91 protein-coding genes, 1 tRNA gene and 3 pseudogenes (2 of these 95 running past the window's edge) are annotated in these 115,343 nt (G+C 38.7%); 63 read left to right on the top strand and 32 right to left on the bottom strand.

The window, feature by feature from the left end; all coding sequences use genetic code 11:
* A protein-coding gene (locus PLEUR7319_RS0105205) for a hypothetical protein (protein ID WP_019504145.1) crosses the window boundary here: on the bottom strand, window positions 1-144 show its 5' portion. The gene continues 1,491 nt to the left of window position 1, outside the view; 144 of the gene's 1,635 nt are visible here — the first part of the coding sequence; it begins with the start codon at window positions 142-144; its stop codon lies off the left edge, out of view.
* Window positions 145-280: 136 nt separating this feature from the next.
* Window positions 281-1,024, bottom strand: coding sequence for a DUF1995 family protein (locus PLEUR7319_RS0105200; RefSeq protein ID WP_019504144.1), 744 nt, complete (start codon window positions 1,022-1,024; stop codon window positions 281-283).
* Window positions 1,025-1,157: 133 nt separating this feature from the next.
* On the opposite strand from PLEUR7319_RS0105200, the gene pyrE reads away from it, so the two are divergent.
* Window positions 1,158-1,679: an orotate phosphoribosyltransferase gene (pyrE, locus tag PLEUR7319_RS0105195; protein WP_019504143.1), complete on the top strand. Its 522-nt coding sequence runs from the start codon at window positions 1,158-1,160 to the stop codon at window positions 1,677-1,679.
* 164 nt (window positions 1,680-1,843) lie between these two features.
* Window positions 1,844-2,401 carry a GNAT family N-acetyltransferase gene (locus tag PLEUR7319_RS0105190; RefSeq protein WP_019504142.1) on the top strand — a complete coding sequence of 186 codons (558 nt, stop codon included), beginning with the start codon at window positions 1,844-1,846 and terminating at the stop codon, window positions 2,399-2,401.
* Window positions 2,402-2,506: 105 nt separating this feature from the next.
* Here PLEUR7319_RS0105190 and PLEUR7319_RS0105185 read toward each other — a convergent pair.
* Window positions 2,507-2,717: pseudogene (locus tag PLEUR7319_RS0105185) on the bottom strand (zinc ribbon domain-containing protein); the annotation flags it as partial.
* 279 nt (window positions 2,718-2,996) lie between these two features.
* Here PLEUR7319_RS0105185 and PLEUR7319_RS0105180 point away from each other — a divergent pair.
* From PLEUR7319_RS0105180 to PLEUR7319_RS0105095, 15 genes are all read left to right on the top strand, one after another.
* Window positions 2,997-3,368, top strand: coding sequence for a cyclic nucleotide-binding domain-containing protein (locus PLEUR7319_RS0105180; RefSeq protein ID WP_019504141.1), 372 nt, complete (start codon window positions 2,997-2,999; stop codon window positions 3,366-3,368).
* Between the two features lie 531 nt (window positions 3,369-3,899).
* A complete protein-coding gene (locus PLEUR7319_RS0105175) occupies window positions 3,900-5,105 on the top strand; it encodes a methyltransferase domain-containing protein (RefSeq protein WP_019504140.1) in 1,206 nt (401 codons plus the stop codon).
* A gap of 148 nt (window positions 5,106-5,253) precedes the next feature.
* Window positions 5,254-6,372: an inorganic phosphate transporter gene (locus PLEUR7319_RS0105170; RefSeq protein ID WP_019504139.1), complete on the top strand. Its 1,119-nt coding sequence runs from the start codon at window positions 5,254-5,256 to the stop codon at window positions 6,370-6,372.
* Window positions 6,373-6,469: 97 nt separating this feature from the next.
* The gene (arsS, locus tag PLEUR7319_RS0105165) at window positions 6,470-7,468 is read left to right on the top strand and encodes an arsenosugar biosynthesis radical SAM (seleno)protein ArsS (RefSeq protein ID WP_019504138.1); all 999 of its coding nucleotides are present in this window, start codon (window positions 6,470-6,472) and stop codon (window positions 7,466-7,468) included.
* 1,211 nt (window positions 7,469-8,679) lie between these two features.
* Window positions 8,680-9,654: a DUF1254 domain-containing protein gene (locus tag PLEUR7319_RS0105155; RefSeq protein WP_019504136.1), complete on the top strand. Its 975-nt coding sequence runs from the start codon at window positions 8,680-8,682 to the stop codon at window positions 9,652-9,654.
* A 36-nt stretch (window positions 9,655-9,690) separates the two neighbouring features.
* The gene (locus PLEUR7319_RS0105150) at window positions 9,691-10,722 is read left to right on the top strand and encodes a DUF1214 domain-containing protein (RefSeq protein ID WP_019504135.1); all 1,032 of its coding nucleotides are present in this window, start codon (window positions 9,691-9,693) and stop codon (window positions 10,720-10,722) included.
* Window positions 10,723-11,103: 381 nt separating this feature from the next.
* Window positions 11,104-12,108, top strand: coding sequence for a DUF389 domain-containing protein (locus PLEUR7319_RS0105145; protein ID WP_019504134.1), 1,005 nt, complete (start codon window positions 11,104-11,106; stop codon window positions 12,106-12,108).
* 1,029 nt (window positions 12,109-13,137) lie between these two features.
* Window positions 13,138-13,320, top strand: coding sequence for a hypothetical protein (locus tag PLEUR7319_RS0105135; RefSeq protein WP_019504132.1), 183 nt, complete (start codon window positions 13,138-13,140; stop codon window positions 13,318-13,320).
* 2 nt (window positions 13,321-13,322) lie between these two features.
* Entirely contained in the window at window positions 13,323-15,830 is a 2,508-nt protein-coding gene (locus tag PLEUR7319_RS37825; protein WP_019504131.1) for an alpha/beta fold hydrolase, read from the top strand.
* A 100-nt stretch (window positions 15,831-15,930) separates the two neighbouring features.
* Window positions 15,931-16,578 carry a hypothetical protein gene (locus PLEUR7319_RS0105125; protein ID WP_019504130.1) on the top strand — a complete coding sequence of 216 codons (648 nt, stop codon included), beginning with the start codon at window positions 15,931-15,933 and terminating at the stop codon, window positions 16,576-16,578.
* 267 nt (window positions 16,579-16,845) lie between these two features.
* Window positions 16,846-17,268: a hypothetical protein gene (locus PLEUR7319_RS0105115; RefSeq protein WP_019504129.1), complete on the top strand. Its 423-nt coding sequence runs from the start codon at window positions 16,846-16,848 to the stop codon at window positions 17,266-17,268.
* Between the two features lie 226 nt (window positions 17,269-17,494).
* Window positions 17,495-18,058 (top strand): HdeD family acid-resistance protein, encoded by a 564-nt coding sequence (locus PLEUR7319_RS0105110; RefSeq protein WP_019504128.1) that lies wholly within the window; start codon window positions 17,495-17,497, stop codon window positions 18,056-18,058.
* A 249-nt stretch (window positions 18,059-18,307) separates the two neighbouring features.
* The gene (locus PLEUR7319_RS0105105; RefSeq protein WP_019504127.1) at window positions 18,308-19,243 is read left to right on the top strand and encodes a MarC family protein; all 936 of its coding nucleotides are present in this window, start codon (window positions 18,308-18,310) and stop codon (window positions 19,241-19,243) included.
* Between the two features lie 217 nt (window positions 19,244-19,460).
* Window positions 19,461-20,708: a DUF1214 domain-containing protein gene (locus PLEUR7319_RS34340; protein ID WP_237743518.1), complete on the top strand. Its 1,248-nt coding sequence runs from the start codon at window positions 19,461-19,463 to the stop codon at window positions 20,706-20,708.
* Window positions 20,709-20,784: 76 nt separating this feature from the next.
* On the top strand, window positions 20,785-21,807 hold the full coding sequence (locus tag PLEUR7319_RS0105095) for a DUF1254 domain-containing protein (RefSeq protein WP_019504125.1): 1,023 nt from the start codon (window positions 20,785-20,787) through the stop codon (window positions 21,805-21,807).
* Between the two features lie 81 nt (window positions 21,808-21,888).
* Here the strand turns inward: PLEUR7319_RS0105095 and PLEUR7319_RS0105090 are convergent, their stop codons facing one another.
* The 4 genes from PLEUR7319_RS0105090 to PLEUR7319_RS0105075 form a co-directional block, all read right to left on the bottom strand.
* Window positions 21,889-22,788, bottom strand: coding sequence for a metal ABC transporter permease (locus PLEUR7319_RS0105090; RefSeq protein WP_019504124.1), 900 nt, complete (start codon window positions 22,786-22,788; stop codon window positions 21,889-21,891).
* The gene (locus PLEUR7319_RS0105085) at window positions 22,785-23,555 is read right to left on the bottom strand and encodes a metal ABC transporter ATP-binding protein (protein WP_019504123.1); all 771 of its coding nucleotides are present in this window, start codon (window positions 23,553-23,555) and stop codon (window positions 22,785-22,787) included. Before PLEUR7319_RS0105085 ends, PLEUR7319_RS0105090 begins: the two co-directional genes overlap by 4 nt.
* 45 nt (window positions 23,556-23,600) lie before the next feature.
* Window positions 23,601-24,590: a metal ABC transporter substrate-binding protein gene (locus PLEUR7319_RS0105080; RefSeq protein WP_026102311.1), complete on the bottom strand. Its 990-nt coding sequence runs from the start codon at window positions 24,588-24,590 to the stop codon at window positions 23,601-23,603.
* 450 nt (window positions 24,591-25,040) lie between these two features.
* Window positions 25,041-25,931: a rhodanese-related sulfurtransferase gene (locus tag PLEUR7319_RS0105075; protein WP_036799327.1), complete on the bottom strand. Its 891-nt coding sequence runs from the start codon at window positions 25,929-25,931 to the stop codon at window positions 25,041-25,043.
* A 157-nt stretch (window positions 25,932-26,088) separates the two neighbouring features.
* Here PLEUR7319_RS0105075 and PLEUR7319_RS0105070 point away from each other — a divergent pair, with 157 nt between their 5' ends.
* The 6 genes from PLEUR7319_RS0105070 (at window position 26,089) to PLEUR7319_RS0105045 (ending at window position 30,585) form a co-directional block, all read left to right on the top strand.
* Complete coding sequence (locus PLEUR7319_RS0105070) at window positions 26,089-26,595, top strand: GNAT family N-acetyltransferase (RefSeq protein ID WP_019504120.1); 507 nt, start codon at window positions 26,089-26,091, stop codon at window positions 26,593-26,595.
* Window positions 26,588-27,544 carry a hypothetical protein gene (locus PLEUR7319_RS34335; RefSeq protein ID WP_019504119.1) on the top strand — a complete coding sequence of 319 codons (957 nt, stop codon included), beginning with the start codon at window positions 26,588-26,590 and terminating at the stop codon, window positions 27,542-27,544. The genes PLEUR7319_RS0105070 and PLEUR7319_RS34335 overlap by 8 nt, the downstream gene beginning before the upstream one ends.
* 518 nt (window positions 27,545-28,062) lie before the next feature.
* The gene (locus tag PLEUR7319_RS0105060) at window positions 28,063-29,406 is read left to right on the top strand and encodes a cytochrome P450 (protein ID WP_019504118.1); all 1,344 of its coding nucleotides are present in this window, start codon (window positions 28,063-28,065) and stop codon (window positions 29,404-29,406) included.
* 283 nt (window positions 29,407-29,689) lie between these two features.
* A complete protein-coding gene (locus tag PLEUR7319_RS0105055) occupies window positions 29,690-29,962 on the top strand; it encodes a type II toxin-antitoxin system Phd/YefM family antitoxin (RefSeq protein ID WP_019504117.1) in 273 nt (90 codons plus the stop codon).
* On the top strand, window positions 29,943-30,212 hold the full coding sequence (locus PLEUR7319_RS0105050; protein WP_019504116.1) for a Txe/YoeB family addiction module toxin: 270 nt from the start codon (window positions 29,943-29,945) through the stop codon (window positions 30,210-30,212). Before PLEUR7319_RS0105055 ends, PLEUR7319_RS0105050 begins: the two co-directional genes overlap by 20 nt.
* A 169-nt stretch (window positions 30,213-30,381) precedes the next feature.
* Window positions 30,382-30,585 (top strand): hypothetical protein, encoded by a 204-nt coding sequence (locus tag PLEUR7319_RS0105045; protein ID WP_019504115.1) that lies wholly within the window; start codon window positions 30,382-30,384, stop codon window positions 30,583-30,585.
* 178 nt (window positions 30,586-30,763) lie between these two features.
* On the opposite strand, the gene gatA is transcribed toward PLEUR7319_RS0105045, so the two are convergent.
* The gene (gene gatA / locus PLEUR7319_RS0105040) at window positions 30,764-32,218 is read right to left on the bottom strand and encodes an Asp-tRNA(Asn)/Glu-tRNA(Gln) amidotransferase subunit GatA (protein WP_019504114.1); all 1,455 of its coding nucleotides are present in this window, start codon (window positions 32,216-32,218) and stop codon (window positions 30,764-30,766) included.
* Window positions 32,219-32,418: 200 nt separating this feature from the next.
* The gene (rpsN, locus tag PLEUR7319_RS0105035; RefSeq protein ID WP_019504113.1) at window positions 32,419-32,721 is read right to left on the bottom strand and encodes a 30S ribosomal protein S14; all 303 of its coding nucleotides are present in this window, start codon (window positions 32,719-32,721) and stop codon (window positions 32,419-32,421) included.
* 179 nt (window positions 32,722-32,900) lie between these two features.
* Between rpsN and PLEUR7319_RS0105030 the strand changes: the two genes are divergently transcribed.
* Window positions 32,901-37,736, top strand: coding sequence for a caspase family protein (locus tag PLEUR7319_RS0105030; protein WP_019504112.1), 4,836 nt, complete (start codon window positions 32,901-32,903; stop codon window positions 37,734-37,736).
* Between the two features lie 46 nt (window positions 37,737-37,782).
* Here the strand turns inward: PLEUR7319_RS0105030 and PLEUR7319_RS0105025 are convergent, their stop codons facing one another.
* On the bottom strand, window positions 37,783-39,237 hold the full coding sequence (locus tag PLEUR7319_RS0105025) for a PLP-dependent aminotransferase family protein (protein ID WP_019504111.1): 1,455 nt from the start codon (window positions 39,235-39,237) through the stop codon (window positions 37,783-37,785).
* A gap of 229 nt (window positions 39,238-39,466) precedes the next feature.
* Here PLEUR7319_RS0105025 and PLEUR7319_RS0105020 point away from each other — a divergent pair, with 229 nt between their 5' ends.
* The 4 genes from PLEUR7319_RS0105020 to PLEUR7319_RS0105005 all read left to right on the top strand — a co-directional run bounded on the left by PLEUR7319_RS0105020 (window position 39,467) and on the right by PLEUR7319_RS0105005 (window position 42,725).
* Window positions 39,467-40,339, top strand: coding sequence for a DMT family transporter (locus tag PLEUR7319_RS0105020; RefSeq protein WP_019504110.1), 873 nt, complete (start codon window positions 39,467-39,469; stop codon window positions 40,337-40,339).
* Window positions 40,340-40,427: 88 nt separating this feature from the next.
* Window positions 40,428-40,501: transfer RNA gene (locus PLEUR7319_RS0105015), tRNA-Met, on the top strand.
* Between the two features lie 230 nt (window positions 40,502-40,731).
* Window positions 40,732-41,724 (top strand): homoserine kinase, encoded by a 993-nt coding sequence (locus tag PLEUR7319_RS0105010; protein ID WP_019504109.1) that lies wholly within the window; start codon window positions 40,732-40,734, stop codon window positions 41,722-41,724.
* A gap of 320 nt (window positions 41,725-42,044) precedes the next feature.
* Complete coding sequence (locus PLEUR7319_RS0105005; protein WP_019504108.1) at window positions 42,045-42,725, top strand: protein-L-isoaspartate(D-aspartate) O-methyltransferase; 681 nt, start codon at window positions 42,045-42,047, stop codon at window positions 42,723-42,725.
* Window positions 42,726-42,753: 28 nt separating this feature from the next.
* On the opposite strand, the gene PLEUR7319_RS0105000 is transcribed toward PLEUR7319_RS0105005, so the two are convergent.
* The gene (locus tag PLEUR7319_RS0105000; protein WP_019504107.1) at window positions 42,754-44,925 is read right to left on the bottom strand and encodes a polysaccharide biosynthesis tyrosine autokinase; all 2,172 of its coding nucleotides are present in this window, start codon (window positions 44,923-44,925) and stop codon (window positions 42,754-42,756) included.
* Window positions 44,926-45,651: 726 nt separating this feature from the next.
* On the opposite strand from PLEUR7319_RS0105000, the gene PLEUR7319_RS0104995 reads away from it, so the two are divergent.
* The 25 genes from PLEUR7319_RS0104995 to PLEUR7319_RS0104875 all read left to right on the top strand — a co-directional run bounded on the left by PLEUR7319_RS0104995 (window position 45,652) and on the right by PLEUR7319_RS0104875 (window position 82,578).
* Entirely contained in the window at window positions 45,652-46,779 is a 1,128-nt protein-coding gene (locus PLEUR7319_RS0104995) for a WecB/TagA/CpsF family glycosyltransferase (protein ID WP_237743517.1), read from the top strand.
* 190 nt (window positions 46,780-46,969) lie between these two features.
* The gene (locus PLEUR7319_RS37820; protein ID WP_019504105.1) at window positions 46,970-52,588 is read left to right on the top strand and encodes an Ig-like domain-containing protein; all 5,619 of its coding nucleotides are present in this window, start codon (window positions 46,970-46,972) and stop codon (window positions 52,586-52,588) included.
* Between the two features lie 99 nt (window positions 52,589-52,687).
* Entirely contained in the window at window positions 52,688-53,458 is a 771-nt protein-coding gene (locus PLEUR7319_RS0104985; protein ID WP_019504104.1) for a hypothetical protein, read from the top strand.
* 42 nt (window positions 53,459-53,500) lie between these two features.
* Entirely contained in the window at window positions 53,501-55,273 is a 1,773-nt protein-coding gene (locus PLEUR7319_RS0104980) for an ABC transporter ATP-binding protein (RefSeq protein WP_019504103.1), read from the top strand.
* 18 nt (window positions 55,274-55,291) lie between these two features.
* Window positions 55,292-57,253, top strand: coding sequence for a CRTAC1 family protein (locus PLEUR7319_RS0104975; protein WP_019504102.1), 1,962 nt, complete (start codon window positions 55,292-55,294; stop codon window positions 57,251-57,253).
* A gap of 26 nt (window positions 57,254-57,279) precedes the next feature.
* Window positions 57,280-58,305, top strand: a complete 1,026-nt coding sequence (locus tag PLEUR7319_RS0104970) for a sulfotransferase (RefSeq protein WP_019504101.1) — start codon at window positions 57,280-57,282, stop codon at window positions 58,303-58,305.
* A gap of 91 nt (window positions 58,306-58,396) precedes the next feature.
* Window positions 58,397-59,491 (top strand): glycosyltransferase family 4 protein, encoded by a 1,095-nt coding sequence (locus PLEUR7319_RS34325; RefSeq protein ID WP_019504100.1) that lies wholly within the window; start codon window positions 58,397-58,399, stop codon window positions 59,489-59,491.
* 22 nt (window positions 59,492-59,513) lie between these two features.
* Complete coding sequence (locus PLEUR7319_RS34320) at window positions 59,514-60,698, top strand: glycosyltransferase (RefSeq protein ID WP_019504099.1); 1,185 nt, start codon at window positions 59,514-59,516, stop codon at window positions 60,696-60,698.
* A gap of 18 nt (window positions 60,699-60,716) precedes the next feature.
* The gene (locus tag PLEUR7319_RS0104955) at window positions 60,717-61,994 is read left to right on the top strand and encodes a glycosyltransferase family 4 protein (protein WP_019504098.1); all 1,278 of its coding nucleotides are present in this window, start codon (window positions 60,717-60,719) and stop codon (window positions 61,992-61,994) included.
* A gap of 18 nt (window positions 61,995-62,012) precedes the next feature.
* Window positions 62,013-63,302, top strand: coding sequence for a glycosyltransferase (locus tag PLEUR7319_RS0104950; protein WP_019504097.1), 1,290 nt, complete (start codon window positions 62,013-62,015; stop codon window positions 63,300-63,302).
* Between the two features lie 39 nt (window positions 63,303-63,341).
* Window positions 63,342-64,529 carry a glycosyltransferase family 4 protein gene (locus PLEUR7319_RS0104945; protein WP_019504096.1) on the top strand — a complete coding sequence of 396 codons (1,188 nt, stop codon included), beginning with the start codon at window positions 63,342-63,344 and terminating at the stop codon, window positions 64,527-64,529.
* A 126-nt stretch (window positions 64,530-64,655) separates the two neighbouring features.
* Window positions 64,656-64,976 (top strand): hypothetical protein, encoded by a 321-nt coding sequence (locus PLEUR7319_RS0104940; protein ID WP_019504095.1) that lies wholly within the window; start codon window positions 64,656-64,658, stop codon window positions 64,974-64,976.
* A 100-nt stretch (window positions 64,977-65,076) separates the two neighbouring features.
* Window positions 65,077-65,979 (top strand): glycosyltransferase family 2 protein, encoded by a 903-nt coding sequence (locus tag PLEUR7319_RS0104935; protein WP_019504094.1) that lies wholly within the window; start codon window positions 65,077-65,079, stop codon window positions 65,977-65,979.
* On the top strand, window positions 65,972-67,348 hold the full coding sequence (locus tag PLEUR7319_RS0104930) for a hypothetical protein (RefSeq protein WP_019504093.1): 1,377 nt from the start codon (window positions 65,972-65,974) through the stop codon (window positions 67,346-67,348). The genes PLEUR7319_RS0104935 and PLEUR7319_RS0104930 overlap by 8 nt, the downstream gene beginning before the upstream one ends.
* Window positions 67,349-67,425: 77 nt before the next feature.
* Window positions 67,426-68,316, top strand: a complete 891-nt coding sequence (locus PLEUR7319_RS0104925; RefSeq protein WP_019504092.1) for an FkbM family methyltransferase — start codon at window positions 67,426-67,428, stop codon at window positions 68,314-68,316.
* A gap of 2 nt (window positions 68,317-68,318) precedes the next feature.
* A complete protein-coding gene (locus PLEUR7319_RS0104920; RefSeq protein ID WP_019504091.1) occupies window positions 68,319-69,458 on the top strand; it encodes a glycosyltransferase in 1,140 nt (379 codons plus the stop codon).
* A 95-nt stretch (window positions 69,459-69,553) separates the two neighbouring features.
* The gene (locus PLEUR7319_RS0104915) at window positions 69,554-70,681 is read left to right on the top strand and encodes an aminoglycoside phosphotransferase family protein (protein WP_019504090.1); all 1,128 of its coding nucleotides are present in this window, start codon (window positions 69,554-69,556) and stop codon (window positions 70,679-70,681) included.
* Window positions 70,682-70,683: 2 nt separating this feature from the next.
* Window positions 70,684-71,931: a glycosyltransferase family 4 protein gene (locus PLEUR7319_RS34315; protein WP_019504089.1), complete on the top strand. Its 1,248-nt coding sequence runs from the start codon at window positions 70,684-70,686 to the stop codon at window positions 71,929-71,931.
* A gap of 111 nt (window positions 71,932-72,042) precedes the next feature.
* Entirely contained in the window at window positions 72,043-73,215 is a 1,173-nt protein-coding gene (locus PLEUR7319_RS0104905; protein WP_019504088.1) for a glycosyltransferase family 4 protein, read from the top strand.
* A gap of 1 nt (window position 73,216) precedes the next feature.
* Entirely contained in the window at window positions 73,217-74,527 is a 1,311-nt protein-coding gene (locus PLEUR7319_RS0104900; RefSeq protein WP_019504087.1) for a hypothetical protein, read from the top strand.
* Window positions 74,528-74,746: 219 nt separating this feature from the next.
* A complete protein-coding gene (locus PLEUR7319_RS0104895; RefSeq protein WP_237743516.1) occupies window positions 74,747-76,513 on the top strand; it encodes a glycoside hydrolase family 55 protein in 1,767 nt (588 codons plus the stop codon).
* A gap of 528 nt (window positions 76,514-77,041) precedes the next feature.
* Entirely contained in the window at window positions 77,042-78,112 is a 1,071-nt protein-coding gene (gmd, locus tag PLEUR7319_RS0104890) for a GDP-mannose 4,6-dehydratase (RefSeq protein WP_019504085.1), read from the top strand.
* Between the two features lie 280 nt (window positions 78,113-78,392).
* Window positions 78,393-80,774, top strand: coding sequence for a cation-translocating P-type ATPase (locus PLEUR7319_RS0104885; protein WP_019504084.1), 2,382 nt, complete (start codon window positions 78,393-78,395; stop codon window positions 80,772-80,774).
* 388 nt (window positions 80,775-81,162) lie between these two features.
* Complete coding sequence (locus PLEUR7319_RS0104880; RefSeq protein ID WP_019504083.1) at window positions 81,163-81,597, top strand: FHA domain-containing protein; 435 nt, start codon at window positions 81,163-81,165, stop codon at window positions 81,595-81,597.
* Between the two features lie 30 nt (window positions 81,598-81,627).
* Window positions 81,628-82,578: a DNA polymerase III subunit delta' gene (locus PLEUR7319_RS0104875; RefSeq protein WP_019504082.1), complete on the top strand. Its 951-nt coding sequence runs from the start codon at window positions 81,628-81,630 to the stop codon at window positions 82,576-82,578.
* Between the two features lie 129 nt (window positions 82,579-82,707).
* On the opposite strand, the gene sigC is transcribed toward PLEUR7319_RS0104875, so the two are convergent.
* From sigC to PLEUR7319_RS0104860, 3 genes are all read right to left on the bottom strand, one after another.
* Window positions 82,708-83,961, bottom strand: a complete 1,254-nt coding sequence (sigC, locus tag PLEUR7319_RS0104870; protein ID WP_019504081.1) for an RNA polymerase sigma factor SigC — start codon at window positions 83,959-83,961, stop codon at window positions 82,708-82,710.
* Between the two features lie 455 nt (window positions 83,962-84,416).
* Window positions 84,417-85,310 (bottom strand): lipoyl synthase, encoded by an 894-nt coding sequence (lipA, locus tag PLEUR7319_RS0104865; RefSeq protein WP_026102307.1) that lies wholly within the window; start codon window positions 85,308-85,310, stop codon window positions 84,417-84,419.
* A gap of 66 nt (window positions 85,311-85,376) precedes the next feature.
* Window positions 85,377-86,465 (bottom strand): glycoside hydrolase family 10 protein, encoded by a 1,089-nt coding sequence (locus tag PLEUR7319_RS0104860; RefSeq protein WP_019504079.1) that lies wholly within the window; start codon window positions 86,463-86,465, stop codon window positions 85,377-85,379.
* Window positions 86,466-86,707: 242 nt separating this feature from the next.
* Here PLEUR7319_RS0104860 and PLEUR7319_RS0104855 point away from each other — a divergent pair, with 242 nt between their 5' ends.
* The 3 genes from PLEUR7319_RS0104855 (at window position 86,708) to PLEUR7319_RS0104845 (ending at window position 89,613) form a co-directional block, all read left to right on the top strand.
* Complete coding sequence (locus PLEUR7319_RS0104855; protein ID WP_019504078.1) at window positions 86,708-87,253, top strand: Crp/Fnr family transcriptional regulator; 546 nt, start codon at window positions 86,708-86,710, stop codon at window positions 87,251-87,253.
* 407 nt (window positions 87,254-87,660) lie between these two features.
* Entirely contained in the window at window positions 87,661-88,590 is a 930-nt protein-coding gene (locus PLEUR7319_RS0104850) for a bifunctional riboflavin kinase/FAD synthetase (protein WP_019504077.1), read from the top strand.
* A gap of 45 nt (window positions 88,591-88,635) precedes the next feature.
* On the top strand, window positions 88,636-89,613 hold the full coding sequence (locus PLEUR7319_RS0104845; RefSeq protein WP_019504076.1) for a hypothetical protein: 978 nt from the start codon (window positions 88,636-88,638) through the stop codon (window positions 89,611-89,613).
* Here PLEUR7319_RS0104845 and PLEUR7319_RS0104840 read toward each other — a convergent pair.
* From PLEUR7319_RS0104840 to PLEUR7319_RS0104830, 3 genes are all read right to left on the bottom strand, one after another.
* On the bottom strand, window positions 89,610-89,903 hold the full coding sequence (locus PLEUR7319_RS0104840; RefSeq protein WP_019504075.1) for a DUF2288 domain-containing protein: 294 nt from the start codon (window positions 89,901-89,903) through the stop codon (window positions 89,610-89,612). The two genes, PLEUR7319_RS0104845 and PLEUR7319_RS0104840, sit on opposite strands and share 4 nt — an antisense overlap.
* Before the next feature lie 112 nt (window positions 89,904-90,015).
* Window positions 90,016-92,172, bottom strand: a complete 2,157-nt coding sequence (locus PLEUR7319_RS0104835; RefSeq protein WP_019504074.1) for a Tex family protein — start codon at window positions 92,170-92,172, stop codon at window positions 90,016-90,018.
* A gap of 141 nt (window positions 92,173-92,313) precedes the next feature.
* Entirely contained in the window at window positions 92,314-92,880 is a 567-nt protein-coding gene (locus PLEUR7319_RS0104830) for a DUF3122 domain-containing protein (protein ID WP_019504073.1), read from the bottom strand.
* On the opposite strand from PLEUR7319_RS0104830, the gene PLEUR7319_RS0104825 reads away from it, so the two are divergent.
* Window positions 92,879-93,487, top strand: a complete 609-nt coding sequence (locus PLEUR7319_RS0104825; protein ID WP_019504072.1) for a 2-hydroxychromene-2-carboxylate isomerase — start codon at window positions 92,879-92,881, stop codon at window positions 93,485-93,487. The genes PLEUR7319_RS0104830 and PLEUR7319_RS0104825 overlap by 2 nt on opposite strands.
* Window positions 93,488-93,662: 175 nt before the next feature.
* Here the strand turns inward: PLEUR7319_RS0104825 and PLEUR7319_RS0104820 are convergent, their stop codons facing one another.
* Together PLEUR7319_RS0104820 and PLEUR7319_RS0104815 are read right to left on the bottom strand one after the other, a co-directional pair.
* The gene (locus PLEUR7319_RS0104820; protein ID WP_019504071.1) at window positions 93,663-94,259 is read right to left on the bottom strand and encodes a Crp/Fnr family transcriptional regulator; all 597 of its coding nucleotides are present in this window, start codon (window positions 94,257-94,259) and stop codon (window positions 93,663-93,665) included.
* A gap of 277 nt (window positions 94,260-94,536) precedes the next feature.
* Window positions 94,537-94,875 (bottom strand): P-II family nitrogen regulator, encoded by a 339-nt coding sequence (locus PLEUR7319_RS0104815; protein WP_026102305.1) that lies wholly within the window; start codon window positions 94,873-94,875, stop codon window positions 94,537-94,539.
* A gap of 1,101 nt (window positions 94,876-95,976) precedes the next feature.
* Between PLEUR7319_RS0104815 and PLEUR7319_RS0104805 the strand changes: the two genes are divergently transcribed.
* Both PLEUR7319_RS0104805 and PLEUR7319_RS0104800 read left to right on the top strand, forming a co-directional pair.
* The gene (locus PLEUR7319_RS0104805; protein ID WP_019504068.1) at window positions 95,977-96,474 is read left to right on the top strand and encodes a CYTH domain-containing protein; all 498 of its coding nucleotides are present in this window, start codon (window positions 95,977-95,979) and stop codon (window positions 96,472-96,474) included.
* Between the two features lie 79 nt (window positions 96,475-96,553).
* A complete protein-coding gene (locus PLEUR7319_RS0104800; RefSeq protein ID WP_019504067.1) occupies window positions 96,554-97,174 on the top strand; it encodes a TIGR04282 family arsenosugar biosynthesis glycosyltransferase in 621 nt (206 codons plus the stop codon).
* Between the two features lie 82 nt (window positions 97,175-97,256).
* Here PLEUR7319_RS0104800 and PLEUR7319_RS34310 read toward each other — a convergent pair whose 3' ends face one another.
* The 3 genes from PLEUR7319_RS34310 to PLEUR7319_RS0104785 all read right to left on the bottom strand — a co-directional run bounded on the left by PLEUR7319_RS34310 (window position 97,257) and on the right by PLEUR7319_RS0104785 (window position 101,224).
* Entirely contained in the window at window positions 97,257-98,474 is a 1,218-nt protein-coding gene (locus PLEUR7319_RS34310; protein WP_019504066.1) for a methanobactin export MATE transporter MbnM, read from the bottom strand.
* A 116-nt stretch (window positions 98,475-98,590) separates the two neighbouring features.
* Window positions 98,591-99,658 (bottom strand): MbnP family copper-binding protein, encoded by a 1,068-nt coding sequence (locus PLEUR7319_RS34305; RefSeq protein WP_019504065.1) that lies wholly within the window; start codon window positions 99,656-99,658, stop codon window positions 98,591-98,593.
* A 135-nt stretch (window positions 99,659-99,793) separates the two neighbouring features.
* Complete coding sequence (locus tag PLEUR7319_RS0104785) at window positions 99,794-101,224, bottom strand: FAD-binding domain-containing protein (protein ID WP_019504064.1); 1,431 nt, start codon at window positions 101,222-101,224, stop codon at window positions 99,794-99,796.
* Window positions 101,225-101,676: 452 nt separating this feature from the next.
* On the opposite strand from PLEUR7319_RS0104785, the gene PLEUR7319_RS0104780 reads away from it, so the two are divergent.
* Window positions 101,677-101,874, top strand: a complete 198-nt coding sequence (locus tag PLEUR7319_RS0104780) for a hypothetical protein (RefSeq protein ID WP_019504063.1) — start codon at window positions 101,677-101,679, stop codon at window positions 101,872-101,874.
* A 154-nt stretch (window positions 101,875-102,028) separates the two neighbouring features.
* Here PLEUR7319_RS0104780 and PLEUR7319_RS0104775 read toward each other — a convergent pair whose 3' ends face one another.
* The 4 genes and pseudogenes from PLEUR7319_RS0104775 to PLEUR7319_RS43400 all read right to left on the bottom strand — a co-directional run.
* Window positions 102,029-103,072, bottom strand: coding sequence for a hypothetical protein (locus tag PLEUR7319_RS0104775; protein ID WP_019504062.1), 1,044 nt, complete (start codon window positions 103,070-103,072; stop codon window positions 102,029-102,031).
* A gap of 107 nt (window positions 103,073-103,179) precedes the next feature.
* Window positions 103,180-103,782 (bottom strand): Uma2 family endonuclease, encoded by a 603-nt coding sequence (locus PLEUR7319_RS0104770; RefSeq protein WP_019504061.1) that lies wholly within the window; start codon window positions 103,780-103,782, stop codon window positions 103,180-103,182.
* 72 nt (window positions 103,783-103,854) lie between these two features.
* A pseudogene (gene sfsA, locus PLEUR7319_RS43405) lies at window positions 103,855-104,355 on the bottom strand (DNA/RNA nuclease SfsA); the annotation flags it as partial.
* Window positions 104,356-104,430: 75 nt separating this feature from the next.
* Window positions 104,431-104,655, bottom strand: a pseudogene (locus PLEUR7319_RS43400) (DNA/RNA nuclease SfsA); the annotation flags it as partial.
* A 129-nt stretch (window positions 104,656-104,784) separates the two neighbouring features.
* On the opposite strand from PLEUR7319_RS43400, the gene PLEUR7319_RS0104760 reads away from it, so the two are divergent.
* Complete coding sequence (locus PLEUR7319_RS0104760) at window positions 104,785-105,465, top strand: uracil-DNA glycosylase family protein (RefSeq protein ID WP_019504059.1); 681 nt, start codon at window positions 104,785-104,787, stop codon at window positions 105,463-105,465.
* A gap of 176 nt (window positions 105,466-105,641) precedes the next feature.
* A complete protein-coding gene (gene rpe / locus PLEUR7319_RS0104755) occupies window positions 105,642-106,337 on the top strand; it encodes a ribulose-phosphate 3-epimerase (protein ID WP_019504058.1) in 696 nt (231 codons plus the stop codon).
* Between the two features lie 161 nt (window positions 106,338-106,498).
* Here the strand turns inward: rpe and hemH are convergent, their stop codons facing one another.
* Complete coding sequence (hemH, locus tag PLEUR7319_RS0104750) at window positions 106,499-107,662, bottom strand: ferrochelatase (protein ID WP_019504057.1); 1,164 nt, start codon at window positions 107,660-107,662, stop codon at window positions 106,499-106,501.
* A 226-nt stretch (window positions 107,663-107,888) separates the two neighbouring features.
* Here hemH and PLEUR7319_RS0104745 point away from each other — a divergent pair, with 226 nt between their 5' ends.
* Complete coding sequence (locus PLEUR7319_RS0104745) at window positions 107,889-108,443, top strand: YqeG family HAD IIIA-type phosphatase (RefSeq protein WP_019504056.1); 555 nt, start codon at window positions 107,889-107,891, stop codon at window positions 108,441-108,443.
* A 383-nt stretch (window positions 108,444-108,826) separates the two neighbouring features.
* Here PLEUR7319_RS0104745 and PLEUR7319_RS0104740 read toward each other — a convergent pair whose 3' ends face one another.
* The 5 genes from PLEUR7319_RS0104740 to hisG all read right to left on the bottom strand — a co-directional run.
* Window positions 108,827-109,183 carry a hypothetical protein gene (locus PLEUR7319_RS0104740; RefSeq protein ID WP_019504055.1) on the bottom strand — a complete coding sequence of 119 codons (357 nt, stop codon included), beginning with the start codon at window positions 109,181-109,183 and terminating at the stop codon, window positions 108,827-108,829.
* A 59-nt stretch (window positions 109,184-109,242) separates the two neighbouring features.
* Window positions 109,243-110,385, bottom strand: coding sequence for a glycosyltransferase (locus tag PLEUR7319_RS0104735; RefSeq protein WP_019504054.1), 1,143 nt, complete (start codon window positions 110,383-110,385; stop codon window positions 109,243-109,245).
* Window positions 110,386-110,431: 46 nt separating this feature from the next.
* Window positions 110,432-111,535: a glycosyltransferase gene (locus tag PLEUR7319_RS34300; RefSeq protein ID WP_019504053.1), complete on the bottom strand. Its 1,104-nt coding sequence runs from the start codon at window positions 111,533-111,535 to the stop codon at window positions 110,432-110,434.
* A 1,411-nt stretch (window positions 111,536-112,946) separates the two neighbouring features.
* Window positions 112,947-114,797, bottom strand: a complete 1,851-nt coding sequence (locus PLEUR7319_RS0104725; protein WP_019504051.1) for an ABC transporter ATP-binding protein — start codon at window positions 114,795-114,797, stop codon at window positions 112,947-112,949.
* A gap of 107 nt (window positions 114,798-114,904) precedes the next feature.
* On the bottom strand, window positions 114,905-115,343 hold the 3' portion of the coding sequence (gene hisG, locus PLEUR7319_RS0104720) for an ATP phosphoribosyltransferase (protein ID WP_019504050.1). Its footprint extends 197 nt past the window's final position; 439 of the gene's 636 nt are visible here — the last part of the coding sequence; its start codon lies beyond the right edge, outside the window — the gene reads right to left on this strand; it ends in the stop codon at window positions 114,905-114,907.

The following is a 115,343-nucleotide window of genomic DNA, read 5'->3' as shown; positions in this document are numbered from 1 at the left end:
TTTCTGTAACCAAAAAACGTGCTGTCTAGCATCATCTTGGATTGTATAAGGCGATTGAAAAGCTAACTTGAATCCAAAACAACTAAAAGCAATGGCGACAAAGATACTAGCAGCTAACCAAAAATGATATTTTTTAGTTCTCAATTTCTAATTTTTAATTACTAAACAAGCTTTGCCCGTAGCTATAAACTATAACCCTTTTACTTAACTAAACTTTAAAGCTGAGAGCTGATTACTGATTACTGATTACTGATTACTGATAGCTGATAGCCTAACAAACCTATTGACTCAGTGCCTTGAGAAATTTCTGTAAATTACCTAGCAAATTAGGCTTTTTACGTTGTGAGGTAGTTTTATTGTTTTCTCCTTCAGAGTTGGTTAACTGCATAATAAGACGATCCAAATCTTCACCCATAGGTTTACTAGTAGTTTCTGTAGCTAATTCATAACCTGATTCTTTTTCTAACCATATTTGCCAACGAGAAGGATGACAACGCAAAATCGCTCCATCTGGAATTGGACGTAAATAATAACAAGAATAAATATTTTTAATAAACCGATCCCGTAATTTCCTGGCAGCCAAACCGATACCTACTACAGCAACATCTTCTAGTTGAGGAATGAGAAAAATTACCGGGCGATCGCCAGCTAGATTACTTAATTTCTCGGCACGCTCAACTTCTACAGAGGAAGGACAAGCCACAATAAAAATTTCATCATCGGCATCAATCTGGGACTCAATGGGAGTAAATCGGCTACCCATGTCGGTCACTTGAAATGGCTTTTCTCCCCAATTTTTTTTTGCCAAAGCTGCTGCTCCTGTATCAGGAAACATCACCTTAACCCCAGAACCATAATCAGCAAAAATATTGGCAAACTCCAAGGCTAATGCCTCAGATTGCAAAGCAATTTCGGGGACGACTAATTCTACTTGAATCAGATGATAGCCATCGGCGATCGCAGCTTTAGTAGCTTCTTTTGCCTGTTCAACTGCTATATCTAGGGTTTCGGGGAAAGTGTTCATACAAAGTTTTTTACAGAAGATAATTTTTATTGTAGCGATCGATGTCGTAGTTGATTGCTAAGTGTTTTTACAGTCAACCAAGCTAGTATCTTGGTTAGCAACTGCTATTAAACTCTGCTATTAAACTTAAGTTATGGAGAAAAAGACTTTAGCCAGAAAAATTTACCAAATATCAAATATACAAGGGAAATTTACTTTGCGTTCGGGACAACAAGCAACTGAATATTTTGACAAATATCTTTTTGAAGCTCGACCCAAACTACTGTTGGAGATTGCCTATCAGCTAATTCCTTATATTCCTAAAAACATAGATGTACTTGCTGGGTTAGAAATGGGTGGTATTCCTATAGCTACAGCTTTATCATTACAAACTGGTATTCCTCTGCTTTTTGTGAGAAAAGAAGCCAAAACTTACGGTACACGTAAATTAGCTGAAGGCGGAACTGTGGAAGGAAAATACTTAATAATTATTGAAGATGTGGTTACTACTGGTGGTGCAATTATTGATGCAGTCAGCCAACTACGTACTTTAGGCGCAAAAGTTGACAAGGCTCTATGTGTTATTGAACGCGAAAGTTTTGCTGCAAAAAACTTAGCAGATGTTGGGATTGAACTGATTCCCTTATTTACTAAGTCATACCTAGAGTCGGCATAAAAATTATTATTCAAGTTTTTCTCATCTAATCTTACAATAAGTACTTTTACTTACTGCAGAAGTGGATACTCCCATTAACAACATAATAGCTGGCTTTATTATAAAAACGCGGACAAATAGAAGAAAGAAAAAGATATTTGCTGTGCAACCCATAGGCATTTTTGATGGCTAACATACAACACATAACGATTTCATCAGTTCCACAACCACTGCTGCGTGCTATAGATGAGCTATGGACCGACGCATTCAACTGGCAACCTGTACCAAATGACGAAGAAGTAGAAGCCGATCCTGAAGCCAGTCTCTTTTTACTGCGCTCAGACAATAACGAACAGATATTAGCAACAGCCGTCGTTAAACCTTTTGATATACGCTTTGATGGAACTACTTATCCAGTGCAAGGAATTCTAAATGTAGTCTCTGCTGTAAAAAAGCAGGGATATGGTCGGATGGTGGTAGAAGCGGTAAAAGAGTGGTTGATAGCCGAGCAGACAACTGGTTTGGGCTTTGCTAAACGGAGCGTATCAGGGTTTTACTCGCAATGTGGATATAAAGTAGAAAAGGATTTAGTCGAACGCTTTCGTGAAGAAGCAGAGGATGGAACTCTCAATCCTCATCCAGACGGCGAAGAAGATGTGATCTATGTCAATGATCGAGCAAACCTCATTCAAGCAATTCTCAGCAAGCCTACCTGTTGGGCTTACATACCAGAATTCTGGTAGGCTGCGACTACAGCAACTAAATATCGCTTCTGCATACACAGAAGTAACTGTCTTTGACATCCTCCCTGCGCTAAATCAGAGATTATAACGAGGGATTCCTAAGACTCACGACTTAGGTTTCTGTTTCCTTCCTAAGCGAGGTTTTTCGCAACTGCCCTTTAGAACTATGTCTATCAGGTCTTATGTCCGCTCCACAGACAATCACCGCCAGCCCGGCGGCGAGTATATTTTTCCCAGCATTGATGTCTCTATCAATTCCCTTAGTTCCACAACTGGGACAATCCCAGGTACGAATATCAAGAGGCATCTTGTCAATTCAAAGCAACTATTCATTGCTATATTAACTAGCGATTGCTTAAACTTCGCTGTGCTTATTTAAACCATGAATTTGATTTAAGTATTTGTGCTTAATTAAAAAGTGGGATGCTCCCGGCAGAGATGTCTACTAAGCTAAAACCTTAAATATTTTTGTTCGATTTCAAAATAAATTTAGCGATCGCTTGTCTTAGGGCTAGTATCATCAAAGATAGTAAAAAGATTTACAAGTTTTGACGTTTGGTGCTAAAAAGTCTTTAGTTATAATGAGGCAGTTGCAGTGTTACAACCAGTCAAGACTATAGAGCTTTTCCAAAAACCTCCTTCCCCTAAAACTTTTTTAACGGGAGAGGTGATTTTTCAAGAAGGAGAACAAGGTGATGTGATTTACGGCATCATCTCTGGAGAAGTGGAGATTGTGGTCAATGGTAAGGTGGTCGAGACCATTCAAAAAGGTGATGTTTTTGGTGAAGGCTCTCTGGTTCACTTAAATCATCAAAGAGACACAAAGGCGATCGCCAAGACTGATTCTCTCCTAGCGTTTTTAGATCGAGAACATTTTATGTTTGCAGTGCAGCAAACCCCAATGTTTGCCATAGAAGTAATTAAAAGCTATTCTGACCGTCTTCGTCGTTTGAGGCATAGATTGTAATTCTATGCGATATGGTCACGAAACTAAAATAACTTATATCATTTCTCTTAAAACAACAAGCAAGCTAGAATTATTGAAAGGTTTTATCTTAAAGCTTTTAGCCTTTAGCCTTTAGCCTTTAGCTTTTAGCCTTGGTTTGACTGCTAAAAGCGTAATTGAGTTTAAGACTCCGACCTCTTAGGTCGTCGACAATCAGGTAGAGTTTAAGACTCTATTTGATTGAAGCTAAGAGCTAATAGCTAATAGCTACGGCGTAGCCGTTTCTTTATCTTTTAATTCAGGCTATTTTGGAGTCTCAATGTGTACAAGTGCACTAATTAGCTCTATCTCAAATCTGCTTATTTCTGCCCAAAATTTAGATAAATCAAAGTATATTCTCAGTAATCTTTCATCTCTATCGGCTTAGATAGATGCCTAGCTCAAAAAAATTAAATCATCAGAGAATAATCTCCTACTTAGTATAGATTTAGCTTATACTCTCGGTGATTAACCTGTAATATAGCCAAAGTTAAGTAAAAGGATTAGTTATCTGTGACTGAGATTGCTACTAACCAACCGCCAACCGCATCAGATTCGGTAGATTACGATATAGAGTCAGCGGTATTAGAAAGATATCAAGAGGGGGCAAGACAACAACAACCAAGCTTATGTTGTCCCACGGAATATGACGGAAATTACACCACAATATTACCCGAAGAAATTATTGCCAAAGATTATGGTTGTGGCGACCCCACTCGCTACGTCAATGAAGGAGAAACCGTAGTTGATTTAGGTTCAGGTGCGGGAAAAAATTGTTATATTCTGGCACAAAAAGTCGGAGAAAAGGGCAAAATAATCGGTGTAGACTTTAATGATGAAATGCTTTCCTTGGCTCGAAAATATCAAGGAGAGATGGCAGATAAACTTGGCTACCACAATACTGAGTTTGTCAAAGGAAAAATTCAAGATTTGAAATTACCCTTAGATAAGTTACAGCAATGGTTACAAGTTAATCCTGTAACCTCAGTGGATAAAATTGCCGAATATGAAGCTGAATGCGATCGCCTCAGACAAAAAGAAGCTTTAATCCCTGATAATAGCGTAGATGTCGTAATTTCTAACTGTGTACTCAATTTAGTTCGTCCCCAGGATAAACAACAATTATTTGGGGAAATATTTCGAGTCTTAAAACGTGGTGGTCGGGCAGTTATTTCTGATATCGTTTGTGATGAAGATCCTACGCCCAAAATTCTTAATGATCCTGAGCTTTGGAGTGGTTGTATTGCTGGAGCTTTTAGAGAAAATAATTTCTTAAAAATGTTTGAGGATGCAGGTTTTTATGGTGTAGAAATCCTCAAGCGTGAAGAAACCCCCTGGCAAGTTATTGACGGTGTGGAATTTCGTTCCATGACTGTACGGGCATACAAGGGAAAAGAAGGGATTTGCTTAGAAAGAAAACAGTCAGTAGTTTACAAAGGTCCTTGGAAACAAGTAACAGATGATGATGGTCATGTCTTCTGTCGTGGCGAAAGAATGGCTGTATGCGACAAAACCTATAAGATTATGACTAGCTGCTGTAGTCCCTATGCCAAAGATATTATCGGCATTGAGCCCTATGAAAACATTCCTCTAGAGGAAGCTACAGAATTTGATTGCAAAACTAAAGCCATTCGCCATGCCAGAGAAACCAAAGGTTCAGAATATAACCTCACGGAAACTGGAAGCAACGATTGTTGTTCCCCTGGAGAATGCTGTTAAACATCTACCGTTGGAACTGATCGGTAATCAGTAAACTGATGCGTTCTTTTACTACTTAACTTTAGTAAGCAGGGTTGCTCGTCAACCAGTAATCAGTAATCAGTAATCAGTAATTAGTAATCAGTAATTAGTAATCAGTAATCATTTCATGTGGACTTTGGCTATTTTTGTAGCGACGGTTTTTTTGGCTTATGCCAATGGTGCCAACGATAATTTCAAGGGAGTAGCGACTTTATTTGGTAGCAAGACAACCAATTATAAGCTGGCAATTTGGTGGGCAACTTTTACTACTTTTGCTGGTTCAATTTGTTCGGTAGTATTGGCAAATGCACTACTGAAAAACTTCTCTGGTAAAGGTCTAGTACCAGAGGCGATCGCCGATACAGGTTCTTTCCATTTGGCAGTAGCTTTGGGAGCTGCTTTGACAGTAATTTTGGCTACTGTAACTGGGTTCCCTATTTCGACAACTCATGGTATTACTGGGGCATTAACGGGAGCTGGCTTGGCGGCGATCGGTACTCAATTGAATTTTGCAGCTTTAGGTAAATCTTTTTTTATTCCTCTATTGCTTAGTCCTTTAATCGCAATGGTTCTAGGAACTGTTTTATATAGTTTGCTTCACTTTGGTCGCACTGCTTTAAATATAGAAAAAGCTTGGTGTATATGTGTAGGTGATAAACAAGAATTGATTCCTATTGCTAGTAGTACGATTAATACGAGTAATTTATCAACTGTGGCTACTCCTGAAATTGCGATCGATACTCCTGAAAATTGCAGTCAAAAATATGTGGGGGACTTTTGGGGCATTGATAGCCAAAAGTTAGTTGATACTTGCCATTTCTTAAGTGCTGGAGCAGTTAGTTTCGCCAGAGGTTTAAACGATACTCCTAAAATTGTTGCTTTGCTATTAACGGTAACAGCTTTTTCCATAAAAGGAGGAATGTTGGCTGTTGGTTTAGGAATGGCAATTGGTGGTTTATTAAATGCTCGCAAAGTAGCAATGACTGTTAGCAATAAAATTACTACTCTCAACCCTGGTAAAGGTTTAGCTGCTAATTTAGTTACAGGCTTTCTCGTAATCTTTGCTAGCAGGATGGGTGTACCAGTCTCTACAACTCATGTTTCTGTAGGTTCGATTTTTGGGGTGGGAGTGGTTTCCCGAACTGCTCATATTGGAATGTTCTCTAAAGTATTGAGTTCTTGGGTGTTAACTTTACCCATTGCTGCAAGCTTAAGTGCAGTAGCTTATCTTTTATTAGCTAAATAAATAAATTATTAGTTAGCATCTACAAGTTAGCATCTACATTTTAAGAACTTGTAGAATCAGTAATCAGTAATCAGTAATTAGTAATCAGTAATCATTAATGTCATCTACTACTAAAACCTCAAGAGTTACTTCTTTCGCCCAAAAAATAGTTTCACCCTTAACTAAAAATAAAATTACTGTTTTACAAATTAATTTGGGTAGAAAATGTAACCTTGCTTGTACTCATTGTCATGTAGAAGCAAGTCCCAAAAGAACAGAAGAGTTATCTCCTGAAGTTTGTGAGCAGCTTATAGAACTAATTAATCGTTTTCCTCAAATACAAACTGTTGATTTGACTGGTGGAGCGCCAGAAATGAATTATGGTTTTCGACCCATAGTTGAAGCAGCCAAAGCGCAAAATAAAGAAGTTATTGTACGCTCTAACTTAACTATTTTTTTTGAAGCTGGATATGAAGACTTACCTGAATATTTTGCCCAGCATCAACTTCGAGTGACCGCTTCATTGCCTTGTTATTTAGAATCCAATGTAGATAAACAAAGAGGCTCTGGAGTATACAATGAATCGATTGAAGCTATTCAAAAGCTCAATCAGTTAGGCTATGGTTCTGATCCTAATTTAATTCTTGATTTAGTATATAATCCTGCCTTGCCGATTAATAGTGATTTCTCTCTAACTCCTAATCAACAAAAATTAGAGCAAGATTACAAAACATATTTAGCAGAACACTTTGATATTAAATTTAATAACCTCTTTACTATTACTAATATCCCTATTGGTAGAACCAAACAATTTTTACAACGCCGAGAGATACATGATGATTATCTTCAATTTTTAGCCATTAATTACAATCCTCAAACTTTGGATAATGTCATGTGTCGTAATGAATTATCAATTGACTATTTGGGAAATGTTTATGACTGTGATTTTAACCAGATGGAAAATATTGTTGCCACTACCGAAGATAACCAAAAATTAACTGTTGCTAAATTGCTAGAACTGGATAATTTGGATGTAATCAGAGAAATCAAAACTGCTAATTACTGTTATGGCTGTACTGCGGGGAGTGGCTCTAGTTGCGGGGGATCTTTAATTTGAGTCGAAGGGATCTCGATGATGAAAAGGTAGTGTTCTATAAACGCAATTTAAACAAGATGCAAAAATTATGTCGTCGTGCCGCTCAGTTTAAAGTCGCTTACCAATTTTCTTAAGCTCATCGCACCAGCAATATGGTCGACCGCTTGATGAATCACCAAGACCGCTTACTATTTACAATTATTCTGACTTACTTGACCGCCCAATAGCGGTACGTAAAACGGGTCGGTGCAGTACCCCGAACCGAAGCCCGCCCAACATTGATATGTCCTCCACCTCTCCGGCTGATATTTAGATGGACGAGTAGAACTTGTAACCAGACAACATTTTCCTTCAGCTTCGCCACCAACAACAACTGTAGCACTAGGACCCGGAGGTAAAGCGGCAGAGCCGCAGCTATAAGCTGTAAGCTGTAAGCTGTAAGCTGTAAGCCAATTAGAAGAGGCTTTAACCTCTCCTAATTGTAGACCACCAAACTTCGTTTGCTGGGGGCATTAAACCCGATAGCTATAAGCCCTTCGGGTACTCTTCGAGAAGGCTCCGCCAACGACAGTTTCTTCTTGATGAAGTTGTTCATGGGGGAAACCCCCGCCCTCGACAGTTCCTTCAAGCGGGACAAAGGCCAGGCGTATGGCCGCATCGTACCCCCTAAAGGGTTCAGCAGTGGCTTCAAGCGGGGGAACCCCGCCAACGCCCTGCTTCACCGCCAACGAACTGTCTCACTGTTAGCCGTTTACAAAGCGTAAACTTTAGAGCTTAAAGCTTAAGGCTTAGAGCTTAAAGCTTTTTAAGGTAATTTAGGAATAAAGTCCACTATCGAAGGGTCTCCTGGATCTAATATAGAAAAATTACAATTTCTTGAACGAGAGCAGTCACATTCATTGAACATTTTGATTCTCAATTTCTCGATTACCGGAGAGTCTGCTTCTGCCTGAAAACTCCCGGGCAACCAGAAAGCTGCACTTATCAGCAGAACAGCACTTAAAACAGTGCAATCGCATAAACTATCAAAATACTACAAGCTTGCTTTCTCGTATCATTAAAATATTTTTTAGTTTCTGAAAATTATTGATTTTCCGTTCAATTGCGTAACATCAGTTAAGTAATAAAAAATTTGTTAATTACTTATGTCTAAAGTTATATCTAAAGTAAAAGCGAGCACTGTAATGTAATTACAGAAAAAAAAGTTATATATCCAAATAATATGTACTGTGATGACTCAAAGTAATCTAACTACCGTAACAACTGATAATTTTATTGTTGCTGAAACCGATAAATATTTTTCAGATCACGTCAAAAATCACCCAGTCAATACTATTCGACATTCTAGAAAAATGTCCAGTAAGGATAATCAGTTTGTGATTCGTGAAAATCAAGATGTTTTATACAGCCATGCTGTTGTTGACATCTCCCAAGGGGCAAAATTAATCAATCCTAGCTGGGATGTATATTCGATAATTCAGGTTATTGACGAGCATCACTATACTATTGCTGCTGTATATCCTGGGGAAGAATTGACAATTACACCAGACATGGTTGCATTGGGTAGCCACGTTTTTTTGAATATTCGCACGGGTGTCAGAACCCTGGACGATGGGGGACTTAAAGAAGCCCACGAACATCAAGATAATATTCAAATCGTAGCAGAATCATCGAATCCCTATACATCAAAAAGCTTTGACCAAGAAAGTCTGAATAAAGTTCGTTCTCAATTAGAAGCCAGAAAAACTGAAATTACTAAACCCTGGCTGATGTTTGGCACTAAAGATGAGGTCGATCCTGAAATGTTTCTCATCGCTAGTGCTGGAGGCTGGGGGGGTTTACCAGCAAAGCATGCTTCATACGTGGTAACAATTCAGCCACCGTCAGAAATATCAGAATCAGCCGAGTGTGCCTCAATGACGTTACCGCAACCTCCACTGAACTTTGATAAGGGTGGTTTCTTCTCTGTCTCTGTCTACGATCGAGAAGGTTGGATAGCTACAGAACCCTTCGCTCTCAATAATCGTCAAGCCACTCCCAATCAAGATGGTTCTTACACATTTCACTTTAATTGTCCTGATGCTGAAAATAATATCAATGTTGTCTCTGGGTGGAGCCAGTTGATTCGGCTTTATGTGCCAGAGAGCGTTGAAAAAATCGTAGCCTATACGGATGAAATAAATAATACCGTTAAAATTACCAAATAATAATCATATTCTTATCCTCTAACCAGTAAAATTGCCATGAAAAAAGTAATAATTGGAATCGCAGCGACCATTTTTACCTGCGGATTTACTGCCTCCCTAGAAAAAGTCACCCCTGAGACTTACATCCGTGCCGAGGTGGATTTTACCTTAGCCCAATTTCAGAAGAATGCAGGAGACAAAGTTAATGAATTCTTCTATATCACCGAACCAACTCCTCTCGACGAACAGACCGTCGTCCGTATGAACAAAGATACACTCTATGCTGGTGCAGTGGTAGACACCGAAGGTGGTGCTACCGTAACCATCCCTGAGTTTCCTGACGATCGCTATTTTTCGGTTTATGTAGTTGACAATGACCACTACGCCCCTGCCGTTTTTTACGAACCTGGAACTCATCAGATACCAGATGATACCAAATATGTTGCAGTTATCCAGAGAATTCAATTGATGGATCCGTCCGATGAGCAAGATGTAGCTCTTGTCAACGATCTTCAGAAACAGATTACGATCAATGCTTCAAGTGCAGACCCATTTCCCAATCCAAAATGGGACAAGGATTCGATGTTGGCTTTAAGAACAGAGTATGAACAGGAATTTCAAAAATTCGACCAGTACGAATCCGATGTGATGAGGCAAGAGGGAGAACTCAACTGGATGGGAAAAAAAGGACAGGTCAATGAGGAAACTCGGCATATCGGCGCTGCTGGGGCTTGGGGATTGTTCCCCGAAGAAGATGCGGTCTATATTAATTATGCAGGACCATCCGACCATACTAAGTGCTACAGTGCTACCTATGCTATTCCAGACAACGATGCGTTCTGGTCTCTCACTATGTATGGAAAAGATGGCTTTATGAAATCTGAAAACAACGTTGTCAATGACCGTAACGTCGAACTAAATGAAGATGGAACATTCACTGCTTTCTTTGGTTCGAGGGAGCAGTGTGGAGAGAAGCCCAATCGAGTTGATATTACCGAAGGATGGAACTTTCTGATGCGGGTTTATAAACCAGGCTCTTCTGTCCTGGCACGAGAATATAAACTCCCCGATGTTGAGGTTGTGGAGTAAAAAAATACAACAATTCAGCGATCGATTTCTAGCGATCGCCTCTAGATAAACGTGAGTTCGACGAAGCTACTTGCGCGTTCGTGATTGTGATTAAAAATCACTACTCCGAATATGCGTAGCGGTGACCCGACGAAGGAGCTAATCCTTTAGGACTCCTTTAGGACTCCGAACTCATACCAATTCCTAAAAGTAGCTGGAGAGATAAAAATATTCTTAGAGTCAATGAAAAAGCTCAAATATCCAATAAAGCTAAAGGCTAAAGGCTAAAGGCTAAAGGCTAAAGGCTAAAGGCTAATAGCTTACCCTGTCACAAGTCTCTCGTTATTTTCGAGAATTGGTATCACGCAAATAAGAACAGAAAAGAGAGTGAAATTATTTCCCATGAGTCTTCCCAGCTATTTCCAAGATTTGAGCTTCAGAAAACCCGATCAAGAAGGAAGGAAGAAAATCAACTCGGGTCTTTTAGAAGATTCAAAACTCGATATTTCCTATCTAGCGTTAACTGTAGGTGCTTGTGCCATTGCTACTTTAGGACTACTTTCTAACAATACGGCTGTAATTATTGGTGCCATGATTGTTGCTCCTTTGATGCTGCCGATCAGATCCCTCGCCTTTGCAGCCCTAGCAGGAAATGGTGTTATGTATCGAAAATCGGGCATAGCAATTATCGCCGGAACGCTAATTTCAATTGCTCTAGCTTGTTTGCTGGGTTGGCTGGGTTTGGTGATAGCAGCTCCCGAATTTGGTAGCGAAGTAACATCGCGATCGCAACCGACTCTAGTCGATTTGGGAATTGCGCTGGCAGCAGGGGCAATTGCTGGCTTTGCCAAACTAGAACCCAAAATTTCTTCTAGTTTGGCTGGTACGGCGATCTCTGTAGCTCTCATGCCACCACTTTGTGTCATTGGCTTAGGTCTATCTCAAGCAGACTGGAGGCTTAGTATAGGTGCAACACTGTTATACGTGACCAATCTACTAGGCATTACCCTCTCCTGTATGCTCATCTTTTTAATTACAGGCTGTGCCTCACTGCGTTTTGGTCGAAAAGCTTTGACGCGGACAGCGATTTTTACTGCCATATTGATTATTCCTTTGGGCATTAGCTTTGTCCGATTAGTACAACAACAAAAACTCGAACTTCTAATCCGAGATGTCCTAGCAAATTCTAATACCTTCGAGCGTGTCGAAATAGTTGACAGTGAAATCGATTGGTTAACCGACCCTCCCCAAGCTCACTTTGATGCTTTCCTAACGGGTACTTTAACTCCAAAGCAAGTGGGGCTTTTAGAAGATTTTGTTGCCAAAGAATCGGGTCAGCGCGTCAGCTTGATTTTTAACATCGGTCGAGTGGTAGAAATTAAGAGTTCTGCTGCATCCAATAATTGATGAGTCTAATGGCTTCTGTTGCCAAAAAATTAAACAGACAAAAAACTCAATCAATAACCATTGGTGACAAGTTATGGGTCTACGCTTTTTGTCAAATGGTCTCTAGCTTTTAGCTTTTAGCTCTTAGCTTTTAGCTTTTGGGCTATCTCCATAAACTTTAATCTCGGCAATCGGCGATCGCGCCAAGCGAGCGACTATAATCCATATTTAGTGTTTGACAAAATAAACCCTTTTTCGTAAATTTAGGGCAATAAGTCTGAAAAATCAGGAACAGAGAGATCGACAAAAATAGCTTTAATGTCTTATACTCGTATTTTGCTCCCCATAGTCATAAAACAGGGATAAAAGACACTATTTGTAGTAGTTGACTAAAACTAGTTTTTCTTAACTTGTCACGAATGATCAATAACTAATACCAATTCTCATGTATTGACTGGAGACTTAGTAGGTTGGGTAGAACGATAGTGAAACCCAACAATCATTTAAAAAACGATTGAAGCAATCACTAGTAGTAGCTCAAGTTAGAAATGAGGATTAAATCTTTTAATTCCGTAGCGCGACGCGGAGCTAGTCATGCACGGGAAGCTAGTCATGCACGGGAAGCTTCTCCCGCAGGGAGTACTCCATAGCTTGCTTCACTCTTACGAGAAGGCTAACGCCAACCCGCAGGGAGTACTCCGAACTTTTATCCTATCCATCAAATCAAACTTGATGACCTACTAGTGTTCTAACCTCAAAACGTATTGCTATAAATGCTTGCTTTGAGTTCCTTCGCTTGAGTAGTAACTTAAGTATTTATTGGATTACAAGCTAGCCTCAGTTTTTTGTAACGGAACTGATGAAATAATGACTAGATTAGAGTATACCCAATGATAGATGACATCGTGATTGGATATTTCGTATGGTTCTCGTGTGTTTAAGACTCAGAAAAAGAGAGTAGTAGGTTACGAAAGCAGAGTCGGCACATAGCTCTTCAACTCTCCGTAGTGTTGTACTGCTATTTTTAGAATTCCAAGGAGCAACTGAATAATGGAGCATAAGTCAAAAACAATCGTCCCAGAAAAAATGGCTATTTTTTCTCCAGCATTAAGCGAAGACGAATTAGCAGAACGCACTCAATACTTGAAATTTCAGCAACAGGAATATGAGTTTACTCACGAATACGTAGAAGGTCTAAGTTTATTTAAAGAAGTTCCCGTTATCGAAGAGTAGGCATGATTCCCCACAAAATGAGAAAAAAACTCTTAAACATAATTATTACAACTTTGCTGGCTGGTTGTGGAACAATGTCTATGGGATTAAAACCCAAGCCTAGTCTGGGAGCAGAGCGCGTCGGTTTCTCTCTGCCCGTATTAGGTGAATTTCACCTCTCAGTTGACTCTTTGGAAGTGTTTGCCAAAGAAGGTAAAATAACGCCAGAATTTGCCTTCTATGCTAATCGCTTAGAACCGCAAGTTTTGTCTCAGTTACGTCAAGCATTGCAGCAAAAGTTTGATGTTGATGCGATAACTGTATATCGAATGACAAACATGCCGATGGGAGAAGATTTACTTAAGAGCATGGGAGAGGCAATTTATACTCACCCAGAGCGCAACGGTATTTATGCGATCCGCGCTGCCCTTATCCTTGCAGCAGCAGACCCAGAAGGTTTAACTGCAATTAATGTCATGCGTCACTTTCCTACCGAGGAAATTCAACTCGATACGCAGTTGATTATTTCTCTGATCCAAGAGACAGCAAATTTTTTGCAGTATAAGGATACTTCGGTTGAAGCGGTTTCTCAAGTAGCCAAGAGCGAAAGCCCTTCAGTGCAAGAATTAGATGTCGAGCAAATGCCAGATTTACGTCAAGCAGGGTCTTATTCTGTCACTCAAAAAGCGATCGCCTTCAAGATAGATCGTATACGTCAGACTACAAGAGGTTTTAGTGAATTTTATAATCTTGATGCAGATCTCTATTTGCCTGAAGGTCAAACTAAACCCGCTCCCCTAGCAATAATAACTCATGGTTTGGGTTCGAGTCGCTCCCATTTTCAGTATTTGGCAGAACATTTAGCTTCTCACGGATACGTTGTCGTCGTTCCCGAACACATAGGTAGCAATAGTGAGTATAAAAAAGCTTTTCTGCAAGGAGAACTGAGCGTCGATGTTAGCCCATTGGAATTTTATAGTAGACCTCTAGATGTAACTTATCTTTTAGATGAGATCGAAAATCATTCAGCATTTCAAGTCCCGATTGATTGGGAAAAAGTAGGTGTTCTGGGTCATTCTTTTGGCGGTTATACCGCCTTGGCTCTTGCTGGTGCGCCTCTGAACCAAAAAAGAATTAACCAAGTATGTCAGCAAAATCAACCCACTCTCAATACTTCAATGCTTCTTCAGTGTCGTGCTAGTTCTTTGCCATCAGGAAACTATAAGTTAGCAGATTCTCGCATCAAAGTATCATTAGCATTTAACCCCGTGACCAGTTCGGTTTTGGGTCCAGAAAGCCTGAAGCAGATAACTATTCCCACGATGATTTTGGGTGGTAGTCAAGATATTGTAGCTCCTTTTATTGAAGAACAAGTTCATCCTTTTCTGTGGTTAGAAACCGAACATAAATATTTGGGGGTCATGGTAGGGGCAGGACATGGCTCTATCAGTGATACTGAGGAAGGTAGCGACTTTCCCGATATTTTGAAAGGCTCTCTCAATTCCAAGATAGCAAGAGACTATTTAAAAGCAATCAGCCTCGCTTTTTTGGAAGTTCATTTACGCGATCGCTCTGACTATCAACCCTATCTCAGTTCTACCTATACCCAAACCATTAGTCCCGCAGAAACGCCCTTATATTTAGTTGAATCATTAACTCCAGAACAACTAAAACAAGCTTATGGTAATACTCCTCCCACTCCGCCCATCCCCGAAGCGGTAGTTGCCACCGCTCCCAGAAAAAACAGCCGTGTTTTGACGAAAATTGAGAACACCCAAACCCTGAAAATAGCCATGAGAAGCGATGCAGCTCCTTTTGGCTACATAGACGAACAGCAGGATGTCTGGACTGGCTACTGTGAAGATTTTGCTAATTTACTAGGAGAGCATTTAGCCAAAAAACTCAATATTTCCTCTGGTATTGAAGTAATTAAATTATCCTCTAACCTAGAAAATCGTTTTGAATTAGTACAGCAGAATACTGTTGACCTTGAATGCGGTCCTAACAGTATTCGGAGAAATCAAGAAGGAGTCCGTTTTTCCTCTCCTTTTTTTGTTAGTGGCACTCGCTTTCTAGTTAACAATCAAAATGCAGCAAAAATCGATCCAGAAAGCAGCTTAACAGCAGTTAAAACAGGGGTGCTTCAAGATACGAAAACCAGCGAATTTGTGCAAAAAACTTATTCTGAGGCAGAAATAGTTGATTTTCAGGGTTCAAAAGCCAGAATGGAAGGAGTTCGAGCCGTTGCCAACGGTAATCTCGATGCTTTTATTAGTGATGGAGTTTTGCTAATAGGAGAAATCGAGCGACAAAATTTAGGATCGGAAAATTATCAATTAATCCCAAAAGATCCTTTAACCTGTGATTTCTATGGACTGATTTTGCCTCAAAGCGATTCCCAGTGGCGCGCTACTGTCAATACCTTTATTCGGAGTCAACAAGTAGAACAATTGCAGGATAAATGGCTAGGAGAATACTTCTCTCAATCTGTGTCCGATACTGATTATTGTTTAAATGAGCGAACAAACTAGCATTTTAACCATCAAAATATTACGCTCTTATTCGCCGTACTACTACAAAACTAGGAGTTCTTATAACTGAGTTAAACCTAATAGTTATCCCATATTATCGATGAAAAAATATACTCGCCTCAGCTTACCTATTTTACTGGCTATCTCTGGGATATTTTCCCCCCCTGCGATCGCAGGTTTATTCGATCGCCCCGATTTTTTTGAGAAGGGTCAGGAGCAATTTGAAGAAGAAATCCATAGATTTGAAAAGAGAGAAACTGTTGCCGAACCCTCGATCGAAATTGAAGAAACAGCTCTATCCTGGTCGCGAGTTATGATGCCAGAAGTAGGATTTACTGTTTTGATACCTTCTGGAGCTATTAGCCATGAAGTCGAAACAGTGGAAGCTCCTAAGGGAGATATTAATTTCGATATTATTGCGACTCATCCCTCATCTTCTCGCTATGTGGTGGCTTACTCGGAAGAAGTAGCTCCCCAAAGAGTTGACAATGTTCCAGAAGTCTTGGAGCGATCGCGAGATTACATTATCGATAACAAGGTGGATTTAACTAAAATTGCTGACGATGATATTACTTTTGCTAACTATCCAGGCAAGCAATTTCAACTGCAAAATAAAGAGGAAACTATTGTTTATCGCTTATTGCTCGTAGAGCAGCGTCTCTATGTTTTGGCTGTCAGGCAACAAAATGATGCTATTTCTGCCAAGTCAATCGATAATTTTTTTGCTTCATTTGAGCTAGTTAATTAATACTCTGACAATTTTGAAATGATGGATAGGGGGGTAGGGGAAGATGATTTTTAAGATCGATTCATCAATCAATGTCTGTAAAACAATCTGGACTAAGTCAGTGCTAAACAGAGAAATATCGAGCATTGTGTACAATAAAACGTTTCTTATTTTAATGTTTGGCTATTTGTAGTCATTTAAAGAAATTCTCTTTTCTTTGCTATTTGAATTCAAGTTTGCTACGGTCTTGCCCTAAAAATAATCCTAAATAATACTGAGGACTAATCTATGAACGCCCAGAAAATATCACAGCATCCTTTAGAAGTCATTCCTGAGGGAGAAGCAGAAATGATCGAGCACGTCACCAAGATACAGCTCGAAATGATGAAAAATAAAGATCCGCAAAAACGCGGACAGCATCCCAAACAACAGGCTCTTTTAAGAGGGATATTCGAGATCTCCGATTCAGTTCCCGAATCTATCCTAACAATCCCCCCTCAAGACTTCACTGCACCAGAGCAATTTGAGTTTTGCGAAAACCTTTCCTACAATCCTTGGCACTGTGCGTCAGATCATCAACCTTTAGGAGGCATCCAGCGTTGCCGTAAGCTGGTGTATGAAGAAGGTGCCAAGCTGCGACACGAACTTAATGATGCTCAAAATAGCGAACCGACAAAAGCTGATTATGATCGACTTGGCTCGTTTCTCTAGAGATTATTAGACCTGTTGGAAAATAGGGAGTTCTGTCGCCAAAAGTTTATTTTGTCTGAATAAATTAAAGTTGCAACGGAACCGAATAAATCGATCTTACTTTCAATAGTTTTCTTCTTTATGTTGTTATGCATCTAATTTTTCAGTTCGATTGTGCGATCGTTTTCTAGCGATCGCACCTAGACAAAAACAGAGAAGAGATAAAAATTAGTTCCCATAATTGATTATGATTTCTACACATCCCGATTTAAAGACTCGTAAAGAAATTCGTCAAAAAGCTGGTTGGGGCATTGCCCTTGGTATTGTGCTAATTATTTTAGGCTCTTTGGCGATCGCCCTTCCCCTGGCTACGGCAATTACCTTCAGTCTACTGTTTGGCTGGTTATTTATTTTTGGGGCGATCGACCAAATTATTTATGCCTTTCTCACCCGATCTTTAGGATCGTTTATTTGGAAATTATTGCTGGGGGTACTTTATCTAATCAGTGGAATCGTGGTTTTGTTTTCTCCTGGCGTTGCTGCGATCGCTTTTAGCCTAATTCTGGGTATTAGCATTCTGACCCAAAGTGTCCTACAGGTAATCGCTGCCTTTCAAATACGTCCCCAGCAAGGCTGGGGATGGACCCTATTCAGCGGTATCGCTGGCATTATTCTAGGCATCTTGATCTGGTCAGAATGGCCAATTGGTGCGGTATGGCTGCTGGGGGTGTGGTTTGGTTGCAACCTCTTATTTGATGGCATGGGCGTAGTGATGGTTTCCTCCATGATTCGTTCGGAAGTGAAGGAGTGAGGATCTGGTTAACGAAATTTCCTGTGGCGTTAACTATCTTGTCGAAAGGTTAGTTCGGAGTTCGGAATTTGGAGTTTGGAGTTTGGAGTTAGTAATTAGTAATTAGTAATTAGGTAAAAGATACTGCTTTGTCGTTACTCGTTACTCATTACTTCTTAACCGTTACTTTCATGCTTCCTTTCCGCACATTTTATCGATATGGGACTAGCAAAGAGTTTTTCAATGCAGTCTAGTTAGAAAGTAGGAACGATGAAAACAAAAGGTAAAGAGCAAAAGAGTATTCTGTCTAAATATCTCTGGTGGAGTATTAAGCCAGTGGCGGTTATCTTGCCGTTGATGTTGATGTTGATGTTGAACCTAGGATTGCCAGGAACACTACCTACATCCTCCGCTTTATCAACAAATTCCGATTGTGCCGTGCGATCTTTAGCCACAGACTGCACTTTCCCTTTATTGGCTCAGACTAACCCGATAGCAGAATCGTCTTCGTCAGCCCCTGAAAATGTTGGGAATCTCGAAGAGGATAACCTGAAAAAATGGGGAGAATTCAGGGGAATTTTGTCAGCAATCAATATTTTTATCCTCTTCTTTGTCACCTTAGGACCCTTTAAAATTATTCCTACTTTTATCAGATTGACTCAGAATGCCGATGAAACCCTACGACGAAATTTGGCTATCCGCAGTGCTGGTCTGGCTAGCCTGGTTATTTTTTTGGTGGTTATTCTGGGAGGAAACATTCTGGCGAAGTGGACGATTGGCATTGAGTCCCTGATGATAGCTTCTGGCATTCTCCTCTTTCTCGCCTCTTTGCAACAAATCAAGTCTCAGTATGAAACTTCTGGAAAGGAGGCACCGCCCCCAGAGCCATCGATGAAACTGCTGGTCAATCCACTGACTTTTCCGACCATCCTGACTCCCTACGGCATTGCTCTTGCCCTGCTCCTAATGGTTGCCAACACACGGATCTCTCAAAGACCGTGGCTGGTGCTGGTAATGCTTCTTCTGGTTATGTTTTTGAACTTGGTCGCCATGTTGGCAGCTCGACCCATCCTCAAAACCCTTAAACCCATGACTTTACAAGTGCTGGGTCTAGTCTTGGGGGTAATGCAATTAGCCTTGGGAATAGAGATGATTTTGAGTGGCATCGGGTTAGCAGCCCTAATTTTGCAAGACCTTTTAAATTAATAAGTTTTCGGCTTGTTAACTCTAACTTAGCGGAAACTAGAATCAAACCTTACTCAAGAAATATAGTATGAAGTTACCTATCAATGAAGTCCAATCTCGCTCGGGTACGCTCAAATTTGAACAAAATGGGTATCCGACAACAGAAACCGTCAATCTTGTATATGATGAAATAGCCTACCACGGTGCAACCCAAGCCTACTTGTGGGGAACTGCGGTATTGGTCAATGGTGTGTGGCGACAGGCAAACTTGAGCGTAGCTGGTCCTCTCGATTTTGTGACTTACAGCACTGTCAAAGAGAAATATGGGATCATCACCTCAAATATGAATACCCCCTATATGATGGCCTTTCCTAACCTAAAGGAAACTGGTCCTTTGATTCTTGAAGTTCCAGCGGGTCCGACTGGAGGCATCTTAAACGACATCGAACACCGTCATATTGCAGATATAGGTCAGGCGGGTCCTGACAAAGGACAAGGGGGCAAATACCTGATTCTTCACGAGTCATGGGAAGAGCCAAAAGATGCTAACGCTGACTTTATTATCCGTTCTCAGACATACTTGTTCTGGGTGGGAACGCGAATTTTAACCAACGATCGAGAAGAGTCAAAGCAACTTATAGAAGGTCACAACCTCTACCCTTTAGGGAGTGAATCGAAGACCAAAGTAATTTCCATCGGTGACAAGGAGTATCGTGGGTGGCATCCCGATGGTATGGACTATTGGAAAGCTCTGCACGCCATCATCCAGATTGAGGATTTTCCAGCTGAAGACCGCTATATGCTTCAGTTTCTGGCACGAGTTGGTATTGAGAAGGGCAAGCCTTTTAACCCCACAGATAAGCAACAAGAGATTCTCCTCGAAGCCGAGAAGGTGGGAAAAGTCATGGCAATGTCCCTATCGGCAGCACGCGATCGATTCACAGGAAGATTCTATGACGACGGTACTAAGTGGACAGTTCATTTGGGCGGAATTTCCAACTCAGATCATATTAACGAGAATGGCATGAAGGAACTTGATGGGTTGGTTTCCTATTCGTGGGAAGCTATTTCCATGTCCGATGGCATGATGAAGGAGCTTGTTGGTGTGGGTTCAAAATATCTTGCAGCCTACGCCGATGCAGACGGAAACTGGTTTGATGGCTCTCATACCTATCAGCTTACTGTGCCACCAAATGTACCTGCTAAACAATTCTGGTCATTTATTGTCTATTCACACAAGACACGAACTTTTATTCGCAACCAAGATCTCAAACCAGGGATTAGTTCGCGAGATGAGTTGCAGAAGAACGAAGATGGTTCTGTAACGATCGCCATCGGCCCAGAAAGACCTGAGAATGTCCCAGAGTCGAATTTTATCTATAGCAATCCCGACGAGGGCTGGTTCACCTACTTTCGGACTTATGCCCCCACCGAAGCCTACTTTGAAAAAACTTGGCGTTTACCTGACATTCAACGGGTTGAATAGTTCGATTAACGATCGCAACACAGTAAAAAACAGTGTTTTAAGAACAAGAATATTTAACTGTATGAGGACTAAAACAATGGGTGAAAGTTCAACTATAAAACTTACCGATGAAAATTTTTCCACAGCGATGGCTGGTAAATATTTTCAGCAAGTGATTGACCGAGGTGGAGTTAATCAATTTACTCATCTCCGAGAGGTTAGCAGCGTGGAAACCCAAAACATTATTCGTGAAAATCGCGATACTCTCTATTCCTGGGGAATCTTTGATGTCAAAGATGGATTAGAAATCTCATTGCCAGCAGCAGGGGATATCTACATGAGTGCTTTAGTAATTGACAATGACACTTTTATCGTCCGTGAAGAAGATTTTGATAAGACTGGGGATATCGGTACTTATCAGGCGTACTCAGACAAGCCTCGCACCATTAGGATATCTCACCAACAAGCAGTGACTGATTTTGTCTATGTCGTCCTGCGGACTCAAACTGATGCCACTCCCGAAGGAGATAAAAAAGCAAACGGTCTTCAAGATGCCGTCAATACCAAGCAGGGGTCAACAGATGTCTGGAAATCACGCCAGTGGGACTGGGAAGCAGTGGAACAGAAACGCCAGAGTTATGTTCCATACCTGTCTGAAATTGTCGCTAAAGGAAGTGAGGGAGGATATAACGAGCGAGGAAAAACAGACCAATTTGAACACAACTTCTACTCAGCGATTGGCTGGGGAGGGCAACTAGAACGCTATGCTACCTATGGCACTACTCCAGACTTCACGGAATTTGGAGAAGATGGAGCGATCGCCCAGATTGAGTCGCCCAATATTGATTACGACCGAAACGGCTTCTGGTCTTATCAAGTGTACGGTTTAGATGGTTATCTTCACAGTAATAACAGTACATTAAACAATTACAACACCAAGCCAAATCCCGATGGGACTATTACACTCCGTTTTGGCTCTAAAGAAGTATTTGGAACTGACGAAAATAGAGTTGACAAACCAGACGAAGGATTCTCCATCACGACCCGTTTTTATAACCCCAAGGGTTCAATTTCACCAAGCTTGCTTAATCCTTCCCTGAAACGATATCCTCAGAAATAAGGCGTTGTAAAGTAGGCAGGATCTCTGTCGGAAACAAACGCCTTTTTCGTGAGACAATTGGCGATCGCCAATTAAAGCTGGCTAAACTTTACCTTGCGTTCCATCTAAAATTGGTTGTTGACGACGGAAACTCTGAGCCAAAATACCGTACTTGGGTGCAAAGACCATTGCAACCATAAATAATATTGTCAAAAGTACCACGATCGCTCCCCCTGTAGAGACATCAAAATGGTAGCTACAATAAGTTCCCATGACACAAGAGAAGATGCTGGTGGCGATGGAGATCCATAGCATACGGTCAAAGCGATCAGTTAATAAATATGCCGTTGAGCCAGGGGTTACTAGCATGGCAATGACCAGAATAATACCTGCGGTTTGCAGGGCAGTAACGATGGTTAAAGCTAGCACCGAAAGCAGAGTATAAAACATCAGCTGGGTGTTGAGACCAATGGCTTTAGCGTGGTTGGGATCGAAACAGAATAATAACAGGTCTTTGCGTCGTATTAAAATCACTACCAGAGTGGTAATACCTGCAATTAAAGTTTGAATGATATCTTCTTGAGAAATACCCAGGACGTTACCGAATAGAATATGAAACAAGTCAATATTACTGGGAATTTTTGTAATCAGCACCAAACCGAAGGCAAAAAAGCCTGTAAACACTACTCCAATAACAGCATCTTCTTTGAGGCGAGTTTTTGACTTGATATAGCCAATAGCAACGGTTGCCCCAAACCCGAACAGAAACGCCCCGATCGCAAAGGGAATATTTAAAGCATAGGCTACTACTACCCCAGGCACGACCGCATGGGAAACTGCATCTCCCATGAGCGACCACCCCTTAAGGGTAATGTAACAAGAAAGCACCGCACACACTAAACCAACAAAGGCACTAACCCAAATCGCCCGAACTAAAAAAGGATATTGTAAGGGTTCTACTAGCCAGTCGATCGGAGCAATAGCCATCATTATATCGCTCATCGATCTACCTCAGAGTTTTGGTAGATATTCATAGGTAAGCCGTCGAAAGTCATGGATAAATTCTCTTCGGTAAAAGTTTCTTCTGTTGTTCCCGAAGCGAGAATTGTTTTATTGAGCAGAATAGTGCGATCGCAAAAAGTAGAAATCGAGGCTAAATCATGAGTAGAGACTAGAATAGTGTGTCCTTCTGATCGTAATTGCATCAGTAGAGCGATAATCCGTCTTTCAGTTTTCACATCTACACCTGTAAACGGCTCATCTAGCAAAATCACCTTACCTTCTTGAGCCAAGGCTCGCGCCAAGAATGCCCGCTTCTTCTGACCTCCAGACAATTCGCCAATTTGATGGTGGCGAAAATCGGTCATGCCTACCCGTTCCAAACTTTCCATCACCAGGCGACGGTCTTTTGAACTAGGGATACGCAACAGGTTCATGTAGCCGTAGCGACCCATCATGACCACATCGTATACACTGACAGGAAAATTCCAGTCTACTTCATCCGACTGCGGTACATAAGCCATTAATTGTTTTTTCTGAGCTTTTTGTACTGGTAAACCGCCAACCTGAATTTGTCCTTGAGCTGGTTTTAAAAATCCCATGATGGATTTAAATAAGGTAGATTTACCACTGCCGTTTGGTCCTACTAAAGCAGTAATCGTACCTGGTTCTACAGTGCAGCTAGCATTGTAAAGAGCTAGTTTAGCATTATTGTAGGTAACGCTCAGATTATTTACTGTAATATCTAGAAGTTGAGTTGCTGTTGGCATAATCTTTTAATTACTGATTACTGATTACTGATTACTGATTACTGATTACTGATTACCGGCATTACTACCCGCCAACAAACCATTAGCAATGGTGCGAGCATCGTATTCGAGTAAATCTATAAAAGTAGGAACTGGTCCTTCTTCTGTCGAAAGGGAATCTACATAAAGGTTGCCCCCAAATCTTGCCCCCGTTGTTTTGGCAACTTGTTTCTGCCCTTCGTCGCTCACGGTAGTTTCGCAAAAAATAGTGGGTACATTATTGGCTTTCACTTCTTCAATTACACCCTGTATCTGCTTAGGGGTAAATTGCTGTTCGGCGTTAATGGGCCACATATAAATCTCTTCCATATTGTAGTCACGAGCGAGATAAGAAAATGCTCCTTCGCAACTTACTAAATACCTTTGATTTTCAGGCACTTGTGTTAAATCTGCCTCCAGTTCTTCATCAATGGCTTTGAGCTTTTGGCTATATGCTTCGGCATTGGCATTATAGGTATCGGCGTTTTCGGGATCGAGTTCCCCAAAGGCTTGACGAATATTTTCTACGTAAACCAAAGCATTTTTAGGAGACATCCAAGCGTGGGGATTAGGTTTGTCTGTATAAGGTCCTTCAGAAATCGGTATCGGCTCAATGCCCTCTGTCAACAATACGGTCGGAACATCTCTAACGTTACCCAGAAACTGCTTAAACCAACGCTCTAAATCCATGCCGTTGTAAAGAATCAAGTCGGCATTTTGGGCTTTAACAATGTCACTAGGGGTGGGTTCGTAGCCGTGAATTTCCGCACCGATGCGAGTAATGGATTCTACCACTAGTTTATCTCCTGCAACATTTTGAGCAATGTCTGCTAAGACAGTAAAAGTCGTGATGACTTTCTTTTTACCTTCGGTATCTGCTGCAACATCAGTGGCATCTGTATTGTTTGATGTAGCTGTTGACGAAGTTCCTTCTGTCCCACTACAGCCAGTGAGCCACATCCCTAGCGTTATGCTAAAGAATAAAATCATGCCTCGCTTTAAAAAAGTTTCCGCCATAGAGAAATAAGTGACCTTTATTTCATAATTATATCACTTTGTTTTCATATTTATCTCATAATTGAGTTGACGGTGACTATTGGCTATTTTCAGACGATAGCCCTAGTACTCTAACAACGTGAGTTCGAAATTCGGAATTCGGAGTTAGGAGTTATGTTTTTCTTAAGGAAAAAATCAGGACTTTAGAGATCTAGAAATCAGAAAGTTGCGAAATATTTAAGCTTTTTTCGCTTCGTTGAACTCACGTCTAACAAGTTTGAATTGAGGGATAAATCTTTTGACTCTGAACTAACCTATAACCCATAACCTATAACTCTGAATTCGGAACTTTTTTTGCATCCATCAAAACAAAATTGGCAGACTGCTAGAGGGTTAAAAGCCTTTAAAAAATTCTACTTTTAACTCTTAAAAAGAGGTGGAAAATTAGCTTTTCGTGAATGTATCAACCAGTCAGCTATTTTGCTTCTTGAGATATTCTCGATGTCTGCGGCGATCTTCTTGACGAGCTTTTTTCTCTGGAGTAAGTTTGTCGTAACAGTAAGGACAAGAAATATGAGATTCGTAATGAGGGGAGTTTTTATCGACTTCTGATATCGGATGTCCACAAGCATAGCAGAGGTCATAGCTTCCCGATTTTAATCCTTCTTTAACAGCAACTCGTTCATCAAATACAAAGCATTCTCCCTCCCACATACTTTCTTCAGATGAAACATTTTCTAGATATTTGAGAATTCCACCTTTGAGATGGTATACCTCTTTAAATCCTTGAGAAAGTAGATAAGAAGAAGCTTTTTCACAACGAATTCCTCCTGTACAAAACATTGCTACTTTAGGATGTTCTTCGGGGTCGAGATGCTTGGCAGCGTATTCAGGAAATTCCCGAAAAGATTCGGTTTTAGGATTGCTGGCACCCCGAAAACTGCCAAGTTTTACTTCATAGTCATTTCTCGTATCGATGACTACTACTTCTGGGTCGCTAATGATCTGGTTCCAATCTTGAGGATCGACATAAGTCCCCACCTGGTTATTGGGATTGGCATCGGGTATGCCGATAGTAACGATCTCTTGCTTGATTTTTACTTTTAATCTGGCAAAAGGTTGTTTTTGTGATTTAGATTCTTTATGTTCTAAATCTTCTAAATTAGGAATTTTACGCAGTTGATCTAAGATAGCAGCGATCGCGCTCTCGCTACCCGCAATTGTCCCATTAATTCCTTCTTCGGCTAAGATAATTGTCCCTTTAATACCTTTTTCTCGACAAGATGTTAAAAGCTGTAATTTTTTGGTTTCCAGGTCGGAAATAGTCGCAAATTTATAAAAAGTAGCAATTGTATAATTCATTGCCAGAGTATGATTATCAGTCAAATATTGAGTTCTATTATAGAAACAATTCGTCACATTTTTGTCACAGGAATTTTTATAGCTCAAATCGATATATCTTTTAGTTAGCCCCGCCATAAAATAAGCAAGTAAACAATGATAGATAGGGTAAAGCTAAATGCAAATTGTTGAAACCCCCAGACTAACACTGAGATTTTTTACTTCTCGTGACTTAGAAGCTTTAACTCCGATCTTAAGCGATCCCCAAGTAATGCAATTTTCAATTATAGGGGTACATAATCAAAAGCAAATCAGACAATTTATCGACCAAAGATTGCTATCTTACCTAGAAAGAGGTTTTGGTTTGTATGCCATAGTTCTCAAGGAGACTCATGAACTTATTGGCTATTGCGGTTTTTTTGTCCAAAAAATTGAGCAACAGGCAGAGGTGGAAATAGGTTATCGTCTAGCTACTAAATATTGGCAACAAGGATTTGCTACAGAAGCAGCAAAGGCAGTCTGTGAATACGGTAAACAAAGATTTAATTTTAAACGTTTCGTTTGTCTAATTGAACCTGCTAATGTCCGTTCAATTCGAGTTGCCCAAAAATTAGGCATGGAACTAGAAAAAAAGATTGTTTACTATGGCATTGATGTAGATATGTATAGTATGAATTGTGAATAATGATGTTTATCAACAAATTTGGAATAGCGATCGCCATAGATTTCTAGTTAGTCCTCGCGATAATAATGGTAATTGGCTCGATCCCGAAGCTGATATTTTGCTCGATGAACAAATAAAAGCCTTTGGAAAACGAGATTTAGATCTAGCACAGAAACCACTTTTTTATCGAGTTAACGAAGTCAAATTAGATAAAATACCCACATTTGTTAGCTTAATTAAGCTATTAGATAATTATAAATTTGCCAATCAGCAAGCAGAAATTATCACTAGAGCTGAAAAAACAGAAATCGAGCAATTTATTGATGATATTTGTCAGACTAAACCCATCAAAATAGCCAGACATTATATTAATAATCAACTTAAGTTTAAATTATCTCCAGAAATTTTTCGACAGAATCTAATTAGTATTTGGTTCGATCTATATACTAATTATTTTGGTGGTATTCCCATTAAAGATGCCTCGGCTTTTGAACATATTTTTGTGGGAGAGGGAAAATATGATTTTTCTGAGGAAACAAATAACATTATTTCTGGGGCAATATCAGGCTATCATTCCTGGATTAAATTTTACCTAGATGAGAAACAACAACGGGTCAACTATCTCGGTCATAATTATGATCTTCAGGGGGATACAGGTATTGAAAATCCTTATGTAGTAACCTTACAAATGTTGTGGCAGGATCATGATGCCCAAGAAAATCTGACCGTAGAACTATTTAAGAAAAAAGGTTGTTTTTTTGTTGGCACTAGCCCAGAATGCGAAATTGCTATGGGAACAGTGGCATATTACGAGAATTTAGCCGGTTATAAATTTAGAGATAAAAAGCGACGTACGACAATCAATGGCGTGACCTATGATTTAGCTCTATACCGCAATATTGAACCAGATGGTAAAAGAGGAAACTATATTCGTTCTTTTTATCCGATTTTTTTAGGGACTGGAAATTAGAGCTCAGACTAAAACCGATTGACAAAGGTAGTGTTTAATTTCTTCATAAAAGTCTTACTCTGAAATCAGAATCACCAATACTCGTTACTTACGTCTAATGTGAATTCAGAAATTCAGAGAGTCTTTTAATAGCTCTAAGCTATAAGCCATAAGCTATAAGCTATAAGCTTTTAAAACAATTTTCAAGTGTATGATCTTAAGTTGAAAACTTCTTTAAATAATGAATTTAAGCAGATAAGTATGGAACAAGAAAGTCAGAAAGATCATCTCTAACATAATTTAGCGAACAGGCTTAGAGCTTAAAGCTTGTAGCTTAGAGCCTAAAACCGTTTAATGCGAAGGAAGCTAATTCACATCAGGCGTTACTTATTACTCGTTACTTATTACTCAATTTATTAAGTGACCTATACGAAACGGATTTAGTATTAGACTTTGTTCCTGCCTGAGTTACAAATTGATTCCAGCAAAAATCACTAAAATACTAATAGTAGCTAGCTCAGTTAATCGAATTTAAACTAATGAAATTAATTCCCAAGCTAAAACAATCCCCTCTACAACAAAAATTGCTGTGGGTTGCCAAACCAGATAAATATATGGATTTAGCCTTTAAACAAGCTCCTGATATGTTTATCGCTGATGTAGCTGGTGCAGATACTTATGTCTATGTCAACCATCCTGAAGCGATGCGACAAATAATAACTAGCGATCGCCAGAAATTTTTTGCTTCTGGTAAAGATAATCAGTTGTTAAAGCCTTTGGTGGGAGAAAATTCTGTATTCTTGATTGAAGGCGATCCCCATAAAAAACGCCGTAAATTGTTGTTACCTCCTTTTCATGGTGAGAGGATGCAAGTTTATAGTCAATTGATTTGCGATCTTACCCGCAATATTATCGGTAACCTCACGCCTAATCAGTCTTTTGAAGCTCGCCAAATATCACAAAAGGTATCTTTACAGGTAATTTTAGAAGCAGTATTTGGACTACAAGACAGCAATCGTGCTCAAGAGTTGAAACAACGTATTACTAAACTGACTAATATTTTTGAATCTTCTCTCGCCTCTGCTTTACTGTTTTTCCCTTGGGTACAAAAAGATTTGGGTGCCTGGAGTCCCTGGGGAAACTTTTTGCGTCAACAACAAGCAATTGATGCAGCAATTTATCAAGAACTAGCGTTTAGAAGAACTCAGGACATCAGTGATCGTCAAGATATCTTGTCTCTGATGATGTCTGCACGAGATGAAACAGGAGGAGCTTTAAGCGATTCAGAACTACGAGATGAATTGATGACCTTAATGCTGGCGGGACACGAAACTACCGCTTCGGCGATCGCTTGGTCACTATATTGGGTTCATCGCTATCCTCAAATTAAAGCCAAATTAGAGGCCGAAATAGCTAGCTTGGATTCAGCTCCAGATCCCATGGAAATTGCTAAATTGCCTTTCTTAGACGCAGTTTGTAAAGAAACTCTGCGGATTTATCCTATTGGTATGCTAACTTTTCCTCGGGTAGTGCAAGAACCAATGGAACTGATGGGCTACAAATTAGAGGTAGGACAAATATTATTGGGTTGTATTTATCTGCTCCATCAACGAGAAGATGTCTATCCAGAACCGACTAAATTTAAGCCCGAACGTTTTTTAGAACGAGAATTTTCTGCATATGAATTTTTTCCCTTTGGTGGTGGCAAACGTCGCTGTATTGGAGAGGCATTGGCTCAACTAGAGATGAAGTTGGTTCTAGCAACAATTATCTCTCAATTTGAATTAGAGTTAGTTAGCCAAAAACCTGAAACTCCAACTCGCCGAGGTGTTACCCTTGCTCCTAAAACAGGAGTCAGGATGATTTTTAAGGGTAAAAAATAGTATATTCTCTTAATCCGTTTCGTTATTCTTTCTAATTTCACCAGATTATATTTTTCAATCATTGGCGATCGCGGAGCCTGGATGGAGTCCAATCGCCTCTGGCGGTGGGCGTAGCCCAATCAGCTTTGCTGGTGCGCGACACAGTTGCGGAGCAAGTACATGCGGCTTAAGCCTTTGTTTAGGGCGGAGCGCAATCGCCTTGGACTCTAACTGATTTCAGACTGACTATATTTTGCGATAAACTGTACGGTATTACCGTACATAATTTGAGAGCAATAAAAAAGTGGATAGCATTAGCGTCAATCAATTTAGGGAAAAATTAAAGCACTGTGTCGAAAGAGTCATTCAAGAGCATCAGCCTTTAAAAGTCACTCGTCGTAATGGGGAAGATTTTGTGGTTATTAGCGCAGAAGACTGGGAAAGGGAACAAGAAACGCTGTATGTTTTACAAAACCCAAGCTTGATGCAGCAAATTGATGAATCCCAATCAACTCATAATTTGGATCGAGGATATAAACCAAGTAATGAAGAACTAGATGAGATCTTTAGTCTTTGAAGGAAAAACTTGGCAAATATACGAGGAGCTTAGGAAAAAAGACCGCAAACTGCATCAAAATCTCTGCAAAATTCTGAAAGAGATGCTTCGGGGAGATCCGGCGCTCGGATTAGGTAAGCCTGAGCCATTGAAACATAACTTATCCGGTTTTTGGTCAAGAAGATTATCGCAGAAAGATCGTCTTATTTATAAGTTTGACGATCGCTATATCTATATATTTGCCATTGGCGGTCATTACGAGCAATTTTAAAAAATTAACTAATGAGTAATAAGTATTAGTTGGAACAACTTGGCTAAAAAAACTAAACACTACTGTTACTAAGCAAATTTAGTATCACTTTTTCCCTTTATATTGCATTTATCTTTTACTAAAGATAAAAATATTAAAATGCCTACAGAAGAGTTGGATAACAGAAGATATGAATTCTAACAATATCAACCCTGAGACTAATCCTACTGAGATAAATGCTGCGGAGCAGAAAAATGCTGACAACCAATATCAGCAGGAAGCCTCAAAATTTATTAATGATACTTCCCTAGACAAAATGCTAGAAATGGCAGAAATAGCTCGAATGAAGAAACTATCCGAACCACCTAAGTGGGTAATTCCCGACGATATTTAAGTATAGGGTAATGCGATATGCAACTTTACCCATTTCTTTATCTGGTTCTACCCTTTAAGAAGACAGGACTGTTTCATTATGAGCAGAATTTTGGAATAGTGGGGAATTAGGGAGATAGGGAAGTAGGAAAAGTACCTTATTACTTTTTCCTCATCCTTCATCCCTTATCCCTCATCCTTTAAAGACTTGGTTGCTTTTTATGCCATTCTGTTGCTTGTTCGTAAGCATAGGCAGTATGAAACAGTACATCCTCCCTCAAGACATTACTAATTAACTGCAATCCAATGGGTAAACCCTGGTTATCAAAACCACAGGGAATGCTCATTCCTGGTAAACCAGCTAAGTTAACCGGAATAGTCATTAAGTCTAAAAGATACATACTTAAAGGATCTGTAGTTTTATCACCTGCTTTGAACGCTGTAGTGGGCGCAGTAGGAGCAACCAAAACATCTACATCTTCAAATGCCTGCTCAAAATCCTGTTTAATTAAGGTACGGACTTTTTGCGCTTTGAGATAATAAGCGTCATAGTATCCTGCCGACAGTGCATAAGTGCCGATCATAATGCGCCGTTTCACTTCCGTTCCAAAACCAGCAGCACGAGTATTAGTGTACATCTCTAGCAGGTTATCTGAATCCTGACGAATACCATACTTAACTGCATCATAACGAGCTAAATTAGCCGAAGCTTCAGAAGGAGCAATAATATAGTATGCTGCAATACCATAACGGAAACGAGGACAAGAAATTTCTTTGATTTCCGCACCCAACTCTTTCAATTTAGCGATCGCACTATTAACTTTTTCAGCGACGATAGGATCTAATCCTTCGCCAAAAGTTTCTTTAATAATCCCTACTTTTAAACCTTTTTTTAGTTTTGGTTGCAGATGTTGAGTATAGTCAGGAATATCTACTTTAAGGCTAGTAGAATCATTAGGATCGTGTCCTGCAATTTCTCCCAATAAAATTGCCGCATCTTCTACATTACGAGCAAAAGGACCAATTTGATCCAAAGACGAACCAAAAGCCACCAAACCAAAACGAGAGACTAAACCATAAGTTGGCTTGATTCCTACTACACCGCAAAGAGAAGCTGGTTGGCGAATTGAACCACCTGTATCTGAACCCAAGGAAACCACACATTCTCCCGCAGCAACAGCAGCCGCCGAACCACCAGAAGAACCTCCCGGTACTCTTGCCAAATCCCAAGGGTTAGCTGTTACTTGAAAACCAGAGTTTTCCGTAGAACCTCCCATAGCAAACTCATCCAGATTTGTTTTACCCACCAATACCGCACCTGCATCTTTCAATCTCTGGGTAACAGTCGATTCATAGGGAGGAACAAAATTAGCCAGTATTTGGGAAGCGCAGGTGGTTTTAATCCCCTTGGTACACATATTATCTTTAATACCCATGGGAACACCTGCAAGTATTCCGATCTCTTCCCCGGCTGCAATTTTGGCATCTACTTCTTTAGCAGTGGCTAAAGCGCGATCGGCAGTCACAGACAAAAACGCCTTTACTTTTGGTTCTACCTTTTCAATTTGTTGTAAAGTCGCTTGGGCAATTTCTACTGCCGAACGTTCTTTGTTAACTAATTGCTGATGTAACTCTTTTATACTTCCTTGGTACATCAAATTACCTTTATTTAATAGCTGTTAAGACTTAGTAGTTTTATCTTGTTCTGGTTACTCTTGGCAACTTCAGGACAACCCTAAAGTCACTCTAATTAATTCTAATTGATGACATGACCTTAGTTTTGATCCGCAAAAAAATAGCCGCAAGTTTGTAGCTTGAGACTTACGACTTAAAATTGATTAATTGATTTATAATTTTACCAACTCGATTTAACTACGCCTGGAAGTAAACCTTCATGAGCCCATTCCCGTAAAACGTTACGAGATAAACCAAAATCACGATAGTATCCTCTTGGTCTACCAGTCACCATACAACGATTTCGTTTACGAGTAGGGGAGCTATCTCGAGGTAGTCTTTGGATTTGACGATGGATTTCTAGTTTTTCAGCTGCGGAAGTTGCTTTACGAAAACTTTCTTTTAATTCCGCTCTTTTATCAGCATATTTTGCAACTAAGCGAGCGCGTTTTTTTTCTCGCTCGACCATACTTTTCTTTGCCATAAAAATTATTGCTATTAATAAACACACAGTCTATTAGTATAACTCGAACTAGAATTAGATAAAATTTTTTTACCAAGCTTTGATAACAATATGAAATTTTGAACAATTAGACTGCATAAATAGGGAGCATTTGACCTAAAGATATATACTGACTTTTACAAATCAAATGGTAACAAGCGATGTGTCCTCGCGCTAAACCCAGTTCTAAAGTAACTTCTAAATCATCAACTGCCAAACTTTGGATTCTCTTGGTGGGTGTGAATCAATACCAAGACCAAGAAAATTTACCTTCTCTTCAATATTCGGCTTTGGATTGTCAGGGTTTAGGGGAAGCACTTAAGGAAGCTACAGCTAGCTTGACTGCCAAGGAAGTTATTATTCACCATGATTTTGTAAGTCAACATCCCTACATAACAGATGTTCAGCGTAGTATTGCACACATAGTTAATTCAGCTAGTTCTAATGATACAATTCTGTTTTATTTTTCGGGACACGGTATTTTAGATCCCAAGACTCAACAAGTAATTTTATGCTTGAGTGATACTAATACTAAAAAACTATTAACTACAGGTTTACCGTTAAACACCCTATTAAAACAGTTAAGTAACTGTGCAGCCAGTCAGCAATTGGTCTGGTTAGATGCATGTCATAGTGGTGGGATGACTTTGAGGGGGACAGAGAGTCGAAGTTTAGTCGATCCTAGTTCCCAGTTAGTTGAGGTTTTGCGGCATAAGGCAGCGGAAAGTAAAGGGTTTTATGCTTTATTGTCCTGCGATCAAACTCAACAATCCTGGGAGTTTCCCGAATTAGGACATGGAGTATTTACTTATTATTTGATGCGGGGTTTACGAGGTGAAGCTGCCGATCCCCAAGGTGTAATTGAAGCTGACGCTTTATATCAGTATGTCTATCATCAAACCTTACGGTATATAGATAAAACTAATCAACAGATCCGATTAATTAACCAGCAAAAAAGTAGTCGGGGAGAAAGACGACTACAATCAGAATTTCCCTTGCAGACTCCCAAACGTATTGTGGAAGGCTTTGGTAAGGTTATCCTGGGTAAGCGATCGCTTTGTAATTTAGAAGTTAATCCTCGTCAGGCATTAGTAATTGATGGTGGATTGAAAACCAATCGTACTCTAGCTTTAAGTCAAATCTTAAAGAGTGAAGGGCAATTTAATCTCAGATATTTTCCCCAAACCAATGAACCCTGGACAAAAGTAAAAGATGCGATCGCCAAGTGCTTAAATTCCCAGGTGACGACTAAAACTACTCCAGAAATCACCACGGCTTTACTTTATCTACGAGGACAAATTGAAACCACAGATTTGGGAGAATCCTGGTTGGTTTTAAGGGATGGTATTCGCATATCTCGTTCTTGGTTAAGAACAATCCTCAAAAATTCCCGAGCTGTCCAGCAGATCGTGATCTTAGACTGTCCTGGGGAACATTCTCTAATGGAATGGGTAGAAGAATTGCAACTAGAAGCGGAACGAGGACAGTGTTTAATTGCTGCCAATGCCCCTCAAGAGTCTTCACAGCAGTTTACCAGTGCCTTATGGGAAACTCTGCAAACTGCCGATTCTCATGCCGGATTTCCCGTCGCTGCCTGGATTACTCAGTTACAGATTGCCTTAGCAGGAACAGAAATTGTGCCTCAAGTTTGGCTCTCAGGGACTCAGGGAGTAATCGAGGTGTTGCCCTACAAAAATGGCGTAGCAAATCATCAGCCCGTTTTGGATTTAGGCATCTGTCCCTATATGGGATTACAGGCATTCAACGAAGACAGTGCTGAATATTTTTATGGCAGAGAAGCTTTAGTCCAAAAGTTATTAAATCGTCTTAATCATCAGCCTAGTTTGGCGGTAGTTGGGGCTTCTGGTAGTGGTAAATCCTCAGCAGTTCAGGCGGGGGTGATGGCACAACTGAGACAGGGTAAACAACTACCAGGAAGCGATCGCTGGTGGCTGGGTTGTTTTCGTCCTGGGAATAAGCCTGTACAAGCATTAGCTAAATTATTAACCGACTCTGGTAGCAAAGAATCTCAAGCACAACAAAAACTTCAAATTGAGGGCTTACTTTATCAGGGTGTAGAGGGATTTGTGCGTTGGTTACGAACTCGGACGGAACCAATGGTATTGCTAGTAATCGATCAGTTTGAGGAGTTGTTTACCCTGGCGGGAGATAGTGAACGTCAAGAATTTATTGATTTAATACTGGGAGCAATTAAATACGCGGGCGATCGCTTTAAATTAGTCTTAACTATTAGAGCAGATTTTGTGGCTTCTTGTTTAGAAATACCTGAGTTAGCACAGATATTGCAAAAAGACAGCGTTTTAGTCCCCCCGTATCTGACAGAAGAAGATTACCGCAGTGCGATCGTCAAACCTGCTGAACAAGTAGGTTTAAAAGTTGAATCTGGTTTAGTCGAAGTATTATTACAGGACTTAGACCGTTCCGCAGGGGATCTACCGCTATTACAGTTTGCTTTGCAACAACTGTGGGAACGTCGCCAAAATGGAAATTTAACCCTTAAAGCCTATCAAGAATTAGGGGGTATCAAGGGTGCATTAGAAAGGCAAGCCCAGGCAGTATACGATAATCTCGATAGTGAATCGCAAGATTGTGCGAGATGGATTTTCCTCAACCTGACTCAGTTAGGAGAAGGGACAGAAGATACCCGTCGTCGGATTACTAAATCTAATTTAGTCGTAGCTAAATATCCCGAGGCTTTGATCGATAAAACCTTACGGGTACTCACAGATGCCAAATTATTAGTAGTTAACCTAGATAACGGCACAAATATTGGACAGAGTCGCAGTGCCGACTCTCCGCCGGCTGACGATGAACTATTTATGGAGGCGATGCGCCAGGAAGCAACAGTAGAAGTTGTCCACGAAATCCTGATTCGTCACTGGTCAAGTTTGCGTTGGTGGTTAGAAGAAAATAGAAGTAGGTTGCGATCGCAACGTCAGATCGAACAAGCAGCAGTTTTATGGTTGCAAAAAAATAAACAGGATGATTTTCTCTTGCGAGGTGTACGTTTAGCAGAAGCAGAAGAAATATTTGTTAAATACACCGACGAGTTGTCCGATACTGCCAAAGAATATGTCGCTAGTTGTATTGATGCCAGGCTTGCTGAACAACGAGAAGCAAAAAGACGCTTACGTAAAGCACAAATTACTGCTGCTACCCTTGGTGTATTGGGTTTAGCGGCTACTGCTTTTGGTGTCACTGCATATCGCCAAAAACTAATTACTCAACTTGAAAATATCGACAGTTTAAATGCTATTGCTGAAGCGCAATTATTGTCGAATCAACAGTTAGAATCTTTGGCTACTAGTGTTAAAGCAGCAAAAGAATTAGGCAAAATCAATAGTTTAGGTGAATTTTTAGTCGGTCAAGATAATTGGCAAGATACCCAAGCTCAAACTACTGCTACTCTGCAACAGTCGATTTATGGCACTCAGGAATTAAATCGTCTTGAAGGTCATAGTCAAAAAGTTAATGCTGTCAGCATTAGCAATGATGGGCAATTAATCGCTACTGCTAGTGACGATCAAACTATAAAAGTTTGGCAACATGATGGTACTTTACTCGATACTTTAACTGCGGAACAAGCACAAGCAAATCCGATTGCTTTAACCTTAGATGGTAATCCGAGTCAAATTATCAATCCTATTTATTCAGCCAAAAACAAGCTTACTCCCAAACATAGTGCCTACCTGGTTTCTACTAATAATGATGGTCTAGTGCAACTACGGTCAAAATCAGATAATCAAATAATTAGTTCTTACTCTCATTCAGAACCAGTTAACAGCGTCAGTATTAGTCCTGATGGAGAATTATTAGCCACTGCGACTATTGATGGCAACGTTAACATCTGGAGTAAGGATGGTATTTTGCAGCAAACTTTAAGCGGACATACAGGAGAAGTATCGGACGTTGAGTTTATTCCGAATCAAGACAGCCAAAGATATAAACTAATTTCTACTGGTGTCGATAAAACTGTCAGAATCTGGCAAGTTTTTAATCGCTATTTAGAAAAAGCAGAGGGAATTTATAGTGTTGCAGTTTCACCCATCTCCTCTGGTACATTTGCTACAGCCGATTGGGATGGCAAGATTAAAATTTGGCGTAATCATTCTGGTGACGCCCACAAACTTTTTCACTCTATATCAGGACATGATGAAGCTATTTCACAAATCAAATATAGTCCTGATGGTAAATTTATTGTCTCGGCAAGTTGGGATAAAACTATTAAGCTTTGGAATGCGGAAAATGGTGATTTAGTAGATAAGCTGAAAGGTCATCAGGATGGAATCAATAGTATTGTCTTTAGTCCCGATAGTAAAATTTTAATCTCTGGTAGCGAAGATAAAACTCTTAAACTGTGGAATTTAGAGGGTGAACCAAAACTAATTAAAACCCTAAAAGGACACAAAGATAGTATCAAAACTGTTACTGTTAGTCCCGATGGCAATTTCATTGCTTCCGCTGGATACGACAACATGATTAAACTCTGGACGATCGCCGGAGAATTTTTACAAACTATTGATGCCCACGATCTAGCTATTACCTCCTTAGAATTCTCTCCTGACGGCGAAATCTTGGCTTCAGCTAGTTGGGATAATACCGTTAAAATCTGGAGGATACAAGGAAAAACCAACCAGCTATTACAAACTCTTACAGGACATCAGGATGGTGTAACTACGATTAGCTTTAATTCTGATGGTACTCTGTTAGCGACCGGAAGTGGCGATCGCCAGATTAAACTTTGGAATACCGAAACAGGAAGACTAATCAAAAATCTTCGAGGACATACTAGCCAAATTAATAGTCTGGCATTTAGTAGCGACGATCAGTCAATAATTAGTGCTGAAGAACAACAAGGTCTATTTTCCTGGAACCTGGACTTAGATAATCTCTTAACTCAAGGATGCGATCGCTTGTCTGACTATCTGACAAATAATCCTAGTGTGAAACAGAGTGAACAAAAAATCTGCCTATAAGATTCATCAAAAATAAAAAATAATTAACAGTTTTGTGTAGATCATCTTAAATTTTAACTAGATGTTTTTTCAACAACTTTCCTAAGATTGCAATACCCTGCTCAATTATTTCAGGAGAATGGGAAAAGTTTAGACGTAATGCATTGTATCCTTTTTGACCTGGAAAAAACGGCATACCTGGATAAACAAATACATTTTCTGACCAAGCTTGACGAGCAATTGAAACTAGAGAAATTTCAGCAGGTAGCTGCACCCAGAGAAATAAGCCGCCATTAGGTACAGTCCAAGTAGCTTCTTCGGGAAAACAACCTTCTAATGCTTGCAGCATGGCGTTACGACTGCACAGATTGCTAGCTCGCAGATGATTAAGATGATGACGATGATGTCCTGACGCGAGATATTCGCTGACAATTGCCTGAGAAACGGTAGAAACGTGAAGATCGTGAAATAATTTTTGTTCTAACAAAGGACGATAATGTTTTCCTGTGGCGAGAATGTACCCAACTCTTAATCCAGGCATCAAAGTTTTGGAAAATGTACCAGTGTAGATAACTGCATCACTGTCATCTAAGGATTTTATCGGTGGAGGAACAGGCTCAAAGTTTAAACCTTCGTAGGCATTATCTTCTAAAATCAAACAATTGTGTTGTTCGGCTAAGGCTAATAATTGCTGACGATGCTGAAGTGTAGTGGTGATTCCAGTAGGATTTTGTAACGTAGATACAGTATAAATTAATTTGGGATGATGGCTTTGTAAATACTGTTCTAGAAGCTCTAAATTGATTCCTGAACCCTGCATCGGAATACCAATAATTCTGGCTCCAATATTTTCAATAATTTCTAAAGAACCATAATATGTGGGACTTTCGGTTATTATCCAGTCTCCAGGCTGAAGATAGTGATTCAGTACTAGAGATAGACCTTGCTTCGATCCGTTAGTAATAATTAGATTTTCAGGAGATAATTCCAATCCCAATTGGATCAGCATCTTGGCAATTTGTTGTCTTAAAACAAGTTGTCCTTGAGGAAAGTCATAGTTAAATAAAGTTTCTGTTACCTTTTTCATGGCTCGTCTGGCATGACGCTGTAAATCTTTTAATCCAGATGAGATAGGAAAGCCACTACTAAAATCAATTGCTCCAGGCTGACTTTTTGCTTGTACCGAAAGTTGATAAATATCAAAGAAGGAAGCACTTTTTTGTTGAGGAATAATGACTTTTTGTTCTGGAGCAAAGTTAGATTGAGATGGAAGATCAATAAGGATTTCTGGGTTAACAAAGTATCCAGAGCCTGGACTTGCATGAATTAAACCATCTGCTTCTAAAATGTTATAAGCCTCAATAACAGTTAATTTATTAACCTGAATATTTTTAGCCAAAGAGCGAATTGAAGGAAGGCGATCTCCAGTTTTTAAAGTTCCCGACTTAATTAAACGACTAAAGCGATCGCGAATTTGTAAATAAACTGGCTTTACTGCCTGACGATTAATAGGAATTCTCATTTTTGCTTCCTCTGTGCGTCTTCAGTTATATTACGCGATCTTTTTAATAACCTACTGGTACAGTTTTGGTGGATTTTTAATAGAACAGCTGCAAAATACGTTAACTGTACTAGCCATAAATCAAATATTTTGTATCTTCTTATTCTTAATTGATTTAGCAATAGTAATAGTAGGCATCATAACTGAGAACTTAAAAATGAAACCTTCTCACTTTAAAGACAAATAAGCAATGCTGTATTCACAATCTCAAAAAGAGTCGATAGGTTTAGTATACGGATTTTTAGGCGTACTAATTTTTAGTCTTACTCTACCAGCTACTCGTCTTGCTGTTGCGGAATTAGATCCAGTTTTTGTTGGTCTTGGTCGAGCAGTTTTAGCGGCAGGTTTATCCTTAATTCTTGTAGTTGTAACTCGTCAAACTATACCTCCTTGGAGATTTCTTCCTAGATTTGTTGTTGTTGTTGCTGGGGTGATAATTGGATTTCCTTTGCTTTCGGCGATCGCCATGCGTGACGCTCCCGCTTCTTATGGAGCAGTGATTGTGGGACTTTTACCACTAGTAACTGCTTTCTTTGGTGTTTGGCGAGGTGGCGAACAAGTCTCCAAGTCTTTTTGGATTTTTGCACTAATGGGAAGCGGGTTGATAATTAGCTTTGCTCTTATGTCTGGTGCAGGGTCAATTAGTTTAGCAGCTTTAGCTTTGTTGGGTGCAGTTGTAGCCGCAAGTATAGGATATGCTGAAGGTGCTATTTTAGCTCGTACTTTTGGCTCCTGGCAAGTTATCTGTTGGTCGCTCATACTCTCTACACCCGTTTTACTACCGATTTCACTTAAACATTTTCCTAGCTCGGTACATTCTATTTCTATCAATGCTTGGATAGGTTTTTTCTACGTAAGCTTTTTTAGTATGTTTTTGGGTTTTATTGCTTGGTATCGTGGGTTGTCTATCGGGGGAATCTCTCGTGTCAGCCAAATTCAACTAATTCAACCTTTTTTGACAATTTTGGCATCAGCAGTGTTACTCGGTGAACCTTTAACGATTAAAACCTTGGGTTTTGCAGCAGGGGTGATTTTTTGTGTGGCATGGGGCAAACGCGTTTAGCCAGAATCAAAAATTTTCTATTTACCAAGAAGGTAATTTGTCGAGAATTGTTTTTTCTTTTTAAAGTGTGTTATGCTAGCTCAAGCAACGCGGGATAGAGCAGTCTGGTAGCTCGTCGGGCTCATAACCCGAAGGTCGGTGGTTCAAATCCGCCTCCCGCCATTTCAAGAATTAGTCAATATCCTTAAGGTTATATAAACTATTCAATATGGCTTTAGTATCATTTGATACTTAAATTGGACTAGATAGCAGGTAATTTGGATAAATATATATCATTTAGCCTTGGTCAACAGCAAGGATTTAGGTCAGCAAGCAAGTTTTAGTGCTTACTTTACGATCAAATTGCTGCTTTGAGCAAATTAATCTGCAGTTAGTAAAGGGTCTAATTATCGATGGTAGCTATGGGTGTATTTCCCGCCATCTACTCAACTTTATCTCCTCAAGCCTTAATCGAGGGGGTGCTTCCCAAGTATGAACTAGGAGCAATAGATCGGTGTCTATTTTGGAATCGTGGTTTAAGTGATATCTATCTGATAGAAACAGCAGCCCAATCTTACATCTTAAAAGTTTCTCATCATCACTGGCGTTCTAAGTCCGATATTCAGTTCGAGCTAGAATTTCTTGATTTCCTTTTTCAACACCATATTCCTGTTGCTAATCCCTTAAAAACCAAAGATGGCAAGCTATTTGTAACCATTAATGCTGTAGAAGGCGATCGCTATGGTGCATTATTTCGCTTCGCACCAGGAGAAGTGCCCTTAGGAGACTTGAGTATTGACCAAAGTAATATTTTGGGTCAGACTTTGGGCAGAATTCATCAAACCTCCTTGAAGTTTAATAGTCAAACTCCTCGACAGCCTTTAAATTTCAAACATCTGCTCGATGATTCACTTGAAGTTATCAGTCCTTGTCTAAGCGACATAAATAAAGATCTAAGCTATCTAACCAATACTATTGCCAAGATTAAACAGCAGCTATCCTGTCTTGAGCAAACAGCCCCATTTTGGAGTGTTTGTTGGGGCGATCCTCATAGTGGGAACGTTCACTTTACCGCCGATAATCAGATTACTTTATTTGATTTTGATCAATGTGGTTATGGTTGGCGTATTTTTGATATTGCCAAGTTTCTTCAAGTTTCACTTGGCGCGGGAATGAATCGAAAAGTTAGAGATGCCTTCTTTGCTGGCTACCAAACAATCCAAAAACTTACCGATTCAGAAACAGAATCTCTACAAGCCGCAACCCAAATGGCTCATATTTGGGCTTGGGCGATAAGTATTAATGCAGCAGCAATCCACAACTGGTCAAGATTAGATAATTGCTATTGTAGTAAACGTCTCCAACAGCTTAAAAGGTTAAGTAGTAAAGAGTGGCAATTATTTTGACTTAACTTCTTTTCGCCACAATTAACTTTGATTGAGTCTAGATCTCGGTCTGTCAAGTTTTAATTAATACACAAAGCACTATTTTAATAGTAATAGTTATTAAACTTTCACAACTCTCTCAAACTATCTTTCTAGAATTGTAAATGTAGTTCAAGTGGAAATTAGAGTGATTCGGACTAAATCTTGTTCCTGTAAGTTATTTAATAGTTGAATAAGGCAGAAAGCATAAAAAGTTCTTACCTCGATGTAGTCAGGAGAAATTACCAAAAAATCGCTCTGATCTACTCGAAAAATATTGTAATTCAGAGATAAAAATTGTTATGAATTCCAAAATTATAACTAGTGACTCTACAACTGCTGAAGATAAATTTGAGTTGCAGAGAAGACAAATGGTTGAATATCAGCTACGCGATCGCGGTATCAAAGATGAGCGAGTTTTAGCCGCAATGTCCAAAGTGCCCCGCCATGAATTTGTTGACTCATCGTGGAGAGATTTAGCCTACAGCGATCAACCCTTGCCTATCGGTCATAACCAAACTATTTCCCAGCCCTACATCGTAGCTTACATGACTGAAGCAGCTGAAATTTCTCCCAAAGCAAAAGTTTTAGAAATCGGCACTGGTTGTGGATATCAAGGGGCAATACTGGGAGAAATCGCCCAAAAAGTCTATTCTATCGAAATTACTCCCCAACTAGCTGAAAAAGCTCGTTTAACTCTTAGTAAACTTGGTTACTACAACATCAAAATAAAAACTGGTGATGGATACCAAGGCTGGGCGGAACACGCTCCTTACAACGCAATTATTGTCACCGCGGCTCCGAAACATATACCCAAAACCTTAATCGATCAACTAGCAAATAACTGTAAATTGATCATTCCTGTGGGTACGTGGTCTCAGCAAATAGTGGTGTTAACCAAAACAGAGGATCAGATAATTGAAAAAAGCACTATTCCAGTTCGTTTTGTACCCATGAGAAGAAAATCAAAATCTCGCAAATGATTATTCAAGTTCGGCAGAACCAAAAAATCTAGCTTTTATTGACCACTTGGTTAACAGCTACTCCTAAGACGGGAGCTGGGCAAAGCCTTAATTGGTTGAGGGCTTCAGTTAGTGCCATACTTTGTATCTTACCTAAACCGGTTACGACTATAATTCCATCTGTTTTGGCTGCAAGTAAATTAACGTCAGCAAAGCCAGTAATAGCACAGAGATCATAAATAACTAAGTCGAAATGGGTTTTTATTTCTTCCATCAAATGATGCATTTTTCCTGAAACTAGTAATCGACTAGGGTCTAGTTTAGTAGAGTCCGTATCGAGTGCATTAAAACCAGAAGTAAGAATAAAAAGATTTTCTTCTGAGGGTATTTGCTGGATATATTCTAACCCTAGATTAGTATTGTCTTGATTTAAGATATCACTTAAGCCTATTTCTGACTCTAGACCAAAACTTTTAGTTAAGCAATCTGTACTACGTAAATCTGTATCAACTAGCAGAATTCTTTTTCCTAGAGAAGCACAGGCTCTAGCAAGATTTAAAGCAACAGTAGATTTTCCTTCTCTGGGAATGGCAGAGGTAATCACTATAGACTTAAGACTAGTATCTGAAGAAACTTCTGGATTGGCATTGAAATTAAAAAGGTTTAAATTAGCAGCAAAAGAGCGAAATGCTTCTATTGACATTGGAGAAACTAACTTCGGGGAAGATTGTTTTAATCCCTGTAATTTTGCTTCTGGTGGTGGTAGTTGTCTTGCTTCTCTAATAAATGACCAATCCTTACTCTTGGGAATATAAGGGATAGTACCTAGAACAGGTAAGTTGGTAATTTCTTCAACTTTGCCAGAAGTATAAATAATTTTTTGAGAACTATCTAAAACGAGAGCTGCTCCCACTCCCAGTAGTAAGCCCAGAGTAGAACTTAGCGCTAAATAATTAATAGTACTAATATTGTTAATTTTTGGTTCTGTAACTGGACTTAAAAGTTGCCAAGGAGCTTCTTGTTGAGCTGCATCAACGAGAAGAGCATCTTTTTGTAGAGTAAATTCATTAAGCTTATTGTTAGCTATAGTTAACTTTTCTTGAAGATGATTGTAGTCTCTGGAGATTGTTGACCATTCTTCAAGTCTTGATTGAAGATTAGTTATCTCTACTGTTATAGTTCGTTGCCGATTTTCTAATATTTTTATTTGATTGTCGAGTTTTTGACGTATGGCCTCTCTTTCTTTAACTATTAAAGCTGCAATTTGTTGTTTTTCTTGTTTTAAAGTTTGTATTTCAATACTATTATTTGTAAAAATAGCAGACTTACGGCCAATCTCAACATCAGTATTCCGTAATTGATTGAGTAATTCAAGATATCGGGGAGTAGCTAGTTCAATTGCGGTAGTTGAGTTATTGGATTGTGGTTTTAGTTCTTGTTCGAGATTTCTAAGCTTCAAGAGTAATTCTTGACGTTTAATGGTATTTTGTTCACGTTCTTGAGCCAGAATATTTAAACGATTTGTAATTTGATCGATGGAAATTTTTGGCTCAATAAAATTATATTTACTTCTTAAGTCGCTGATTTGATTCTCTATTTCTTTGACTTGCAAGTCTACTTTGGGTATTTGTTGATCTAAAAAAGCAATCCCTCGTTTAATTCCCGATTGACGTTTTTCCAAACTATAGTCAATATATGTTTGAGCAAGATTATCGATCACATCTGAGACTTGTTGCTTGTTGTGATGTTTATACATCACTAGTAAAATATTTCGTTGATCTGATTGCTCTTTAATATCGATAGTTAAATTGCCGATCATCTCTTGATAATTTATTGCTGAATATTGATTTTTAAGAGATTCAACAGTTCGCAAGATAAGTTTAGGACTTTTTAAAACCTTAAGCTGAACTTCATCTAAATCTACAGAGGTGATTTGTTCTCTAGTTTCTGTAGACAGTTCATTGTAGTTAGTAGAAGTTAGACTCGTTTCAATATTTAGTGCTTCAGATAAAATTTCAAAACTAGCGTCATAAACTGGAGGCGTAGTTGAAATTTTCAGTAAAGCTAAGGAAGTTAAAACTAAAGTACAACCAGTAATCAGGGGAAAGTTTCTCAGAATAATGTTTTTGATTTCACCTAGATTCAATCCTCCTTCTGAATTGTCTTTGGCAGAAGCATCATTAAGATAGTATGATCTTTGCTCTCCAAAACTTTGATTCATAACTACAAAAAATAAAATATATTTTCTATTAAATAATTCGATCTATATTTGATATTTACAAACAAACTAAAATAATAGCTTATCTCGATTGATACTGTGATTATTTAGTTTATAAGATATAAGCAAAATCTACTTTTCAAGTTTACTTCACAAAAATAATAATGTCTAAAGCATAACAATCATTCTGCATTTATCTTTATATATTTTTCATAAAAAAGTAACAAATATAATGTTTTTGTTTAGTTGACAATTGTTTATTGACACATTCAAAATACTAAGTGTAGTATACAAATTATATATAGAACGGCTTGATGATTAATTACTTGTTTTGTCTTTGAATATTTATAAAATATTAATGGTTATTCTTTAGCTTGTGAATAAAACAATCTTGAATTTTTGTATATACAAAAATTCATATCATATTAATTAAAAAATATTCTTTTGAACACACATCAATATGAAAAAAGGAAGACTGCTTGACTTATTTTAACTATTTTCAAGTGTTCAGCATATATTTAATTTTTTAGTTTTTGCTTGAGAAGTTACTGAAGCATTATGTTAAAAGAACTCAACTTAGTATAAATAGTAAATATAATGATATTTAAGAAAGTAGTTATTAATACTCCCGTTACTTGTATGCCCTTTGAAGAGCAAATGATGTTGATTTTGCGCTGGGCAAAAATCAGAGACAGTAAAGCTGTCTGTTTGGCAAATGTTCATATGATTATGGAGGCTTATCGTAATTCTTCGTTTAAAAAAGTTTTACATCAAGCCGATTTGGTTACTCCTGATGGTAAACCTTTGGTATGGATGTTACGTTTGCTGGGAATTTATCATCAAAATCAAGTGCCTGGAATGGAAGTCTTTCTTTACTTGTGTAATTTAGCTGAAAAGACTGGAATTCCTATTTATTTTGTTGGCTCTACCGAAGATATTTTGAGCAAGATAAGGCAAAAATTAGATCAAGAGTATCCTATTTTGAAAGTTGCAGGGATGAAATCCATTCCCTTAATGTCTATTGATGAAATTCGCCGCACTAAAGACAGAGAACTAATTGAAGAAATTAATGAAAGTGGTGCAGGAATTGTCTTTGTCTGTCTGGGATGTCCTAAACAAGAAATCTGGATGTCTCAATATCAAGGGTTAATTAAAGGTGTCATGATTGGTGTTGGTGCAGTTTTTTCTATGTATGCAGGAATTACTCCCCGAGCCCCTTATTTGATTCAACATTCTGGTTTGGAATGGTTATACCGATTATTACAAGAGCCTCGCCGCCTGTGGCATCGCTATAGCTCAACGATTCCTCCTTTTATCTATCTGGCTATTAGACAAATATTGACTCCATATAAAGAGCAATCAAGAGAAACAAGCTGGCGATTATCAGAAGAAAATATATTGGTAGATGTAGAAACTTTGAATTTTTCTCCTGAGAAGCTTGGTGCAATTTTGATCCGCCAAAACATAATATCAACAAAGGAATTAAATCAAGCTTTATCTCAGCAAATCTTATCACCAAATTTAAAAATTGGAGAGATTTTAGTCCGATGTAATTTTATATCTTTATCTCAATTAAAGTTTTACCTTAAAAATCAGAATATAAAGTTAGGTCAACTCTTAATAGAGAGAAAAAATATAAAACAACGTAGTTTAAACAATATTTTGAATTTACAAAATAACACTAATAATAAATTAGGTGAGATTCTTATAGAACAAAAAATTATTTCTAAAAATAGGTTGAGAGAGCTATTGGTTGAACAATATATAAGACGTAAGGGGTTATTTTTAACTGAAGATATATCAATCAACTATGATTTCTCTTCACAGTCTCAAAAGTCTCTATTAGAGGTTATATAATATAGAATTTTTTGTTACCTCATAGATATATTTATTGCCTAAACAATCAAATTTAAACTTTAGTAATTTCGTATGGCTGAATTCACTTTAAAGTAGTTATTGATACTTTTCAGATATCCTTCTGGATTTAAATCAGAATGAACTACAGAAAACTCTATTTAAAATTTTTATCTATAGACATTTCGCAATTATGGAAGTATCAGTAAACCAGCAATTTTTATCATCTCAAACTAATCTAGCTTTTGTCGATCGTAATATTTTAGGATATGAAGATTTAGTAAGTGGAATTGCTCCTGACACAGAAATATTAATTCTAGAATCAGAGAGAGATGCGATCGCTCAAATTACAGAAACATTAAATCACTACGAAGAAGTATCCAGCCTACATATAGTTTCTCACGGCGATCGCGGTTCTCTTCAATTAGGGAATACTAACCTCAGCTTAGAGAACTTAGGAGAATATCAAGATGAGTTACTGAGTTGGGGTAATGTTCTAACCGAAGATAGCGATATTTTGCTTTATGGTTGTAATGTAGCAGAAGGAGAAGGAAAAGAGTTTGTTGATGTCTTCAGTCAAATGACTGGGTCTGATATTGCTGCTTCCACTGATCTAACTGGTAGTAGGTTATTCGGGGGGGATGGGGATTTAGAATATGCTACGGGAAATATAGAGGCAGAATTAGCCTTAGAAACTAATGTAATTGAAAGTTTAGACTTTGTTCTTGTCAATGATTATGTAGTACAAACCGAACCCAACTTCCAGAAAGAATTAGTTTTGTCTGGGTTAAGAGAACCCACTTCTATGGCTTTTTTGCCTGACAATCGAATGTTGTTTTTGCAGAAAAATGGTGTCATCAACATCTTCGATCCCCAAGATAGTCAGTCAACTCCAGAAGTGTATTTAGATTTATCCAGCGACATTCAAGGAGGTTTTGAAGCTGGACTTCTTGATATTGCTATAGATCCAAATTTTGGTACGCCAGGAAACGACTACATCTATGTCTATTATTCTCATAAACCAGAATTCTTTGGAGACGATCCTGAATATCGAATCTCCAGATTTACCCATAATGGCAATCAAGCCGATATCAACAGTGAATTTATAGTTTTTGAGAAACCAGATGGAGTTGCAGGACATCATGATGGTGGTGGTCTTGACTTTGGACCAGATGGCAAACTCTATTTAACGGTAGGCGATCAAAGACCTTTTAACGTTCCACCATCGGAATTTGATTTCTCCGTAGTTGCAGATTTAAGCACTTCCAACGGTAAACTATATCGTGTTAATCCCGATGGAACAGCACCAACAGATAATCCTTTTGTAGATAACGATCCGACTACAGACAGCAATCAAGATTTTGTTTGGGCTTATGGTCTAAGAAATTCTTTCCGTTCCCGTTGGGATATTCCTAGCGATCGCTATTTTATAGGAGATGTTGGGGGGAACGTACAGTCCACTGCCTTTGAGGAGATAAACTTGGGTCAGGCTGGAGTCAATTATGGCTGGCCTGATAGTGAGGGATTTAGCAGCAATCCTAATGCTACCGATCCTATTTTTGCTTATGCTCATACTGGATCTACCCCTAATGGAGGTTCTATTACTGGAGGAGTAGTATACCGAGGAAATCAATTTCCTGAAAATTATCAGGGAGCTTTCTTTTTTGGTGACTATACTCTAAATTGGATTCGCTACATCCAATTTGATGTTGCTGGGAACGTTATAGACGCAGATCCTTCAACACCTACGGTGGTGGATGCTTTTAACTTTGATAACGATGCCTCATCTATAGTTTCTCTCGAACAAGGACCCGATGGAGCGTTATATTATCTTACCTTTGGTGATTTTGCAGGTTCTACAGGAACTCTCAATCGGGTTTCTTATAATGTAGACAATCAATTACCCGTAATTACTCAAGCCACAGCAGATACAAATATAGGCTCTGTTGGCTCGACAATTAATTTCACTGCCACTGCAACAGATGGTGATAATGATCCCCTAAGTTATACCTGGAAGTTTGGTAATGGAGATACCGCCAATGGTGCTAATATTAGCTATAACTACAATTCAATTGGTGTTTATACGGCATCTTTAGAGGTTTCTGACGGTACTGGTACGGTGATGTCAGAACCCATAATAATTCAAATAGGTGGAGTTCCAGATTCCACTATTGTCACCCCCAATGAAACAGATTTATTTAGGGCAGGAGAAACAATTACTTTTAGTGCTACGGCCACCGATCCTGATGAAACCCTTACTTCTAGTAATTTTGTATGGTCAGCTGAGTTGATTCATAACGACCATACCCACCCCGATTTTGGACCGATTACAGGTAGCAGCTATAACTTTACCGTACCCACTACAGGTCATGGTTTTTCCGATGCTGTCGGCTACAAAGTAACTCTGACAGTAACAGATTCCGATGGTTTGTTTGATCGAGAAGTCATTTCAATTTTTCCCGAAAAAGTTGATCTGTCATTTGCCTCTAACATTGATGGAGATATACTAGGGGGGGTTGACTTTACTCTTGATGGCTTAAATAGAGATGGTCCATTCGTTCTCGACACGGCGATCGACCATCAACACCAGATTATTGCTGACGAAGTAATTATTGCCAATGGTATTGAATATACTTTTAATGGTTGGTCTAATGGCGTTACTACACCAGAATTTTCTTTTATTGCACCAGAGACAGATACAACTTATACCGCTAATTACGTTATTACCAACACCAACGTTTCGGCTAATGCAAAAGACGATCTGTTTGTTGTGGGCGAAGACGAGGTTGCTGTCGCCCTAGATGTTTTAGCTAACGATACAAATTCTAGTAGCATTTTGCCAACTATTACAACAGTAGGAGCTCCTAGTAATGGCGGTACTGTTACAATTGACAGCGCAAACAATGGCTTAATCTACACCCCTGCTCTAGACTTTGCAGGCATTGAAACTTTTACCTACAGTATTAGTGACGGTAATGGAGGTATCAGCGAAGGAAACGTTAGAGTTGCTATTCAAGGCATTAACGACGCTCCCAATGCTGTTGCAGATAGCTTTAACGTTGCTGTAGATAGTACTGATAATGCTTTAGATATTCTAGCCAACGATTTAGATCCAGATATTGTCAACGATTCTCCCGTTGCGATCGAATTTAGCACTTACGAAGTAACAGAAGTCTCGATAATTAATCCTTCTCGGGCGGTTAAAGTAAAACATTCTATTCCAACTGGCAAACTCAGCAACGCGGATTTGATTTTTGATGCTACTGCTGCTGCTGGTAACGACCCTCACTTTCATATGATGGGGATGCCTGCTGACATGCGTCCCAATTATTTAACCCAGCATAATTCGGGGGGGAATGGGGACAGAATTAACTTTACAATGGCTCGCGAAGACAGACAAGCTTTTGCTTTTGAAGGTTTTAGCTACACTAGCGGATTGTTTTTCCCTGGTACTAATGCTGGGTTTACAGTGATTGCTACTCTAGCTAATGGTGGTGAAATTTCGCAAACTTTCGCTGCTGCGGAAACAGAAACAGCTTTCCAAGCCGTTATTTTAGATGGTGCTGGATGGCAAAATGTGACCTCGGTACGCTTTGAAGGTAGCGTAATTGGTACAGGTACAGAAGTTAGCCAAGAATTGAACATCGATAATATTATTGTAAGTGCTGCTTCTGATGTCCTTAACGTTACATCAGTGAGTACTCCTAATAATGGCGGTAGTGTGAGTATTGACAATACAAACGGTCAATTAATCTACACCCCTCAAGCAGACTTTGAAGGAACAGAAACCTTTGGTTATACGATCTCGGACTTAGCAGGGGCAACATCCACAGCCACAGTCGCCGTAAATGTAGGAACATCTAGCAGCACTTTACCCATAACAGACGGATTAGTGCTGCACCTAGAAGCAGATAACGGAGTAACGACCGACGGCAGCGACCTAGTAACAGGTTGGACAGACCAGTCAGGACTGGGCAATAACTTAACAGGAGGGGGAGACCCCAGACTAGTGAGCAACGGCTTAAACGGTCAACCAATAATTGCTTTTGACGGAGCGGGAGACAAACTAGAGAACCTCCTGGGATTAAATGGTCTGCCCGCAGGAGGAGAAGACCGTACGATTTTCTTCCTGGCCAAATACAATAGCAATGGTTACGGAGGATTTACCTACGGCAACAATGCCACCAATCAAGCATTTGGTCTAGTAGTAGACAACAAAGGAGACCTGAGCATTCAAGCGTGGGGATTTGGTCAAGACAACTCCAGCAAAGTAGATGGAACAGGAACTGGTTGGTTAGTCCAAGGAGCAAAACTAGAAGGAGGAGTGCTGACCCATTACAAAGATGGAGCAGAGATTGATAGTAGCACTCATAATTACAACACCAGTCTAGCCAAACTAGTAGTGGGGGCAGAGATCGATAGCAGTCCTTACTTAGATATGGAAGTAGGGGGAATTATTGTTTACGATCGCGCTTTAAGCGATGCCGAGCGACAGCAGGTCGAAACTTATCTGGAGAATAAATACTTCACTGGCACTCCCCCAGTCAATCAAGCACCTACAGTAGAAAATGACACCGCAGTAGTCACAGAAGGTGCAGCAGTCCAAATCAATGTCTTAAATAACGACAGCGATACCGACGGCACAATCGACGCGACCACAGTTACCATCGCCAACCAACCCAGTAACGGTACGGTAACAGTAGATGGCAATACAGGCATCATTACCTACACTCACAACGGCACGACAACTACTAGCGATAGCTTTACCTATACCGTTGCCGACAATGATGGAGCAGTTTCTACAACAGCGACAGTCGATCTAACTATCAATCCAGTAACAACCAACCAAGCACCTACAGTAGCCAATGACAATGCCGCAGTCACAGAAGGAGGGGTAGTCCAAATCAATGTCTTAAATAACGACAGCGATGCCGACGGCACAATCGACGTGACCACAGTTACCATCGCCAACCAACCCAGTAACGGTACGGTGACAGTAGATGGCAATACAGGCATCATTACCTACACTCACAACGGCACGACAACTACTAGCGATAGCTTTACCTATAACGTTGCCGACGATGATGGAGCAGTTTCCACAACAGCTACCGTCGATTTAACTATCAATCCTCCTTCTAGCAGCACTTTACCCATAACAGAAGGATTAGTGCTGCACCTAGAAGCAGATAGCGGAGTAACGACCGACGGCAGCGACCTAGTAACAGGTTGGACAGACCAGTCAGGACTGGGCAATAACTTAACAGGAGGGGGAGACCCCAGACTAGTGAGCAACGGCTTAAACGGTCAACCAATAATTGCTTTTGACGGAGCGGGAGACAAACTAGAGAACCTCCTGGGATTAAATGGTCTGCCCGCAGGAGGAGAAGACCGTACGATTTTCTTCCTGGCCAAATACAATAGCAATGGTTACGGAGGATTTACCTACGGCAACAATGCCACCAATCAAGCATTTGGTCTAGTAGTAGACAACAAAGGAGACCTGAGCATTCAAGCGTGGGGATTTGGTCAAGACAACTCCAGCAAAGTAGATGGAACAGGAACTGGTTGGTTAGTCCAAGGAGCAAAACTAGAAGGAGGAGTGCTGACCCATTACAAAGATGGAGCAGAGATTGATAGTAGCACTCATAATTACAACACCAGTCTAGCCAAACTAGTAGTGGGGGCAGAGATCGATAGCAGTCCTTACTTAGATATGGAAGTAGGGGGAATTATTGTTTACGATCGCGCTTTAAGCGATGCCGAGCGACAGCAGGTTAATGCTTATTTCCAAGATAAGTACGGTTTGATTTAATCCAACGCATTCAATGGGAGTGGAATAGTATTGAGCGCTCTCATTGAAAACATTATTTATCACCTTTGAGAGAAATATTTATAAACCAATACTAAATACATGAAAAAACATTCAATTTGCGCAGTGGTATTAGCGATTACATTAATGTTAACAGGTTGTGATTTAAGTATTTCTAATCCCAGAGAAGAAGAGTCCAGCATAAAATTACCTGTTAAAAACAATCTAGTACTACATTTACAAGCAGATCGCGGGGTTGCAATGGAAGAAGGTCGAGTCACAGGCTGGATTGATTACTCTCTACAGGGTAACAATTTAGACGCTGTTGGCGATCCTCGCTTGATTCTTGAGGGATTGAAAGATCAACCCACAATCCATTTTGATGGCCAAGAAGATTTAGTAGAAAGCAATTTTGAACTCAAAGGTTTACCAACAGGAAACAGTGATCGCACCATGTTTATGGTCGCCAAATACAATAGCAAAGGTTATGGTGGATTTAGCTATGGCAAGCCTTCTAATAACAATTCTTTTGGCTTAGTAGTAGATAGTGAAGGGTACCTGGCGGTTCAAGCATGGGGTCAGAAAAACGATAACCTTAGCAAGGTTGATGGAAATGGCTCTGGCTGGTTGACTCAATCAGTCAAATTACAATCAGGAGTTCTCACTCACTACAAAAATGGTGTCCAGCTAAATAGTATTTCTCATGATTATAATACGATCTCTCAGCAGCTCATTATAGGTGCAGAAATAGATCGAGAACTTCATATTGATATGGAAATAGCAGAAATTATTATTTTCGCTCGTGCCTTAAATGAAACTGAACGCCAACAAGTTGAATCTTATTTGCAACAGAGGTATTTTGCCAAGTCTTAGCAACAGTAAATTGCTCGTAGTGGTTCGGTTAAAATCTGCGTAATGACTAAGTATTTAAATAAATTTTTATATATTATTGCTGGCAAACGTAACGAACTCTTGCTTTTGATCGGATTGTTTTTGGTGACATCAGTTTTGGAAGCATTTGGGATTGGTTTTATTGGTCCGTTTATTGCTTTGGCAACCGACACCAGTTTAATTCACCAAAACTCTTATTCTGAGTGGATTTACACTCAATTTAACTTTGGTTCCGAAATAGACTTTGTAGTTTTACTAGGTTTAGTAGTAGTTGCAATTTTGTGGCTAAAATCAATTTTAGGATTTAACGTACAAAAATATATTTTTGGTTTTGGCTTTGGTCAGCAAGCTGACTTGAGAACCAGGTTAATGCGTGCCTATCTAAAAGTTCCCTATACTTTTCATCTAAGTCGTAATACCGCTTCTCTAATTCAAAATATACTAAATGAAACGTTGGTTTTTGCTAATGGCATTCTTATGCCAACTTTGTTTGCAGGAGCAAATTTAGCAATTGTCATAGCATTATTAATTTTATTATTTATTACCGACGCAATTGTTACGGCAACAGTGCTAATAGTCTTACTGTTTGTATTTGCTGTTATCTATAGATTTAGAAGTAGAGTCGCCACCTGGGGAAAAGAAGCATCAGCCGCTAACAAAAAAATGGTGCAAATTATCAATCATGGAATGGGTGGTTTTAAAGAAACGCGGATTATTGGCTGCGAAGCTTACTTTGAAAAGCAACTAGATGACCAGGCACAAATGTACAAAGAAGTTGTAGAAAAGTTTCAGGCTTTTTCTCTGCTGCCAAGATATACTTTAGAGCCAGTTTTGATTAGTCTGATCATTGGTTTTACGATCATTTCCTTGCTAACAAACCAGGACTTAAATAATCTAACGGCAACCCTGGGCGTGTTTGGACTTGCTTCTGTTAGATTGCTTCCTGCTGCTAGCAATTTGATGCAATCCTATGGAGGAATTAAACGCTCTTCTTATGTAGTTGACCTCCTATACAATGATCTCAAAGAACTTGAGACTTTACACATTCAAGATTATGCAGAGTTAGGTTCAAAGTCAGAAATCAAGTTTGACAAACTGTTGTCGATAGAGAAATTAAACTACGTTTACCCCAATGCTTCTGAATTAGCTTTAGATGATATTTCAATTTCGATCAAAAAAGGAGAATCTATTGGCTTAATTGGCAAGTCTGGAGCGGGAAAAACTACTATAGTAGACATTATTTTAGGTCTTTTACCAGTTCAAAATGGCGATTTCAAAATTGATAGTATTTCTATCAAGAATAATCTTCACTCTTGGCAAAATAAAGTCGGTTACATTCCTCAATCTATTTTCTTGATTGACGATACCCTAGAACGTAATATTGCTTTTGGTGTAGAAGATCACAAAATAGATCGCTATCGATTGGAACGAGCGATTGAAGCTGCACAATTGACCGAAGTAGTAGCCAGATTGCCTCAAGGAATGAAAACTGTAGTTGGCGAACGAGGAGTATTATTATCGGGGGGGCAAAGACAGAGAGTGGGTATTGCTAGAGCCTTATATCACGAACGAGAGGTATTGGTTTTAGATGAAGCCACCGCAGCTTTGGATAATGAAACTGAATATTTGGTTAGCAAAGCAATTGAATCTCTTAGCGGCACTAAAACTATTATTATTATTGCCCATCGTTTAACTACCGTAAAACACTGCAATTGTATTTATCTTATGGAAAAAGGGCAAATTGTTAAGTCTGGTAGCTATGAAGAAGTGGTGCTAGAAAATCCAGTTTCTCATTGAAAAATTCTTAGCATTACTATGTTAAAAGATTTTAAATATATACCCAAAAAATTACTGAGATTCAGCCAGTTGGTGATCGCAACCTTGGTTGGAACAATAGTTCTTTCTATTCTTATTGCCCTACTATTACCCAATCTGAAGACCCACTGGCATTTTTCTCGCTTGCCCGTAGCGTTGGCCACTTACGATTTGTTTGACTTGGGAGTAGTTGATGCCAACTCTGACGGCAATCTGGATCTTTTTACTGTTAACCATAGTGCCACACAAAGTCTCCAGCTAGGAGATGGTACAGGGCATTTCCAAGATGTCCTTTCTGCTTGGAATCTCGCTCAAGACCGTGAATTTACGCAATTAGAAGATTCTCTCGCCCAACCCGAATTTAAAGAACCAGGACTGTATATTTATCGCCAGGATAAAGCCCTTTACTTACACGGCTATAACTTAGGTCAAAAAACTATTGCAGGAAGTTTGCAACTATCTTGGGCGGTAACAGTAGAGCAAGAAAAACTATTTTCCATGCAAATTAAGCAGGAAAATCAACCATCGAGGAAAGTAGCAACCACCATTAAGTTTGTGGCTAAGAATAATGGCTGGTTAGTAATTAGAGGCAAAGACGATATTGTCGAAATTCCCCACAAATTCAAGCTAGATCCTCAAGTTTCTCTAGCTAATATTCACATTGGAATTAATAAACTTCAACCAAACAGCCATCGCTTTAATTTAATGTGGCGCGATCGCCACAGTATGGCATGGACTGATTTAAATCAAGATGGAAAGTTAGATGTTTTTATCGGTCGTGGTGCAGTAAAAGGTCAAATTCAACAAGTCAGTGATCGCCTTGATGATGAATTAATGATTCAAACCGACGCTACCTTTAAAGATGAGATTGAAGGTTCAGGAATGAGCAAAAAAGATTGTCCTGCACGACAATCAGCTTGGGTTGATTTCAATAATGACGATCGTCTGGATTTATATGTAGTTTGTGGTAGAAATGACAAGCCGTATCATCCTAATCAACTTTGGCAACAACAAGCCGATGGTAAATTTATCGATTTTGCCTCTCAATTAGGACTGGACTTCCCCGAAGATGGTTGTTTTCGCTGGCTAGATGGGGATGGGGATGGGGATATGGATTTATTAGCAGCTAGAGAAAAAGCGATCGAGTTGTGGATCAATCGAGGAGATCGCTTCGAGCCTCACACCATAGTTAAAGTAGGAAAAGCTAAAATCATGAATTTGGCGATCGCTGATTTTGATCTAGATGGGGACCTTGATGCTTATGCAAGCTCTAAGTATGTAGAAGAACCAAATTTACTGTTAGTCAATCATGACGGCAAATTTAAAGCGGTTAACCCTCAAACAATTGGACTACCAGAAAAAGGTATTAATGGTGCTTGGGTCGATTATGACCGTGATGGCTTAAGCGATCTCCAGCTTGTTCCCCAAGGAATTTACCGTCAACTGTCTAATCACCAGTTCAAATCTACGAATCTACTGAATTTTAGTCGTAATTTTAGCGAAATAGTTAATGCTCGTGGTGTTTGGTTTGATTTTGACAATGACGGTGCTGAAGATTATTTAATAGCTGCCAAGCAAACTCCCTCTTTGCTAGAAAACTTAAAAACGAGGTTGCAAGCTAAAGACAATAAAAATGATTGGCAAAAGATCTGGCGTGCTAATTTGTATCGCAATATCAAACCTCAAAATCATTGGCTGCAAATTTCTTTGTCTGCTTCATTAGGGAATCCTCTGGGGATTGGTACGACAGTTGTAGTTACCACTTCCCAAGGAAAACAGTTACAGCAGGTAGGTAACACGGATAATTCTTATTATTCTCAAGGACATTATCGTCTGTATTTCGGTTTAGGCAAAGACGAACGAGTTAAAGCAATCGATCTTAAATGGTCTGATGGTCAAACTCAGCATCTGGAAAATTTATTGGGAGATCGTCTTCTTGTGATTGACAAAAATGTTAGCTGAACTTTTGTTGTATATATTCAAAAATCATGAAAGATATTAGTTCAAATTCTCAACTACGAAGTTCCTCCGTTAAAAGCATAGTTGAGACTTTAAAAAAACTGCGCCGACGCATGATGAAGAAAGCATGGTCAGAACCAGTTAACGAAATTACCTGGTACAATTTGCCCTGGTGGATTTATCAAACAGCTAAAACTGATTTTCGTCACTATTGCCATCAAAAGCGTTCTCTTACTACAGAAAGAATCAAAGGATTTGTACAACCTAACTTACAAGCTCCTATCTTCATTATTGGATCTCCTCGTTCTGGAACGACGTTTTTAGGTGAATGTTTGGGAACAATACCTGAAATTTCTTATCATTTTGAGCCAGTTCTGATTAAAGCTGCTGCTCGATATGTTTTCACTCAAGAATGGGAGTTGAAGCAAGCAAGCAATTTTTATCGACAAGTTTATAGTTGGCTAATGCGCTTTCAAGGAGACGGTGATCTACGTTTGGCAGACAAAACCCCTAGAAATAGTTTTATAATTCCATTTTTGGCTCAGACTTTCCCTAATGCTAAGTTTGTTCATATTATTCGCGATGGAAGAGATGTCGCTCTCTCTTTATCTAAAAAGCCTTGGTACAACAACAAATTCAATGGTTCGATTATGAGAGAACCAGGGGGCTATTTGTGTGGTTCAACACCACGTTTTTGGGTAGAGTCAGATCGTCACCATGAGTTTGCAACTACTGATAATATCCATCGTTGTATTTGGTTGTGGCGGAGATATATCGAGGCTGCGACAGAGGGTCTGAACTCTTTATCATCAGCGCAGAAATACGAACTCAAATATGAAGATTTAATCGCGCACCCAGATAGAGAAGGAACTCGTCTACTTGATTTTTTAGATATTACAACCGATGATTCTCGCTCTATTTTCCAAGAGTATTTAACAAGTCAAGCTCGGTTAGATTCGATAGGTAGATGGCAATCTAATTTGGATGCAGAAGATATTGTCCAAATAAAACAAGAAGCCTTGACTTGGCTGGAACAATATAATTATAAATTTTAGATAAATTAATTATATTTTTTAGATTATTTTTGTAACTTTTTCAAATACACAGGCTATTTTATAAATAACCAACAAATATTTTATTAATACTTTGAAAGTTATTTTTTTATCTGACTGGATTACTAATCCATATAAAGAACTATTATCAAAACATTTATCCCAGCGAGGAGTATCAGTTCGCGAATATTTATGGAGTACATTATTTGTAACCAAAGTACTCAGGGGAGGAAAGTTTGATGTCTTACATCTCCATACTCTCCATCCCTTTTTATTAGGTCAAAACCCTCTAACGAAAAGTCTTAAATTACTATTTTTTATTAGTCAGCTAATATTTCTGCGAATATTAGGAGTCCGTACAGTGTGGACTGTCCATGAGTGGTCGGATAAATTGTCTGGAGGAAAAAATAATGTATCCAATAAGGTTGCATCAATTGCCGTAAGTTATTTTTCGGGTGTGATTGTTCACTGTAAGGCAACCAAGCAAGAGATTAGTAAAATCCTCAAGATTAAGCCAGAAAAAGTTTTTGTTATTCCTCATGGTAATTATATTCATTTTTATGAGAATAAAATAAATACTTCTGCCGCTAAAAAAACTTTAAATTTACCTGACAATAACTTAGTTTTTGTTTTGTTTGGTAATGTTTATCGCTATAAAGGTGTTTTGGAAGCAATTGAGGCTTTTAAGATGCTCGATTGTTCTCAGTCATCCCTCATAATTGCTGGAAAAGTCGGTGAATCTGGTTTGGAATCAGAGATTAAAAAAGCAATTGACAACCATACTAATATTAATCTAATCGCCGAGCGTATCCCCGACGAAGACGTTCAAATCTATCTCAACGCCGCCGACTGTATCTTATTACCCTATACAGTTTATACAACTTCAGGAGTAGCTATTTTGGGGATGTCTTTTGGTAAGGTTTGCATTGCTCCTAGAATTGGCTTTTTCCAAGACGTTATAGATGATCGAGGTGGTTTTCTTTACGATCTACCCCATCAAACAGGTTTAACTAAAGCGATGAAACAAGCACTAGATAGCCGAGAAAAACTAAAAGAAATGGGGGTGCATAATTTGGCATGTATGGAGCGATGTAATTGGAATTATGTCGCCAAATTAACACTAGCAGCTTACGGTCATAGTACTCAAGATCGGAAATTAAAAGTTGTCACTCAAAAGTTAAAAGTTTAAACATTAACTGGAAATATTCAACATGACTAGCGATCGCTTATTACCTGCAATTGTAGTTGTTGCTTTTAAAAGACCATTAGCCCTACAACGTTTACTTAAAACTATTGCCAGGGCAAATTATGATACTTATGAAGAAATTCCTCTCATTATTAGTATCGATCAAGGGAATTGTCGTGAAACTGCTAGAGTTGCCCGTGATTTTGTCTGGAAACATGGTACTAAAAAAGTTATTGAACACCAAGAAAATCTGGGCTTACGTCGGCATATTATTTCTTGTGGCGATCTAGCGGAAGAGTACGGTGCAGTAATTATTTTAGAAGATGATTTACTGGTATCTCCAGAATTTTATTGTTATACGGTGGAAGCGATCGCTTTCTACCACGATCGCTCAGAAATTGGCGGTATTTCTCTTTATTCTTATGACTTTAATGAATATGCTGAAACAAAATTCATCCCTTTAGAAGATGGTTATGACAATTACTTTATTCAAACTGCCTCTTCTTGGGGACAAGCATGGACTTGGAAACAATGGTCAAATTTTAAACAATGGTATGATGCTGTGCCTAATACCGCAGCTGTAGATAAAATTGCCCCCCATAAACTAACTGAATGGTCAGAAAATTCTTGGAAAAAATATTTTATTAAATACCTGATCTCTCAAAATAAATATTTTATCTATCCGCGAATTTCTTTATCAACTAATTCAGGTGATAGCGGCACAAATCATGGAGGAGGAGGAAATTTTCAAGTTTCACTATTATTAGGTTATAAAAGATATAACTTTAGTAATTTACAACAATCTTTATCCATTTATGATAGCCATTATGAAATCAAAGCTTCCTGTCTCAAAAAGTTAAATCCCAAACTAATAGATATTGATTTTGAATGCGATTTTTATGGTACTAAAACGATAAAAAACGTTCAATCTGATCATCTATTATCAATTAAAGAATGCTCACACCCATTATCACAATATGCCCTTTCTCTTATACCTCAAGAACTAAATATTATTTTTTCCTTACCAGGAAACTGTTTTAGCTTAGGTAAAATTCAAGACTTTCAAAATATCAAATTTTCTCACACAGTTACCCAGTTAAAATACCTCCATAAAAATTTAGGTTGGGCAAGGTATAAAAATATATTAAAACAAGCTTTTATTGATTTAATTACTCGCAAAATAAATAAATTAACTACTAAAAAAATTTAGCAATAAAACAAAAAAATCATGAAAATACTTCATGTGGCATCATCTGAAGGTTCGGGAGCAGGTCGAGCTGCTTTACGGATACATCAAGGACTATTAGCTGAAGCTGTAAATTCATCAGCTATCGTACTATACAAAAAATCAGACGATCTATCCGTCAGCTCTTTAAACAAAACCACTAGTTTTTATAAACAGGCTCAAGATAAATTATCGAAGCGAATTACCAAAAAGTTTTTTAATTGCGACACTATTTTTTCGGCAAACTATACTCCTTCTTTGATTCTAAAAGAGATTAAAGAAAGAAATGCCGATGTGGTTAATCTTCATTGGATTGGGCGAGAATTTTTTAAAATAGAAGAACTGACAAAAGTACAAACTCCCTTAATCTGGACTTTGCAAGATATGTGGCCATTTACTGGGGGATGCCATTATAGCGAAGATTGCGATCGCTATACTAAATCCTGTGGTGCTTGTCCTCAGCTTGGGGGTAACAAAGAGCGAGATCTATCTCGTTGGATCTGGGAGCGCAAAACAAAAGCTTGGCAGGATTTAGACTTAACAATTGTTGCTCCTAGTAACTGGATCGCCGACTGTGCTAAGTCTAGTTCCCTATTTCGCGATCGCCGAGTGGAAGTAATTCCTTTCTGTCTCGATACCGATAAATACAAACCAGTTGATCGCAAAATAGCGAGGGAGTTACTAAGTTTACCTCAAGATAAACAACTAATTCTGTTTGGTGCATTTAGCTCCACCACAGATGAGAGAAAGGGATTTCAGCTTTTAGTTCCCGCTTTACAAAGTCTTAATCAGGATGGTTGGGGAGAATCAGTAGAGTTATTAGTCTTTGGTGCTTCTCAACCAAAAGAACCGATTGAGTTAGGTTTTAAGGCTAATTACTTAGGAAGATTTGATGATGATGTTTCATTGTCTCTTCTGTACTCGGCTGCTGACGTAATGATAGTACCGTCGATTCAAGAATCTTTTGGACAAACTGCTTCCGAATCTTTGGCTTGCGGTACTCCTGTAGTTGCTTTTGATGCTACGGGACTAAAAGACATTGTGGATCATCAGCAAAATGGTTACTTGGCTAAACCTTACGAAGTAGAAGACTTAGCTCAAGGAATCGCTTGGGTTTTAGAAGATAGGGAACGTCATCAAAAACTGCGTATTAATGCTAGAGAAAAAGCGATTGCTTCGTTCCGCTTGGAATTACAGGCTCGACGTTATTCATCTCTCTACGAGGAAATTTTAACTACAAGCAAACATCAATCTATCAGGCAGTCTGTAACTGCTATTTAATACCGCTAAACTTTTAAGATGTTTACAAAACAATTTAGTCGTGACAATTCACTCCATCGATTTGGAACAAAACCCAATGTGTCCGTTGGTCAAAAACAATTGATGTTATTCGATCTCGTGGTAGGCGGTCATCACGGCAGCTATATTCAACACTTGGTTGAATATTGGGTTAATCAAAATTTATCGAGCAAACTGCATATTGTCGTTTCACCTCGGTTTTTGGAAAGACACGCAGATGTAGCAGAGCTAATTTCTGAACATAGTTTAGAGAACATTAATTTGGTCGTAATTACATCAGAGGAAGAAGCTGCTTTAAACTCCAATGGCTCGAAAATCAAGCGTAGTTTGAGGGCTATCAGGGAATGGAATTTACTTTGTAAGTATGCCAAATCATTAGAAGCTACTCATTGTCTAATCATGTATTTTGATACCTGTTGGCTGCCTCTAGTTCTTGGTAAAAAAGCTCCTTGTGACTTTTCTGGTATTTACTTTAGACCCACACTGCACTATCGCAATTTTGCTGACTATTCAGCCTCTGGGAATGAAAAATTGCCACGATGGCGAGAGAAACTCACTTTAACTCGGATTTTGGGTCACTCTCAATTGCAAACATTATTTTGTATCGATCCTTTTGCGCCTAAATTCATTGAAGATCAATTTCAAAGTAGCGTACAAGTTTTACCTCTAGCCGATCCTGTAAAAATGGATTGCGACTCAAAGTTGCCGTTAAAAGATTTAAAGGACAAACTGGGTATTGAAGCCAACAGAAAAGTATTTCTTTTGTTTGGCGCACTGACAGGACGCAAGGGTGTTAATCAATTATTAGAGTCTATTTCTTTTTTACCACCTGAGTTATGTCGACAAATTTGTTTTTTAATTGTGGGCGAAGGCAATCAACAGCTAATTGAAGCTCAAGCAGCAAGTATTTGTCAAACCAAACCCTTACAGGTTATCAGTCATTGCCAATTTGTCCCCGAAGAAGATGTCCCCAAATATTTTCAACTATCAGATTTTGTATTAGCACCTTATCAGAGGCATATAGGTATGAGTGGCATTTTACTCTTAGCTGCTGCTGCACAGAAACCCATACTTAGTTCTAACTACGGACTAATGGGGGAACTGGTGCGACGATACTGTCTTGGCTTGGCTGTTGATTCAACTGTACCCAGAGAAATTGCTAATGGTATAGCTGAATGTTTGCACAAATCTCCAGAACAATTAGGCGATCGCCAACAAATGCTGGCTTTTGCCGAACAAAATTCCGTCGAGCGCTTTGCTCAAGTAATTTTTGAGCATTTGGCAGGTTGAATCAGCGACCTAGATATCAATTTTTTTATTTAAAATATTATGATTAGCGAAACTTTAACTGCATCGACTATCAAAAGTCAGAATAAAGCTACTCGTATTGCCATGCTCTTTCAAGGAGCAGGTCATTACTGGCAACCGATCTTAAGTGAATTTACCAGCTTGTTTCCTCAGACAACTATTTTTACTCCTTCTTGGCCAGGTTTTCTTCCTGGATTTGAAAATTCGATTGAGGTCATACAGGTAGGAAAAGTAAAAATTGTTTCTAAAGATAAATCCGCCAAAGGTTACAGTCATTCCTTTTCTTACTTGTCTCCTCGCATTATTATTCATTTGTTAAAGTATCAACCTGAAGTAGTATTTTCCACTGCTTTTTCTGTCTGGACTCTTTTAGCTTCAATTTTTAAAATTATCTTTAGGTGGCGTACAGTCGTTGTTTTTGATGGTAGTACCCCAGGGGTAGATCGTCTAGATTCTAGACTACGTTTCTTAGTACGACGTTTGATCGTTAGCCTAACAGATGCTTTTATCACCAATACTGATGCTGGCAAAGAGTATCTAACTAAAGTACTTAGAGTTGATGAGAGTCGAGTTTTTGTTCGTCCTTACCTCATACCTCATCCCAAAACTTACGCTCAAAATTCCTTAGACTTAAAGTTAGATGGAGCAAAATTACAACGTCCGATCTTTATTTGTGTAGGGAAACTCATTCCCAGAAAAGGATTATTAGAATTATTAAAAGCCTGTTATCTTCTGCAAGCTCAAGGATATGAAGATTACTCTCTACTGCTTATTGGCAAGGGATGGCAGCGTCAAGAACTCGAAGAATTTATCAAGACTCATAATCTAACAGAACAAGTCCAGTTTTTGGGTAATGTCGAATACGAACAGATGGGCAACTATTATCAGCAAGCAGACATTTTTGTCTTTCCTACCTTAGAAGATGTCTGGGGCTTGGTTACGATTGAAGCGATGATGTTTGGCAAACCTATTCTTTGTTCAAAATGGGCGGGAAGCGCCGAAATAGTCGAAGAAGGTAAAAATGGCTATATCTTCGATCCTCATACTCCAGAGAAACTAGCCGAATTAATGAGTCAATTTATCGATCGCCCTGATTTAATCAACAAAATGGGTGAAAAATCCCAACAAATTATGACCAATCACCAGCCAGAAGCAGTATCTCAATTTATGGCTGAAGTTGTTAATTTTGTGGAGCAAAAGTATTCATAACCAGCTTGATAAAATTGTTTTCAGAATGAGACTCTGCAAAACTATTTGCAAATTTTCCAGGTCAGCTATTTATAGAAGAAAATACTTATTTGGCAATCATTAATATTTATATTTAGAGGAATTACTATGTTATCTAAGCAGGAAGAGATATCAACTTATGAAGCTCAAGAAATTGAGCGTTTATTGCAAGAAAAAAAGCAATCTTTATCTTCAATGTCACTTAAAGATTTGCAACAAATGCTGGATGATGTCTGGGATCAACTAGAGTGCGATAATAATCAATTGAATTGGGACAAAATTGGTCTATTTTATAGCCATCCAGTGTGGCTTTTAAATGGTTTATTTGCCGAGCAAGATGCACTTTCAATGCAAAATCGCCGTGCGATCTCTGACTGGATCGATCTCCAAAAAGAAACCATCGGTTCGGTATTAGAAGTGAAAGTTTAGGAAAGTTAATAGCTTAATCCAATTTACACTCTTTTAACTTTCTCGAACCAATAAAACTTTATTTTTTAAAGCTTATTATCCTAATTCTAAATTATTAATTATGACTAAAGATGCTTCGAAAGAGTCTGCATACATCATCATCCCTGTTTATAATCGTCGTCAAATTACTCTATCCTGTCTGGAGAGACTCCAAAGCACTGGAGATTTATCCCGATATCAGGTAGTAGTTGTCGACGATGGCTCTACCGATGGAACAAAAGAAGCAATTGAATCTCTCTACCCAGAAGCTACTGTCATAGTTGGCGATGGCGATCTCTGGTGGACAGGAGCGATCGCTTTGGGTATGCAGTATGGCTACGAAAGAGATGCCAAATATTTCATTTGGCTCAATGATGATTGTCTTCCCGAACCCAATGCCTTGCCTCAACTGGTAGCATTTATGGAGCAGCATCCCGATACCATTGCTAGTGCCAGTTTCTATACCCCAGGAGCAACTGAACCAGCCCGTTATAGTGGTTTTCGTGGCAGAAAAGGTCAAGCTGCTCGCTCTGGAGAAACGGTAGAAGTGGAAGGAACTTCTGGGTGGTGTGTGGGAATTCCTGTTGCTGTAGTTGACCGCATCGGATTACCAGAGGTAGAGAAGTTTCCTCATTACGCTGGAGACAGTATGTATACCCTCAAAGCAACCCGTGCAGGTTTTAAAGCCCATATTTTGGGGGATGCGATCGCGACTCTAGTAGATCCAGGAACTTCCAGAGTAGATTTATTTAGCTATTTTAATCCCCAACTGACTTTAATCAATTCTTGGCATGAGCTTTTTTGGCATAAAAAGTCACCGTTCCGCCTACCAACGCAATTCTTTTATCAAATAAGGCGATACGGACTGCCTCAGGGACTTACTTTATTTTTAGGTAAAGCCTTTTTCTGGTTAGCGCAATGGGTACAACTACAAATTACTTCTCGGCTAAATTCTAAAAACTTGAATCTGGAGAAAAATGTCTAAAATCGAATCATCTACTACTTCTGATACTATTAGTTTTGCACCACAGCATCGAGGCGAATCAGACTTATTCAGTCGAGTTATTGCCGCACTAAAACAAGCAAACCATAATTTATGCGTTTTGCATGGCTATAAAAATTATCCAGAAGGAATTACTTCAGACTCAGATATAGATGCCATCTCCCAAAATCCAGAGCAAATTCCTCAGCTTCTTATCGAACAGGATGTAGCTCAAGTAGTCCAAGTATTACAACACGAGACAACTGCTTTTTCTTATATTCTTTGTCGAGAATATGAAGGAAACCCAGCTTTGATTCAGCTTGACGTATCTAAAGATTATCGTCGCAATGGACGGGTATTCTTCCAAGGAAAAGATTTTTTATCCCAAAATCGACCTTATAAGTTTTTTAGCGTACCCAAAGCCGAACTGGAATTTGCCTACTATTTAGTTAAGAAATTGGCTAAAGGTGCAATGGATGAAAGCCAAGCACAACGATTAAGCGAACTATATCAAGAACAGCCAGACAAATGCGATCTCCAACTAAAGCATTTTTTGCCTGAAGTTGAAGCCAAATTAATTGCTGAAACTGCTAGCAGTGGAAATTGGCAACCAGTGTATGAAGATATTCAGAATTTAAGATCGGCATTACTAGGAAAAGTGGGACGAGCAAATCCGCTCGAAGTCTTGCATTTTTGGGCAGGTGAGCTAGTACGGATAATTAAGCGCATTCGGCAACCAACAGGATTGATGGTGGTATTTCTTGGCGCAGATGGCTCTGGAAAAAGTACGGCGATCGCGGAAATTCAAGAAAAGCTAACTCCAGTCTTCCGCCAAACCCAATATATACATTTACGACCAAAACTAGGATTAGGAAAAAGTGATAATAGCCCCCCAGTTTTAGATCCTCACGGTCAACTCCCTCGAAGTTGGCTAACTTCTACTCTCAAGTTATTTTATTTTCTAATTGATTATTCTATAGGCTATATTTTTCAAATTTATCCCCAATTAGTGCGATCAACTTTTGTTGTATTTGATCGTTACTATCACGATTTATTAGTAGATACTAGACGCTATCGTTATGGCGGTTCTAACTGGTTAGCAAAACTAGTAGGATGGTTGATTCCCCAGCCAGATTTGTGGATTTTGCTGGATGCACCAGCAGAAGTCTTGCAAGCTCGAAAACAAGAAGTTTCCTTCGAGGAAACAGCAAGACAACAGGAAGCTTATGTGAAGTTGGTTCGCAGTTTACCTAACGGTTATATCGTCGATGCTTCAAGGACAATTGAGGAGGTTGAGTCTGAAGTGGAAAGTATTGTCCTGAGTGAAATGACCAAGCGTACCGCCAAGAGACTTGGGCTTAAAAATCTGTGAAGCAAAGGCAACTGCGTAAATTTTTTTTCTAAAAATCTTTTTTAGTTTCGCAAAGATTTAATATTGAGTTTAAATATATGAAATTTAAGTTAAAAGCATCATTATTGAGAAGAATTACCCAAAAATTGCCTCTTACAGGAAGTATTATTCGTCAGTTTTTAAATCAATACGACGAAATAATCACATTTCCTGATATGCCAGTAGTCGTTTCTACGAAGGACAACTTGTGCATGTTTGAAATTAGAGATTGTCGAGAATATTCTCAGCAGAGTTTATATTTCTTAGGGTATTACGAATTGCGTGAAACTCTCTTGTTTAAGAAACTTCTGCGCCCTGGAGATACTTTTGTAGACATTGGGGCTAACTTGGGTTACTTTAGTGTACTTGCAGCTCATCATGTGAGTCCATCAGGAAGCATAATATCTTTTGAACCTTCTAGTTACCTATCCGAATATTTACAGCAGAATGTAAAAAATCTTAATAATAGTAATTTAACTATTATGACTAAATTGGAGAAATTAGCATGTTCTGATGAAAATGGTTATGCAGTCATGAGAGGTACTTTAAAGAGAAATTCAGGGTTGGGTAGCATCATGCCCATTACGAACAAAAGTGAAGATTTTGGCTCAGAAAAAGTTAAAACGACCAAATTTGATGATTATTATCTACAGTCAAATTTAGATAAAATTAGGCTTATAAAGATTGATGTAGAAGGAGCAGAGCTTAAGGTACTGAAAGGCATGAAAAATATATTAAAGCAAAGAGTTGTTGAATATATTATTGTTGAAGTCAGTGATGCTCGCTTGCAAATTACAGGTAATAGTAGTGCAGAATTATTGACTCTTTTACGTGATTGCGGTTATCACCTATCTCGCATAGGCCTGTTTGGAACGAAACCATTAAAAGTTAACGAAACAGTCAACTTTGCCAATATCCTTGCTGAGAAATCGTATAGACACTCAAAGTAGTGATGAAAATATATTTTTATCTTAAACATTTTTCACCCTATGGAGAAAGACCAATCGGTGGAACCAGCACAATTATCCATGGACTTGCTACAGGTTTGGTAGCATGTGGAGCCGACGTAACGATATTGTGTGAGAGGCAGAACGCTAGTTCATTCCAGACAGATATCGGTTACAAAATTGAATGTTTTTCTAATCATAATGAAGCTCCATCATTTGCGATTTCACCTGAGTTAAAGCAATATTTTCGTAACTATATCAGCGAAAAAAATAATACCATTGTAGTTATTAATGGAACGTTTCATCCCAGCGTCTATTCAGTATCTCGTCTACTAAAAAGACTAAAAGTACCTTACATAGCAGCACCTTTGGACATCTACCATCCAGCTATGCTCAAAAAGAATTCCCACTTAAAATGGCCTTACTGGCATCTTTTTGAAAAAAGAATGCTAAGGGATTCTAAGGCTGTACAGCTATACGATCGCCGTCATGCCAAGTGGTTGCAAAAATTAGAAATTAACAATCCCATTATAGAAGCACCTGGTGGTTTTTTACTTGAAGATGTCCCTGCTGAGTCTTCATTGAAATGGAGGGAGCATAAAGCTTCTAAGTTCTTTTTCTTTGGTCGCGTAGACACTCATCATAAAGGCTTGGATATTCTACTTGATGCTTTTGCTCAAATTGCTGGAGCAACCAATGCAACTCTGACTATTCAAGGTCCAGGTCAGAGAGACAAAGATAAACTACAAAAGAAGGCTACTAGGCTCGTTTCAAAAGACAGAGTTACTTTTTTAGAACCTGATTATGATTCTTCTTCTTTAATAATCTCAAAATATGATATCTTTTGTCTGCCTTCTCGCTTTGAGGGGTTTGGCTTGTCTGCTCTTGAAGCAATGCTAGCAGGACGAGTGTTGTTAGTTTCAGAGGTTGCTGGTATTGCACCTCATGTTAGAGCAAGTGGCTGTGGTGTTGTAGTTACGCCAGAAGTAGCGGCTATTAAAGATGGTTTGATGGAACTTCTAAGTGTTCGTTCGGAATGGAAAGAAATGGGTCTGAAAGGGCGACGTTACGCGATTGATAACCTCCATTGGAACAAAATTGCCGCTGCTGCATTAAAGCATTACGAGCAAATGTTCGATAGTTGAAAAAATAAATGATGATCAAAATTTATAGCCTCTGTAAAAACCAAACAGCTTATCGCTTTAATAGAGCTATATTTTAGATGGAGTAACATAAGAGATTGGACTGGCAACTAATTGAATTAATTATCGATCGCGTTTTTCCAAAAGGAGCAAAGCTAATACCAAGTGGAAAACAAGTTCCTTTTGAATCAAGATTTTGGGTCATTGGCAGTCATAAAGGCCCCCGTTGGATTATTCCTCAAAACCCTAAGTATGGTATTTCTGTTCTTCAGCAGTGGCGACCCTATGGCACGATTTCATATTGGAAATGGCAATTTTTGCTTGGTGCTTATCAGGCAAAACAACTACAAAGATTACCAGGGGTCACATCTATCGGTATTGTAGGCGCAAAAGATCGCAATTGGCAGCACTTAGGGTTAAAAGGTTTGTATCCACTTCCAATAATTTACATTGGTACACCTGGTATAAATCGCAAAGCAGTAGTGTCGTTAGTAGATTCAAAATCCAATTTAATTGGTATTGCTAAAGTTCCTTTGGCAAATAATGCCACCATCAAGATTTTGCACGAAGCCAAAACTTTAAGCAGCTTGGCAACAGAAAAACCAGGTTTTGCTCCTCAGTTGCTATATGTAGATCGCGCCAAGGGAATAGCAGTCCAAACATCGAGAGAAGGGAAACTGACAGAAACTAGCTTAACTTCAGCTCACATATCTTGGTTTGCTTGTGCTTGTATTCCTGATTTACAGACCTCTTTACAAAAGCAAGTCCAATTTCTGAAGCAGCGTTTAGCTATGTCAGATAGTATTAAACCCAATATGCAAGCTAATTTGACTCAGTTATTAGCGAGGTTGGAAGATCCGACTCCCCTTCCTAGTGTTTGGGTTCATGGTGATTTTGCTCCCTGGAATTTAAAGTGGTCTAGCGGTCGCCAATTGCTGGCAGTAGATTGGGAAGAAGCTAAATTTAATGGTCTTCCTCTTCAAGATTTATTCCATTTTCAATATATTCAATCTCATTTATTGCAGAAGAAAAAAAATCTTTTAGAAACTACTAGAAAACAGCCTATAGTAGCTCAGTATTTGGATTCTGTGGGTATAGATCGCTCTAGATATGAAAAATTAGCTCAATTTTATTTAGCTGAAAGTTGGTTTCATTGCCAAGAAAGGGAAGACTGGGATTATGCTGCTTTCTTAGCAGCAGAAATTTCCCACATACTAAGAGAATAAGAGTGAAAATACTGCTATCTGCCTATGCTTGTGAACCCAATAAAGGCTCTGAACCTGGGGTCGGTTGGCATTGGGCTAAAGAAATAGCACATATGGGTCATGAAGTATGGGTGATTACCCGCGCCAACAATCAAGCCGTCATTGATGAAGCGTTATCTTTAGATCCCAGATCTAATTTGCATTTTGTTTACTATGACTTACCAATATGGGTCAGACACTGGAAAAAAATCCCCGGGGGGGTTTATCTATACTATCTTTTTTGGCAATGGGGGGCATATCGTGTTGCCCACTCCTTGACCCAGAAAGTTAATTTTGATTGGGTACATCATATTACCTTTGGGGTATTGCGGATGCCATCATTTATGGCATTTTTAGGTATTCCTTTCATCTGTGGTCCTCTTGGTGGAGGAGAAAATGCACCCCAAACACTAAGGTCAAGTTTTCCTTTACGGGGTTATATCTTAGATTGGTTGAGAGATTTATCCAATTGGCTGATTGTGATTAATCCTCTACTTCAAGCTATGTATCAGCGTTCTAGTATTATCTTGTGTAAGACGAAAGAAACTAAAGCAGCTATTCCCCAATCCCATCAAGATAAATGTCGTCTTTGTTTAGAAATCGGTATTGAACCCCCTAATAAAGATTGCCAAAAACTAGAAGCTAAAAATCCCCGCACAGATGGAGAATTTCGCCTGTTATATGTAGGTAGATTAGTCTACTGGAAAGGATTGCATCTCGGACTCCAAGCTTTTGCTCAATTTCAGAAACAAATGCCTAATTCTCGACTTACAGTAGTTGGGAAAGGTATGGATGAAGCTTGGTTACACCGTATGGCAGAAAAGCTAGAAATAGATACAGCTATTGACTGGATTGATTGGATGCCCCAAAAGCAAGTTTTACAGTTATATAGTCAACATGACGTATTTCTTTTTCCCAGTTTACATGACTCCAGTGGCAACGTAGTTTTAGAAGCTTTATCCCACAGTTTGCCAGTAGTTTGCTTGAATTTGGGTGGACCAGGAGTTATGGTAAATAACTCTTGCGGTAGGGTAATTGATACGGCAGATTTAAGTTCGGCGATTGTAATTCAAAAACTCAGCGATGCTCTAGGGGAACTAGCTAGCGATCGCAATATCCTCAAACAATTGAGTGAGGAAGCTTTGATCTGTTCTCGACAATATCATTGGCATCAGTTGGTCAACAATTTTTATACTACTCTAGAACCCTACAAAGCGATCACGTCGAGATGATTAACATTTCTGATTGGAGTTTCAGCATCACAAAATAGCTTTGAATTCTAGCATTACTTCAATCTCCTTAAAGGTTGTAGCTTGACCAAGAGATTATCAGGAACTTTTAACATGCGTATTCTAATGGTGCATAATCGTTATCAAATCAGAGGTGGCGAAGATGAAGTTTGTGATGCAGAGATAAGTTTATTGCAAGCTCATGGTCATGAAGTTGACCTTTATAAAGAGCATAATGACCGCTTAGGGAAACTCAATCCAATTCATTCAGCGGCGAATACTATCTGGTCGAGGCATAGTTACAGAAAGATGCGAAGGCAACTTAGTCAAAAGCCTTATGACATTGTTCATGTTCACAATTTTTTACCGCTGATTTCTCCCTCAGTATATTATGCAGCAAAAGAACAAAACGTTCCCGTAGTTCAAACACTACACAATTATCGGCTACTATGCCCCAATGCCTTATTTTTTCGACAAGGAAGTATTTGTGAAGATTGTCTTGGGGTTAGTGTTGCTTTGCCAGGTATATATCATGGTTGTTATCGAAATAGTCACGCTGCAACGGGAGTTGTCGCAGCGATGAATAGTGTACACTATTGGCTGAAAACTTGGACTTCGGCAGTAGATGTTTACATTGCGCTGACAGAATTTGCACGTCAAAAGTATATTCAAGGGGGTATTCCTAGAGAAAAAATCAAGGTTAAGCCTAACTTTGTAGATCGCGATCCAGGTGTGGGTGAAGGTAAAGGTAACTATGGGATCTATGTAGGGAGACTATCTGTCGAGAAAGGTATCGATACACTATTAGAAGCCTGGCAAACTATAGATAATCGGCTGTCACTCAAAATTGTGGGAGATGGACCTCTCTCAGAGATGGTGCTTCAAGCTACAGAGCAGAACTCGTCAATTGAATGGCTAGGACGTAGACCTATGGAAGAAGTTTATGAACTTATGGGTAATGCAAAAGTGCTAATTTTTCCGTCCAAATGGTATGAAACCTTCGGCAGAGTTGCGATAGAAGCCTTTGCTAAGGGAACACCTGTAATTGCTGCCAACATCGGTGCGATCGCAGAACTTGTAGATAGTGGGAGAACTGGTTTGCTATTTGAGCCAGGCAAATCTCATTTATTAGCAGCTCAAGTGAAGACAATATTAGATAATCCAACCAAAGTAGTTAAAATGCGCCAAGAAGCTCGCAAGGAGTACGAGAAAAAATATACGACTTCTAGAAATTACCAGCAGATACTCGGTATTTATCATCAAACAATCAAAAACTACAACATTTAAAATGACGGTTTTATCTCATCAAAAACAAATCGTTGGTTCTTCATCTCTATTACTAATAGCATTTGCAACGGTCTTCTTTTCACGTCTTTTAGAGACTTTCGGCGCACCAGCTCCAATTAACTTTGTACATTTTGCTACAATACCTTGTGCTTGTGGTGTAGCGTTAGTGAAGACAAAGACTGAAAATCGTAGTCAAATTAATACTTGCCATACACTATTGTGGGGATTGCTACTTTTTTTGGCAATTAATTTTGGTAGTGCCCTGTTAAATCATGCAGGCTTGATCAATGTTGTTTTAAAAACCCTTTTGCTTGTTGAGCCTTTTTTGCTTCTAGTAGCAATTGTAAGTTTGCCAATCTCAGTGAGAATCTTGAAGAAACTAAGAATTTGGTTTGAGGGGTTTGTTTTTTTTCATTTACTTCTAATTTATTGCCAAAAGTTTGCTTTTGGCTACTGTCACTTACCTGGAGATTGTGACAATATTCAGGGAGTCTTTTATCGCTCAGGATCTGGACATGTTGTCGGAGCGTCAGTGTCTGTTAGCTTTGTGATCTATTATTTTGCGATCGCCAAGTCACAACCAATATGGGTCAGAATTTTAGTTTTGATAGCGGGTTTAGGTAACATACTCGCCTCCGATGCCAAGCAAGTGTTGCTGATCCTTATTTTAAGCTTTGCTATATTAGCACTAACTAAGGGTAAGATTAGCGAAGCTATAGTCTATATGATTGGCTTCATTGCGTTCATGTTGGTTTTTAGTTGGGTTATTCAGAATGTGCCTGCATTTGATTCTTTTAATACCTGGATAAGACCCGAAATTTATGCTCCAGATGGCGAAGCAACTAAATTAAAACTGTCGGGGATTAAGATTACTTTAGAACATTTTCATACCCCTCTAAACTGGGTTTTAGGTCTTGGTCCTGGTCACACCATTGATCGTTTAGGTGGATGGATGTTGAGAGACTACGAAGAACTTTTGTCGCCTCTGGGAGCTACCCGCACCACTATTGGCAGTGAAGTATGGCGGTATGTTGCTTCTAGCTGGCTAGCTACAGGTAGTAGCTTATTTTCGCCTTTTTGGGGATGGGCTGCTATCTGGGGAGACTTAGGCTTTTTAGGACTAGCATCTTACCTATATCTAGCTTCAGTGGTTTGGAGAAAAATATGTTTAGATGATTTGTCTAAGTTTTTAGTCCTAACAATTATGATCTACGGCTTTATCTTTACACAGTTAGAAGAGCCTGCTTATATGCTTTCCATGGCTATTATTATTGGCATTCGTTGGCACGAAAAACAAGTGCTAGCAAAATAACAACAAAGTATCAGAATTTTTTCACCGACATTTAGTTAGTCACTATACAAAGACATATTTTCAGAACCTTCTATGAAAAATCTCCAAAAGCAAAAACACAAATTTGCTCAAATCTTGTTACATCAGAATTATGCTGCTTTAAAATTCTTGATCGTAATGATATTAAGCATTCTATGCTTAATCGGTCTATCTAACTATATCTCAGCTTCAAACTCTAGTATGAAAAGTGTCAAAGTTGTTTATCCTCTTGATGCTAATTTTGTCAATGTGCGAGATTATGGAGCCAAAGGAGATGGTAAAATCGACGACACTGAAGCTATCCTTCAAGCTGTTCAGCAGAATCTAATGCAGCATCGAACGCTTTTTTTTCCCACGGGAACTTATATAGTTAGTGATGTACTCGAATGGAAGCGCGAGAATGGAACATTTGGCGCTTTTTTGACTTGGCAAGGTGAAGGTATGGGTCATACGATTATCCAACTCAAAGATCATTCTGACCTTTTTCAAGATCCTAACAGCCCTCAATCAATAATCCGTACAGGTTCAATTGGAACAAAAGATGGTCAAGGACCACGCGCTCATAACAACTACATCTTTGATATGACTTTTGACATTGGCAAAGATAATCCTGGTGCTATTGGAGTAGACTTCAATGCCAGTAATACTGGTGCAGTTGAAAATGTAGAAATCGTTTCTCAGGATGGTCAAGGAGCAGTAGGTTTAGAACTCACCAGAGAAGTGGGTCCCTGTCTAATTAAGAACGTAACTATTAAAGGTTTTGATAAGGGGATTCGGGTTGCGTCTGCTCTCTATGGCATTACTTTCGAAAATATTCATTTAGAAAAGCAAAATCAAGTTGGTATTCTCAACGATAGTAATGTTATTGCTGTCCGTAAATTAACCAGCCTTAATTCAGTTCCTGCTCTCATCAATAAAGGTCTCTGGCCTGGTCCCAATGTACTAATTGATTCAGAACTTCGCGGTGGTTCGCCCCAGCAGGTTGCTATTGAAAACTCCGTTCATCTTTTAGTTCGTAATGTCAATGTAGAAGGTTATAAAGCTGCCATTAAAAATGGTGACGATCTTATAATGGGTTCGCGAGTAGAAGAATTCATTTCCTCCGAACCCTTAAGCCTATTTGATTCAGACCAGACAACACTTAACTTAGCTGTCATTGAAACACCAAAATTTTCCGATCCTAACCTTAACAATTGGGCTAACGTTAAAGATTATGGAGCTAATCCAGATGACAAATTAGACGACTCATTAGCGATCCAAAAAGCGATAGATTCGGGCAAAACTACTGTCTACTTCCCCAACGGAAGATATACACTAGACAAACCTGCGATCGTGCGGGGGAATGTTCGTCGACTAATTGGGTTTAATTCGCCTATTAGTTCTTCCAAAGGCTTTTTGCGGTTTGAAAACCAAAAACATCCAGTAATTGTGGAAAGATTTAATTGCTTTGGAAACAATAAATGTCAGTTAGAAAATGCAACTTCCCAGCCTGTAGTGCTTCGTCATTCTACTGGTGCTCTTTTCTCAACAACCTCAGCAACCGGAACTTGGTTTATCGAAAACGTTGTAACTCCTCGGTTTCATATTGGTAAAAATCAAAAGCTATACGCTCGTCAGCTTAACTGCGAGTCTCCACCACCTGAACCACTGCTAAAAAATGATGGAGGTCAAGTTTGGTTATTCGGGTATAAAACCGAGTTTGGTAATACTGTAGCTGCGACTTTAAATAGTGGTAAGACTGAAATTTTGGGTGGATTGTTTTATCCTTCACAAGGAGTCAAAGATCCAAAAATACCAGTATTAATTAATCGAGACTCTTCTGTTACAGCAGTCTATCGAGAAATAGCCTTTGGTTCTACCTACACTATCCAAATAATAGAAAATCGTAAAGAAAAAACAAAAACTCTTAATCGTCAAAGCTTAGGTAAAGGTAATATGATCGCAGTACCGCTTTATGTAGGATATTAAAATTTTGTATCGATTTTAGTATATTGAATTGTCAGTAGAATCATATCTGAATCAATAAAATATTATCCAGCAAAAATTTTATTGATTTATTAAAAATAGGAGTTAATTCCTGAAATTATTATTTCATCTGTCTTTCAAAAATAAGATACGATTGTCCTAATTTCATTATAGATAAATTTACAACAGGATTTTATAAAGATAATTTTTTAAACCCTAATAGCTAAAATAATAAAGGCATATCTGACGCTCATTAGATATTCATTTATTATCTGTTATTCGCTATTCAATTATATTAAAAAAAAATAAATAATACCATAAATCATGTCTGATAGTATTAATACTGATGACAAGACAAACGGGATTAATTATATTTACTAATTAACTGGCAAATGTCTCCAATAATTATTATGAGCTTATTTGCTTATTTTAATTTACATGAGCACCAAAAATTAATTGTTTAATGTTAACAATCAACTATAGAATAAGATTCTTTATATCAAATATAAGCAAATAGAAAATTTATTTAAAATGACTAAGCACAAAGTAGCATTGCTCACAGGCATTACTGGTCAAGATGGTTCTTATTTAAGCGAATTTTTACTTGACAAAGGCTATGAAGTTCACGGCATCATTCGTCGAACTTCTACTTTCAATACCGATCGCATCGATCATCTATATATTGACCCTCATAGTCCAGAAGCCAGATTATTTCTTCATTATGGCGATTTAACTGACGGGACTACCCTCAGACGCATTCTGGAAGAAGTGAAACCCGTCGAGATCTATAATTTGGGTTCGCAGTCTCATGTTAAGGTTAGTTTTGACTCGCCCGAATACACTGTTGACTCTGTCGGGATGGGCACTTTACGTCTATTAGAAGCTATCAGAGACTATCAGCAACGGACCGGAATTGAAGTCAGATTTTATCAAGCTGGTTCTTCCGAAATGTTTGGTAAGGTACAGGAAGTACCTCAAAAAGAAACTACTCCGTTTTATCCCCGTAGTCCCTATGCCTGTGCCAAAGTTTATGCTCATTGGCAAACGGTAAACTACCGTGAATCTTATGATTTATTTGCCTGTAACGGAATTTTATTTAATCATGAATCTCCTCGCCGTGGCGAAACTTTTGTGACACGTAAAATCACCAGAGCGCTCGCTCGTATAGTTGCCGGTCAGCAAAAAAAGCTTTACATGGGTAATTTAGACTCCAAAAGGGACTGGGGCTATGCTAAAGATTATGTTAAAGCTATGTGGCTGATGCTACAGCAAGAGCGATCAGATGACTATGTTGTAGCTACAGGAGAAACTTACCAAATCAAAGAATTTTTAGATATTGCATTTAGTTACGTGAATTTAGATTGGCAAGATTATGTAGCTTTTGATCCCCGTTATCTACGCCCTGCAGAAGTAGACTTATTGATTGGCGATCCCAGTAAAACCAAGCAAAAATTAGGTTGGCAGCCCTCTGTTACTTTTGAACAACTGGTGAAACTCATGGTCAATGCTGATCTAGCTGCTCTTAATCTGCCTACTCCTAATGGTATTCGTAATGAAGACCATGCTCACTTACGACGTAATTTTGCCACCATTGTAGATTAAGTTAATAAGAAATTGATAATGGATAATTGACAGGTAAAACATGGACAGTCGCAAGCCCCGTTCTTTTCTTTCAAGACGGGGATAAGACTACTCGGACGGGTGGTATAAACGCCTGGGAACCACAGACGACACGCTCTCAACTTTTTATATCGTAAATTAGTAATGTGAGTTCTGATAGTACAACCGCCTATTGAACTAAGATCATAAAAGCTAATAGCTAACAGCTATTTAATAATTAAATTATTGTTTAAGTTAAATTATTGTTTAAGATCTTAGATTTATGGTTAAGTCTTCTCCATCCCCCTTAAACCAGGAGAGAGCAAATTTTAATAGTTCTACTAGGTCTGAGTTAAAGACCATTGCTTTAGATGTGGAAGGGATGAAGTGCGCTGGTTGTGTCAAAGCTGTGGAAAGACAACTAGAGCAAAATGCGGGAGTAATATCTGCTTGTGTCAACTTAATTACGGAAGTGGCAGTGGTAGAATATGAAGCTGCAAGTATTGCTCCAGAAACCTTGGCAGAGAAGCTAACTAAGACTGGTTTTCCTACACAACTACGGCAAAGCGATCGCAGTATTTTTCAAGCGGGAATAGAAAGTCAGGAAAAACAAAAACAGCAGGAACAACAGCGAGTTCGTCAATTAGTTACCGCAGCAATATTATTATTCTTTTCCAGTATCGGTCATTTACATCATCTAGGTTTACCCTATATACCTATACTTAGCAATATTTGGGTACATTTTGGGTTGGCTACTCTAGCGTTACTAATTCCAGGGCGATCGCTCTTACTGGATGGATGGCGTAGCCTGGTTCAGGGAATGCCCAATATGAATACTCTCGTGGGTTTAGGCACAGTCAGTGCATATTTAGCTAGCTGTTTTGCCTTGTTCTTGCCTCAGTTGGGTTGGGAATGTTTTTTTGATGAGCCGGTAATGCTGCTAGGCTTTATCTTATTAGGACGTACCTTAGAAGGAAAAGCTCGTAATCGAGCATCTGCCGCTTTAACCCAGCTAGTTTCTCTTCAACCCCCTATTGCCCGACTAATCAGCAAACAAGACAGTACTGAGACGATTGAAATCCCTGTAGAACAAGTTAAACCCGGGGAGTGGTTAAGGGTCTTACCAGGAGAAAAAATTCCTGTAGATGGCACTGTAGTTGTGGGTGAAACTACTGTAGATGAATCGATGTTAACTGGGGAGTCAGTAGCAGTAGCTAAAACAAGCGCTGATATAGTACGTGCTGGAACAATCAATCAGTCGGGAGTAATCACTATCGAAGTAACTGGCATTGGTCAAGATACCATTTTGGCAAAAATAATCAGTTTGGTAGAAGATGCTCAAACTCGCAAAGCTCCTGTACAAAAGTTGGCAGACACTATTGCTGGATATTTTGCTTATGGAGTAATGGCGATCGCTACTCTAACTTTCTGCTTTTGGTACTTCTATGGCACAAAAATTTGGCCATCAGTATTAATGACTGCATCTCACTCCATGTCCATGCCTATGGGACAAATGGAGGTGGAAACTTCACCTTTACTCTTAAGCTTAAAACTAGCGATCGCTGTACTAGTAATCGCCTGTCCTTGTGCCCTGGGTTTGGCTACGCCTACGGCAATTTTGGTAGGTACAAGTATTGGTGCCGAAACAGGGATTTTAATCAAAGGAGGCGATATTCTAGAACAAGTTTATCAACTAGACACCGTAGTTTTTGATAAAACAGGAACTTTGACTAGTGGTATGCCCCAAGTTACTAACTGTATTCCTTTGGGAGATATTACACAAAAAGAGTTATTACAGATCGCAGCATCCGTTGAAAGTAATAGCAATCATCCTTTAGCTCAAGGGATTATCACAGCAGCACAACAACAAAATTTATCATTATTAGAAGCTAGTGATTTTCAGAGCGTTCTAGGTCAGGGTATTTCGGCAATAGTAGCTGGACAAAGAATATATTTAGGGAATCAAGAATGGTTAACCAATCAGGCTGTTGAAATCTCAGCAGATCAGGAGCTAAAAGTTCAATATTTAGCTCAATCAGGTAAAACAGTTGTCTACTTAGCTATATCAGGTATTTTACAGGGGTTGATCGCTATAGAAGATAGTTTACGCCCCGATGCAACTCAAACTATTGAACAATTACAAAAACTAGGATTAAATACTGTCTTACTTACAGGCGATCGCTCAGAAGTTGCTCAGGCGATCGCTGATAAACTCAATCTTGCTCAGACTTTCTCAGAAGTCAAACCAGAAGACAAAGCTCAGATCATCCGCTCATTACAACAGCAAGGTCAAACAGTAGCTATGATTGGAGATGGAATTAATGATGCACCCGCTTTAGCTCAGGCAGATGTTGGTATATCACTTCAAGACAGCACTGATGTGGCGATCGCCTCTGCCGATATTGTTTTGATGCAAAACCAACTTGAAGATGTCATAAAATCAATTCAACTTAGTCGAGCAACAGTTAGCAAAATCAAACAAAATCTCATTTGGGCTTTGACCTACAATGTTTTTGCTATTCCTATTGCCGCAGGAATTTTATTACCTCAATATGGTTTATTACTGTCCCCTGTGTTAGCTGCGGTAGCAATGGCATCTAGTTCTTTGATTGTGGTCACTAACTCCCTCTTATTAAATTTTAATTTGCCAAAGTTAAAATATTAAAAACTATCTAATACTCGCTACTTTCGTAGTCTAAAGCTAAGGCTAGAGAATATAGCTATTGGATAACTTGGCTAAGAAATTAGCTTATCAAAAAGCTATAAGCTTTAAGCTCTAGGCTCTAAGCTTTTTAGTTGACTACTTTCGTAGTAGCTTTAAACCTATAGCTTGTGGGTTCCGTGACCCCCTCCAAACTTGTTTGGTGCAGATGCGGCAAACTTACGCCTTTCTGCAATTAGGAGAGGTCTAAAACCTCTTCTAATTAAGCTTATAGCTTATAGCTTATGGCTTATAGCTGGGGCGAAGCCCCTTATATTTATGCCTCTGTTTTTTAGTTGCTATTTAGTATGGGCAGATAGTTTACATCAACTGCTTACTTTAGACCTATCTCATGACTGCAAAACCTGTAAAACATCGAGAAGAGTATATCTTAATTGTTACCGATGGCAAAGGGCATCGAGAAATTCATCTGGAAAAAAATACTTATTCTCTGGGAAGAGGAGCACAATGCGATATTTTACTGCAATCTCAATTTGTTTCTCGACATCATGCCACTTTAGTTAAAAGACAGGAAGAAGATGGCAACTATTATCGAATTATTGATGGTGACTCGGAAGGAAAAACTAGCGTTAATGGACTGTTGATTAATGGCAAAAAAGTCAGATTTCACGACCTAAAACACGGAGATAAAGTTATTTTTGGACCTCAGGTCGAAGCTGTTTATGAATATCGTGAGTATGATGTTTTTCCAACCATCCCACCTGATGACCCTTATGATATTACATTGATCGATCCAGCAATGATTGATATTGAAGAGGAACCATAATCCATAATAATGAGTAATTATTAATTAAAGATGGATGTTTATGAAGCTTTACTTGGTCAAGATACGGCAGTTCAATTATTACAACAAGCGGTTAAGTTGGAGCGTGTTGCCCCAGCTTATTTATTTTATGGTTGTTCAGGTGTGGGAAAAAGTATTGTTGCCAAAGGTTTTATTCAAGTGCTATTGACTGTAGATTTATCACCAGATAAATGTTCTTTGGCACAGAGAAAACTAAATAAAGGTAATCATCCAGATTTATTATGGGTAGAACCAACATACCTTAGTAAAGGCAAAATATACACTGCATCAGCAGCAGCAGTACAAGGACTAAAATTCAAAACTCCGCCCAAAATTCGGATTGAACAGATTCGTCGTATCACTCAGTTTCTCAACCGTCCTGCTCTGGAAGCCACTCGCCAGGTTGTAGTGATTGAAGATGCTCAAACTATGGCAGAAGAGCCGGCCAATGCACTTTTAAAAACATTAGAAGAGCCAGGAAACGCAACCTTGATTTTAATTGCACCTGATACTGATTCTTTGTTGACTACTTTGGTTTCTCGCTGTCAAAAGATTCAATTTTATCCTCTGTCAGAAGTTAATCTAAAAACTGTACTAGAACGAAACGGTTATCAAGCAATCCTAGAATATCCGGAAATAATCGCGATCGCTCAAGGAAGTCCAGGAAAAGCGATCGCCGCTTGGGAGATATTACAAACAATTCCCAATGAGCTATTAAAACAATTAAAGGGCGCAATTGCTACTCCTCTCGATGCCATTAAGTTAGCCAAGAATATTGCTAGTGAATTAGATTCTTCAACCCAATTATGGCTGGTAGACTATCTGCAATACTACTACTGGCAACAAAACCACCAAGTGCGATTAATGCAACAGTGGGAAAAAACTCGTCAATATCTACTGAGTTATGTCCAACCACGCTTGATTTGGGAATGTACATTACTATCACTACTTCAGGTTGAATAATGTTACCTGCTTCTCCTTAGATTATCAGGAATTTCGCCCTTAGGGATGAATTATGAATTTATGGGACAAAAAGAATGTCTTTACAACTACTTATCCTTTATCCCTTATCCCTCATCCCTTTTGTAGGTTCTAACTAAGAGACTCTAGATAATCTCTGATTAAGTTTCTGCGTCGGGGTTGGCGTAATTTTTGCAATGCCTTAGCTTCTATTTGACGTACACGTTCACGAGATAACTCTAAACAACGACCAATCTCAGCTAGAGAAAATGGTTTTTCTCCTCCAAAACCAAAGCGCATCTGAATTACTTCCCGTTCACGAGTTGTTAATTCCGATAAAAGATAATGCAGATCTTTTTGTAAAGACTCTCGCATCAAAGTCTCTTCGGGAGAGGCACTTTCGGTTTCTAATAAATCTCCCAACTCGGTGTCTTTTTCTTTACCAACTTTAATTTCCAGAGAGACTGAGCGCGGAACACGCAACAAGACTTCGCGAATTTGTGCCGCAGTCATATCTAACTCTTGGGCAATATCTTCAATTTTGGGTGTGCGTCCTTTTTCTTGAGAGATCTTACGTTGAGCTTTTTTAATTTTATTGAGCTTTTCAGTAATGTGTACAGGAAGACGAATGGTGCGACTTTGAGTTGCGATCGCTCTAGTGATCCCCTGACGAATCCACCAGTAAGCATAAGTGCTAAAACGATAACCTTTAGTCGGGTCAAATTTTTCTACTGCCCGCTCTAACCCTAAAGTTCCCTCTTGAATCAGATCGAGTAATTCTAAACCACGATTTTGATATTTCTTGGCGACAGAAACCACAAGACGTAAATTTGCCTTAATCATGTGTTCTTTAGCGCGGATGCCACTCTTTTGAGTTTTGTCTAACTCTTTGACATCACAGCCAATAACTTCTGCCCAAGCCTGTTTCCCTTGAGCTAAATTTTCTTTTAACAGGGGAATTTCCATACCCACTGCCATAGACCATCTTTTGAGGGATGGACGATGGCTGAGTTGAGTCACTAGACGGTCATGAACATCAACTAGCTCAATAAATTCCTGGAGAATTTTATTGCCTGCCTCAGCAGCCTGAGCACGTTGCTCCAGAATACTTATATGGCGTTGAACTTTTTGAGCTTCCGAAACTTCTTCATCCCTTTCTAGTAGAGGAACTCTACCAATCTCTTGTAGATATAATCTGACCAAATCAGTAGTGGTTCGGCTACCTCGACGAATATTGTCAGGGTCTATCCCCTCTAAATCAAGCTCAACAAGTTCCTCAGGAAACTTATCGGAAGCATCATTAGGGTTTTCTAAATTTAGATCAATATCGGTATTGGCTGAAGAATTATTTCTTTCGGTTTCAACGTATGAAGAACTAGCAAGCATGGCGATCTCTTAATGACGACTCCAGTGAAAAATAGGGTTCGACTCCCTCCTCTGTGAATAGGTTGCCCAATTCTTGATGAAAAAGAACATAACTGAAGTTTTTTTCGATAGTTTTCAGTTGTGGGGTCTATTCTCAGTGACAACACGGTTGGCAAGTTGTTGTTAAAATCACGATGATTTCTAGGAAGTCTATAAATATTGCTATCTGGTGTGAGGAAGAATATGAATAGACAAAAGTTCCCCAAAGTCGTAAAAATGTTATATTTCTTAATCTATTAAGTTAGATTATCCTGTGTTTTGACTAGCATATTTGAAGCTTATAATTCTTGTCCTACAACGGTTACAGCAGGTTGCAATCAAAATGAGCCAAAAATATAGCAAAAAAAGGAACCGTTAATTGATAACGTTTTTTTGATAGAGCAAAATAAGTATTTCTTTAGATATCAAATCGGTGATTACACTGGAGCAATGTTTGGCTTTTGACGTGGATAAAGCTGCATTAATGCTCTAACTTGTTCGGCATGATAAGAACTGCGAGTGAGAGGGCTAGAAACTACTTGTAAAAAGCCAATTGATTCCCCAAATTCTTGCCAAGCTTGAAACTGCTTAGGCGTAACAAAATCTTTGACGCCTAAATGTTTCTGAGTGGGTTGGAGATATTGTCCAATAGTCAAAATATCGCAGTCTACATTCCGTAAGCCTCGGATAACTGCTCTGACTTCTGCATCAGTTTCTCCTAAACCAACCATAATGCCAGATTTTGTGTATACCCAAGGAGCAATGGCACGAGAGCGTTTTAAAAGTTCGAGCGATCGCTGATAATCTCCTTGAGGACGCACTCTTTTGTAGAGTCGAGGAATAGTTTCTGTGTTGTGATTAAGTACATCGGGTTGAGCAGATAAAATTAGCTCTAGGGCTTCCCAGTTCCCACATAAGTCGGGAATCAGTAGCTCAATAGTGGTTTGAGGAGAAACTTGACGCACCTCTTCAATACAGCGGACAAATTGGGAAGCACCCTCATCCGGAAGATCGTCGCGATTTACGGAAGTAATTACCACATGATTTAGCTTGAGGCGACTTACTGCTTCTGCCAACTGAATTGGCTCATTAGGATCGAGAGCCTGAGGTTTTTTCTCAAAATCGATATCACAATAAGGACAAGCCCGGGTACAAGCCGGTCCCATAATCAAAAAAGTGGCGGTACCAACACTGAAACATTCACCTATATTGGGACAAGAAGCCTCTTCACAAACAGTGTTCAAGGATAAGTCGCGCAAGATCTCTTTAACACTACCTACTCGTTCAATTTGCGGTGCTTTCACCCTCAACCAGTCTGGCTTTACAGTCACTCCTTATTGCTCCGACTTATTATTTAAGTAATTTTGCTCTTAGTTTATTTTATCTTTTCTAGAGAACTATGTATTACTATCAATTTGTCTTGGTAAGCTTGCTATTTGATTGTAATTGGCTAACTTGGTCAAAGCGATCGCAACTTGATCGTTATTTTTCCGTAACCCTTCATAATGAAAAAATACTTGTCCGCTTAGATGGTGATCGCGATTAGTTTTAATACACTTAATTAAGTCTTTGATAGTGACATCTTTGCCATTAGCAGTAAAGGCAATACCTGGAGCAAACTTAGTTAAAGAATTGCGGTCATAAGTTTTTATTAGCTTTTTAACTTCTTGGTTATACCCAAAGAAACTGGAGCGATATATTTGGGGATGAATAATATCAACTAAACCTCTTGCTACCCAAGTTTTAGAATCTTGCAGCAAATTAGTTAAACAGAAGGGATATACTGCTGGGGACAAAGAAATAATTGCCTGAGGATTAATGGCTTTAACCTCTTGATATACTCTAGCCAAAAAGTCTGTTAACAGATTTGCCCGCCACTGTATCCACTGCTGATTTTTAGGATTACTAGGTGGTGTCTTGCCAAATTCCGCTTGATATAAAGCAGAGGTTTTATCGTCGTATCCGGCGGTAACGGGGAGAGCTGGAAGGCGATCGCATCCCTGAATTCCATCTACACAATACGTACTAATAATTTCCCTAATTATTTCCAGCATGAATTGCTGAACCTCTGGATCAAAGGAATTCATCCAAGTTAAACCGCCGTGTCTTACTATTTTGCCTTCTCGATCTATAGCCTCCCAATGGGAATACTGTTGTAAGATATGTCCCCCACTTAGAAGGTGTGAGGCGGCAAAGCCGTATTCTAACCAGGGAATAACTTTAATATTGTGCTGATGAGCCGCATGGATAATCTCCGCCAGAGGATCGCGTTGCTGTTGTTCATAGTAGGGGTCGATTATAGGTAATTTGTACTTGCTCATCACCTGACTAGGATAGAGAGTATAACCCCGATTCCAAACCACAGGAAAAATGACATTAAATCCATAGAATTGTAAGAAATCTAGCGTTTCAACAATATTTTCTCGCGATTCTAATACCTTGCTATGGGGACGATTGGCGATCCAAACTCCGCGTATTTCTGACATTATGCTTGATTACTGAAATATATTGCTGCTATCACTATTAAGCCTAATAGAAACAACGGGATCAGCAGATTAATTGGTTCGATCATGATTACATATCTACATATCAAATTAATTGGACATTATTTAGCTGCCAATTTCCCAAAGTAGCTGGCTTTATTATAAAGTTTTGTAACAAAACTCGTAAATTGAGCGGTTTTCCGAGAAATTAACTATACACGAACTGTTTTCAATTACTTTAAATAATGCAATCCTTGGTATACGAACAAACAACTTCATTCTTCAACTCTGGAGATGAATTACCCAAAACTTCAGGATACATATGGTTAATTGTCGCTGGTGTAGTTAAAACCTATACCGTTAGTGAATCAGGTATATGGATTACATTAGGATTTTGGGGGAAACAAGATGTGGTGGGTCAGCCTCTATCTTGTGTCAATCCTTACTTTCTAAAATGCATGAGCGATGTTACTACCAAAGCAATTCCTCGTTCTCAATGGAGAACCTTTTCTCAAGAATTTTTCTATCATGCACAGCAAACACAACAGTTATTATTCATTGTTCGCAATACAAGAATAGCTAAGCGATTGTGGTTGCTCTTGAAATGGCTCGCCAATAAATTTGGACGAGTAGTTCAGCAAGGAAAATTGATTGATTTCAAAATTACTCATCAAGAATTGGCTGATGCGATCGGAACTACCAGAATTACAGTGACCAAAATCCTCAATCAATTTGAACGTGAAGGTCTCATTCTTCGACCAAAAACTAAATGTATTATTCTTAAACAGTAACAAAAATTTTCTTTTCACCATATCGGGCGAGAAGCCTCGCCCTTTGAGGGCGGGGAGGGATAGCCATATCGGGCGGATACCAGGAGCGCCTGGGGTGACGTGTCCTGGTCTTGAAACCAAATATTCATTTTGAAAGTTACGCCTTTGAACGACTCTGACTTTTTCCGTTATCTTTTCAATTGAGCGATCGCTTTGTTTACCTCTATCTCTAAACCTTGTTGCTCCACAAATAATTGTCATCAAACCCTGCTTGTTGATAATTAGTGTGACCTTGAAAAAGTTACTCTCTCATTGTTTTCAGACTTAACGGGAAAAGTCAGTTAAATGCAACTTTGTATAAGCTGTAGATTGGTCAATACATTGCAGTTAGTTGATTGACAGTCATAAATTATGTCAAAATGTAAAGCGTGTTTATTACATCTTCCATTGGACAAATAAAGACGCCTACGGCGATCGCTCTTGGTAATTTTGATGGTCTTCACCAAGGGCATCAAATAGTGCTGAAACCGATTATTCATTTTATTCAACCCCTGCAACAGTCTCACGTCTATCCATCTGTAGTTAGCTTTACTCCTCACCCACGAGAGTTTTTTACTGGGGGCAAACTGCAACTTTTAACTCCTATTCCCGAAAAAGCTCAACAGCTCTCTAATATGGGAATTGAGCAATTAATTCTCTTGCCATTTGATCGAAATATGGCTTCTCTTACTCCACAGCAGTTTGTTGAGCAAATATTAGTTAAACAACTACATACGAGGCAAATAAGTGTTGGTTTAGATTTCCGTTTTGGGTATCAAAGAGAAGGAACAGCACAAGACTTACAAAGGATTGCCTCAAGTTTTGGGATCGCAGTAAATCTCAATTCTCTAAGAAAATATCAAGACTACAATAGTCAGGCAGTGCGAGTCAGTAGTTCGTTAATTCGTCAAGCTCTGCTTCGAGGAGAAATCGCTGTTGCCAATAAAATGTTAGGTAGACCCTACAGTTTGAGCGGAATAGTAGTCACAGGAAAACAGTTGGGTCGAACTATTGGTTTTCCCACAGCGAATTTGCAACTTCCTGAGGAAAAGTTTTTACCCCGATACGGTGTTTATTCAGTGGATGTTTTACTCAATCAAGCTGTAGTTAAAGGAGTAATGAATATTGGCTGCCGTCCTACTGTTGCCGGAGAAGCCCCTACTATCGAGGTTCATCTACTAAATTGGTCGGGAAATTTATACGGTCATACTATGAAAGTTAATCTACTCAAGTTTTTGCGTCCAGAGCAAAAGTTCCCTTCGGTGGAAGCTTTGAAACAACAAATAACTAAGGATTGTCAAGCAGTATTAAACAATTGAAAAATGACGATGCATAATTGGTATTTAATGACTGCATGATGGACTATGGAAGAATCAGTGACTAATCCAACCGAAACAGCTCTATTACAACCAGGCACTCTCTGGGCAAAAACCACCCAGCAAACTCAATATGCTCGTGAATGTGGTGCGCTTAAATCGATTGAAACTGAGTATCAATTGATTCAACAGAATGATATTTCTTTCGTAGTACGTAGTCTGTCTAGTTTGGCTCGCAAAGAACAGGCACGGAAAAAGCAAACCGAAACCGAACATAAAATAGGCAAAGAAATAGATCCCTTCTTACCTTATGAACCAGAGTTATTTGTAGGGGATATTTCTCCCAGTCATATCTGTTTACTCAACAAGTTTAATGTCGTAGATAATCATCTCCTGATAGTGACTCGTGACTTTGAGGAACAGACAGATTTACTTAATCTAGAAGATTTTGCTGCTTTATGGTGTTGTCTGCAAGAAATAGATGGATTGGCTTTTTATAATGGGGGAAAAACAGCTGGTGCTTCTCAACGACATAAACATCTTCAGCTTATTCCTTTACCTTTTCTACCCAATGTAGTTCATCTTCCGATTAATAACGCGATCGCCAATGTGAACTTCGAAAATGTTTTTGGTAGAATAGCTAGTTTTCCTTTCTGCCACGCGATCGCTTCCTTGGCTCTGTCTTCTAGTCGTTCCCCCAAAGCAGCAGCCAAAATTTTGCTGCAACACTATCATGCTCTGTTAAACCTAGTAGGCTTCAAGATCGATTCCACGACAGTTAATCAACGACAGCCAGGAGCCTATAATTGTTTGATTACTAGAAATTGGATGTTAATCGTACCGCGATCGCAAGAGTCTTTTCAACATATCCCGATTAATTCTTTAGGTTTTGCTGGTTCCTTATTTGTACGAGATCGCACTTCTCTCAAGTTATTGAAAGATCTAACTCCCATCAGACTGTTACAAAATGTCGCCATTTCTGATGAAGATTTTGCAGCAAGAGAAAACTCTAATCAAATCGACTAATTTTTCACTTCTTTGACAATCACAAAAGGCTGCACAATTAAGGTCGTAAACTGTTTTTGAGGTTCTTTATTCCAATTAGCTAATTGATCGGCAGTAGGCTTAGAAATTGATTGCTTAGTAATCCAGGTTTTAACTGAGACCGTGTTATCCTCAGCGATCGCCATCCCGACTTCCGATAAATCTAACTCTTCTTTGACGACGATAATTGCATCCCGCTTAGCGTGAGGTAGTAAGTCTTGCCAAGAGATATCGGCAATGTCTTGCCTTAGTCGTTCTTGTAAATTAGGCATGGTTAAGTTGGATTGTGATGAAGCTGAAATTATGATCGAGCTATCTGAACTTTAGTACAATTTTCACTCTGGTTACAAGTTCAGTCCTTTAAGTTGTTCAACCTTCGAGTAGCTAACTTGCTTGCTTAATCGATAAGCCAATACGTTTCAGCTTTTCATTAACATCTAGAACTCTAACTTTTACTACCTGTCCCACTTTGACAATTTCATTAGGGTCGGTAACGAAGCGATCACACAATTGAGATATATGTACTAAACCATCTTGATGTACTCCAATATCCACAAATGCGCCAAAATTGACTACGTTAGTAACCACACCTTCTAAAACCATCCCTTCAGTTAGATCGCTAATTTCAGCAATACCATCCTGGAAAGTAGCATACTTAAACTGTTCCCTAGGGTCTCGTCCTGGTTTTTCCAATTCTGCGATCGCATCTTGCAGGGTGGGTAAGCCAATATCTTCAGTAACAAATTGTTTGAGGTCAAGAACTTTGAGCCGTTCTCCTACTTTGCTAATCTGTTCCAAAGGTACCTTAAGGGTTTGGGCTATTTGCTTGATTACTTGATAGCTCTCGGGATGTACTGCTGTATTATCTAAGGGATTATCACCGTTACGAATACGTAAAAATCCTGCTGCTTGTTCGTAGGTTTTTTTGCCCAACTTGGCAATTTTCAATAGTTCTTTTCTATTCTTAAATGCTCCTTTTTCATTGCGATAAGCCACAATATTATTAGCAACAGTTGTGGAAATTCCTGATACAAAGGTCAGCAATTCTTTAGAAGCAGTATTTAGATCCACTCCTACATAGTTAACACAGCTTTCCACGCTTTCCTCAAGCTTTTGTTTGAGTAACTTTTGATTCACATCATGTTGGTATTGACCCACTCCAATGGATTTAGGATCAATTTTTACCAGTTCTGCCAAGGGATCTTGCAATCTTCTACCAATGCTAATTGCTCCCCGAACGGTAAGATCTAAATCAGGAAATTCTTCTCGGGCTACTTCACTAGCGGAATAAATAGATGCACCAGATTCATTAACGATTACCTTGATTGGTTTTTGTTCCAGGTGTTGACAAACTTCGCCGATAAACTGATCGGTTTCGCGGGAAGCCGTACCATTACCAATGGCAATTAAGGCAATTTGGTATTGATCAATCAACTCTTTAACGGCTTGAGCTGCTTGTTTTCGTTTCCCTTCGCCAGTATGGGGATAAATTGCCTGATATTCTAGAAACTTACCTGTATCCGACAGAACTACCACTTTACAACCAGTCCGAAAACCTGGATCGATCGCCAGGGTAGGTTTCATTCCCGCAGGAGAAGCAAGTAAGAGATTACGTAAATTAGCTTCAAAGGTTTGAATTGATTCTAGGTCGGCATAATCTTTGCGATCGCTTCTCACCTCTCGAATTAATGAAGGTTTAAGCAGACGATTAAAGGCATCTTTGAGCATTACCTGATAGAATTCCCTCATTCGAGCAGCCTTAGTCTTAATTACCTTTTGTTCCAGATAAGTCATCACTTCAGACTCATCAAAAGCAATATCTACACTTAAGACCCCTTCTGTCTCTCCACGATACAACGCCAAGATATTATGAGGGGGAATCTTACTTACACCATAGGTATAATCACGATACATTTCGTATTTAGTACTACCTTCGGGGTAATCATTTTTAATTCGTGAAGTAAACACTCCCCGCTTCAAGAAATATTCTCGTAAATAAGCTCTAATATCTGCTTGCTCTGCCACTGATTCGGCTAAAATATCTGAAGCTCCTGCTAAAGCTTGTTCAGAATTCTCTACACCTTGTTCAATATTAATATAATTGCTGGCTTCTTTGGTCAAATTTACCGATGATACCTGAGGTTTATTTTGGGCTACAATCCAATCAGCCAAAGGTTCTAAACCTTTCTCCCTCGCGATAGTAGCTCTCGTGCGCCGCTTAGGTTTATAGGGCAAATATAAATCTTCTAGTTCGATTTTATTCAAACAAGCTTCAATTTGACCTTTAAGCTGAGCGGTTAATTTATCCTGAGAGGCAATTTCTTCTAAGATTTTCTCTTTACGCTTTTCTAGTTCATCTAAATAGGTATAGCGTTCAAAAATATTTCTGAGCTGCACTTCGTCTAGGGAGCCAGTCTGCTCTTTACGATAGCGGGCAATAAAAGGAACTGTTCCCCCTTCTAGCCACAAATTTAGGGCATTGTTGATGTTGCGAGATGGTAACGCAAGTTCTTGAGCAATTGTCTGCCGAATATCTATCATTGGCGATTGCGATCGTAATTAAAAGCAAATGTAACTCTAAAGTTTAATTCTATTCTATTGTGATTATTTTCTGACTAGATGCGTCAAACTATTCGCCTTTGTGACTTCTGCCCAGTGTTAATAATCTCTGACTCTGATTTCTCATCCCTCTAGTTCACGGGCTAGCAGCTGCCATTCTGTTAGCACTTCTCTCGGAATTTTTAAAGCTAATTCCCGATTTTCTTGTAAAGGTACAGCTAATTTCAAAGTACCTTTTTGAGGGAGTTGAGGCACTATTGAAGTTAAATCATATTGACCTACATTAGGGGCGGGAGCAGACTGCTGATAATCATCTTTAGCTGTTAACACATTTCCCTCTGAAGTCAGTATTTCTAATGATTGAGGATGATTAAAAGAGTTAATTCCTGGAAATCCTACTAAGCGTAAATAATATTTTGTGTTATCAATCTGAGTTTTATCAGGAAACAACACTACCTGCCAAGTATTCCCGTCACGGTCTTTTAAAGAATCTTGAGCATGGTAACGTAAAACATCAGGCGTTTCATGATGCTGTCTTAATAGTGCTATTGCTGGTAAACAGATACTCCAAGAAATGAAACTAATAACTAGAGTTAAATTTACTAATAAAATTAAACGATAATAGCGAGTAACTTGACGACTAATTTTGTTTAGTAATTTATCGGACATCAATAGTGAAAAATTAACCATGAAAAAAATTGTTGATTTTTACTATTCTATTGGTAGCCGTTATTCATATCTTGCATCTACTCAGATTGAAACCCTAGAACAAGAATTTGATTGTCAGATTGTATGGCATCCAGTTAATAGCGCAAGACTGATTAAGCAAGGTGGCATTAGTCCTTTTGAAGGAGAGCCAGTTTCTGGGCAATACGAATGGAATTATCGTGAACAGGATGCCAAGCGATGGGCTAAATTCTACGCTATTCCCTATATTGAACCTCGTGGTCGAGTAAATTTTGACTCAGAGTTGCTGGCACGAGCTTGTACAGTTGCACAGCGTCTAGGCAAAGAAAAAGATTATAGTCGCTTGCTATTTAGAGCCATGTTTACCAGTTCATTATCCCAAATATATGAAAAAGAATGTGTTACCTGTGCCGAGGCTTGTGGTATATCGACTGATGATTTTCAAAGCCTGCTTGCAGAAAAAGAGACTATGAGCCAACTTAATAGGACAATTAACCGTGCACTCGAGTCTGGAGTTTTTGGAGTTCCCACATTTATTGTTTCGGGAGAACTTTTTTGGGGAAATGACCGAATTATTTTATTACGCCATTATTTAAAAACAATAAATTGAGTAAACAAAGAATGTAATTTCAAAGCTCTGAAATGGCTACTCAGGCTCTTAATATAATTCTCTCAGTTGTGTTATGTCATCGAAGAAAATAAAAACTAAAAAGTAATAAAGGATAAGTATTGTACCCTTTTCTAGCCTATGTATTGTAAGTGGACAACCTTAGTCTGATTCATCTTCAAAAGTTTTTAATAACAATGTGGCGATCGCTATCAAAATAAACCCAGCCCTGATTTTGAAAATCTCCCAGTATTCTAGTAATTGTAACTCTGGTAGTGCAAATCGCTTCAGCTAATTGTTGGTGAGTAAAACGGGTTTGCAAACGAATACCATCGCTAACATCTTGTCCCATTTCTTGTTTCAGCATTAACAGAAACTCTCGAAGACGGTCTTCTACTCGTTTAATGGCAACTATAGCTAGCAATTTTTCTGATTTTATTAGGCGATCGCTAAATTGAGCCAGAAATTGTCTACCTAATTGAGGGTATCTAGTAATATCCTTGAGAGAATAACGTTTGATATAAACATCTGACAGTGCGATCGCCCGATAAGGGACAGAGGAACTATCCAAACCATTGCTAAAAATGCCATTTGCCGTTACCCAGCCTAAAACAATCTCACTGCCATCAAGCTGAACTCGGCTTAACTGCACGACACCCCGATAAACTTGCCAAATACCTGAATCTAAAATACTAACTTCAGTTCCCTTTTCATATAGTTGTAGAGATAACTCCTCTCCCTTTCTTTTTAGATTTAGTTGTTGACTCAAAAGCATAATTTTCGTGGGCTATTTTGTAATATGTCTATGTTAACTTTAAGTATAGATATGTAAAGTAAACACAGGGTAAGGAAAGAGTTAAGCTTTGGATATGTTGGAAGATTTAAGGTACTTTTTCTTGACTGCAATCAAAAACTTCATCTCAGGAGTAAAAACGCTACAACGAAAATAACTTTGATTAAAAACACAATTAGCTCCTCGCACACAAAAGCTAGCTTAATTGCTATAAGTTAAGAAGTTTTTAATAGTGTTTTAAATTGTTATTGCTTTTAGTTTAAATAGCTGCAATTCCTGATTCTTGAGTTCTGATTCTTACTATTTGCTCGGATTGAGAGACAAAAATCTTACCATCACCTATCTCTCCGGTACGAGCAGCAAGAGATATTTGTTGCACTACTATATCTGCTAATTCGTCTTCGACTATCGTTTCTATTCTAATTTTGGGAGAAAATTCAACCTTATATTCTGTACCTCGATAACGATTAGTTAAGCCTTTTTTATGACCATAAGCTTTAATCTCGGATATCGTCATACCAATCACGCCAGCAGAAATTAAATTTGATTTAACGTCATCAAGTTTGTGAGAATGAATAATCGCTTCTATCTTTTTCAATTTTTGTTCCTCAACATTCATTTAATTAATTGTTAACACTTTAGTTAACTACGCTTAATTAAACAAAGGATTTATTTTATTTACTGATGTTACGCACTAATTAATTCGCTAAGTGCGGGGAAAGCTTAAGGGGAAAGGGGGAAGGGTCTACGTAAACAGCAATACCAATAGACTTCTTGCACAAAGGGCTTGACCGCATGTAGTGCTGAACCCGAAGGGTGAACCACCCTAAAGGACATTGTGCCCTTGTGGTATAACGCTTTACATAAATCGCCTTCTTACGTGATTGCACATGCTGGGTTTATTCAGCCTGCCTCACTGCTTTGTGCTCTGGGCATTGATCAACTTAACTTATCTAATATTCTAAATTTACTTTGTCGACTGCTCATCTCATATCCTAAAAAATAGCTGAAATTTTAATGAAACTTGAAAATCTCAGTGAACCGACTCCGTATTTTTACTTAATTTTGTATCAAAAATCTCTTGCGATAGCATATAAAATTACGATTGACTGTGACGGTAAATATAAACTTTTAGTGTCTATGATCACAGCTATTTGGTTTATAAAAATTTTATAAATATAAGTATGAATTAAATTAAAAATGAATAAAGAAAGTTGCTTAAAAAAAATGAAAGTAAATCTTTGTTCTGTCACTTGCTTAATTACATACTTTGACAAGTGAAATACTTTTTTTCTTTTAGATATAAGATCCATGTTAGCCTGAATGGAAACTAAATATTCAGATATATTTAGTGATACATAGTTTTATATTTTCTAGTATTACCAATCGTTATATTGTGTTCAATATCTAGATTTCAAGAAAAATTTAGTTACTTAGTTGTTCTTGCATTTTTGTATAAATATCAGATACTTTGAAGATCAAAATGCCATAATCGTTTCAATGTAATTATTGCCAACATATTTATTGCCAATATTTTTTGATTTGGTTTTAGTAGTAAAGATTGACCATGAAATAAGTTATATTTTCAGACTGGTGTGTTAGTTTTGTGATTGGTTTATTAGAGAGGAATATATTTCTCTCTTTTTTATTGACATTATAAGCTAACATATTTTTAGTTTTGAGCTTAATAAGAACTAACATGGGGAGAGAGATAGAGCGCAAGTATTTAGTCAAATCAACAGAATGGCGATCGCACAAAGAATATTTACAAGGTCAATCACAAGCGATTGGTAAAAAATATTCTCAGGGTTATATTCCAACTCAGGATAAAACTACAGTTAGATTGAGAATTGTTGGTGATCAAGGCTATCTGACAATTAAAAGTAAAGCGGTAGGAAATACACGCGCAGAATTTGAATATCCTATTCCTGTAGAAGATGCCGAAGAAATGTTGAGTAGTTTATGTCTCAAACCTTTAATTGAAAAAATTAGATATAAGATTAACTCTGGTAGGCTAGTTTGGGAAGTAGATGAGTTTTTAGGCGAAAATCAAGGATTAATTATTGCTGAAGTAGAATTAGAGAATGAAGAGCAGCAAGTAGATATTCCTAACTGGATTGAGCGAGAAGTTGACGATCCAAAGTACTATAATTCTAGTCTTGCAAAATATCCTTATAGTCATTGGCAAGATAAATAGATTACTGATTACTGAATTACTCCTAATTCCGAACTCCGAACTCCGAACTCCGAACTCCGAACTCCGAACTCTCTAAGTAATGACCGAAACTCTAATCATTTTTAGTCGCTATCCTGAGCCGGGAAAGACCAAAACTCGTATGATTCCAGCTTTGGGTGCAGAAGGCGCAGCAGAACTTCAGCGGCAGATGACTGAGCATATGTTAACCATAGCCAAAAAATATAAATCTTTCCGTAACGTAAGCATCGAAGTACATTTTGCAGGGGGAAATGGAGAATTAATGTTAGAGTGGTTGGGCAATAAGACCGAATATATTCCTCAAGTTTCAGGGGATTTAGGACACAAAATGCACCTGGCATTTGACCGCAGTTTCAAGCTAGGTAATCAGCGAGTAGTAACTATTGGTATCGACTGTCCAGATATTAATCAAGAAATATTAGAAAATGCTTTTAACTCCTTACAAAAACAAGATTTAGTTCTAGGTCCAGCTAAAGATGGAGGATATTATTTAATTGGTTTAAATCAGACCCTACCACAACTTTTTCAGAATATTGATTGGGGAACAGAAAAAGTTCTAAACCAAACAAAATATATTGCTCAGCAGTTAAACTTAAGCATTCATTTTCTCCCTACTTTGTCAGATGTTGATCTCCCGCAAGATTTAACAATTTGGCAAAAGTATAGTAATCCCATAAATTAGCTATAGTTTCTCCAAAAAACTTCGAGCAGTTTACCACTGCTCATCCCGAAATTGTTGTAGCAGGACCGATAAGTTAGTTGGATTAGTGATCGCTAATCCAAGAAATATGGTTTTTATTTGGCATGACTGTAGTATCTTGATGGGGCTCGCTATAAGCAGGATTGTTAATAAATTCATCATCTGTCAAACTATTCAGAAACTCAATTAAATCATTAATTTCTGCTTCGGTGATCTCAAAACCTTTGATGAAGCCACTTTTGTAAGGATTGTTGCTGCCAATACCTGCCCATTTCCCCTCAGCAATAGTCCTGCCTCCAGCTTGGTAATGGGCGATCGCATCTTTCAGAGTAGCAACGCTACCATCATGCATATAGGGAGCAGTCAGAGCAATATTGCGTAGACTAGGAACTTTAAAACGACCCATATCATCAGGTTCTTGGGTAATTTCGTTAATCCCTGTATTGGGTGGTGGATAACTACCTTGACCGTCAATATTGTATAAACCAGTATTGTGAAACGCTACCTCGGTAAACGCCAGATTTTCATGCTTCACTGAATCACTAAAGTTAATTCCGCCATGACAGTGGAAACATTCTGTCCGTTCACTATTAAATAACTTTTCTCCCCTAATAGCTGCCTCAGAAATTGCATGGCGATCGCCTTCATAACGATAACGATCATAGGGAGATTTGAATGACACTAAACTTCTTTCAAAGCTAGCTAGAGCTTTAGTCAGATTGCTAATATTGACGGGCTGTTTATCCTCTTTAAAAGCCGCAGTAAACATTTGACGATATTGAGGATCGTTTTGCATCCATTCAATCATCTCCTGTTCTTTACCAACCATTCCCATCTCAATCGGATGTTCCCCAAAGATGGGGATCAGGGCTTGATTTTCCAGACTAGTCATCAACGGATTTGCCCAAGTAAGCACAGGACTATAGGCAACATTAGCTAAACTCATGGAATTACGGGGATGCTTTTCATTGGTTGTGCCTATCCCTACCGGTTTTCCATCGGTAAAAGCCAATGACTGTTTGTGACAAGAAGCACAAGAATATTCTCCATTGATTGATAGACGCGGTTCATAAAATAAATGCCTGCCTAGCTCTACTTTGGCGGCAGTCATGGGATTATTTTCGGGAACTACAGGTTTAGGTGTCCACTCTGGTAAATTCCAGTTATATTCTGGTGCCACAGCCAAATTATTATTGTCCATGGCGATCGCTTTACTCAAACCGATTGATAAGCAAATAGTGAACATAAAAGTCAATACCAGGCTAACAATACGCTCGAACATAAAGTTTATTAGCAATTAATTTTTCAGCAATTAGCAAAGAAAACAATAGCCATTAGCCATTAGCCATTAGCCATTAGCCATTAGCCACTAGCTATTAGCTTAGCTACATTGCATTATCAATCAACCCGAAAGAAAGTTTGTCCAGAAGAAGATGTCTTATTAAAAGGCAAACCTAAACTATGGATAATTTCTTGACAGTCACTGTCATCAGGAGAGGACATACAGCCAACGGGAGTATCAGCTTGGTTGCGGGTTAAGTCAGTTTGGGATAAAAGCTCCGCTAAATCGGCAATTACCACATTATTATCGTAATCAAAATTTTCCAGAATAATCTTGGCTCGATTAGGATTAGCACAGTTAAAGAGATTACTTTGTGCTGAATCTTGGCAACCGGTACTACCTATGTGAATTAAATAACTATTGTTACTACCATCTTGATGGCTGGTTTGGGTACTGCTGGTTTGATGATGTGTACCCTGTCCATTTTTAAAGATACTGGACTGGCTACTGGTTTGGTGAGTAGTCTGACTATGACCTTGATGACTAGTATTGGTAGTCGTTTGCTGATTGATTTGGACGTTACTATGACCGTTTTGACTGTGGCTAGTGTGACTTTGACTAGTTTCAGCAACATTAGCGATCGCCTCATCTGGTTCTAGATCTACCCGCAAAAACTTATATCCTCCCTGCCAATTCCACCACATAGAAGTTAAGTTAAGAGGAGAAGGGGCGATCGCTGCATCTTCATGATTTAATTTTTTGGGAACTCCCAAGGTAAACTGCAAGCCTTCGTAATCTCCTTCAGGTATTGTCCCCACAACCTTAGTTCTGGTGTCCGAGGTGCCATTATCACAACCATCAGATCCATCTTCAAAGTCTAGTAGGGCAACATTTTCGTGTTGCCAGACACCATCCTGTTGTAGCTCGACAGGTACAATATTATCGTCTTCGTCTATCAGGGCAACATCGGATACATAAAAACGAAAGTCCGTAGGAGTAACCTGGGATTTTGAAGAACCTACTTTTTCATAGCTTTCACCACATTCAAACTCCTCATCGTCTACTAGGGCTTCAAAGTTAATCTTGACTTTTTGAGTTTTAGATTGTGCCTGAACAATACCATAACAACTGAAAGCGATCGCTGTAGCTAATAATATAGATTTTTTATTGAGAGATAAAAACATTGATTTTAAAAGGATAGATATTAAATTAGTGTCTTTGAACTATGGTAATAAATATATTATTTTAAATTACGAGAAACTAAATACTTTTGTCTAAAGACAAGCTGTCATATATAAAAACTTATCAGTTGATAATAGTCAATTCTTTTGTTGCTTATATAGCTCTTTAAACTTTCTCTGCTGTATTTTATGGTCAACTATGGGTTGGGGATAGTCGTAGCTGGCTCTTTCTAGATCTGGGATCTTGCCTGTCACCAAATACTCTGTTTCCATAGAACTGATTTCAGGCAACCATTGGCGAATATATTCTCCGTCTTGATCGAACTTAGCTGCTTGAGAAGCAGGATTAAAAATACGTAGTGGTTTTGGGTCCATGCCGCTAGATGCACTCCACTGCCAGCCACCATTGTTAGCAGATAAATCACCATCGTAGAGCTTTTGCATAAAATATTTTTCTCCCCAACGCCAGTCAATAATTAAATCTTTGGTCAGAAAACTGGCAACAATCATGCGACAACGGTTATGCATCCAGCCAGTTTCATTGAGCTGACGCATAGCTGCATCTACAATGGGATATCCTGTTTTTCCTTCACACCATGCCTGAAATTTAGTTTCATCGTTTTCCCAGGGAAAGTCTTTAAACTCATCACGATATGAACCTTGAGCTAATTCGGGAAAGAAAAACATACAGTGTTGATAAAATTCTCGCCAAGCTAATTCTTTTTGCCAAGTTTCTACGCTGGTTTTGGCTTCATCACTACGACAGTTGGCTAAAGTATCAATAGTAGCTTGCCACAAGACCCGAATGCCGATCACTCCAAACTTAAGTGCTGCGCTCAGCTGGGATGTACCGTCAACATAGGGAAAATTACGTTCTTCGTCGTAACAGTAGATAGCGCGATCGCAAAATTCTGCTAGTTTATCTTGAGCTGCGTTTTCTCCAGGGGCAAGCAGGAGAGGATTATCCCAGTCATAGCCCAAATCTTTAGCCTTGGGTAAAGCGATCGCACTAGCTTTTTCTGCTATCTCTAACTCAGCCTTTGTCAAACCTTCTAGCTGCTCGATCTTATTTGTTATTCCCTGTTTCTCATGTTGACTCCAGCTACGCCAAAAAGGAGTGTAAACCTTGTAAGGTTCACCGGATGACTTAGTAAGCACCTCTCCTGGTGCGTGTAATAGCTGATCCCAAAAGTTGCTGCAAGTTATACCTTTTTCTTTTAAAGCTTCAGTAACAGTGCGATCGCGCTCCTGAGAGTAAAGTTCAACATCTAAGTTCCAGAATATTGCTTTTGCCTTTAGTGCAGAAGCCAGTTGAGGAATTGCTTTTTCAGGTTGACCTTGAATAAATAATAATTGACTACCGAGTTGCTGATAGCTTTGCTGTAATTCCTGCAAACAACCCAGCATATATGTAACTCTAGCTGGTGCAATATCATCCCGTTCAAGTATATTAGGGTCTAAACAGAATAATCCAACTACCTTAGAGGTCTGTGCTTCTGCTGCTGCTAATCCGACGTTATCAGAAATTCGTAAATCGCGACGGTGCCAAAAGAGAATTAAATCGGACATGAGTTAGTTTATGCTTTTCAGTTGACTATCTTAGCGTCTTTTTAGTTCGCATGAACTGACTAATATCATTTCAGTTTTTGGCTAGAACACATCATTGATTGGTTTTAGCTATCAGCTATCAGCCACTAAAGTTATCTGTCTTAACTAAAAAGCAAAATAATATAAATTAACGTTAACGCCCAATGAATCCTGTTTATTCGACGTTCACTTTGATAGAACTATTTTCGCCTCAAACTGAATCATTAATTGAAAATTAGTTGATTTTACGCATGAAAACACTTTTTTGCACCGTTAATATGAGTGCTATGTCTCATTCTTTTGTTGCTTATTTATCTATTGCTGATTGCATCATTGCTTTAGATTAATGGCAATCAAGTTTTGTCTGCTCACAGGTATTTGTACCAAGTTTATTACATCTGCCTTGATATATTACTAATCAGTTCTTTCTCCTTATGAATACTGTAGATCTACGAATCGACATTTCACCCAAAGAAAATCTCCACATCGTTTCTGATAATCAGCAAATCTTAGGAACCTATCAACGTACTGAAAATGGTTGTTTTATTTGCCACGTCAGAGAGCGAGATTTTGTCACCAATCTTGAATCGATGGCGATCGCCCTGATTCAGATTGTTTGGAATCAAAAATAGTAGGGGCGAACCGCCCTTCGGGTTCAGCAGTTGCTCCTCGACGGAAACCGCCAAGACCGCACTGCTTCACTGTTCGCCCCTACAAATATCTGTCTTACCTAAAAACTGAAATGATATTAAACGTTGTCAACGTGCATATAGCATCAAGCAGAATCTAGATGCGTTGTTGAACTTGTTCAGCACTATCCAGCAAAATCTGGGGATTAGCTTGTTCAGGAGAAATGATACTGGTTAAACCTTTAGCTTCGATAGTAACTTCAGGATTGATCAGCATATTTCTACCAGATATGGCTGTGGTTGCATTATTATTCCAAATCTTAGCGAGCTTGCGACGAATATTCTCAAATTCAGTAATATCTTCAAAGTTGACTAGAGTAAAATAACGTTTTATTCCCTGAGTATCAACTTCCATCGCATAGACATCAAATTTGAGTTGAGGACTTTGGGGGAACTTAACCAGATTTCCCGTTAAAGTTCGTGCTTGATTATTCCAAGCTGCGATCGCATCTATGACTTCTAAAGGTTTTGCTACTGTAGTATCTAACTCTAGGTGAATTGGTTGTTGGGGTCTTTGTTGTATTTGATAAGAGAGCTTAACAATATCTCCACGATATAAGTCTTTCGTAAATTCCGTTGACTCGACAAAAATGGGAAGTACACCATCTTGATATTCCACTACTAAAATTTGTCCTTCAGCACCAATGGCGTGTACTTTACCAATCAAACTATTTTGTTCTTTTAATTCAGCAGGAAGAACTACTTGTCTTTCATAAGGTTCAAAACCTTCTGGCTGTTTCCAAGGCTCTAAAATCTCCAGCGAACTTACTGCAATATGCTTTTGAGGACTAGGATTGGCAATTATATTACCTTGGATACATATGCGATCGTGACGATTAAGCTGATTTAAAGTGTTTAAGGTGTTTTGGTCTTGGGCAATTAAAGAGAATTCGCGGTGACTAAAAAAATTATCTGGTTCTCGGACAGACATCACAAACATTTGTGAGTCTCCTGCTGCACCATGAATCCTGCCAATTAGTCCTGTGCTAGTTAATTGCTGAGATAACTGTGTTAATTCTAGACCTTTATAAACTTCTGGATCATAGATACAGCTTTCAGCAGTAGAACTAAAAACCCTAGGAATAACTACCGTAGCTAATGTTAAGCAAATTAGTAGAGCATATAAAAATTTTTTGGTCATTAGTGATATCAAACTAGATGAGAAATAGTCATATAGTACATACTAAACACAAAAATATTTAGAAAACTGTTGTTGACGATCCTGTTGGGAAAAGAATTGATTTTAAGCTACCAAATCTTCTCTAAATTCAGCACAAAACCCGCTAACATAGGATTTCCGCTGACAGTTTGAGGATTATCTAGACATTTAACTGCACTATTGGGTGTGTAGATGAAGACTTGACGAGTAGTGCGATCAATTAACCAACCAAGAGATGCACCATTATTAATGTATTCCTGCATCTTTTCTTGAAGAACTCGCAGACTATCGCTCGGAGATCTTAGTTCCACCACAAAGTCTGGACAGATAGGAGCAAATTTAGTTTTTTGCTCAGCAGATAAACTATTCCATTTAGTTAATCTAATCCAGCTAGCATCAGGAGATCTAGTTGCACCATTAGGTAAAATAAATCCTGCAGAAGAATCAAAACCAATTCCACTACCATCCTGGTCTGTCCAATTAGCTAGTTGTTGAATTAATCGAAAATTACGATTTCCTGTTTCTGAACCAGCTGGAGACATGATGATTAGTTTTCCTGTAGCAGTACGTTCAATACACAGATGAGAATTAAGCTGACAGAAATCAAAGAAACTATCGGCACTCATTTCCCATGCAGGAGACATCTGCAAAACTAGTCGGTTACTACTTTCTGATACTAAGGATAAACTCATAGGAAATTACTGAAGTGCCTATTGCTAATTATAGCGATCGCTATATGTACTTGTTTTGCCCGTTAAGAATGACTAAACTGGTTCATATTCTAAAAAATCTGCCAGTCCTAGGTAACTAATTCCTTGGGGTGTAATTTCAAAACGATAGGGTAAAACTTCTACTCCCTGAGCTACAGCCTCCCTTAATAATTCACCATATTTCTGGTCACAGCGATCGCTGGGAGCAAATGTATCGCAATCGCCACGATTAATGAAATACAACATCACCGCTTTTGTCTCTGGAACGAGGGCAGTCAATTCTTGGAGGTGCTTTTGACCGCGAGTTGTCACGGTATCAGGAAATAAAGCAATCTTACCTGAACTGAGAGTAACACTTTTAACTTCTACATATATTGGCGGTTGGGAATTATCCCCGGTGAGTAAAAAATCGATTCGGCTTTTTTTATCTTTGCCATAGGGGACTTCAGAGCGCACATTTCTATATCTATTTGCTAGCTTGGGAAATAGTTTTTGTTCTAACGCTAACTTAATTACTCTATTTGGTATGGCGGTATTGGTTCCTACCCAAGTAGAATCAGAGATTACTCCGCCGTGAAACGACGGACACATGCGGCGAACCGAATCGCCTTTGTGCTCTGACCGTTGATCAATCTGAATCATTTCCCAAGTATAAGCCAACTTACGTTTGGGATTATCACTTTTAGATACTTGCACTAAACTATTAGGAGTACAAATTCCTGTCATTGGACCAGTATTAGGGCAATGAGCCGTAATGATTTTCCCAGTACTCAACTCAATATCGGCTAGAAAACGCTTATAACGTTTAATTAGGCGACCTGAAATAAGAGGTGGGTATTGATATAGTAAGCTCATGTTTCATCAGTAAAAAAGACGAAGCCAATTTTAGCAGTCTTCACTTCTTTACCTCCTAAAAAGATGAGATAATTGCAATTTCTGATTACCAACTAAAAACTGACAACTGATAATTAACAATATTAATTCATGTCCGATATTGCGACCTTAATTGACCAGGTACAACAAGAAGCACAACGAGAGGAATTTCCGATAGATATTCCCGTATATAAATCTGCTCATCTTGAACCGACAAAACCAATTCTCTATGCGGGGAATTTACTCAGTCCCCTTTGTTTTTTTGGTCGCGATTTAGGTAAAGATGAGGTTCATGCTCGTCAACCATTAATTGGTGCTGCGGGAACGTTAGTCAGAAAAGGTTTTTATTATGCGATTCATCAACAAAAAGCCCCAGCCAGAAAAGATTTAGACACGACAATAATTGAGAGGGTTTTGCTATCTAATACAGTTCCTTATAAGCCACCAGGAAATAAAGCTTATTTAATGAAAGTCAAACAAAGATTTCGTCCTTTTTTGGAGCAACTATTTGTATTTCACTGGCAAGGTAATCAAATTATTACTTTGGGTACAGAAGCTTTTAAATGGTTTTCTCCCTATGGTGAGAAAGGGGAAGTTGATAGTTTCTTTCGTACTAGCGATCGCTATGAAAATCAATTGACTGTTAACATTAGTGCTTCAGATGATTTGGGTATGGCTCAGCAAAAAGCAATTACTTTATTACCTTTACCTCATCCTTCTCCTCTCAATCAAAAATACTATCGTGCTTTCCCAGGGATGTTACAAAAACGATTGGCACAAGTTGAGTTTTAAATAAATTTTTGGGGTTCAATTTATCAGAGATATTATCAACACAATTAAACTCATAATCTAGATAAATAAATATATACCTCTAGTAACAGTCATTAAAAGGAAAAAACATGATATCGTATTGAGTAAATAGATAAATTTTTGTTACACTCGATACAAAACTCAGAGAAATAAAATTTATGACTAGTAAGAAAACTGTTATTTCCCCCTCAATTTTATCAGCAGATTTTAGTCGCTTGGGCGAAGAAATAGAAGCGGTAGATAAAGCTGGTGCAGATTGGATTCATATTGATGTAATGGATGGTAGATTTGTGCCTAACATTACTATTGGTCCGATGATTGTTAAAGCAGTTCGTCCTCACACGAAAAAGCCTTTAGATGTTCATTTAATGATTGTTGAACCAGAAAAGTACGTCGAAGATTTTGCTAAAGCTGGTGCAGACATTATCTCTGTCCATGCAGAACATAACGCTTCTCCTCATTTACACCGTACTTTAGGTCAAATTCGCGAGCTAGGTAAGCAAGCAGGGGTTGTACTAAATCCTGGCACTCCACTATCTCTAATTGAACACGTTTTACCTCTGTGCGACCTGATCTTGATCATGAGCGTTAACCCTGGTTTTGGTGGTCAAAGCTTCATTCCTGAAATGGTAGATAAAGTAGCTAGACTACGCAAAATGTGCGACGAAAAAGGACTAGATCCTTGGATTGAAGTTGACGGTGGACTAAAACCCAATAATACTTGGCAGGTTCTAGAAGCTGGTGCAAATGCCATTGTTGCTGGTTCTGCAGTATTCAAAGCACCTGACTATGCCGAAGCTATTGAAGGCATTCGTAATAGTAAAAGCTCTCAGCCTGAGTTGGCAACTGCTTAAAATTTAATCAATCTACATTGCTAAAATTTGATTGTTGTTAATAAGTTACTAAAAAAAGATTCATTACTATTGATGAATCTTTTTTATTTTGTATGGGAATGTATGGGAATAATCTGATTTTAAACAGCTATTTTTAACAGTTGTATTGGAGCTATACTACACTAAAGTATACCTACCATATGTAAAGGACCGCTACCACTAATTAATTCTACTAACAAACCAATAAAGCCCAACATAGCTAAACGACCATTCCAAACTTCAGCTGCGGTAGTTAAGCCCCACTGCCACTTCTCTTGAGGATACATTTTCATATTTTCTTTGGGATGAGTTACCCCTGCAAAAGTACAAGGATTAGAATCCAAAGAATCAACGACTAAATCAGCCAAAGAGTCAATAAAACCGGGATGAACATTTAAGGCAGGAACGCGACGGAAATTTTTGATTCCAGCCTCTTCAGCTACTTCACGGTATTCGATATCTATTTCTTGGAGAGTCTCAATATGCTCAGAAACGAAGCTGATGGGTACGACAGCCAAATCTTCTACTCCCTTTTCCCCTAATTTTTCGAGGGCATCATCAGTATAAGGTTGTAACCACTCTACTGGACCTACTTTACTTTGATAGGCTAAAGTGTACTGATTTGATCGTCCCAAAGTTTGCATAATTAGACGAGTACATTCTTCAATCTCTTTCTGATAGGGATCTCCCGCCTCTTCAACATAACTGACTGGAACGCCATGGGCACTAAAAAAGACATGAGCTTTGTCTGGATTGGGAAACTTATCTAGTTCTTGTCTAATTAAATCTGCCATAGATTGCAGATAGCCAGAATGTTCATACCAAGAGGGAATTAAAGTATATTTGACTTCTTGTAAAGCTTGGTCTGTTGACCACATTTCCTCTAATACCCGGAAACTTGAGCCACTAGTGCTAATTGAGAATTGAGGATAAAGCGGTAAAATAACTACCTCTCTAATACCATCATTTTTGATTTGAGCGATCGCTTCTTCTGTAAAAGGATGCCAATAGCGCATACCAATGTAAATTTTGGCATCCTGCCCCATTTCTTTCAGCTTAATTTCGAGAGCTTCTGCCTGTGCTTCTGTTATTTCTCGTAGAGGAGAGCCTCCACCAATTTCTAAATAGTTTTCTTGAGATGTTTTGGCTCTTAAAGTCGAAATCAACCAAGCCAGCGGCTTCTGTAAGGCTTTAACTGGCAGGCGAATAATCTCTGGATCAGAAAATAAATTGTACAGAAAGGGACGGACATCTTCGATTTTGTCGGGTCCGCCTAAGTTAAGTAGTAAAACTCCAATACGACCCATAGTTCTAATAGCTTATTTAAATTTTCAGTTTCTTTACTAATTTTAACAATATATCTTTTCTTTAGGTTTCGCTGTTCACTGTACACAGAACTTAACTGACCAAATTTATATGTTTGGTGGCATTTTGTCGAAAATTTAGCTATGAATTTGCGAACTATTAAGCCAAATTCTCTCTAGAATCGGTAAGATAAACTCCGTTGAGTAGTAATTTGTTATTTCTAATCCCATGTTTACGCCCATTATTACCTTGCTACAGCCGAATTTGGTTCTAGGAGGTACTATTTTTGCTTTAACACCTCAAATACTTAAGGAAAACTCGATTAGCGGGCTGATATTAGATGTCGACGAAACATTAGTTCCGTTTAATCAACGAGAAGCTTCTTTAGAACTGCAGCAGTGGATTGCAGAAATCAGACAAACTACTCCTATTTGGCTAGTTAGCAACAATATTAGTCAATCTCGTATTGGCAATATTGCTGAATCTGTTGATTTACCTTTTATTTCAGCCGCGAAAAAACCTTCTCGTCGCAAACTAAGAGCCGCTGCTGCGGCAATGAGCTTACCCGTGGAAAAGGTGGCAATGGTGGGCGATCGCTTATTTACAGATGTCTTAGCTGGTAATCGTTTAGGAATGTTTACGATTTTGGTAGAACCAATAATCGATCCTTTGATTGCCTTTCGTTCTCATCCAATTCGGGATTTTGAAATCTGGTTCTCAAAGCAAATAGGAGTATCTTTGATAGCAGAATCTGATGACGCAACAAAAAGTAATAACTCTTGACCTAGCTAAATATAAAGAAAATATTACGAAACAAAGAAACGTCTGAAATACCTGGGATTATATATATAGATTTAAATGAGGTCAGCAAATATAAAGACCTTAACTATAACGAAAACATAATAAATACTAAGTGGCATTAGAGCTAGATTCAATTCTGTTCTAGTGCCATTTTAAATTTAAATATCTTATGTCGCTGCTTATTTTTGATTTAAACAAATTATTTATCATCAAGATATCTAAAAGTGAAATAGATTTTCGGTAGTCCCAAAAACAGAAGGAAGAACAAACAGGTAAAGAAACGTTGTAATAATGAATCAACTTCCAAGAGAAAACTACTTGCTATTTTCCCTTATCCATTCCTTTTTAGGACTACTATTTTTTCTTCAAGTTTTCTCGCGTGCCGGTGATGCTTTACGTTTTGCAAATAAACTCAAATTCATAATTGAATCGCGATCTCGTACTTCCTGTTCTGATTTTATATTGCCAGTTATGTTAGTGCTACTTACATCAATGTTTAGTTTTTTCAATTTAGACAACCATTTATCCTTTACTTGTTGGTTACAATGTGCCATCGCATCAGCCCAGGTAGCAGGGCGTTTATGTTTTATCAAAAAATTATATTGATAATAAAAAGTTCGTGGATTATGTGGCTGGGAGGGATGATGTTTAATAGCGCATTCCTGACAGCAATCTTTAGGTGGCGATAGCAATTCCAATGGTCCACAGTTTATAATATCCATAATTTATTAGATCAACATAATTTATTAGATCAATTTAAGAACAGTACAAAAACAGCAAGCTATGTAATCCTTGCATATCGAGCGGTTAAGCGTGGTTGTGAACAAGTTTGTAAAACTGCTTTGCGGTAGAGCATTGTAGTTTCTTGCCAACTGAAACGTAGAGCATTTTGTCTAGGTTTTTGTTGCCAATGCCAATGTCTGTCTATCGCCATCTGTAAAGACTTAGTATAGGCATCAAGATTATTAACATTGCAGGTAATGCCACCATTGCCAATGAGATAACGGCGAACAGAGTCATCAGTAGCGACAACGGGTAAACCACAAGCCATAGCCTCAAGATAGGCAAGTCCCCGGGGTTCTTCCTTGGATGCCAGAGTAAAAACATTAGCACTACGATAAACTTGGGGCATTTGAGCATAGGCAAAGAATCTAATTTGAAACCGATCTGCACCTAAAAGGCGATCGCCTAAAGCTTGAAAATAATCACGATCTGCGCCATTACCACAAATTAAGAGGCTAGCCCGGGGTAAGCGAGAGACAGCTTTAATAGTTAGTTCAATTCTTTGATTTCCATCACGATTTAAAGGAGCAACACATAATACAGTTGGTTTAGATAGACCTGTAGGGATAGCTTTACCTATGGGTGAAAATTCTTCTGTATTTACTCCTTGAGGAATAACATTTAACAATTGCTCAGGAGCCAGAAAACGAACATAGTCAGCAACTTCGGGGTTAAGCACAATCAAGCGATCTGGCTGGAGTGACAAATTGCGCTTTAAATACTTGCCGTTATCTAATAAGCTATTGTGTTCTGTAAACAGAATAGGAGTACCTTTAATTGCCCGAACACAATTAGCGACGAATAAACCGCCATAATCATTTTGCGGAAAAATTAAATCTGCTGGATGTTTAAGCAGATAGGCTACACAGGGTAAAAAACTAGTTAGGTGTTCGACCGCGACTTCGGGATGAGCAAACCACTTGTGTAAGATAGCAGAAATTATCGGGTGGCAAGCTAAATTAGACACATCACTGCGAGTAATTGATTTAATCGGACGACTAAAAGAACCACATTCTGCCCCACTGAGCAATTCTACTTCAAAGTAGTTATCAAGACGACGAGCTAATTCGAGGGCAAAAGTTGCCGAATTACCGTTCCAGTTAACTCCGGCGCTAGGATGAATTAAGACAATTTTAGGCAATGCTTTGCTCCTTACTATCAGATTTCTAGTAATCAGTAATTAGTAATCAGTAATTAGAGTCAGTGAACAGTCTTTTCAGATGTTTGATTTTTCGGCGGTAGCAAAAACTGAGAGGTTCTACTTCCTCCATCATCCAAGTCCAAAAACTACGGATCTGGAATTTGCCTTTCTTGGCGATCGCCTGAAAAAAAACTCGAGTAGTCTGAATCCATAACACCAGTTGTTTATAGCGATCGCTTTTCAAGTAGTGCAGCATCATCACTGCCAAACTAAGTTGTAAAAATTCGGTAGAGAACCCGATATGGGGTGAATGTTCTAGAGCTTGACGACAATAATTATGGGCAATTACTGAATCTGGGTTTTTACTTTGCAGTACTTTCTCAGCTAAATGAAGACTGAGATAAGCGTAACTAAGATTTTTGAGGTAAAGGCGCTCTGATGGTACAACAGCATAGGCTTTTTCAATAGTTGCCTGAAAACTGGTTTCCATCACTAGCCAATTTTTACTGATGCGGTCTTGATATTGTCGACAATAAGTTAAAGGTTCAGCGATCGCCATAAATGGATAGCGACGGCTAAGCCGAATCCACATATCCCAATATTGTGCAGTCCGAAGCTGTGGATCAAACAATCCTACAGAATCAAAACAACGACGACGAATCATCACCGACGGAGAGCTGATCTGGTTGCGTTCTAGAATTTTTGGTTCCACCCATCCAGAAAGATTATTTTTTAAGACTCTACCTGTAAAGTTGCCCCAGTTATCAATTAACTTTAACCAAGAATGTACCAAGCCAATTTCAGGATAACGGTCAAAACAAGACACCTGTTTTTGCAGCTTACGAGGATGCCATAAGTCATCAGCATCTAAAAAAGCCACATACTCTCCTCTTGCTTTGGTAATCCCTAAATTAAGAGTTTCCGAAATTCTCAAAGAGGGATAAGAGATTAACTTAAAACGCAGATCTCTCAAACATTGAAACGACTTATTGATATGGTCGGAACTGCCATTATTAAAAATACTGCCATTATTAAAAATTAAGACTTCAAAATTAGAAAAAGTTTGTTGCCGAACACTATTTACCGTAGCTGGCAAATACTTCATTGCATTGTAAGCAGAAATAATGATGGAAACTCTTGGTGATTTCATAGCTGTAACTCTTATGGCTAAAGCAATTGAGTGGTTTTCATGTATTTGTAAACAACACTCTAAAATTAGTTATTAAAAACTCCATATAGTAGATAGAAAACCAAGGCTGTCGAAGGTATTTCGCTTGAACAAATAGGTCCACCTGATATCCTCGCGCAATAATTGTGGGATATATAGCAATACGGACTTTTATTAGAACACTTATTACTCATTACTAATTACTCATTACTCGTTACTTACGAGCAATCAAATAAACTTGTCCTAATACAACTTTGTACGGCTATAATTCTTGGCAATAGTGTTCTATTTCCTCCTGTTTAGTGAGAATTCCTTTAACGCCTATGACGGCAATCTCCATGGGTAAATCAATGAACCATTAATAATACGCTTGAGTAACATTAAGCCGGAAAAGCAACTGAGTAACATTAAGTCGGAAAAGCAATTGAGTAACATTAAGTCGGGAGGGTGATACTTAGTCATGACCATTTAATAAATGGCTTCAAAGCCCCGTCATTTATGACAATTGGGAAAGGGTTAAGGTTAAGGGGGAAAGGATTAATTTTTTTCCGTTTTCCCTTTTCTCTTTTCCTTTTAACCTACTCTTCACCGTCCATTTATGATGGTGAGGAGTCAACTTATTTGGCATGACAGTCTGATGTCTGCATACAGTTCAGACGTTAATCATTTATTGGCAGCAAAATGTAGGGCTATATCAACACACTTAAGAAATTAAATCGTTGTTAAAAAGAAATCTTTTTATAGCACAACGAAATGTTTCTCTAATTAATTGCCCGATCAATTAAGATGTTCGCTATTTTTAAACTTAATTATTTCCCAAAATTCTAGTATTTTGGCTATTTTGCTATCTAGTAATCCAAGAAAACCTTTGCAAACCTTTGAAGTAAATACTAAATTTACATGACGATTAAATGACGACAAGTTCGCCAGCTTGCTTAGCATTACTGCGCCAAAATCTAATCAACATTGAATTGATAATTGGTTGCCTTATTCTCCAATTGATTTATGGGAAAAGTTTTTGTTGCTTAAACATCTCAAAATTTACAAATGCTAGCTGGTATTAAATCCTGTTGGTGTAGGTTATTTAAATAAACGAAGTAATGAGCAATGAGTAATAATTACTCCTCCAGTATTCCAGTTAGTCTACATAAATAACCTCATGTCAATCGGATTTAGTATACAGGTTAGTTTAATTCCGTAAAATCATTTAAGAAAATACACGTAAGTTGTTTTCAAGCACAATCATAATCGCTCAAAATCAAATTGGCAATATTGATTGCAAAATAAACTTTCTGGTTAATATTTTAGGTGGTGAAATATTACAATGGGATAGATTTGGGAACCAAGCTTCATTAGTTTGCTCGACTAGTCGTTGATATCTACATCAAAGCATTCAAGTACCAAGCATTTGTAATTTATATAAATTGGCATAGAGTCCTTTAGCAGCCAGCAATTCATCATGACTACCAGATTCCACTAATTCCCCACGCTTAAGCACCAAAATTTTATCTACGTTACGGATAGTAGAGAGACGGTGAGCAATAATAATTGCTGAGCGATTGATCAATAACTGTTCTAAAGCGTCTTGAATTAATGCTTCAGTGGCAACATCCAAACTAGAAGTAGCTTCATCTAAAACTAAAATATGGGGATTACGAATAGCTACTCGGGCAAAAGCCAAAAGTTGTTTTTGTCCCCCGGAAAGGTTTGTCCCTCTTTCTCGCAACACTGTATTGTAACCACTGGGCAAATCTTCGATAAAGCGCTCAATATTAACTAGTTTAGCTGCCTGTTTAACTTCTTCGAGGGAATAACCATCACCTAGAGTAATATTGCGTTTAACATCTCCCGCAAACAAGAAACTTTCTTGTAAAATTACGCCAATATAGCGACGTAAATCTGCCTGGGGAATTTCTCTGATATCAATACCATCTACCAAAATTCTGCCCTTGCTGGGTTCATAAAGACGGCAAAGTAAACGAATAATCGAGCTTTTTCCAGCACCTGTAGGACCAACTAATGCCACTTTTTCCCCAGGATTAATTGTAAAGTCTAATGCTTTGAGCACGTACTCATCGGGTTTATAACCAAACCAAACATCTTCAAAGCGAATTTCACCAGTTTGCGCCTTAGCCGTTACTGAGTTATCTACTTGCTCTGTTAATAAACTGCGATGACCGTCAGCTACAGAAATGACTTTGTCTCTGATTTCGATTGGTTCACTCAATAGTTCTGTAATCCTCTCGATTGCCGTAAACCCAGACTGAAACATAGTAAACTTATCGGCAAACTGACGAAGTGGATTAAATAACCTTTGGGAATAGAGAATAAACGCGGACAATGCTCCATAAGTCATACTGTCTTGCAGCACTAAAATACCTCCTAGCCAAAGAACCGCTGCGATCGCCACTAGGGCAATCCACTCTAATGTCGCCGACACTGCCGAATCGTGAAAGATAGTTTTGTCAATTTCTAAGCGATAGCGTTCATTAATCGAGCGATACATCTCACTATTGTATTTTTCACGACGAAATAGCTGAACGATATTAATTCCTGCAATATTTTCTTGCAGCATGGAATTGAGCTTAGAAAGTTCTTCCCTAGCTTTGTAGTTAGCTTTACGATACTGCTGCTGGAAATAAATAATCAGTGCCGTAACAGGAATCAACATAAAGACCAGAATCGAGGCTAGTTTCCAGTTCACTAGGTAAATCGTCACCACGATCGCCACAATGGAAACAAAGTCGCTAACCACCCCAATCGCACCACTGGCAAAGACATTACCTAAAGCTTCTACATCACTAGCAATACGAGTGATTAGTTTGCCGACAGGAGTACGGTCAAAAAAGCTCGAAGCCAGGGAAGTAACATGGGTAAACAAATCTTGTCTAACTTCAGCAGTAATTTCCTGTCCAATTTTTTGCACTAAGTAACCTTGAACCGAAGCAAACATTAACCTGATTAATATAGTTAATAGCAATAGTCCTGCTAGGAGATTAATTCCTTGAGCAAGAGATACTCCATTTAAAAAAAACCAGGTTGGTTCTTCCCGCATTAAGGATATGGCTTGACCAATAATTAGCGGCTGAACTGAGCCCGCTATAGCTAAAGGTACTAGCAGGATTAAACAAATTACTAAAGTTCCCCTGCTTTTTCTTGTGTAGGGAATAAGTTTAAGAAATAACCGCCAATCATTTTCTCGATTTTGACTCTTGGTTTTGGGATTCGGAGAAGCAATGGTCATGGAAGGGTATCATTGTGGGGATTTATCTAGATGTTCAAGTAGCAAGTAGTAAGTAGCAATTTGCCCGCTACGTATCATCGGTTTTTCAACTTGATGCTCGTCATCCTCTAGGGCTTTAAGTTTTTAAATTTAGCTACTAAATCGTTAAGGTTATCGCGATTTAAACGATAGCTTAGAGGGTGGGCTATTAATCTAGCACTACTTTCATAAAGTATGTCGATTTCAACTAAGCCATTTTCTTTGAGAGTTTTGCCTGTAGAGACTAGGTCGACGATCGCCTCAGACATTCCTGTAATGGGACCCAATTCTACAGAACCAGATAGGGGGACAATTTCCACTGGCAAATCAATACTATCAAAATGTTCTTTGGCACAATTGACAAACTTAGAAGCAACTCTCCCATGAGGAGGCAATTCAACTGAACGTCGATATGAACTACTGGCAGGCACTGCTACTGAGAGACGACAATAGCCAAATTCGAGATCGATCAAATTGGCAACTTCTGGTTGTTTCTCGCGCAAAACATCATAACCAACTATGCCTAAT

Source organism: Pleurocapsa sp. PCC 7319 (genome assembly GCF_000332195.1).
GTDB lineage: Bacteria > Cyanobacteriota > Cyanobacteriia > Cyanobacteriales > Xenococcaceae > Waterburya.
This window is presented reverse-complemented; position numbering and strand designations above follow the sequence as displayed.

What these genes read in the sequence shown, in the direction of transcription:
- PLEUR7319_RS0104725 (WP_019504051.1), bottom strand. Translation starts at nt 114,797, where the DNA reads ATGACCATTGCTTCTCCGAATCCCAAAACCAAGAGTCAAAATCGAGAA.
- pyrE (WP_019504143.1), top strand. Translation starts at nt 1,158, where the DNA reads ATGGAGAAAAAGACTTTAGCCAGAAAAATTTACCAAATATCAAATATA.
- PLEUR7319_RS0104970 (WP_019504101.1), top strand. Translation starts at nt 57,280, where the DNA reads ATGAAAGATATTAGTTCAAATTCTCAACTACGAAGTTCCTCCGTTAAA.
- PLEUR7319_RS0105125 (WP_019504130.1), top strand. Translation starts at nt 15,931, where the DNA reads ATGAAAAAATATACTCGCCTCAGCTTACCTATTTTACTGGCTATCTCT.
- PLEUR7319_RS0104740 (WP_019504055.1), bottom strand. Translation starts at nt 109,183, where the DNA reads ATGGATATTATAAACTGTGGACCATTGGAATTGCTATCGCCACCTAAA.
- PLEUR7319_RS0104880 (WP_019504083.1), top strand. Translation starts at nt 81,163, where the DNA reads ATGACTGCAAAACCTGTAAAACATCGAGAAGAGTATATCTTAATTGTT.
- PLEUR7319_RS0105000 (WP_019504107.1), bottom strand. Translation starts at nt 44,925, where the DNA reads ATGAATCAAAGTTTTGGAGAGCAAAGATCATACTATCTTAATGATGCT.
- PLEUR7319_RS0105005 (WP_019504108.1), top strand. Translation starts at nt 42,045, where the DNA reads ATGAATTCCAAAATTATAACTAGTGACTCTACAACTGCTGAAGATAAA.
- PLEUR7319_RS0105190 (WP_019504142.1), top strand. Translation starts at nt 1,844, where the DNA reads ATGGCTAACATACAACACATAACGATTTCATCAGTTCCACAACCACTG.
- PLEUR7319_RS0104905 (WP_019504088.1), top strand. Translation starts at nt 72,043, where the DNA reads ATGCGTATTCTAATGGTGCATAATCGTTATCAAATCAGAGGTGGCGAA.
- PLEUR7319_RS0104805 (WP_019504068.1), top strand. Translation starts at nt 95,977, where the DNA reads ATGGGGAGAGAGATAGAGCGCAAGTATTTAGTCAAATCAACAGAATGG.
- PLEUR7319_RS0105105 (WP_019504127.1), top strand. Translation starts at nt 18,308, where the DNA reads ATGAAAACAAAAGGTAAAGAGCAAAAGAGTATTCTGTCTAAATATCTC.
- PLEUR7319_RS34300 (WP_019504053.1), bottom strand. Translation starts at nt 111,535, where the DNA reads ATGAAATCACCAAGAGTTTCCATCATTATTTCTGCTTACAATGCAATG.
- rpsN (WP_019504113.1), bottom strand. Translation starts at nt 32,721, where the DNA reads ATGGCAAAGAAAAGTATGGTCGAGCGAGAAAAAAAACGCGCTCGCTTA.
- PLEUR7319_RS0105030 (WP_019504112.1), top strand. Translation starts at nt 32,901, where the DNA reads ATGTGTCCTCGCGCTAAACCCAGTTCTAAAGTAACTTCTAAATCATCA.
- PLEUR7319_RS0104900 (WP_019504087.1), top strand. Translation starts at nt 73,217, where the DNA reads ATGACGGTTTTATCTCATCAAAAACAAATCGTTGGTTCTTCATCTCTA.
- PLEUR7319_RS0105025 (WP_019504111.1), bottom strand. Translation starts at nt 39,237, where the DNA reads ATGAGAATTCCTATTAATCGTCAGGCAGTAAAGCCAGTTTATTTACAA.
- PLEUR7319_RS0105110 (WP_019504128.1), top strand. Translation starts at nt 17,495, where the DNA reads ATGATTTCTACACATCCCGATTTAAAGACTCGTAAAGAAATTCGTCAA.
- PLEUR7319_RS0104985 (WP_019504104.1), top strand. Translation starts at nt 52,688, where the DNA reads ATGAAAAAACATTCAATTTGCGCAGTGGTATTAGCGATTACATTAATG.
- arsS (WP_019504138.1), top strand. Translation starts at nt 6,470, where the DNA reads ATGTCATCTACTACTAAAACCTCAAGAGTTACTTCTTTCGCCCAAAAA.
- PLEUR7319_RS0104885 (WP_019504084.1), top strand. Translation starts at nt 78,393, where the DNA reads ATGGTTAAGTCTTCTCCATCCCCCTTAAACCAGGAGAGAGCAAATTTT.
- PLEUR7319_RS0104860 (WP_019504079.1), bottom strand. Translation starts at nt 86,465, where the DNA reads ATGTCAGAAATACGCGGAGTTTGGATCGCCAATCGTCCCCATAGCAAG.
- PLEUR7319_RS0104775 (WP_019504062.1), bottom strand. Translation starts at nt 103,072, where the DNA reads ATGACCAAAAAATTTTTATATGCTCTACTAATTTGCTTAACATTAGCT.
- PLEUR7319_RS0105170 (WP_019504139.1), top strand. Translation starts at nt 5,254, where the DNA reads ATGTGGACTTTGGCTATTTTTGTAGCGACGGTTTTTTTGGCTTATGCC.
- PLEUR7319_RS0105155 (WP_019504136.1), top strand. Translation starts at nt 8,680, where the DNA reads ATGACTCAAAGTAATCTAACTACCGTAACAACTGATAATTTTATTGTT.
- rpe (WP_019504058.1), top strand. Translation starts at nt 105,642, where the DNA reads ATGACTAGTAAGAAAACTGTTATTTCCCCCTCAATTTTATCAGCAGAT.
- PLEUR7319_RS0105075 (WP_036799327.1), bottom strand. Translation starts at nt 25,931, where the DNA reads ATGAATTATACAATTGCTACTTTTTATAAATTTGCGACTATTTCCGAC.
- PLEUR7319_RS0104925 (WP_019504092.1), top strand. Translation starts at nt 67,426, where the DNA reads ATGAAATTTAAGTTAAAAGCATCATTATTGAGAAGAATTACCCAAAAA.
- PLEUR7319_RS34320 (WP_019504099.1), top strand. Translation starts at nt 59,514, where the DNA reads ATGACTAGCGATCGCTTATTACCTGCAATTGTAGTTGTTGCTTTTAAA.
- PLEUR7319_RS0104950 (WP_019504097.1), top strand. Translation starts at nt 62,013, where the DNA reads ATGTTTACAAAACAATTTAGTCGTGACAATTCACTCCATCGATTTGGA.
- PLEUR7319_RS0105020 (WP_019504110.1), top strand. Translation starts at nt 39,467, where the DNA reads ATGCTGTATTCACAATCTCAAAAAGAGTCGATAGGTTTAGTATACGGA.
- PLEUR7319_RS34305 (WP_019504065.1), bottom strand. Translation starts at nt 99,658, where the DNA reads ATGTTTTTATCTCTCAATAAAAAATCTATATTATTAGCTACAGCGATC.
- PLEUR7319_RS0104995 (WP_237743517.1), top strand. Translation starts at nt 45,652, where the DNA reads ATGGAGGCTTATCGTAATTCTTCGTTTAAAAAAGTTTTACATCAAGCC.
- gatA (WP_019504114.1), bottom strand. Translation starts at nt 32,218, where the DNA reads ATGTACCAAGGAAGTATAAAAGAGTTACATCAGCAATTAGTTAACAAA.
- PLEUR7319_RS0104920 (WP_019504091.1), top strand. Translation starts at nt 68,319, where the DNA reads ATGAAAATATATTTTTATCTTAAACATTTTTCACCCTATGGAGAAAGA.
- PLEUR7319_RS0104840 (WP_019504075.1), bottom strand. Translation starts at nt 89,903, where the DNA reads ATGCCTAATTTACAAGAACGACTAAGGCAAGACATTGCCGATATCTCT.
- PLEUR7319_RS0104820 (WP_019504071.1), bottom strand. Translation starts at nt 94,259, where the DNA reads ATGCTTTTGAGTCAACAACTAAATCTAAAAAGAAAGGGAGAGGAGTTA.
- PLEUR7319_RS0105045 (WP_019504115.1), top strand. Translation starts at nt 30,382, where the DNA reads ATGAATTCTAACAATATCAACCCTGAGACTAATCCTACTGAGATAAAT.
- PLEUR7319_RS37820 (WP_019504105.1), top strand. Translation starts at nt 46,970, where the DNA reads ATGGAAGTATCAGTAAACCAGCAATTTTTATCATCTCAAACTAATCTA.
- PLEUR7319_RS0104955 (WP_019504098.1), top strand. Translation starts at nt 60,717, where the DNA reads ATGAAAATACTTCATGTGGCATCATCTGAAGGTTCGGGAGCAGGTCGA.
- PLEUR7319_RS0104895 (WP_237743516.1), top strand. Translation starts at nt 74,747, where the DNA reads ATGAAAAGTGTCAAAGTTGTTTATCCTCTTGATGCTAATTTTGTCAAT.
- PLEUR7319_RS0104825 (WP_019504072.1), top strand. Translation starts at nt 92,879, where the DNA reads ATGAAAAAAATTGTTGATTTTTACTATTCTATTGGTAGCCGTTATTCA.
- PLEUR7319_RS0105080 (WP_026102311.1), bottom strand. Translation starts at nt 24,590, where the DNA reads ATGGCGGAAACTTTTTTAAAGCGAGGCATGATTTTATTCTTTAGCATA.
- PLEUR7319_RS0104935 (WP_019504094.1), top strand. Translation starts at nt 65,077, where the DNA reads ATGACTAAAGATGCTTCGAAAGAGTCTGCATACATCATCATCCCTGTT.
- hemH (WP_019504057.1), bottom strand. Translation starts at nt 107,662, where the DNA reads ATGGGTCGTATTGGAGTTTTACTACTTAACTTAGGCGGACCCGACAAA.
- PLEUR7319_RS0104785 (WP_019504064.1), bottom strand. Translation starts at nt 101,224, where the DNA reads ATGTCCGATTTAATTCTCTTTTGGCACCGTCGCGATTTACGAATTTCT.
- PLEUR7319_RS0104940 (WP_019504095.1), top strand. Translation starts at nt 64,656, where the DNA reads ATGTTATCTAAGCAGGAAGAGATATCAACTTATGAAGCTCAAGAAATT.
- gmd (WP_019504085.1), top strand. Translation starts at nt 77,042, where the DNA reads ATGACTAAGCACAAAGTAGCATTGCTCACAGGCATTACTGGTCAAGAT.
- PLEUR7319_RS0104975 (WP_019504102.1), top strand. Translation starts at nt 55,292, where the DNA reads ATGTTAAAAGATTTTAAATATATACCCAAAAAATTACTGAGATTCAGC.
- PLEUR7319_RS0105060 (WP_019504118.1), top strand. Translation starts at nt 28,063, where the DNA reads ATGAAATTAATTCCCAAGCTAAAACAATCCCCTCTACAACAAAAATTG.
- PLEUR7319_RS0104930 (WP_019504093.1), top strand. Translation starts at nt 65,972, where the DNA reads ATGTCTAAAATCGAATCATCTACTACTTCTGATACTATTAGTTTTGCA.
- sigC (WP_019504081.1), bottom strand. Translation starts at nt 83,961, where the DNA reads ATGCTTGCTAGTTCTTCATACGTTGAAACCGAAAGAAATAATTCTTCA.
- PLEUR7319_RS0104745 (WP_019504056.1), top strand. Translation starts at nt 107,889, where the DNA reads ATGTTTACGCCCATTATTACCTTGCTACAGCCGAATTTGGTTCTAGGA.
- PLEUR7319_RS0105050 (WP_019504116.1), top strand. Translation starts at nt 29,943, where the DNA reads ATGAGATCTTTAGTCTTTGAAGGAAAAACTTGGCAAATATACGAGGAG.
- PLEUR7319_RS0104770 (WP_019504061.1), bottom strand. Translation starts at nt 103,782, where the DNA reads ATGAGTTTATCCTTAGTATCAGAAAGTAGTAACCGACTAGTTTTGCAG.
- PLEUR7319_RS0105135 (WP_019504132.1), top strand. Translation starts at nt 13,138, where the DNA reads ATGGAGCATAAGTCAAAAACAATCGTCCCAGAAAAAATGGCTATTTTT.
- PLEUR7319_RS0104980 (WP_019504103.1), top strand. Translation starts at nt 53,501, where the DNA reads ATGACTAAGTATTTAAATAAATTTTTATATATTATTGCTGGCAAACGT.
- PLEUR7319_RS0105070 (WP_019504120.1), top strand. Translation starts at nt 26,089, where the DNA reads ATGCAAATTGTTGAAACCCCCAGACTAACACTGAGATTTTTTACTTCT.
- PLEUR7319_RS0104845 (WP_019504076.1), top strand. Translation starts at nt 88,636, where the DNA reads ATGGAAGAATCAGTGACTAATCCAACCGAAACAGCTCTATTACAACCA.
- PLEUR7319_RS0105010 (WP_019504109.1), top strand. Translation starts at nt 40,732, where the DNA reads ATGGTAGCTATGGGTGTATTTCCCGCCATCTACTCAACTTTATCTCCT.
- PLEUR7319_RS0104830 (WP_019504073.1), bottom strand. Translation starts at nt 92,880, where the DNA reads ATGGTTAATTTTTCACTATTGATGTCCGATAAATTACTAAACAAAATT.
- PLEUR7319_RS37825 (WP_019504131.1), top strand. Translation starts at nt 13,323, where the DNA reads ATGATTCCCCACAAAATGAGAAAAAAACTCTTAAACATAATTATTACA.
- PLEUR7319_RS34310 (WP_019504066.1), bottom strand. Translation starts at nt 98,474, where the DNA reads ATGTTCGAGCGTATTGTTAGCCTGGTATTGACTTTTATGTTCACTATT.
- PLEUR7319_RS0104835 (WP_019504074.1), bottom strand. Translation starts at nt 92,172, where the DNA reads ATGATAGATATTCGGCAGACAATTGCTCAAGAACTTGCGTTACCATCT.
- PLEUR7319_RS0104760 (WP_019504059.1), top strand. Translation starts at nt 104,785, where the DNA reads ATGTCCGATATTGCGACCTTAATTGACCAGGTACAACAAGAAGCACAA.
- PLEUR7319_RS0105150 (WP_019504135.1), top strand. Translation starts at nt 9,691, where the DNA reads ATGAAAAAAGTAATAATTGGAATCGCAGCGACCATTTTTACCTGCGGA.
- PLEUR7319_RS0105085 (WP_019504123.1), bottom strand. Translation starts at nt 23,555, where the DNA reads ATGCCAACAGCAACTCAACTTCTAGATATTACAGTAAATAATCTGAGC.
- PLEUR7319_RS0105200 (WP_019504144.1), bottom strand. Translation starts at nt 1,024, where the DNA reads ATGAACACTTTCCCCGAAACCCTAGATATAGCAGTTGAACAGGCAAAA.
- PLEUR7319_RS0104855 (WP_019504078.1), top strand. Translation starts at nt 86,708, where the DNA reads ATGCAATCCTTGGTATACGAACAAACAACTTCATTCTTCAACTCTGGA.
- PLEUR7319_RS0104800 (WP_019504067.1), top strand. Translation starts at nt 96,554, where the DNA reads ATGACCGAAACTCTAATCATTTTTAGTCGCTATCCTGAGCCGGGAAAG.
- PLEUR7319_RS0104945 (WP_019504096.1), top strand. Translation starts at nt 63,342, where the DNA reads ATGATTAGCGAAACTTTAACTGCATCGACTATCAAAAGTCAGAATAAA.
- PLEUR7319_RS0105090 (WP_019504124.1), bottom strand. Translation starts at nt 22,788, where the DNA reads ATGAGCGATATAATGATGGCTATTGCTCCGATCGACTGGCTAGTAGAA.
- PLEUR7319_RS0105145 (WP_019504134.1), top strand. Translation starts at nt 11,104, where the DNA reads ATGAGTCTTCCCAGCTATTTCCAAGATTTGAGCTTCAGAAAACCCGAT.
- PLEUR7319_RS0105115 (WP_019504129.1), top strand. Translation starts at nt 16,846, where the DNA reads ATGAACGCCCAGAAAATATCACAGCATCCTTTAGAAGTCATTCCTGAG.
- PLEUR7319_RS0105095 (WP_019504125.1), top strand. Translation starts at nt 20,785, where the DNA reads ATGGGTGAAAGTTCAACTATAAAACTTACCGATGAAAATTTTTCCACA.
- PLEUR7319_RS0104780 (WP_019504063.1), top strand. Translation starts at nt 101,677, where the DNA reads ATGAATACTGTAGATCTACGAATCGACATTTCACCCAAAGAAAATCTC.
- PLEUR7319_RS0104875 (WP_019504082.1), top strand. Translation starts at nt 81,628, where the DNA reads ATGGATGTTTATGAAGCTTTACTTGGTCAAGATACGGCAGTTCAATTA.